General features: G+C 50.9%; 94 protein-coding genes, 1 tRNA gene and 1 other annotated feature (2 of these 96 running past the window's edge). Of the genes, 58 read left to right on the forward strand and 37 right to left on the reverse strand.

Going from position 1 to position 115,343, the window contains the following annotated elements:
* On the forward strand, positions 1-1,533 hold the 3' portion of the coding sequence (locus IG609_RS08260) for a hydantoinase/oxoprolinase family protein (RefSeq protein ID WP_193397684.1). It extends 36 nt beyond the left edge of the window; the window shows 1,533 of its 1,569 coding nt (coding positions 37-1,569); its start codon lies off the left edge, out of view; its stop codon occupies positions 1,531-1,533.
* Between the two features lie 88 nt (positions 1,534-1,621).
* On the opposite strand, the gene pflA is transcribed toward IG609_RS08260, so the two are convergent.
* The 4 genes from pflA to ycaO form a co-directional block, all read right to left on the reverse strand.
* Entirely contained in the window at positions 1,622-2,362 is a 741-nt protein-coding gene (pflA, locus tag IG609_RS08265; RefSeq protein ID WP_039481380.1) for a pyruvate formate lyase 1-activating protein, read from the reverse strand.
* A 269-nt stretch (positions 2,363-2,631) separates the two neighbouring features.
* On the reverse strand, positions 2,632-4,914 hold the full coding sequence (pflB, locus tag IG609_RS08270; RefSeq protein ID WP_116163454.1) for a formate C-acetyltransferase: 2,283 nt from the start codon (positions 4,912-4,914) through the stop codon (positions 2,632-2,634).
* A gap of 57 nt (positions 4,915-4,971) precedes the next feature.
* Positions 4,972-5,832, reverse strand: coding sequence for a formate transporter FocA (gene focA, locus IG609_RS08275; protein WP_116155638.1), 861 nt, complete (start codon positions 5,830-5,832; stop codon positions 4,972-4,974).
* Between the two features lie 439 nt (positions 5,833-6,271).
* Positions 6,272-8,035: a 30S ribosomal protein S12 methylthiotransferase accessory factor YcaO gene (gene ycaO / locus IG609_RS08280; RefSeq protein WP_193400445.1), complete on the reverse strand. Its 1,764-nt coding sequence runs from the start codon at positions 8,033-8,035 to the stop codon at positions 6,272-6,274.
* A gap of 329 nt (positions 8,036-8,364) precedes the next feature.
* Here ycaO and serC point away from each other — a divergent pair, with 329 nt between their 5' ends.
* From serC to IG609_RS08310, 6 genes are all read left to right on the forward strand, one after another.
* Entirely contained in the window at positions 8,365-9,450 is a 1,086-nt protein-coding gene (gene serC / locus IG609_RS08285) for a 3-phosphoserine/phosphohydroxythreonine transaminase (protein ID WP_116166440.1), read from the forward strand.
* 81 nt (positions 9,451-9,531) lie between these two features.
* Positions 9,532-10,821 carry a 3-phosphoshikimate 1-carboxyvinyltransferase gene (gene aroA, locus IG609_RS08290; RefSeq protein WP_102116265.1) on the forward strand — a complete coding sequence of 430 codons (1,290 nt, stop codon included), beginning with the start codon at positions 9,532-9,534 and terminating at the stop codon, positions 10,819-10,821.
* Between the two features lie 221 nt (positions 10,822-11,042).
* Positions 11,043-11,720: a (d)CMP kinase gene (cmk, locus tag IG609_RS08295; RefSeq protein WP_102116266.1), complete on the forward strand. Its 678-nt coding sequence runs from the start codon at positions 11,043-11,045 to the stop codon at positions 11,718-11,720.
* Positions 11,721-11,836: 116 nt separating this feature from the next.
* Positions 11,837-13,510, forward strand: a complete 1,674-nt coding sequence (gene rpsA, locus IG609_RS08300; RefSeq protein ID WP_095701896.1) for a 30S ribosomal protein S1 — start codon at positions 11,837-11,839, stop codon at positions 13,508-13,510.
* An 89-nt stretch (positions 13,511-13,599) separates the two neighbouring features.
* Positions 13,600-13,884 carry an integration host factor subunit beta gene (gene ihfB, locus IG609_RS08305; RefSeq protein ID WP_005967571.1) on the forward strand — a complete coding sequence of 95 codons (285 nt, stop codon included), beginning with the start codon at positions 13,600-13,602 and terminating at the stop codon, positions 13,882-13,884.
* Positions 13,885-14,183: 299 nt separating this feature from the next.
* Positions 14,184-16,046, forward strand: coding sequence for an amidohydrolase (locus IG609_RS08310; protein ID WP_193399359.1), 1,863 nt, complete (start codon positions 14,184-14,186; stop codon positions 16,044-16,046).
* 62 nt (positions 16,047-16,108) lie between these two features.
* On the opposite strand, the gene hisIE is transcribed toward IG609_RS08310, so the two are convergent.
* From hisIE to hisL, 9 genes are all read right to left on the reverse strand, one after another.
* The gene (gene hisIE, locus IG609_RS08315) at positions 16,109-16,672 is read right to left on the reverse strand and encodes a bifunctional phosphoribosyl-AMP cyclohydrolase/phosphoribosyl-ATP diphosphatase HisIE (RefSeq protein WP_226374236.1); all 564 of its coding nucleotides are present in this window, start codon (positions 16,670-16,672) and stop codon (positions 16,109-16,111) included.
* Positions 16,673-16,734: 62 nt separating this feature from the next.
* A complete protein-coding gene (hisF, locus tag IG609_RS08320) occupies positions 16,735-17,511 on the reverse strand; it encodes an imidazole glycerol phosphate synthase subunit HisF (protein ID WP_193399361.1) in 777 nt (258 codons plus the stop codon).
* On the reverse strand, positions 17,493-18,230 hold the full coding sequence (hisA, locus tag IG609_RS08325) for a 1-(5-phosphoribosyl)-5-[(5-phosphoribosylamino)methylideneamino]imidazole-4-carboxamide isomerase (RefSeq protein WP_193399362.1): 738 nt from the start codon (positions 18,228-18,230) through the stop codon (positions 17,493-17,495). Before hisA ends, hisF begins: the two co-directional genes overlap by 19 nt.
* Before the next feature lie 6 nt (positions 18,231-18,236).
* On the reverse strand, positions 18,237-18,827 hold the full coding sequence (hisH, locus tag IG609_RS08330) for an imidazole glycerol phosphate synthase subunit HisH (protein WP_193399363.1): 591 nt from the start codon (positions 18,825-18,827) through the stop codon (positions 18,237-18,239).
* Positions 18,827-19,894, reverse strand: coding sequence for a bifunctional histidinol-phosphatase/imidazoleglycerol-phosphate dehydratase HisB (hisB, locus tag IG609_RS08335; RefSeq protein WP_193399364.1), 1,068 nt, complete (start codon positions 19,892-19,894; stop codon positions 18,827-18,829). Before hisB ends, hisH begins: the two co-directional genes overlap by 1 nt.
* Before the next feature lie 15 nt (positions 19,895-19,909).
* On the reverse strand, positions 19,910-20,983 hold the full coding sequence (gene hisC, locus IG609_RS08340; RefSeq protein WP_193399365.1) for a histidinol-phosphate transaminase: 1,074 nt from the start codon (positions 20,981-20,983) through the stop codon (positions 19,910-19,912).
* A complete protein-coding gene (hisD, locus tag IG609_RS08345; protein WP_193399366.1) occupies positions 20,980-22,308 on the reverse strand; it encodes a histidinol dehydrogenase in 1,329 nt (442 codons plus the stop codon). The genes hisC and hisD overlap by 4 nt, the downstream gene beginning before the upstream one ends.
* A 5-nt stretch (positions 22,309-22,313) precedes the next feature.
* Entirely contained in the window at positions 22,314-23,213 is a 900-nt protein-coding gene (hisG, locus tag IG609_RS08350; RefSeq protein WP_193399367.1) for an ATP phosphoribosyltransferase, read from the reverse strand.
* A gap of 122 nt (positions 23,214-23,335) precedes the next feature.
* Positions 23,336-23,457: a sequence feature (His leader region), on the reverse strand.
* The gene (hisL, locus tag IG609_RS08355; protein ID WP_106389040.1) at positions 23,433-23,480 is read right to left on the reverse strand and encodes a his operon leader peptide; all 48 of its coding nucleotides are present in this window, start codon (positions 23,478-23,480) and stop codon (positions 23,433-23,435) included. (Overlaps the previous feature by 25 nt.)
* A gap of 281 nt (positions 23,481-23,761) precedes the next feature.
* Between hisL and IG609_RS08360 the strand changes: the two genes are divergently transcribed.
* Positions 23,762-24,604, forward strand: coding sequence for an SDR family oxidoreductase (locus IG609_RS08360; protein WP_193400447.1), 843 nt, complete (start codon positions 23,762-23,764; stop codon positions 24,602-24,604).
* Between the two features lie 102 nt (positions 24,605-24,706).
* On the opposite strand, the gene IG609_RS08365 is transcribed toward IG609_RS08360, so the two are convergent.
* The 4 genes from IG609_RS08365 to IG609_RS08380 all read right to left on the reverse strand — a co-directional run bounded on the left by IG609_RS08365 (position 24,707) and on the right by IG609_RS08380 (position 31,773).
* Complete coding sequence (locus IG609_RS08365) at positions 24,707-26,659, reverse strand: methyl-accepting chemotaxis protein (protein ID WP_193400449.1); 1,953 nt, start codon at positions 26,657-26,659, stop codon at positions 24,707-24,709.
* 318 nt (positions 26,660-26,977) lie between these two features.
* Entirely contained in the window at positions 26,978-28,912 is a 1,935-nt protein-coding gene (locus tag IG609_RS08370) for a methyl-accepting chemotaxis protein (protein ID WP_193400451.1), read from the reverse strand.
* A 459-nt stretch (positions 28,913-29,371) separates the two neighbouring features.
* Positions 29,372-30,073 (reverse strand): response regulator, encoded by a 702-nt coding sequence (locus tag IG609_RS08375; protein ID WP_193399371.1) that lies wholly within the window; start codon positions 30,071-30,073, stop codon positions 29,372-29,374.
* Between the two features lie 95 nt (positions 30,074-30,168).
* Entirely contained in the window at positions 30,169-31,773 is a 1,605-nt protein-coding gene (locus IG609_RS08380) for an ATP-binding protein (RefSeq protein ID WP_193400453.1), read from the reverse strand.
* Positions 31,774-32,192: 419 nt separating this feature from the next.
* Here IG609_RS08380 and IG609_RS08385 point away from each other — a divergent pair, with 419 nt between their 5' ends.
* From IG609_RS08385 to IG609_RS08430, 11 genes are all read left to right on the forward strand, one after another.
* On the forward strand, positions 32,193-33,563 hold the full coding sequence (locus IG609_RS08385; RefSeq protein ID WP_193399373.1) for a 2-hydroxycarboxylate transporter family protein: 1,371 nt from the start codon (positions 32,193-32,195) through the stop codon (positions 33,561-33,563).
* A 116-nt stretch (positions 33,564-33,679) separates the two neighbouring features.
* On the forward strand, positions 33,680-34,564 hold the full coding sequence (locus IG609_RS08390; protein WP_193399374.1) for a fumarylacetoacetate hydrolase family protein: 885 nt from the start codon (positions 33,680-33,682) through the stop codon (positions 34,562-34,564).
* A gap of 87 nt (positions 34,565-34,651) precedes the next feature.
* The gene (gene citC, locus IG609_RS08395; RefSeq protein WP_193399375.1) at positions 34,652-35,716 is read left to right on the forward strand and encodes a [citrate (pro-3S)-lyase] ligase; all 1,065 of its coding nucleotides are present in this window, start codon (positions 34,652-34,654) and stop codon (positions 35,714-35,716) included.
* A gap of 23 nt (positions 35,717-35,739) precedes the next feature.
* The gene (gene citD, locus IG609_RS08400) at positions 35,740-36,030 is read left to right on the forward strand and encodes a citrate lyase acyl carrier protein (protein ID WP_102116282.1); all 291 of its coding nucleotides are present in this window, start codon (positions 35,740-35,742) and stop codon (positions 36,028-36,030) included.
* Positions 36,030-36,905 (forward strand): citrate (pro-3S)-lyase subunit beta, encoded by an 876-nt coding sequence (gene citE / locus IG609_RS08405; RefSeq protein ID WP_039357952.1) that lies wholly within the window; start codon positions 36,030-36,032, stop codon positions 36,903-36,905. Before citD ends, citE begins: the two co-directional genes overlap by 1 nt.
* A 53-nt stretch (positions 36,906-36,958) precedes the next feature.
* Positions 36,959-38,488: a citrate lyase subunit alpha gene (citF, locus tag IG609_RS08410; protein ID WP_193399376.1), complete on the forward strand. Its 1,530-nt coding sequence runs from the start codon at positions 36,959-36,961 to the stop codon at positions 38,486-38,488.
* 26 nt (positions 38,489-38,514) lie between these two features.
* Positions 38,515-39,042: a citrate lyase holo-[acyl-carrier protein] synthase gene (gene citX / locus IG609_RS08415; RefSeq protein ID WP_180786579.1), complete on the forward strand. Its 528-nt coding sequence runs from the start codon at positions 38,515-38,517 to the stop codon at positions 39,040-39,042.
* Positions 39,020-39,925, forward strand: coding sequence for a triphosphoribosyl-dephospho-CoA synthase CitG (citG, locus tag IG609_RS08420; protein WP_193400455.1), 906 nt, complete (start codon positions 39,020-39,022; stop codon positions 39,923-39,925). Before citX ends, citG begins: the two co-directional genes overlap by 23 nt.
* 383 nt (positions 39,926-40,308) lie before the next feature.
* Positions 40,309-41,064, forward strand: coding sequence for a flagellar brake protein (locus IG609_RS08425; protein ID WP_180786581.1), 756 nt, complete (start codon positions 40,309-40,311; stop codon positions 41,062-41,064).
* Between the two features lie 410 nt (positions 41,065-41,474).
* Positions 41,475-41,681 (forward strand): hypothetical protein, encoded by a 207-nt coding sequence (locus tag IG609_RS20510; RefSeq protein ID WP_095994372.1) that lies wholly within the window; start codon positions 41,475-41,477, stop codon positions 41,679-41,681.
* Positions 41,671-43,041, forward strand: a complete 1,371-nt coding sequence (locus IG609_RS08430) for an APC family permease (RefSeq protein WP_193399378.1) — start codon at positions 41,671-41,673, stop codon at positions 43,039-43,041. Before IG609_RS20510 ends, IG609_RS08430 begins: the two co-directional genes overlap by 11 nt.
* A 76-nt stretch (positions 43,042-43,117) precedes the next feature.
* On the opposite strand, the gene sbcB is transcribed toward IG609_RS08430, so the two are convergent.
* A complete protein-coding gene (gene sbcB, locus IG609_RS08435; RefSeq protein ID WP_193400456.1) occupies positions 43,118-44,545 on the reverse strand; it encodes an exodeoxyribonuclease I in 1,428 nt (475 codons plus the stop codon).
* Between the two features lie 303 nt (positions 44,546-44,848).
* Between sbcB and IG609_RS08440 the strand changes: the two genes are divergently transcribed.
* The 12 genes from IG609_RS08440 to IG609_RS08495 all read left to right on the forward strand — a co-directional run bounded on the left by IG609_RS08440 (position 44,849) and on the right by IG609_RS08495 (position 58,408).
* Positions 44,849-45,793 carry a siderophore ABC transporter substrate-binding protein gene (locus IG609_RS08440; RefSeq protein ID WP_404825789.1) on the forward strand — a complete coding sequence of 315 codons (945 nt, stop codon included), beginning with the start codon at positions 44,849-44,851 and terminating at the stop codon, positions 45,791-45,793.
* Positions 45,794-45,814: 21 nt separating this feature from the next.
* Positions 45,815-46,777 carry an ABC transporter permease gene (locus tag IG609_RS08445; protein WP_193400458.1) on the forward strand — a complete coding sequence of 321 codons (963 nt, stop codon included), beginning with the start codon at positions 45,815-45,817 and terminating at the stop codon, positions 46,775-46,777.
* On the forward strand, positions 46,764-47,771 hold the full coding sequence (locus IG609_RS08450; RefSeq protein WP_193400460.1) for an iron chelate uptake ABC transporter family permease subunit: 1,008 nt from the start codon (positions 46,764-46,766) through the stop codon (positions 47,769-47,771). Before IG609_RS08445 ends, IG609_RS08450 begins: the two co-directional genes overlap by 14 nt.
* Positions 47,768-48,526 (forward strand): iron ABC transporter ATP-binding protein, encoded by a 759-nt coding sequence (locus IG609_RS08455; protein ID WP_102116292.1) that lies wholly within the window; start codon positions 47,768-47,770, stop codon positions 48,524-48,526. Before IG609_RS08450 ends, IG609_RS08455 begins: the two co-directional genes overlap by 4 nt.
* 122 nt (positions 48,527-48,648) lie before the next feature.
* Positions 48,649-48,966, forward strand: a complete 318-nt coding sequence (gene tmaR, locus IG609_RS08460) for a PTS system regulator TmaR (RefSeq protein WP_005967626.1) — start codon at positions 48,649-48,651, stop codon at positions 48,964-48,966.
* Positions 48,967-49,323: 357 nt separating this feature from the next.
* On the forward strand, positions 49,324-51,597 hold the full coding sequence (locus IG609_RS08465) for a ComEC family protein (RefSeq protein WP_193400556.1): 2,274 nt from the start codon (positions 49,324-49,326) through the stop codon (positions 51,595-51,597).
* Between the two features lie 37 nt (positions 51,598-51,634).
* Positions 51,635-53,383, forward strand: a complete 1,749-nt coding sequence (gene msbA, locus IG609_RS08470; protein WP_193399382.1) for a lipid A ABC transporter ATP-binding protein/permease MsbA — start codon at positions 51,635-51,637, stop codon at positions 53,381-53,383.
* Positions 53,380-54,381 (forward strand): tetraacyldisaccharide 4'-kinase, encoded by a 1,002-nt coding sequence (gene lpxK, locus IG609_RS08475; RefSeq protein ID WP_193400462.1) that lies wholly within the window; start codon positions 53,380-53,382, stop codon positions 54,379-54,381. Before msbA ends, lpxK begins: the two co-directional genes overlap by 4 nt.
* A gap of 111 nt (positions 54,382-54,492) precedes the next feature.
* On the forward strand, positions 54,493-54,675 hold the full coding sequence (locus IG609_RS08480; protein ID WP_005967647.1) for a Trm112 family protein: 183 nt from the start codon (positions 54,493-54,495) through the stop codon (positions 54,673-54,675).
* Positions 54,672-55,424, forward strand: coding sequence for a 3-deoxy-manno-octulosonate cytidylyltransferase (kdsB, locus tag IG609_RS08485; protein WP_193400464.1), 753 nt, complete (start codon positions 54,672-54,674; stop codon positions 55,422-55,424). The genes IG609_RS08480 and kdsB overlap by 4 nt, the downstream gene beginning before the upstream one ends.
* Positions 55,425-55,730: 306 nt before the next feature.
* Positions 55,731-57,044 (forward strand): pectate lyase PelN, encoded by a 1,314-nt coding sequence (gene pelN / locus IG609_RS08490; protein ID WP_116155624.1) that lies wholly within the window; start codon positions 55,731-55,733, stop codon positions 57,042-57,044.
* A gap of 470 nt (positions 57,045-57,514) precedes the next feature.
* On the forward strand, positions 57,515-58,408 hold the full coding sequence (locus tag IG609_RS08495; RefSeq protein WP_193399385.1) for a YcbJ family phosphotransferase: 894 nt from the start codon (positions 57,515-57,517) through the stop codon (positions 58,406-58,408).
* On the opposite strand, the gene elyC is transcribed toward IG609_RS08495, so the two are convergent.
* A complete protein-coding gene (gene elyC, locus IG609_RS08500) occupies positions 58,360-59,208 on the reverse strand; it encodes an envelope biogenesis factor ElyC (protein ID WP_193400466.1) in 849 nt (282 codons plus the stop codon). The two genes, IG609_RS08495 and elyC, sit on opposite strands and share 49 nt — an antisense overlap.
* Positions 59,209-59,375: 167 nt before the next feature.
* Between elyC and cmoM the strand changes: the two genes are divergently transcribed.
* From cmoM to IG609_RS08535, 7 genes are all read left to right on the forward strand, one after another.
* Positions 59,376-60,161, forward strand: coding sequence for a tRNA uridine 5-oxyacetic acid(34) methyltransferase CmoM (gene cmoM / locus IG609_RS08505; protein ID WP_193399387.1), 786 nt, complete (start codon positions 59,376-59,378; stop codon positions 60,159-60,161).
* Entirely contained in the window at positions 60,158-61,483 is a 1,326-nt protein-coding gene (gene mukF, locus IG609_RS08510) for a chromosome partition protein MukF (RefSeq protein WP_102116299.1), read from the forward strand. The genes cmoM and mukF overlap by 4 nt, the downstream gene beginning before the upstream one ends.
* Positions 61,464-62,186: a chromosome partition protein MukE gene (gene mukE, locus IG609_RS08515; RefSeq protein WP_193399388.1), complete on the forward strand. Its 723-nt coding sequence runs from the start codon at positions 61,464-61,466 to the stop codon at positions 62,184-62,186. The genes mukF and mukE overlap by 20 nt, the downstream gene beginning before the upstream one ends.
* Positions 62,187-62,239: 53 nt before the next feature.
* On the forward strand, positions 62,240-66,679 hold the full coding sequence (gene mukB / locus IG609_RS08520; protein ID WP_193400468.1) for a chromosome partition protein MukB: 4,440 nt from the start codon (positions 62,240-62,242) through the stop codon (positions 66,677-66,679).
* Positions 66,680-67,117: 438 nt separating this feature from the next.
* Positions 67,118-68,851 (forward strand): L,D-transpeptidase, encoded by a 1,734-nt coding sequence (gene ldtD, locus IG609_RS08525; protein ID WP_477626160.1) that lies wholly within the window; start codon positions 67,118-67,120, stop codon positions 68,849-68,851.
* 179 nt (positions 68,852-69,030) lie between these two features.
* Entirely contained in the window at positions 69,031-69,579 is a 549-nt protein-coding gene (mepK, locus tag IG609_RS08530; protein ID WP_193399391.1) for a peptidoglycan L,D-endopeptidase MepK, read from the forward strand.
* Between the two features lie 81 nt (positions 69,580-69,660).
* On the forward strand, positions 69,661-70,308 hold the full coding sequence (locus IG609_RS08535) for an MBL fold metallo-hydrolase (protein ID WP_193400470.1): 648 nt from the start codon (positions 69,661-69,663) through the stop codon (positions 70,306-70,308).
* Positions 70,309-70,379: 71 nt separating this feature from the next.
* Here IG609_RS08535 and IG609_RS08540 read toward each other — a convergent pair whose 3' ends face one another.
* The 4 genes from IG609_RS08540 to pncB all read right to left on the reverse strand — a co-directional run bounded on the left by IG609_RS08540 (position 70,380) and on the right by pncB (position 76,093).
* A complete protein-coding gene (locus IG609_RS08540) occupies positions 70,380-71,570 on the reverse strand; it encodes an amino acid aminotransferase (RefSeq protein WP_040032376.1) in 1,191 nt (396 codons plus the stop codon).
* Between the two features lie 310 nt (positions 71,571-71,880).
* Entirely contained in the window at positions 71,881-72,996 is a 1,116-nt protein-coding gene (locus tag IG609_RS08545; protein ID WP_284070736.1) for a porin, read from the reverse strand.
* Between the two features lie 295 nt (positions 72,997-73,291).
* Entirely contained in the window at positions 73,292-74,692 is a 1,401-nt protein-coding gene (asnS, locus tag IG609_RS08550) for an asparagine--tRNA ligase (protein WP_193400472.1), read from the reverse strand.
* 195 nt (positions 74,693-74,887) lie between these two features.
* Positions 74,888-76,093, reverse strand: coding sequence for a nicotinate phosphoribosyltransferase (gene pncB / locus IG609_RS08555; RefSeq protein ID WP_193400474.1), 1,206 nt, complete (start codon positions 76,091-76,093; stop codon positions 74,888-74,890).
* Between the two features lie 224 nt (positions 76,094-76,317).
* Between pncB and pepN the strand changes: the two genes are divergently transcribed.
* The 3 genes from pepN to IG609_RS08570 all read left to right on the forward strand — a co-directional run bounded on the left by pepN (position 76,318) and on the right by IG609_RS08570 (position 80,936).
* Complete coding sequence (gene pepN / locus IG609_RS08560; RefSeq protein ID WP_193400476.1) at positions 76,318-78,933, forward strand: aminopeptidase N; 2,616 nt, start codon at positions 76,318-76,320, stop codon at positions 78,931-78,933.
* Positions 78,934-79,136: 203 nt separating this feature from the next.
* Positions 79,137-80,147, forward strand: coding sequence for a quinone-dependent dihydroorotate dehydrogenase (gene pyrD, locus IG609_RS08565; protein ID WP_010277017.1), 1,011 nt, complete (start codon positions 79,137-79,139; stop codon positions 80,145-80,147).
* Between the two features lie 201 nt (positions 80,148-80,348).
* Positions 80,349-80,936 (forward strand): cell division protein ZapC, encoded by a 588-nt coding sequence (locus tag IG609_RS08570; protein ID WP_193398155.1) that lies wholly within the window; start codon positions 80,349-80,351, stop codon positions 80,934-80,936.
* Positions 80,937-81,008: 72 nt separating this feature from the next.
* On the opposite strand, the gene IG609_RS08575 is transcribed toward IG609_RS08570, so the two are convergent.
* A complete protein-coding gene (locus IG609_RS08575) occupies positions 81,009-82,112 on the reverse strand; it encodes a YcbX family protein (protein WP_193400478.1) in 1,104 nt (367 codons plus the stop codon).
* A gap of 245 nt (positions 82,113-82,357) precedes the next feature.
* On the opposite strand from IG609_RS08575, the gene rlmKL reads away from it, so the two are divergent.
* The 7 genes from rlmKL to IG609_RS08610 all read left to right on the forward strand — a co-directional run bounded on the left by rlmKL (position 82,358) and on the right by IG609_RS08610 (position 92,451).
* On the forward strand, positions 82,358-84,475 hold the full coding sequence (gene rlmKL, locus IG609_RS08580; RefSeq protein ID WP_193400480.1) for a bifunctional 23S rRNA (guanine(2069)-N(7))-methyltransferase RlmK/23S rRNA (guanine(2445)-N(2))-methyltransferase RlmL: 2,118 nt from the start codon (positions 82,358-82,360) through the stop codon (positions 84,473-84,475).
* Positions 84,476-84,478: 3 nt separating this feature from the next.
* On the forward strand, positions 84,479-86,407 hold the full coding sequence (locus IG609_RS08585; RefSeq protein WP_193398152.1) for an ABC transporter ATP-binding protein: 1,929 nt from the start codon (positions 84,479-84,481) through the stop codon (positions 86,405-86,407).
* A gap of 96 nt (positions 86,408-86,503) precedes the next feature.
* A complete protein-coding gene (gene pqiA / locus IG609_RS08590; RefSeq protein ID WP_193398151.1) occupies positions 86,504-87,811 on the forward strand; it encodes a membrane integrity-associated transporter subunit PqiA in 1,308 nt (435 codons plus the stop codon).
* Positions 87,771-89,438 (forward strand): intermembrane transport protein PqiB, encoded by a 1,668-nt coding sequence (gene pqiB, locus IG609_RS08595; RefSeq protein ID WP_404825788.1) that lies wholly within the window; start codon positions 87,771-87,773, stop codon positions 89,436-89,438. Before pqiA ends, pqiB begins: the two co-directional genes overlap by 41 nt.
* Positions 89,438-90,004 (forward strand): membrane integrity-associated transporter subunit PqiC, encoded by a 567-nt coding sequence (pqiC, locus tag IG609_RS08600; protein ID WP_193398149.1) that lies wholly within the window; start codon positions 89,438-89,440, stop codon positions 90,002-90,004. Before pqiB ends, pqiC begins: the two co-directional genes overlap by 1 nt.
* A gap of 302 nt (positions 90,005-90,306) precedes the next feature.
* A complete protein-coding gene (gene rmf / locus IG609_RS08605; protein WP_010276992.1) occupies positions 90,307-90,474 on the forward strand; it encodes a ribosome modulation factor in 168 nt (55 codons plus the stop codon).
* Between the two features lie 417 nt (positions 90,475-90,891).
* The gene (locus IG609_RS08610) at positions 90,892-92,451 is read left to right on the forward strand and encodes a methyl-accepting chemotaxis protein (RefSeq protein ID WP_193398148.1); all 1,560 of its coding nucleotides are present in this window, start codon (positions 90,892-90,894) and stop codon (positions 92,449-92,451) included.
* A 152-nt stretch (positions 92,452-92,603) separates the two neighbouring features.
* On the opposite strand, the gene IG609_RS08615 is transcribed toward IG609_RS08610, so the two are convergent.
* The 3 genes from IG609_RS08615 to IG609_RS08620 form a co-directional block, all read right to left on the reverse strand.
* A complete protein-coding gene (locus IG609_RS08615) occupies positions 92,604-94,523 on the reverse strand; it encodes a methyl-accepting chemotaxis protein (protein ID WP_193398147.1) in 1,920 nt (639 codons plus the stop codon).
* A gap of 774 nt (positions 94,524-95,297) precedes the next feature.
* Positions 95,298-95,390, reverse strand: coding sequence for a hypothetical protein (locus IG609_RS20605; RefSeq protein ID WP_193398161.1), 93 nt, complete (start codon positions 95,388-95,390; stop codon positions 95,298-95,300).
* A 228-nt stretch (positions 95,391-95,618) separates the two neighbouring features.
* Positions 95,619-95,708 (reverse strand) — tRNA-Ser (locus IG609_RS08620).
* 278 nt (positions 95,709-95,986) lie between these two features.
* On the opposite strand from IG609_RS08620, the gene IG609_RS08625 reads away from it, so the two are divergent.
* Complete coding sequence (locus IG609_RS08625) at positions 95,987-96,724, forward strand: phosphatase (protein WP_193398146.1); 738 nt, start codon at positions 95,987-95,989, stop codon at positions 96,722-96,724.
* Between the two features lie 60 nt (positions 96,725-96,784).
* A complete protein-coding gene (locus IG609_RS08630; protein ID WP_193398145.1) occupies positions 96,785-97,363 on the forward strand; it encodes a TorD/DmsD family molecular chaperone in 579 nt (192 codons plus the stop codon).
* A gap of 231 nt (positions 97,364-97,594) precedes the next feature.
* On the opposite strand, the gene IG609_RS08635 is transcribed toward IG609_RS08630, so the two are convergent.
* From IG609_RS08635 to IG609_RS08650, 4 genes are all read right to left on the reverse strand, one after another.
* A complete protein-coding gene (locus IG609_RS08635; RefSeq protein ID WP_193398144.1) occupies positions 97,595-98,302 on the reverse strand; it encodes an SDR family oxidoreductase in 708 nt (235 codons plus the stop codon).
* Between the two features lie 24 nt (positions 98,303-98,326).
* Complete coding sequence (locus IG609_RS08640) at positions 98,327-98,629, reverse strand: YciI family protein (protein ID WP_193398143.1); 303 nt, start codon at positions 98,627-98,629, stop codon at positions 98,327-98,329.
* 43 nt (positions 98,630-98,672) lie between these two features.
* A complete protein-coding gene (locus IG609_RS08645; RefSeq protein ID WP_193398142.1) occupies positions 98,673-99,119 on the reverse strand; it encodes a nuclear transport factor 2 family protein in 447 nt (148 codons plus the stop codon).
* Positions 99,120-99,207: 88 nt separating this feature from the next.
* The gene (locus IG609_RS08650; protein WP_193398141.1) at positions 99,208-100,014 is read right to left on the reverse strand and encodes an SDR family NAD(P)-dependent oxidoreductase; all 807 of its coding nucleotides are present in this window, start codon (positions 100,012-100,014) and stop codon (positions 99,208-99,210) included.
* Positions 100,015-100,420: 406 nt separating this feature from the next.
* Here IG609_RS08650 and IG609_RS08655 point away from each other — a divergent pair, with 406 nt between their 5' ends.
* Both IG609_RS08655 and IG609_RS08660 read left to right on the forward strand, forming a co-directional pair.
* Positions 100,421-101,428 (forward strand): helix-turn-helix domain-containing protein, encoded by a 1,008-nt coding sequence (locus tag IG609_RS08655; RefSeq protein WP_226374057.1) that lies wholly within the window; start codon positions 100,421-100,423, stop codon positions 101,426-101,428.
* A gap of 54 nt (positions 101,429-101,482) precedes the next feature.
* A complete protein-coding gene (locus IG609_RS08660; RefSeq protein WP_193398159.1) occupies positions 101,483-102,070 on the forward strand; it encodes a DUF1349 domain-containing protein in 588 nt (195 codons plus the stop codon).
* 518 nt (positions 102,071-102,588) lie between these two features.
* Here the strand turns inward: IG609_RS08660 and IG609_RS08670 are convergent.
* Positions 102,589-103,155, reverse strand: a complete 567-nt coding sequence (locus IG609_RS08670; protein ID WP_180784967.1) for a lipoprotein — start codon at positions 103,153-103,155, stop codon at positions 102,589-102,591.
* 287 nt (positions 103,156-103,442) lie between these two features.
* Entirely contained in the window at positions 103,443-104,648 is a 1,206-nt protein-coding gene (gene mdtH, locus IG609_RS08675; RefSeq protein ID WP_180784968.1) for a multidrug efflux MFS transporter MdtH, read from the reverse strand.
* Between the two features lie 315 nt (positions 104,649-104,963).
* On the opposite strand from mdtH, the gene rimJ reads away from it, so the two are divergent.
* From rimJ to murJ, 4 genes are all read left to right on the forward strand, one after another.
* On the forward strand, positions 104,964-105,548 hold the full coding sequence (gene rimJ / locus IG609_RS08680) for a ribosomal protein S5-alanine N-acetyltransferase (protein WP_039480408.1): 585 nt from the start codon (positions 104,964-104,966) through the stop codon (positions 105,546-105,548).
* Positions 105,549-105,557: 9 nt separating this feature from the next.
* Positions 105,558-106,193, forward strand: a complete 636-nt coding sequence (locus IG609_RS08685; protein WP_193400482.1) for a YceH family protein — start codon at positions 105,558-105,560, stop codon at positions 106,191-106,193.
* A 28-nt stretch (positions 106,194-106,221) separates the two neighbouring features.
* The gene (locus tag IG609_RS08690) at positions 106,222-107,187 is read left to right on the forward strand and encodes a Gfo/Idh/MocA family protein (protein ID WP_193400484.1); all 966 of its coding nucleotides are present in this window, start codon (positions 106,222-106,224) and stop codon (positions 107,185-107,187) included.
* Positions 107,188-107,314: 127 nt separating this feature from the next.
* Entirely contained in the window at positions 107,315-108,850 is a 1,536-nt protein-coding gene (gene murJ, locus IG609_RS08695) for a murein biosynthesis integral membrane protein MurJ (RefSeq protein ID WP_193400487.1), read from the forward strand.
* 86 nt (positions 108,851-108,936) lie between these two features.
* Here murJ and argS read toward each other — a convergent pair whose 3' ends face one another.
* Positions 108,937-110,667 (reverse strand): arginine--tRNA ligase, encoded by a 1,731-nt coding sequence (gene argS / locus IG609_RS08700; protein WP_193400489.1) that lies wholly within the window; start codon positions 110,665-110,667, stop codon positions 108,937-108,939.
* 654 nt (positions 110,668-111,321) lie between these two features.
* Here argS and IG609_RS08705 point away from each other — a divergent pair.
* Both IG609_RS08705 and cutC read left to right on the forward strand, forming a co-directional pair.
* Positions 111,322-111,870, forward strand: coding sequence for a VOC family protein (locus IG609_RS08705; protein WP_193400491.1), 549 nt, complete (start codon positions 111,322-111,324; stop codon positions 111,868-111,870).
* Between the two features lie 283 nt (positions 111,871-112,153).
* Entirely contained in the window at positions 112,154-112,912 is a 759-nt protein-coding gene (gene cutC / locus IG609_RS08710) for a copper homeostasis protein CutC (protein WP_193400493.1), read from the forward strand.
* Between the two features lie 156 nt (positions 112,913-113,068).
* Here cutC and cmoB read toward each other — a convergent pair whose 3' ends face one another.
* The 3 genes from cmoB to IG609_RS08725 form a co-directional block, all read right to left on the reverse strand.
* Complete coding sequence (cmoB, locus tag IG609_RS08715; RefSeq protein ID WP_193400495.1) at positions 113,069-114,055, reverse strand: tRNA 5-methoxyuridine(34)/uridine 5-oxyacetic acid(34) synthase CmoB; 987 nt, start codon at positions 114,053-114,055, stop codon at positions 113,069-113,071.
* On the reverse strand, positions 114,052-114,795 hold the full coding sequence (gene cmoA / locus IG609_RS08720) for a carboxy-S-adenosyl-L-methionine synthase CmoA (protein WP_010306764.1): 744 nt from the start codon (positions 114,793-114,795) through the stop codon (positions 114,052-114,054). Before cmoA ends, cmoB begins: the two co-directional genes overlap by 4 nt.
* A gap of 166 nt (positions 114,796-114,961) precedes the next feature.
* Positions 114,962-115,343, reverse strand: partial view of an MAPEG family protein gene (locus IG609_RS08725; RefSeq protein WP_193400497.1) — the 3' portion only. 14 nt of this gene lie beyond the right edge of the window; only the last 382 of its 396 coding nucleotides appear in the window; the start codon falls outside the window, past its right edge; its stop codon occupies positions 114,962-114,964.

Genomic DNA, 115,343 nt, shown 5'->3' on the forward strand with positions numbered 1-115,343 from the left:
GTCGGCGGCACCAACACGGATGCGGCAATTTTAGATGCTAATCTACGCTGCATCGCGACGGCCAAATTTTCTACCAGCCTGGATATCTACAGCGGCATCGAACGGGTGATTGCGGAAGTATTGGCACAGTCTGGCATCGCACCGCAGCATATTCGCTATGCGATGTTGGGTACAACCCAATGTACCAATGCCATTGTTGAGCGGAAAGGGCTGGATCGCGTTGGATTATTGCGCCTGAGCCTGCCAAGTAGCGATAGCGTCCCGCCGCTGTGTGGCTGGGATGACGAGTGGCAAAGGGCGTTAGGCGAGCATTTCTACCAGATTCATGGCGGCTATGAATTTGATGGTCGAGAGATTCATTCTGTACTGCGAGATGAAGTGCTTGCAGTTTGTGACAAGATGCACGGCCATGTCGATAGCGTGGCTATCTGTGGCGTATTTTCCCCCGTAAACAATCAACAGGAACTGCAGGTTGCACAGTGGGTGAGTACGGCATTGCCAGCGGTTTCCGTGTCGCTATCCCACCGGATAGGCAGCACGGGATTACTGGAAAGGGAAAACGCGACCATCCTGAATGCGTCGTTGCAAAGCACCGCGAACCGTTTTGTTAACGGCTTTACGCAAGCGTTAGTGCGGCACGGTATCAAGGCTACGCCATTTTTCGGGCAAAACGATGGCACATTGATGTCCGAGAGTATGGTGAAGCAATACCCTATTCTGACGATGGCCTGTGGACCAACGAACTCGATTCGCGGGGCGTGCCACCTTTCTGGACTGGATAATGCGCTGATTATCGATGTTGGCGGGACGACGACAGATATTGGCGTGTTGGTGAATGGTTTCCCGCGTGAATCGGCAATTGCCGTTGAAGTCGGCGATGTACGGACGAATTTCAGAATGCCGGACATTATTTCTATCGGCATTGGCGGTGGAACCTGCGTTCGGCAGTCTCAGGATGGAAAACTTACCCTTGGGCCGGATAGTGTCGGCTATCGTCTGCTTGAACAGGGCCTCAGCTTCGGCGGTGAGACGTTAACGCTCAGCGACATCATGCTACAACTACATCGTGAACGATGGATTGCGGATCTTCCTCGTCCGCTACCCAAGCTGGATAATGCATTTTGTCAGCAGGCTTATCGTCAGATGATTGAGAAAGTGGAAAGCGCTATCGATCGGATTAAATCGTCAAGCACGGCTATTCCCGCAGTGCTTGTTGGCGGCGGCAGTATTTTGCTGCCTGACGTTTTATCCGGTGTCAGCCAGGTCGTGCGTCCGCAGAATTTTGATGCTGCTAATGCGGTGGGTGTGGCGTTAGGGGCGGTGGGCGCACAGATCGAACGTGTGGTTAAAATGCCGGATAACGATCGTGAAAAGATAAAAAGCGAATTGCAGCAGCAAACCATTGTGCTTGCCGAAGAGATGGGCGCTAGGGCAGGCAGCGTTGAAATCATCGATTATCAGGAAATCCCGTTGGCGTATCTGCCGGGGAATGCGGTACAGGTGAAAATCAAGGCAGCAGGGACTTTGGCTTAGCGCAGCGTATTAACACCGTTATGATATCTACCCGCTAAAATGTAAATAGCGCGCCCTGAGCGCGCTATTTTTCAGAAAACGTCAGAGGTTAGTACATGACCTTGTGACCGTAGCTTTCAAGAATCGATTTAACGCGATCCATCGTATCGGCCTTCGGCGGTTTAACGCCGTCTAATTTGTACTCTTCGCCCATCGCGATCCACTTGTGTTTACCAAGCTCATGGTAGGGGAGAAGCTCAATTTTCTCGATGTTCGTCATGTCTTTGGTGAATTCGCCCAGCTTATGTGCGGACGCATCATCATCAGACCAGCCGGGCACAACCACATAACGTATCCAGGTACGTTGGTTGCGCTTTGCCAGATAGCGAGCGAAATCCAGAGTACGGTGATTGGATACGCCAACTAAATTCTGGTGTATGTCGTCATTCATTTGCTTCAGGTCGAGCATCACTAAATCGCTGACGTCTAATAGCTCGTCAATGACGGGATCATAGCGGCGCACGAAGCCATTGGTGTCCAGACAGGTGTTGATACCTTCAGCCTTACAGGCACGGAACCAGTCGCGCACAAATTCGGCTTGGAGAATAGCCTCGCCGCCGGATGCCGTTACGCCACCGCCGGATGCATTCATAAAGTGGCGGTAGGTCACGACTTCTTTCATGAGTTCTTCAACCGTGACTTCCTTACCGCTGTGCGTATCCCAAGTATCACGGTTATGGCAATACAGGCAGCGCATCAGGCAGCCCTGAAAGAAGATGATGAAACGGATGCCTGGGCCATCGACGGTGCCACAGGATTCAAAGGAGTGGATGCGACCGATAAGTGACATTGCGAGGTTTTCTCCAAATTTGACCGAACAATAGCGGTCTTTATGAGCGCAGTCATAAGAAAGCAAGTATCACTCTGACAGGGATTGCTGACAGAAAAACACCGTATGACAGATGCTGCGTCGAATCTGTTTTGCGAGCCATCCACACGATGAGGGCAACATAGCGGGCTGGCAAAACAGGCTAACACCCTGAACGACAAGTGAGGGCGAGAAAAAGGCCCCACTGACGTGGAGCCTTTATTTTACGCCTTTTCAGACAGCCATGGAAATTAGATTGACTGTGTGAAAGTACGGGTGATGACGTCTTGTTGCTGTTCTTTCGTCAGTGAGTTGAAACGCACTGCGTAGCCAGATACGCGGATGGTCAACTGCGGATATTTCTCTGGGTTTTCCATCGCATCAAGCAGCATTTCACGGTTCATGACGTTGACGTTCAGGTGCTGACCGCCTTCGATGCTGGCTTCGTGGTGGAAGTAACCATCCATCAGGCCGGCAAGGTTAGCTTTACGCACATTGTCATCTTTACCTAACGCGTTAGGGACGATGGAGAAGGTATAAGAAATACCATCTTTCGCGTAAGCAAACGGCAGTTTAGCAACAGAAGTCAGAGAAGCCACGGCGCCTTTCTGATCGCGGCCATGCATTGGGTTAGCACCTGGTCCGAACGGCGCACCTGCACGGCGGCCATCTGGCGTGTTACCCGTCTTCTTACCATATACCACGTTAGAGGTGATGGTCAGAACAGACTGCGTTGGTGTTGCACCACGGTAGGTATTCAGTTTCTGAATTTTCTTCATGAAACGTTCAACCAGATCACAAGCCAGTTCATCTACGCGAGAATCGTTGTTACCGAATTGTGGATATTCACCTTCGATATCAAAGTCGATAGCCAAGCCATCTTCATCACGAATGGGTTTAACTTTGGCATATTTGATGGCAGACAGGGAGTCAGCAGCAACAGACAGACCCGCGATACCACACGCCATAGTACGGAACACGTCACGGTCATGCAGTGCCATCAGCGACGCTTCGTAGCTGTATTTGTCATGCATGTAGTGAATGATATTCAGAGCGGTGACGTATTGTTTAGCCAACCAATCCATGAAGTGATCCATACGCTCCATCACTTCGTCGAAGTTCAGAACGTCGCCTTTGATCGGGGCTGATTTCGGACCAACCTGCATTTTCAGTTTTTCGTCGACGCCGCCGTTGATCGCGTACAGCATAGTTTTCGCCAGGTTTGCACGCGCACCAAAGAACTGCATTTGTTTGCCAACGATCATCGGGCTTACGCAACAAGCAATCGCGTAGTCATCATTGTTAAAGTCAGGACGCATCAGATCGTCATTCTCGTATTGCAGAGAAGAGGTATCGATGGAGACTTTAGCTGCATAGTTTTTAAAGCTTTGCGGCAATTTTTCAGACCACAGAATGGTCATATTTGGTTCTGGAGACGGCCCCATGGTGTACAGGGTGTTCAGGAAGCGGAAGCTGGTTTTGCTCACCAGAGTACGACCATCCAGACCCATACCTGCCAGAGATTCTGTTGCCCAGATTGGGTCACCAGAGAACAGCTCATCATACTCAGGCGTACGCAGGAAACGCACCATACGTAGTTTCATGACCAGATGGTCAATCATTTCCTGAGCTTCTTCTTCAGTGATTTTACCTGCTTTCAGGTCGCGCTCAAGGTAGATATCGAGGAAGGTGGAGACGCGTCCGAAGGACATTGCCGCACCATTCTGTGATTTCACCGCAGCCAGATAGCCGAAGTAAGTCCACTGCACGGCTTCCTGAGCTGTCGCTGCTGGGCCAGAAATGTCACAGCCATATTTAGCGGCCATTTCTTTAATTTGGCTCAGCGCATGATGCTGGTCAGCAATTTCTTCACGTAGACGGATTGTTGCTTCCAGATCTTCGCCGTTTTCCAGTTTGGATTGCAGAGAAGTGAACTGGGCAAACTTGTCTTTCATCAGATAGTCGATACCGTACAGCGCAACGCGACGGTAGTCACCGATGATACGACCACGGCCGTAAGCATCTGGCAGACCAGTCAGAACGCCTGATTTACGACAACGCAGGATATCTGGAGTGTAAACATCGAACACGCCCTGGTTGTGCGTTTTGCGGTATTCGGTGAAGATTTTTTTCAGTTGAGGATCCAGTTCACGGCCGTAAACTTTGCATGAACCTTCAACCATTTTGATGCCGCCGAACGGAATTAACGCACGTTTCAGCGGAGCGTCAGTCTGCAGACCAACGATTTTTTCCAGACCTTTGTTGATGTATCCCGCGTCGTGAGACGTGATAGTTGCAGCAACATTAGTATCAAAATCAACAGGCGCGTGAGTACGGTTTTCCTGTTTGATGCCTTCCATAACGCTGTCCCACAGCGCTGAGGTCGCTTTAGTTGCGCCAGCCAGGAAAGACTCATCACCTTCATACGGCGTGTAGTTTTTCTGGATAAAGTCACGAACATTGACGTTATCCTGCCATTCACCTTTGCTAAAGCCTTGCCATGCATTGGCCAATTTTTCATTCAGCTCGGTCATTTTACACCTACCTTTGATATGGATTTCTTAAAACCCGACGTTGCGGCCGATTGCACCTTAGTGGTGCTTGTCTCCACCGCGCAAATAAATTACCCAATATGTCAAACCGACCATTACGCCACCGCCGATGATGTTCCCTAGGGTGACGGGAATCAGATTGTCGGTGATAAAGTGGCTAACGGTTAAATGTTCAAACTGAGACGGCACCATGCCAATGGCATCCCAGAATTCTGGGGTCGCAAAATTTTTGATAACGATGCCCATAGGAATCATGAACATGTTGGCGATACTGTGCTCAAAGCCGCTGGAAACAAACATGGCGACAGGCAGAATCATGGCAAACATTTTGTCTGTAAGCGTACGGCCGGAATAACTCATCCACACGGCCAGACAAACCAGCAGGTTGGCCAGAATACCCAGACACAGTGCTTCAACAAACGTGTGTTCAAGTTTGTGTTCAGCTGTTTTCAGGACGTTAAGCCCCCACGCACCGTTTGCGACCATATGCTCTCCCGAGAACCAGATAAGTCCAACGAAGAAAAGCGCGCCAATCAGGTTACCGACATAAACATTTGCCCAGTTACAGGCTAGTTGCTTCCAGGTAATACGTCCACTGGCTTTGGCAATCACGATGAGAACGGTTGAGGTAAACAAGTCTGCACCGCAGACGACCACCAACATGAGGCCAAGGGAGAAACAGATACCACCGATCAACTTCGCGATGCCGAAAGGAATCGTTGCGGTCCCCGTGGTAGCCGTAATATAAAAGACGAAGGCGATCGAAATAAACACCCCCGCAGTGATCGCTAAATAAAACGTCGTGTACGGTTGTTTGGTAGCTTTATAGACTCCGGCGTCTTCAGCAACTTTTGCCATAGCGGCCGGAAGTAATAGAGTAAAGGGGTTGTCAGCTTTCACACTAACTCTCTCTTAAAAATTATCAGCGTTGAGATACTAACAAAGCAGTATACGGTAAAATTTGACGTGGATCATATTGCAAGAAATTAACAGGTTGGTGGGGAGGGTGTAATACCGAGATTTTATGGTTAATTTATTGAATTTTATAATAAAAAAATATTTTAAATTTTACAAAAAGAGTTGAATGGCATACGTTAAACCTACCGATTTAGCGTTAATAAAAATCATGTTTTGTAGAATTTCAGTACCACCTTGTCGATGTAATTTAATTAAAAATTCACCATTCAATAACAATGTTCTAATTATACATTATGAATAATAAATATTGCCCTTTGGACAATAAAATAGCCCTTTAAGATAAAGGGCTATTTCTCGGTTGCTATTTGTACTCGATCGCACTCATCGATATAAAACGCGTGCTGGTTGCATCACTCTGGCATTATTTTGCTTGCCAATAACGACGTTTCGCCTGTTGCAGTTTTTCATAGGCAGCCAGCAGCGATTGGTGCGCAGGTAAAGAGCTAAAGGTGTCATCCACGGCAAACAGACCATAGAAGCACGTTTCGCCAGCAATGGCGGCGCTGGCGGCATCGACCGTCTCACTGCCGTACATTTTGGTAAAGGCGTCATAATATTCTGCTGGATCGCGCTCAGGTTCTTGCGCCAGTAACAGCAGCGTTTGCAGGCAACGGTAATAATTGCTGCGCTGTGCTGTAAAGACGGAGTCGTTGAAATCTTGCGTCCACTCTGTCCAGGTCAGCGCCTGATCCAGATCGCCGCCAGCCAGAGCCAGCATGGCTTTCAATTCGCCAACGCGCAGAGTGAGCCAGCCATTATCTTTGCCGGTGGCAATGCCAAGCAGCTCGCGTATGCGGGTGAAATCATCCAGACCTTCGTCATCCAACTGTTGCAACAGCGTCAGATAGTCTTCTTTTTCCCATTTGCTGTCAGGCAGCGCCAGCAGCGTGTCACGCAGGTGAGCACCCATGCTGTTATTGGCCAGTAACAGATCGTCGGCAGGGTAGATGTCCGACATTCCTGGCACGATGATGCGGCAGGCATAAACGGCCAGATGCTCATAGTCAGCAATGTAGACTTCTTTATCTTCCTGCTTGAAGATCGCCATCAATGTAGCGAATTCTTCCTCCGTCGACCCTTTAAAGCTCCAGTCGGCAAATTCATAATCCGCTGTTTTCTTGAACATATCCCAAGAGATCAGACCGCTGGAGTCGATAAAGTGGGTTTCCAGATTAGCGTGCTCGGCAACTTCTTCATCATCGAACGTCGGTGGGGTGAACACGTCCAAATCTTTCAGGCCACGGCCTTGCAGCAGCTCGGTAACGGTACGCTCCAGCGCCACGCCGAAGTCAGGGTGCGCGCCGAAGGAGGCAAAGCAGGTGCCGTTGGCGGGGTTAAACAACACCACGCAGATAACCGGATATTTCCCGCCCAGTGAGGCATCGTAAGAGAAAATCGGGAAACCTTCTTTTTCCAGCGTTGCAATCGCTTCGACCACGCCTGGGTAGCGGTTCAGCACCTCTTGCGGAATTTCTGGCAGGCTGATGGATTCGGAAATGATGCGGTTCTTGATGCTGCGCTCAAACACTTCAGACAGCCCCTGAACGCGGGCTTCGTTGGCGGTGTTACCTGCGGACATCCCGTTAGATACGTACAGGTTACCGATGATATTCATCGGGATATAAACGGTTTGCTGATCGGATTGACGGGTAAACGGCAGTGCGCAAATGCCTCTGTCGGCATTGCCAGATTGCAGATCGATCAGATCGCTGGCGCTCAGTTCCTGCTCAGGATCGTAAAACTGATGCAGACGGGCATCCAGAATACCTTCCGGTAGCGCATCATCTTCTGGAATCGGGAACCATTTTTCATTCGGGTAGTGAACGAAATCACCGTTGGCGATCGTCTTGCCGAGATAGAAGTCAGCGAAGAAATAGTTGGTGGACAGACGCTCGAAATACTCGCCTAACGCGGAAGCAAGTGCCGCTTTCTTACTGGCGCCTTTGCCGTTAGTGAAGCAGAGCGGGCAATCGCGGTCTCGAATATGGACAGACCAGACATTTGGCACCGGGTTCAGCCATGACGCTTCTTCGATGTTAAACCCCAGGTCTTGGAGCTGTTGTTGAAAACGGGCGATGGAATCTTCCAGGGCGGCGTCTTTGCCTGGGATAAACGTTTGAGTCATGGTGTTCACTCTTATCGAGATTAGCGGAAGCGGCATGATACGGATTTTTCTGCCCAGACTCTATTTATTCATAACAGATCGGCAACAGTGAAAAAGAACAGGCTGCGTAACGTGCCGTTTTGCATAATGAAAGCGCAATAAGCGTTGCAGCCGCGATTGACGAGTGATAAAACCGATAGCAGGGTAAAAGTAGTGTGGTTATGGCGGTTGTTCCGTTATAACTACTATCTTGTAACAGCGGTATTTTTATAACCGTCAGGTTTATAAAAATGGTATTTGTAACAACGGTGATAAAAAGAGCCGCTATTTTTCAGGTGTGGTGAGGGGAAATGACTCAGATTTTTAATTTTAGCGCCGGTCCAGCAATGCTGCCGGTTGAAGTACTGCGTCGTGCTGAACAGGAATTGTGTAATTGGAATGGCCTGGGTACATCGGTCATGGAAATCAGCCACCGCAGTAAAGAGTTTATGCAGGTTGCCGCTGAATCCGAACAAGATCTGCGTGATTTGCTGAAAATCCCCTCCAACTACAAAGTGCTTTTTTGCCACGGCGGCGCTCGTGCGCAATTTGCGGCAGTCCCATTAAATCTTCTGGGCGAACGTACCACGGCGGACTACATCGACGGCGGATATTGGGCGCACAGCGCAATCAATGAAGCAGAAAAGTACTGCACGCCTAACGTGATTGACGTGAAAACGCGTGTAGGCGATCTGCGCGGCATTAAGCCGATGCGTGAATGGAAATTGTCTGATGACGCGGCGTTTGTGCATTACTGTCCGAATGAAACCATTGACGGTATTGCGATCGAAGAAGAGCCGGATTTTGGCGATAAAATTGTGGTCGCCGACTATTCTTCCAGCATTCTGTCTCGCCGTATTGACGTCAGTCGCTATGGTGTGATCTACGCCGGTGCGCAGAAAAATATCGGCCCGGCCGGTCTGACGCTAGTCATCGTGCGTGAAGATTTGCTGGGCAAAGCGCGCCGTGAGCTGCCATCGATTCTGGATTATCAGGTTCTGGCGGACAATGACTCCATGTTTAACACGCCGCCAACGTTTGCCTGGTACCTGTCCGGCATGGTCTTCAAATGGCTGAAAGAGTACGGCGGTCTGGCTGAAATGGAAAAACGTAACCAAGAGAAGGCCGACCTGCTGTATAGCGCGATTGATGGTAACGATTTCTATCGTAATGACGTCGCGGTAGCGAACCGTTCTCGCATGAATGTGCCGTTCCTGCTGGCGGACTCTGCGCTGGATAAAGTCTTCCTGGAAGAATCCGTTGCTGCGGGTCTGCACGCGCTGAAAGGTCATCGCGTAGTGGGCGGCATGCGTGCTTCTATCTACAATGCGATGCCGCTGGAAGGCGTGAAAGCGCTGACGGAATTTATGGCTGACTTCGCGCGTCGCCACGGTTGATTAAGACCGCCCCTCGATACATTTTGATCAGCCCCGGACTTTCCGGGGTTTTTATGTCCACGTTGAAAGAATAGGCTTTACATGCAGGAATCCCTGACGCTACAACCCATCAAACTGATTAACGGTACCCTTAACCTTCCTGGCTCAAAAAGCGTCTCTAACCGTGCGCTTTTGCTGGCGGCCTTGGCTGAAGGAAAGACCCGGCTGACTAACCTGTTAGACAGTGACGATGTCCGCCATATGCTTACCGCTCTAACGGCGTTGGGAGTGGACTACCACCTGTCGTCTGACCGGACTGTGTGTGAGATTTCGGGGCTGGGTGGTGCGTTTACGGCATCGCAACCGTTGGAACTGTTTTTAGGGAATGCTGGTACCGCGATGCGTCCACTGGCTGCCGCACTGTGTCTGACCGATGGCGATATTGTGCTGACAGGCGAACCGCGGATGAAAGAGCGCCCAATCGGGCATTTGGTCGATGCACTGCGTCAGGGCGGGGCGAAAATTGACTATCTGGAGCAGGAAAATTACCCACCGCTTCGTCTGCACGGTGGTTTTCAGGGCGGCGAAATCAGCGTAGATGGCAGTGTATCAAGCCAGTTCCTGACTGCGCTGCTGATGACTGCGCCTCTGGCCGCGCAGGATACGCAAATCAGCATTCAGGGCGATCTGGTTTCCAAACCGTATATCGATATCACGCTGCATATGATGAAAGCGTTTGGTATTGAAGTGCGTCATGAAAACTATCAGCGATTCTTCGTGGCGGGTCGCCAGCAGTATCGCTCACCGGGTGACTATCTGGTGGAAGGTGATGCGTCATCAGCCTCTTACTTCCTGGCTGCCGCGGCGATTAAAGGCGGTGTTGTGCGTGTGACCGGCGTAGGCCGTAATAGCGTACAGGGCGACATTCGCTTTGCTGATGTGCTGGAAAAAATGGGAGCAACCGTGCGCTGGGGTGAGGATTATATTGAATGTGAACGCGGTGAGCTGCACGCGATCGACATGGATATGAATCACATTCCTGATGCTGCGATGACTATCGCGACGGCGGCGCTTTTCGCGCAGGGTGGTACTACCACGCTGCGTAATATCTTTAACTGGCGCGTGAAAGAAACCGATCGTCTGGCGGCAATGGCGATTGAGCTACGTAAAGTTGGCGCGGAAGTTGAAGAGGGTAATGACTACATTCGCATTACGCCGCCGACTAAGCTAAAAGTGGCAGAAATCGGCACGTACAACGATCACCGTATGGCGATGTGTTTCTCGCTGGTCGCGCTATCGGATACGCCAGTTACGATTCTGGATCCGAAATGTACGGCTAAAACCTTCCCGGACTACTTCGAACAGCTGGCACGCCTCAGCGAGCTAGCCTGATCTCTCTCTAAGGCACGGTTTCCGTGCCTTTTTTCTCTATCGATTTCTCCAAGCTACGCTCAGCATTTCTTCTGAAATTGCGTACCGCGTTCAGAAAATGTCTTATTTTTCGCGCCATTCCGGCATTGGGGTAACCTTTCTCTGTATTGATGCGTATAATGATGCTCCGTAATGCCATAAAACGGCATAAGCGGAACTTCCCAGTATTAAAGGAGAGAGAAATGGCGGTAATGGCACCGGTAATTACGGTTGACGGACCGAGCGGCGCAGGCAAAGGTACCTTGTGTAAGGCATTGGCTGAAGCTTTACAATGGAACCTGCTGGACTCGGGGGCTATCTATCGTGTTTTGGCTCTGGCGGCATTGCACCACCATGTGGATATCAGTTCGGAAGATGCGCTGGTTCCGCTGGCTTCTCATCTCGATGTGCGTTTTGTTGCAGAAGATGGGCAACTGAAAGTCATCCTGGAAGGCGAAGACGTTAGCCATGAAATTCGGACTGAAGCGGTAGGTAACACGGCGTCTCAGGCCGCGGCTTTTCCTCGCGTTCGTGAAGCATTATTACGTCGGCAGCGTGCATTTCGCGAGGCTCCGGGGCTGATTGCTGATGGCCGAGACATGGGAACGGTCGTCTTTCCTGATGCACCAGTGAAGATTTTTTTGGATGCCAGTGCGGAAGAACGCGCACAACGTCGCATGCTACAGTTGCAGGGGAAGGGCTTTAATGTTAACTTTGAACGTCTTTTGTCTGAGATAAAAGAACGGGATGAGCGCGATCGCAGCCGCCCCGTTGCGCCGTTAGTGCCTGCTGCCGATGCGTTGGTGCTGGATTCAACGGAAATGACGATCGATGAAGTGATAGCGCGCGCGTTGGCTTATGCCCGCGAAATTTTAGCGTAAGCACAAAAAACTAAATTTTTACCTCGCTGTAAGGATGCACAGCGGGGCATGTTAAACAACCCCATCGAGCAGGATGCCAGATGGACGTTAAATTGAAACCCTTAAGATTATCAAACATGACTGAATCTTTTGCTCAACTCTTTGAAGAATCCCTGAAAGAAATCGAAACCCGTCCTGGTTCCATCGTACGTGGTGTTGTTGTTGCTATTGATAAAGATGTCGTACTGGTTGACGCCGGTCTGAAATCTGAATCTGCCATTCCGGTAGAGCAATTCAAGAACGCACAAGGCGAACTGGAAATTCAGGTTGGTGATGAAGTTGACGTTGCTCTGGACGCTATCGAAGATGGCTTCGGTGAAACGCTGCTTTCTCGCGAAAAAGCTAAACGTCATGAAGCATGGCTGACGCTGGAAAAAGCTTACGAAGAAGCTGCAACGGTTACCGGTATTATCAACGGTAAAGTTAAAGGCGGTTTCACTGTTGAGCTGAACGGCATTCGCGCGTTCCTGCCAGGTTCTCTGGTAGACGTTCGTCCGGTTCGCGACACGCTGCATCTGGAAGGCAAAGAGCTTGAGTTCAAAGTTATCAAGCTGGATCAGAAACGCAACAACGTTGTTGTTTCCCGCCGTGCAGTTATCGAATCTGAAAACAGTGCTGAGCGCGATCAACTGCTGGAAAACCTGCAGGAAGGCATGGAAGTTAAAGGTATCGTTAAGAACCTTACTGACTACGGTGCATTCGTTGATCTGGGCGGCGTTGATGGCCTGCTGCATATCACTGATATGGCTTGGAAACGTGTTAAACACCCAAGCGAAATCGTCAATGTGGGCGACGAAATCACTGTTAAAGTGCTGAAATTCGACCGCGAACGTACCCGTGTGTCTCTGGGTCTGAAACAGCTGGGCGAAGATCCATGGGTCGCTATCGCTAAGCGTTATCCAGAAAGCACGCGTCTGACTGGCCGCGTAACCAACCTGACTGACTACGGCTGCTTCGTTGAAATCGAAGAAGGCGTTGAAGGTCTGGTGCACGTCTCCGAAATGGATTGGACCAACAAAAACATCCACCCATCCAAAGTTGTTAACGTTGGCGACGTAGTAGAAGTCATGGTTCTGGACATCGACGAAGAACGTCGTCGTATCTCTCTGGGCCTGAAACAGTGCAAATCTAACCCATGGCAACTGTTCGCAGAAACCCACAACAAGGGTGACCGCGTTGAAGGTAAAATCAAGTCTATCACTGACTTTGGTATCTTCATCGGTCTGGACGGCGGCATCGACGGTCTGGTTCACCTGTCCGACATCTCTTGGAACGTGGCTGGCGAAGAAGCCGTTCGCGAATTCAAGAAAGGTGATGAAATCGCCGCTGTTGTTCTGCAGGTTGACGCAGAGCGCGAGCGTATCTCCTTGGGTGTGAAACAACTGTCTGAAGACCCGTTCAATAACTACCTGTCTGTTAACAAGAAAGGTGCTATTGTTACTGGTAAAGTTACAGCAGTTGACGCCAAAGGTGCTACAGTTGAATTAGCCGACGGTGTTGAAGGCTATCTGCGTGCTTCTGACGCTTCACGTGACCGCGTTGAAGATGCAACTCTGGTATTGAGCGTTGGCGACAGCGTTGAAGCGAAATACACTGGTGTTGATCGTAAAAACCGCGTTGTTAGCCTGTCTGTTCGTGCGAAAGACGAAGCTGATGAGAAAGATGCAATCGCAACTGTTAACAACAAGCCGGAAGAAAACAATTTCTCCAGCGCGATGGCAGAAGCGTTCAAAGCAGCTAAAGGCGAGTAATCACTACGGTGGAATGAGCAACGTAAGTTGCTCATTCTTGTAACGGTAGTCAGTTATCCTGGTTATTGATAACCGCACTTGGAGGAGCTATGACCAAGTCTGAACTTATTGAAAGGCTTGCTGGACAGCAATCTCATATCCCAGCCAAAGTGGTTGAGGATGCAGTGAAAGAAATGCTCGAACAAATGGCTTCTACGCTAGCCGAAGGCGATCGTATTGAAATCCGTGGGTTTGGCAGTTTTTCACTTCACTACCGTGCACCGCGTGTAGGTCGTAATCCGAAAACGGGTGACAAAGTTGAGTTGGAAGGTAAGTACGTCCCTCACTTTAAGCCTGGTAAGGAACTCCGCGACCGCGCTAATATTTACGGCTAATCGTTAGTCTTAAATACCAGCCTTATAAAAGCACCCATCTCGGGTGCTTTTTTACATTTATCGCTCTTGTTCTCTCCAAACTTCCCACTATTGATGCTTCGAGCTGATTACTCATCAGAATGCGATCCCACGTAATACGCTTCCTTTTTGCCCTTCACGTTTCTAAGTGATCGCCAGCACACGAAATATGAATTTTTTGATTTTCAACTGCTTGGACGTTGACGTTTCTAATTTGATTGCCTATTTTTTATTCGTTACATTAACATTTCTAATGCGTTACCTCTAAATAAGGAAAGTGTATGAGTGAAGCGTGTGGCCATTCCGGTAACATAAGCTGTTCCTGCTGTAGCCCTCTGTGGAAATCATTTTTCCCCGATACGCCAGTTGAGATCCCTGAGGGGGAGAACAGTCTACATATTGAAACGAAGCTATTCCGTTCCGCACCAAATAAGGATGGGAGCCCTGGAGAAGCTATTCTGACGTTAGAGGATGGGAAGGAAGTTGCAGTTGAGGCCATGGGCATTCGTGACGGACTGGTGGTTGCGACGGGTTCGTATCAGGATGTGAAAGCCAAAATGCCGAAAAACACGTCTGAGCATCAATTATCAGGCAAACAAACGCTGTTACCGGGGTTGATTGAGCCGCATGTCCACATCACTAGCTCCGCGATGCTTTCTGGTATTGGTAATGATGTTAGCCCATTTGAAGAGCAAAAATTACGCAAAAGCTATAACCGTAGCTGGGTGATATCCCATCTACAGGAGAAGGCGTTACCGCATAAATCCGATAAATGGCTTATCGGATTTGGTGCTGATCCATCGCTGTTTGTTGAGGGAAATAAGGCATTTGATGCTGATGCTCTCGATAAAATCACGACACTCCAACCGGTATTTGTCCTCAATGCCTCGATGCATCTTGCTTATATCAATCATGCAGCGATTAAGTGTGTTAAAGACTATTATGCAGATAAACCACCCCTTGTCCCACCTATCAGCGAAAACGGTATCCTTAAGGAAATAGTTGGTATCCAGCCAGTGCTAAATGTCATGGTCAGTAGCTACCCTAAAACGGAATTGGCGGTAAAGCTCATTGCATCGATGAGCAAACTGTTTGCTTTGGCGAGTAAACGTGGCGTGACTTATATGCTCGATGCGGGTGTTGAACCAAAAGGCGATAAGCCTGGCTTCGATCAAGTTGGTTTTCTTGACAAATGGGCTCATCTTTCGATTTGTCCGGTGCGGATAGGCGGTGCGCTGATTGTTACGAGTAGTGAGGATTTTGAAAATAAAGTGGTGAATTATTACTCTCCGGGGTATGGAGATGAACACTTTCACTTGCCGTATATCAAGGTTATTTCAGATGGTTCAAACCAAGGGCTGACGGGGTATCAATCCACCCCGTACTGCTGTAATCACCTCTATGAAAAAACGCCGAGCGTGGATAATGTCGGTGCCTTCAACTTTGACCCATCCACTAATATCAATACGCTGGTGCAGAACGTTGTAGATAAAAACTGGTCATTGATGATTCATACTAATGGCGATGAAGCCATCAGGCTGACCTTAGCGTCTTTTAAACTGGCTGGCGTGACATCAGATACTTACGAACTGCGGCGGGATCGTTTGGAACATGCATCCCTGCTCACTGACGATCATCTTGTGGAAATGAAACAGCTCGGTATTTCCCCCAGTTTCTTAATTGGTCATGTGGGGTATTGGGGCTGGGCATTCCAGCAAACCATTCTGGGAGAGGATCGCGCTAATCACCTTGATCGCTGCCAATCCGCGATCAATCACGGGATGAGGATTACGCTACACAGCGATAATGGTGTTACACCGCTTGGCCCGCTGCGCATGATGGAACAGGCGATTTCTCGTGTTATGGAAGGCGCACCTCAACAGGTGACTCCCGCTGTGTTGCGCGAGCAAGAGCGGATTTCCCGTTTCGCAGCGCTTAAAGCCGCAACTTATGATGCCGCCTGGCAGTGTCATGCAGATCAATGGGTCGGATCGTTGGTCGCTGGTAAATGTGCTGATTTTATTATTCTGGCAGATTCCCCGCTGACCTATGATTCAGCAGATAAAAATAATCCTGTGAAAGGTATGCGTGATATTCCGGTTCTGGAAACCTGGAAAGGGGGGCGTAAGGTGTACTCAAGCTAACACGGCGATGTTGCCATCATAAAGCCCCGCGTTATCAGCAAGCGATAACGCGGGGAACTGGCTTACTTATTATGACGCGCTTTCAGGCGATTAATGATGGTCGCCAGATCTAAATCCTGATCCTGCAACAGCACCAGCAGGTGGTACATTAAATCCGCAGCTTCGTTGGTCAGTTCTTCGCGGTCATGCACCGTTGCTGCTAATGCCGCTTCCAATCCTTCCTCACCGACTTTCTGCGCAATGCGCTTGGTGCCGCTGGCATACAGACGCGCCGTGTAAGAACTATCTGGGTCAGCATGCTTACGCTCGGCCAGCAGTTGCTCTAGCTGATAGAGGAACGTCCAGTCGCTGGCAGCCGGTGAGAAGCAACTGCTGGTGCCAAGGTGACAGGTTGGTCCGATAGGGTTAACCAGAATCAGCAGGGTGTCGTTATCGCAGTCCGGCGTGATAGAGACGACATTCAGGAAATGGCCGGAAGATTCGCCTTTCGTCCATAACCGCTGCTTGGTACGCGAAAAAAACGTCACTTTGCCACTCTCTTGCGTAGCCTGCAACGCGTCCTGATTCATGTAGCCCAACATCAACACTTCACCGGATACCGCATGTTGCACGACAACTGGCAGCATACCATCCGTTTTTTCCCAATCGAGTTGGTTTCGTTGTTCGTCGTTTAGAAAAACTGCTTCGCTTAACACACTCGAATCTCCACACCCTGTTGCTTAAGATATTGTTTCAGTTCGCCAATATTAATAATTTGCTTGTGAAACACCGATGCAGCCAGCGCGCCATCAACGTGGGCGGTTTGGAATGCATCCAGAAAATGTTCCATGGTGCCTGCGCCGCCGGAAGCAATAAGCGGGACATGACAGATATCACGCACCAGATTTAACTGATGTAAATCGTAGCCGTTGCGCACGCCGTCCTGATTCATCATGTTCAGGACAATCTCTCCCGCGCCACGCTTTTGCACTTCTTCAACCCAATCCAGCGTTTCCCAGGTGGTGACTTTGGTGCGCGCTTCATCGCCGGTGTACTGATTGACATGGTAGCGGCCCGTCACAGCATCGTGCCAGGTATCAATCCCGACGACGATGCACTGCACGCCATAACGATCGGCCAGACGAGTAATCAGCTCTGGATCGGCCAGCGCCGGTGAATTGATGGAGATTTTATCCGCGCCGAAAGAGAGGATTTGACCGGCTTCTTCCACGCTTTTAATGCCCCCCGCTACGCAGAAAGGAATATCAATCACTTCCGCGACGCGGGATACCCAGCTTTTATCGACCACACGGCCGTCGGAAGAGGCGGTGATATCATAAAAGACTAACTCATCGGCTCCTTCCTGCGCGTAGCGCTGTGCCAGTGGGACGATGTCGCCGATGATTTCGTGGTTGCGGAACTGTACGCCTTTGACGACCTGACCGTTACGCACGTCCAGACAGGGAATTATCCGTTTTGCCAGCATGAAATAGCCTCCGCGACGTTGAATTTACCTTCCAGCAGCGCACGACCCACGATCACGCCCTGCACACCGCTGCCGCGTAAGTTGGCGATATCCGTCAGATTACCGATGCCGCCGGATGCCTGAAAGGCAATCTGTGGATAGCGCTGACAGATTTCACGATAGAGTTCGACGTTGGAACCGCTCAGCGTACCGTCACGGGAAATATCTGTGCACAGTACATGCTTCAGGCCAAACGGCAGATATTGTTCGACGACCTGTTCAAGCGTGGCGTCTGAATTTTCCTGCCAGCCGCTGATGGCGACGAACTTCGTGCCGTTGGCGTCGATACGAACATCCAATGCCAGCACCAGCGCTTCTGCGCCGTAGCGGGTGAACCACTGCTGAACGAGTTCCGGCTGCTTAACGGCGGTGGAGCCGATAACGACACGGCTGGCACCGGCTTTTAATAACGTTTCCACGTCCTGTTCGGTGCGGATACCGCCGCCGATTTGAACCGGTACGCTAACGCCTGCCAACAGCGTGGTTAACAAGGGGATTTGGCGGGCAGAAGGATCTTTTGCACCGGTCAAATCCACCAAATGCAACACGCCAGCCCCTTGTTGCTGATAATCCTGCAAGCGGGGAAGCGGATCGCTACCATACTGGCGCTGTTGGCCATAATCACCCTGATGCAGACGGACAACCTGTCCATCAATCAGATCTAATGCGGGAATAATCATGACGTTCTACATCTCCAGAAAGTTTTTCAGCAGCTGCGCGCCCGCAGCACCCGAACGCTCAGGGTGGAACTGCACGCCAAAGAAGTTATCTTTTTCCAGCGCGGCGGTGAAGGCTTCGCCATAGTTGGCTTGTGCAATCGTGTTTTCGCAGACCGGCATGGCATAGCTGTGAACGAAATAGAAATAGGCTCCGTCATCGATATCGCGGAACAAACGATGCCCGGCCTTCGGAATGACCTGGTTCCAGCCCATATGCGGTAGCGGTAAGCCGTGGTCAACCATCTTTTTCACTGGCGTGTCGACAATCCCCAACGTGGGGATGCCACCGTTTTCGTCGCTGTTTGTGCCCAGCAACTGCATGCCGAGGCAAATACCGAGCACGGGTTGGGTACAGGCCTTGATCAACGCAATCAGGTTGCGCTCTTCCAATTGATTCATCGCCGCCTGCGCGGTGCCAACACCTGGCAGAAACAGCTTGTCCGCTTGCAGGACAATCTCGGCCTCACGGCTTACAACGGGCGTATACCCCAACCGCTGCACGGCGTAGGTCACCGAAGAGAGGTTAGCGCAGCCAGTATCAAGAATGACGACCTTCATCAGAGCACTCCTTTCGAGCTCGGCAGCGTGTCACCCTCGACGCGAATGGCCTGACGCAGCGTGCGTCCGAAGACTTTGAACAGGCTTTCCACACGGTGATGATCGTTGCGTCCTTTGGTTTTCAGGTGCAGCGTACAGGCCATGGAGTAAGACAGTGAACGGAAGAAGTGTTCGACCATTTCCGTACTCAGATCGCCGACGCGCTGGTAGCTGAACTCCGCTTTGTATTCCAGATGCGGACGGCCTGAAATATCCAGCGCACAGCGTGCCAGACACTCATCCATCGGTAGGACGAAGCCAAAACGGCCAATGCCGCGTTTGTCGCCCAGCGCTTTGTTCAGGGCTTCGCCCAGTGCCAGACCGGTATCTTCCACCGTGTGGTGATCGTCAATGTACAGGTCGCCTTTCACTTCAATGTTCATGCGGAACCCTCCGTGGGTGGCGATTTGATCCAGCATATGATCGAAGAAGCCGACGCCGGTGTTGATCTTGCTGCCGCCTTCCTGATCCAGCCAGACGTTCACGTCAATTGCGGTTTCACGCGTGACGCGGTTGACATGTGCGTGGCGGTTACGCTTGGTTAACTGGTTGGTAATCGCTTGCCAATTCAGTGCACCGCGTTGGTAGAGGAGGCCGGTTATGCCCATATTTTGTGCCAGTTGGATATCGGTCTGGCGATCGCCGATGACGTAGCTATTCGCCACATCCATCAGGCCATTATTCAAATAGGCAGTGACCAGTTCAGTCTTGGGCTTGCGGCAGGTGCAGTTATCCGCCGGCAGATGCGGGCAAATCAACACGTGCTCAAACTGGATGCCCTGCGATGTCAGAATCTGCATCATCAGGTTGTGCGGTGGATCGAAGGTTTCCTGCGGAAAGCTCTCGGTTCCCAGACCATCCTGATTAGTGATCATCACCAGCGTATAGCCCGCTTTTTGCAGTGCCAGCAGCGAGGGAATGACATCTGGTTCCAGCGCCAGTTTATCCAGACGGTCAACCTGGAAATCCTCAGGCGGTTCAGCAATCAATGTTCCGTCACGGTCGATAAAGAGGTATTTCTGGCCCACGTGAGCTCCTTAAAATTAAGCGTTGATGCTCGGCAATGATTGTAATGCAGCAACAACGCGTTCACATTCGTAGCGGTTGCCGATAGTAATGCGCAAACAGCCTGCGAGGCTCGGTTGCTTATTTTGGTCACGCAGAATAATGCCCTGATCCCACAGCGTTTTAAATACAGAAGGCGAAGCGGTAAAGCGCACCAGCAAATAGTTGCTCTCGCTGGGGAAGATTTCTTCAATGCAGGGAATGTCTTTTAAGGCATCGCTCAGCCAGCGGCGAGCGGAGGTAATTTCCTCAACATTCGCCTTCATTTTTGCGATCCCTTCGTGACTCAGCGCCTGCGCGGCGATATCTGCCACCGGAGTGGACAGCGGATAAGGGGCAATCACCTTCAGCAGAAGCTGAATCACTTCAGGGTTCGCCAGCGTGAAGCCACAGCGCAGCCCCGCGAGTGAAAAGGCTTTTGACAGGGTACGCAGAATCACCAAATGAGGAAACTCGCTTAGCCAGACTGCGGTGGACGCCTGCGGACAGAATTCGATGTAGGCCTCATCGATAACGACCAGCGCTTTGCCCTGTGCCAGCGTGAGCAACTGGCGTAAATCCTCCCGTGCAATCAGGTTGCCGGTTGGGTTATTTGGGCTGCATACGTAAATGACTTTGGTGCCGTCTAACTGTGCTTCAATCGCATCGAGATCCAACTGCCAGTCTGCTTTACTGGCTACGGTGCGACGTTCGACGCCAAACGTCTCAGCGCTGACGGCGTACATGCCGTAGGTTGGCGGACAGAACAGGATGGCATCTTTCCCCGGTTCGCAGAACGCGCGGATCAGCAGCTCGATACCTTCGTCGGCACCGCGGCTGACCAGAACCTGCTCCGGCGTTACGCCAGCATATTCAGCGTAACGGCTGATCACCGCGACTGGCTGACATTCCGGGTAGCGGTTTAGCGTTTGCAGCGTTAATTGAAATTCTGGTGCTTCAGGATATTCATTGGCATTCAACCAGACATCGCCGTTACCGCCCAGACGACGGGCAGATTGGTAGGGGGTCAACGCACGGACGTTCGCACGTGCCAGTTCTTCAATGTTGCTCATGCTTGCTCCTTCAGTGCTGCAACACGCAGGGTAACGGCGTTTTTGTGGGCAGTCAGCTGTTCGGCCTGTGCCAATATTTCTATGGTCGGCGCCAGTTGCAGTAACCCCTGCGGCGTGAGCTGCTGTACGGTCATGCGTTTCTGGAAATCGGCCAGTCCCAGGCTTGAATAGGTCGAGGTATAGCCATAGGTCGGCAGAACGTGGTTGGTGCCGGAGGCGTAGTCGCCAGCGGATTCCGGTGACCAGTCGCCAAGGAAAACTGAACCCGCGCTGGTGATGCTATCAACCAGTGACTCTGCGTCGCGCGTCTGGATGATCAAGTGCTCTGGACCATATTGATTGCTGATTTCAATGCACTGTGCCAAATCACGCGCAACGATGACGCGACTGCTGGCAAGCGCCTGACGTGCGATATCTGCACGGGACAGTTGCGTGAGTTGCTCTTCAACGGCATCGGCTACGGCTTTGGCCATTGCTGCGTCCGGTGTAAGCAGGATGACCTGTGAATCCGGACCGTGCTCTGCCTGTGATAACAGGTCGGAAGCGACAAACGCGGGCGTCGCGCCGCTGTCTGCGATCACCAGAACTTCGGATGGCCCAGCGGGCATATCAATAGCCGCGCCATCGAGCTGCTGGCTAACCTGACGCTTGGCTTCCGTCACATAGGCGTTGCCGGGGCCAAAAATCTTATCCACTTTCGGCACGCTCTCGGTGCCAAATGCCATCGCAGCAATCGCTTGCGCGCCGCCGAGCTGAAAGACTTCTTTAATGCCGCACAGCTGTGCAGCATACAGAATTTCATCGGCAATCGGCGGCGGTGAACACAGCACGACACGACCACAGCCAGCGATGCGCGAAGGTGTTCCCAACATCAGCACGGTCGACGGCAGCGGGGCAGAGCCGCCAGGAATATACAGACCGACGGTTGCGATAGGACGAGTGAGCTGCTGGCAACGCACGCCTGGCTGCGTTTCGATATCGACAATCGGCAGTTTTTGCGCGTTGTGGAATGTCTCGATATTACGCACGGCGATCGCCATCGCCTGTTTGACGTCATCGCCCAGACGAGCGGAGGCAGCGGCGATCTCAGCCTCGGTGATGCGAATCGCATTCACCTGAACCTTATCGAACTGTGCACTGTAGTCACGTAACGCGCTATCACCACGGCTTTTCACGTTTGCCAAAATATCGCTCACGATAGCGGTAATGCGGTCTGACGCAGAAATTGCCGGACGAGTGAGTAACTGACGCTGCTCTTCTGCTGAACAGCGCTGCCAGTCAACGAGCGTGCTGAAGCTGCCAGTGCTGTTGGTGTTATCAGCCATCGTCATCACTCCATCATTTTTTCAATAGGCAGGACCAGAATAGAGCTGGCACCCAACGATTTCAGCTTTTCCATCGTTTCCCAGAACAGCGTTTCGCTGCTGACCATGTGCATGGCAACACGACGTTGATCGCCGGCCAGTGGCAGAATGGTCGGGCGCTCGGCACCAGGCAACAGGGCAATGATTTCGTCCAGACGTTCGCTAGGCGCGTGCAGCATGATGTATTTCGATTCACGCGCCTGAATCACGCCTTGCATACGGGTCAGCAGTTTATCGATTAGCTGCTGTTTCTCTTCTGGCATCTCGCCGTCGCGCTGAATCAGGCAGGCTTTAGAACGGTAAATCACTTCGACTTCGCGCAGGCCGTTGGCTTCCAGCGTGGCACCGGTTGATACCAAATCGCAGATGGCATCGGCCAAGCCGGCGCGCGGAGCCACTTCGACGGAACCGTTGAGCAGACAGGATTTGAAATTGACAGATTGTCTGTCGAGATATTGTTTGAGCAGGTGAGGATAAGAGGTGGCGATACGTTTGTTGTGCAGACATTCAGGACCAGTATAGGCTTCATCCAGCGGCATCGCCAGCGACAGGCGGCAGCCGCCGAAATCCAGACGGCGCAGCGTGAAGTAACGCGGATCTTCGCCCTGTGCACGACGGTTTAACAGCTCTTCTTCCAGCACGTTTTCGCCGATAATGCCCAGGTCGACCACACCATCCATGACCAGACCGGGGATATCGTCATCGCGTACGCGCAGGATATCAATCGGCATATTTTCTGCAAACGCAATCAGACGCTGTTGCTGTAAGTTGATTTTGATCCCGCAGCGCGCCAGCAGTTCGCGTGAATCGTCGCTCAGGCGGCCTGACTTCTGCATTGCTATCCGTAAACGTGTTTTATCCAGCATGGAAACCTCATTAACCTGTCAAATTTAAATTTTTGGAAATAGATCGAGCATAAAAAAACGTCGGGAACGTCTTTTAACGTTGCATAGCAACGGCCTGCAAGGTGCGCTCAAGGATGGCGCGCATAAAAAAACCCTCGGAAGATGATCTTCCGAGGGCTCTCTTTGTGTTCTGCGCCACTGGAAGATCTTAACGTCTTCCAGCACCAACTGCCCGAAAGACTAATCAGGATGATGGTGATGATGGTGGTTAAACAGAACGCGTGTCATACAGTGTCTCTTTGTTGTGTCAGTATTTATTAAATGAATAATGATTTCTGTCGAATAACCTAAACCATGTTCGGGTTGTTGTGCAACATTTTTTTAGCAGATGTGGGAAAGTTCGTTTTGGTTACGTGATGCGTCTGCCTAATTGCACGAGATATCGGCCTGGATAGACAGAAAGCGTTGCTGAAATCGGACAGGCTCTGTAGCGATGGGCATGAAAGCCGTTTACTCTGTAGGCGGTGCGTGATGTTAATTAACAGGCTCCTTGCAGGGGAGAACGGCTGATGAAAAAAGTATCGATTGTGGGATTGGGCTGGCTGGGTATGCCGCTAGCTCTGGCGCTGAATGGGCACGGCTACCACGTGACAGGGACGAAAACTACTCAGGATGGCGTGGAAGCCGCGCGAATGAGCGGCATTGAGTGCTATCAACTGGCGCTGACGCCTGAACTGGAATGCGACGCAGACGAGCTTAGCGCATTACTACAGGTTGACGTGTTGATCGTGACCTTGCCCGCTAGCCGAACGGCGGAAGGGGGCGAAGGGTATGCGCAAGCGGTACAGCAATTGGTAAATATGGCGCGTGTGTTTCATGTTCCGCGTATTATCTTCACCAGTTCAACCTCGGTTTATGGCGATAGCAGCGGCACGGCAAAAGAACACTCGCCGCTACAGCCGACGACGGTAGCAGGGAAAACGCTGGTGTCCCTCGAACAGTGGTTGCAGCATCTACCTGATACTTCGGTGGATATCTTGCGTCTTGCGGGGCTGGTCGGCGGTGAACGCCATCCCGGACGTTTCCTTGCGGGCAAAACCAATCTGCCGCGCGGTAACCATGGTGTGAATCTGGTGCATCAGGAAGATGTGCTGGCAGCGATCCTGCTGCTGCTTAAGCTTCCGAACGGTGGGCATATCTATAACCTGTGTGCGCCAGAACATCCTGCCAGACAGGATTTTTACCCTGAACAGGCGCGTAGATTGCACCTGTCTCTGCCGCAGTTTGCGCCCATAACCGACAGCGCTCAGGGGAAAATTGTTGATGGGCAGCGTATCTGCCATGAACTCGGGTTTGAGTATCAGTACCCTAATCCCTCAACAATGCCGTTGAACGAGGGCTTGTCGCGCTAACCACAATGCGTGCTGGTTTGTGTTGATACCCCGATTTTTTTTGAGGCCACTATAGATTTTCTGATAAACCCGGATGTGTGTGACGCATCCGGGCTTGAGGCCTTAAAATGACGTCCAGTCGCTTTCTGACGACGCGGATTTTTTGTCTGCCGTTGACACCCGTTTTGGCAACGCGTGGCGTGGCGTAGAGGATGACGCAAGTGAAGCGGATCGGATGTCGGATTGAGACACGCGGAAGTGTTCGAGCAACTTCTCTAGCAGTACCGCCTGCTCTTCCAGCGAATTGGCGGCAATGGACGATTCCATCACCAGCGACGCGTTCTGCTGCGTGGTGGTATCCAACTCGCCGATCGCCTGCGCGATTTGCCCAATACCTCGGCTCTGTTCCTCAGAAGCAGAGGAAATTTCCCCCATGATGTCGTTCACGCGGGAAACGGAATCGACGATTTGTTCCATCGTATCTCCGGCAACGGCCACAAGATGGCTACCCGCATTGGTGCGTTCGACCGATTCTGAAATCAACGCTGCGATGTCTTTGGCTGCCTGCGCACTGCGTTGTGCCAAATTGCGGACTTCGCCAGCCACCACGGCAAAACCGCGCCCTTGTTCACCGGCGCGTGCAGCTTCTACCGCGGCGTTCAGCGCCAGAATGTTAGTCTGGAAGGCAATACTGTTGATGACGCTGGTGATGTCAGCGATTTTTTTGGAGCTGGCCGCGATATTGTCCATGGTCGTCACCACCTGTTTCACGACCTCACCGCCTTTCAGCGCATTCTTGGAGGCATCGGCAGCGATTTGGCTAGCATGCTTGGCGTTGTCGGCGTTGTTTTTCACCGTTGACGTCAGTTCTTCCATGCTAGCCGCGGTTTCAACTACGGCGGCCGACTGCTGCTCGGTACGTGAAGACAGATCGCTATTGCCTGTGGCAATTTTGCTTGCCGACTGGCTGACGCTACCGACGCTGTCCCGCACTTCGGAGATAACGTGGCGCAGTTGTTCATTCATCGTCCCCATTGCGTGGGTAAGCCGCCCCAGTTCATCGTGGCGATCGGTCTGAATCGAGGTGGTGAGATCGCCACTGGCAATACGTTCCGCCAGCGACAGGTTATGGATGATGGGGCGGGTAATAATCCGGGTGATGTAGATCGAAATAATGATACCGATGATGACGGCGATGAGACCGATAATCATGGTAATGGTTGCGGAGTTATAGGCCAGTTCATCGTTTTTCGCTTTGATAATGGCCGTCAGCGCGTTGATGTCTGCGCTGCTTTTCGTTCCTGCTCTCATGACCAAATACTCTGCTTTTTTCACGTCATCGAAAGCGGTGTAATAGTCTGCGTTAATCTGTTGATATTGTTTGATGTAATTGCGTAATGCGTCAGCCTGACCTTTCAGATCGGCAGGTAAAATCGGTAAGGCCTGATAGGCTGATTCCGTTTCCGCATAACGGTTATTCAGTGCAGTGACGGTTTTCTCATCTTTTGTTATTTGCAGCTCATAACTCAGCTTTTGCACTTCACTTAACAAGAAAGCGAGTCTGCTAATCGCGTAATAGGCATCATTATCGGGGAATGAACTGGTGCTATGAATGGTCTGTGCAACAGGTTCCAGCGTGGCTTGTGCATGGAGTTGATTTATTTTTCCCTGAATAGCAACCGCTTTTTGTGTTGCAACAGACATTGCGGATACCGATGTCTGAAAGCCTTCTAAGTTTTCTTTTAAGCTGTTGATGTGGCCTAACTCATCGGTGCTCCAGGCCAGCGTTTTTGCACTGTCTGTTAAGTCTGTCGCGCTTTTAACGAATTTCGCCAGAATATCTTTTGTCTTTTCATCAGGGGCATAGAAATATTTAACACGATTTATTTTTGCCTGAAACACCTCAATATTGATGCTGTAAATAAGATTGGTTTTCTCATAGATATCTTTGATGTCTTTAAATCTTTTTGTACTAAGCGATGAGGCAACAATAACGAGTAATAAAATAATGCCAAATCCCGCATACAGTTTATGTGCGATTTTTGTGTTACGGATTCGACTGGCAAGATTCTGCATTATAACTCTCCATGTAGGACGATTTATTAGTAATAATGATCACGGTTTTATTGCTAACGATTATTTCACGGTTAATAACGACGTCATTTTTCACGACGGTTTCATTTCTAGCTACTATGAGTTATCGGGCTTTCTTATCGCGATGTTAGTGCCAGAGTAGGGGATAATAACATTTTGTGATGGATATCAAGGCGGGCTGTGCAAATGCACAGTGTTTTATGGGGATACATCCAAAACAACGTAGCTTACTGATTATTTAACGATTTATTGATCATTGAATTCAGCCCTGACGTCATATCAGGGCTGAAGGATCTAACGTTAGAACGTTGTCCAGCCTGAATCCTGCGACTGTTTTGATGCAGGTGGCAGGCGTTTCTGCTGTGGCGGCAAACCGGAGAGATTGGCTTTGGGTTTGCGCCCCTCGTGATCGGACAGGCGGAAGTTCGCTACCATGCTTTCCAGTATCGCAGACTGTTCTTCCAGCGAGTTAGCGGAGATTGAGGATTCCATTACCAGTGCCGCATTCTGCTGCGTGGTGGTATCTAGTTCGCTGATGGCGCGAGAAATTTGCTCAATACCACGGCTTTGCTCATCGGAGGCAGAGGCAATTTCCCCCATGATGTCGTTAACCCGCGAGACAGAAGAGACAATCTGATCCATCGCCGTTCCCGCATTGGCTACCAACTGAGTGCCCACATTAATACGCGACACCGATTCAGATATCAGGCTGGCGATTTCTTTTGCCGCTTGCGATGTGCGTTGAGAAAGCGTCCGCACCTCGCTGGCAACTACGGCAAACCCGCGACCTTGTTCACCGGCTCGTGCTGCCTCTACGGCGGCGTTAAGCGCCAGAATATTGGTCTGGAAAGCAATGCTGTTGATAACGGCGGTGATGTCGGCAATCTTTCGTGAGCTGTCTGAAATCCCTGACATCGTATCCACCACATCCCGAACCACTTCGCCGCCTTTGTGCGCATTTTGCGAGGCTTCAGTACTGATTTGGCTCGCTTGTTTGGCGTTTTCGGCGTTGTTTTTCACGGTCGACGTCAGTTCTTCCATGCTGGCGGCAGTTTCTACCACAGCGGCAGACTGCTGCTCGGTGCGCGAGGAGAGGTCGCTGTTACCCGCGGCAATCTTGGCCGCAGAGGTGGACACGCTGTCCACGCTGTCACGCACATCGCTGATCATATGGCGCAGCTTCTCGTTCATTCTTCCCATGGCGGATGTTAGCTGACCCAATTCATCATCGCGGTCAGCCACGATCGTTGACGTCAGATCGCCTGCGGCGATTTTTTCCGCCAGAGAAAGGTTGTGAATCACGGGGCGGGTGATTTGGCGGGTAATCAGCAGCGAAATGATAATGCCGATCACGACGGCGATGAGGCCAATGATCATCGTGATGGTAGCGGAACCGTATGCCAGTGCATCATTCTTCTCTTTGACGATAGCGATAAGCGCTTTAATAGAGGCGCTGCTTTTATCCCCGCCGACCTTCACGCCGTCTTCGGCTTTTTTCAGATTGTTGACGCTCTGGAAGTAGTCAGCGTTGAGCTTTTTATAGCTGGTGACATAGCTTCGCAGGCCCTCTGCGGCGACCTGCTGTTCAGGCGTCAGTGCCGCAGTGGCGGCCTGGTAGTTGCTGTCAAAACGACCAAAAGCCTCATCGAGCTTCTTCGCGGCATCGGCATTTTGCTTAAGCTGCAACTCATAGGATAACTGCTTGAGTTCTGAAACCTGCGTTGCCAAATCTTCAGCCTGATATTGCGTTACGCTATCAGAAGGCTGCTGGCGCAGTTTGGCGTAAAAATCCGCGGTAATGTTTTGCCCGTTGGCGGCGCTGATTTTGTCGCGATTTTCTACCACGCGCTGCGTGGATTTCCCCATCTCGGTGATTGCGTTCTGGAATTCGGTCAGATTCTGGCCGAGATCGTTGACGAGGGGAGCGCCTTCCGGACTCCATGAGAGCGTTTTCGCTTCAGTGGTTAACTCTGAAGCATGTTTAACGAAGCCCGCCATAGTTTCACGTGACTTCTCTTCATACGAGTAAAAATACTTCAGGCGATTTATTTTGGCCTGAAAGACTTCGATGTTGATGTTGTAAATAAGATTGGTTTTTTCATAGATATCACGAATTTCTCTGAAGCGACCTGCGCTCAGTAGCGATGCAATGATGACCAGTAGCAAGATCACCCCAAACCCAAGATACAATTTTTGGGATATTTTAAGATTTCTGATTTTTTTGGCTAAGAACATGACGTCTCTCCGGGGATGAATTACTGGTGTCGGGTAACGAATTAATAGCGTATATGACCCATAATGCTTATCGGATTTATAGTGGTTTTTTTTAGTGTGAGTAAAGAAACGAATAATAATTTGTGAGGCTTCTCTCGTATTGTTGGACAACTGCACTGCAACCGCTGGTCGAATTACCAATCTGCGTTACGGTAACCGCTGTAGAGATAAATACAGGGAACTATGATTATTTTTAAAAGCTTGAGAAGAAACGGGATAATTTAGAATTTTTTTGAAATATAAGCAGGGTAAAAATAACGAATGGTTAAGTTTGGAATTAATATAGGTAAGGTGCGCTGAGTAGTGCATGACGTTATTACGTTAGCGGATTTTCATCTCAATTTTTTATCGTACATTGTTGTCTGGCTGTGCTGAAAGCCCTATGACGGCTAATCTCACCGTCATAGGATAGGGGGGGATCTAGTGGGTGCTTTTTGTGCGATACAGCCGACGTGGGTGACCAATCTTGCCGTAACGCATTTCGATATCGAGGAAATGATTTTCAACGCAGAACTCCAGATAGCGGCGCGCCGTCGTTTTACTGAGTCCGGTTTTTTCGACGATATCATCGACAGAATAGAGTGTATCGCCGCCATCGTTGGCAAAAATCTGCTTGATCAGCCCCAGCGTGTTCTCTTCAATGCCTTTCGCTGATGAGGAGGAAACTGCGCCTGACGATTGCAACTGATAGAGAATATCTACGTTCTGCTGATCGACAATTTTGTAAGTGTGCTGAGTTTTCACGAATTGAATAAATCGTTCCAGCGAAGAGCGCAGCCGTGGGTAGGAGAGCGGTTTGATAATGTAGTCAAAGGCCCCGCAGCGAATCGCCTGAGCGCAGGTATTCATATCGCTGGCGGCGGTAATGAAGATGACGGAACAGTTCATTCCTTTGAGCAGTTGGCTTTCAATCAGCGAAACCCCTTCGCCGTCAGGTAAATAGTTATCCAGCAGGATCAGGCGCGGCCTGTGCTGCTGAAGGAGCTTTTTGGCTTCAAAAAGTGTAGCGGCAATCCCGACGACACGCAGATTGAAATGTTTTTCAATAAATTCAGCATGAATATTTGCCAGCTTACTTTCATCTTCAACGATTAAGACATCGAAATGTTCAGTGTGCTGCATGGTGTGAATCCCTGTTAGTCTCTGAATTATAAATAAAATAGTGTGTCCGTTATACCTCAAGCGGCCTGTGCGTTGTTCACTACGCGCCGCTCAAATTATTGGGGGGACATCGGAATAAATAGGGAAAATATGCTGCCATTCGGCTGGTTGGCCGAGACTTCGATCATTCCCTGAGCCTGATTGACGTAGCTGGCAACCAGATGCAGCCCCAGCCCGTGATCGCCCTGCGTTTTACTGGTCACGCCGATTTCAAACAGGTTATCGGCAATGGCCGGATCGATACCCGTCCCTTGATCGGCGACTTCAATGACCAATTCTTGTTCGCTGTCATAGATATACACCTCGACAGGATAATGTGGTGCGGTGGTGGCTAATGTGGCTTCCATCGCGTTGTCCAGCAAATTACCAATGATGGACATCAGTTCCGTTTCGCTCAGCGCCGGTGGAATATGGGTAAGTTGGCAGCGTGGATCGAAAACAATCTCAATGCCTTTTTCCCGTGCCGTCGCGTATTTGCCCAGCAGCAGCCCGCACAGCGCGGGTGAACAGAAGCGGCGCGACACAAAATCCAGCACCACCTGCGCGCTTTCGGACTGCGCTTCAATATATTTGATGGCTTCGTCATAGCGTTTTAGGTGTAGCAGCCCGGCCAGCGTCGCCGTCCAGTTCAACTGTTCATGGCGCAAAATGCGCAGACTATTCGCGTAACGTTTTACCTGACTGAGCTGCATGCTAAGTGTGTGGATATCGTTTTTACTGCGGAAGCTGATGACCCAGCCCTGAAGCTCATCCTCCAGCATGATCCGCACTCGGCTGGCAATCACGGTGGCGTGGTTAAAACGGCAGATTTCATCGTGGGTGTCGCTGTTCCACATAGCCTCGCCGGAGAAAAAGGGCACAGGCTTAATGACGGTATCAATCGGCTTGCCGCGCAACAGATAGGACGGTTCGTTCAGCCCGAGGATTTCTTTGGCCGCATGGTTAATGGCGGCAACACGGTGCTGCTTATCGATGGCGATCACCCCTTCGTAGATCGATTCGAGCAGCGCCTTCTGCTGCCTGACCAACATACGAATCTCAAGCGGTTCGAGACCAAACATTTGTTTCTTTAGATTACGCGAGAACCACCAGGAAAAGAGAAACAGCGCGACAAACATCGCCAGAATCGCCAGCAGAATATGCGCCAGCTTACTGAATGTCAGGTTATCGATGTGGGTTTTCAAATAACCGACGGAAACAATACCAATGACCTGACCGTCAGCCACGATTGGCGCCTTGCTGCGTAGTGATACGCCTATGCTGCCGTGGCGCACGGTGATCACGCTTTTTCCCGCTAATACGTCGAAGTTATCGCCGCCCACCATCTGCGTGCCTACGAGCTTGTCACTTTCCGCGTATTCAGAATGAAACAGATGACGCGCCTGATTATCCCCGATCACAATATAGCTGGCATCGCTGCGCTGCTTTAACTGTTGAACGAGTGCATCTATCTGTTTGATATCTTTATTCTTCACTGATTCAACCAAGGAGGGAATGATGGCGATTTCTCTGGCCTGTACCTGCGCGCGCGTACCCAGCTCTGAATACAGCTGCTTGTCAATATCGTGATAATAATAAATGCCCGTCATCAGAAGTAACGAAGAGAAGAAGACGATCAAATAGATAAATAATTTGATATGAAAGGAAAGTCTCACTCTCATGATGTGCGGTAGCCTGCCAGTGAACGAAAAATAGCTGGTAAATTTATCACGAATGGTAATAAGAATGGGCTGAGAGGAAAAAACTTGTGAGCAATAACACGTTTAAATATGTTGTTATCAATATGAAGGTAGTAATAAATAGATAAAATTAAACGACTCTGTTTTGTTTAATAAACAACTTAATTACTTTTTACCAACATAGTCATTTTTAGGAAATAAAAACCATAAACTCCATAGAAACCGTAAAATTTATTCTGAACGTAAAATCATCTAATCGACTGTGTAATAAACGATTTTCTAATATAAACCATAAAAACCATAAACGCCTTTAAAACTCGTTTTTTAATTTGAAGAGAATCACATAATAATATGTTCCCGCCCCCTATGATGCGCGGACAAAATAAAACGGGGACAGAGTTATGAGCACGACTGATGATTCATATATTGTGGTAAATAATGAGGCGGCTGGGAAGGCCTCATTAAAGGAAAAATGGTGGCATGTTCTGGATACCTATAAAGTAGGTATTATTCCTGTGCCGCTCTTTGTGCTGGCGGGGGTATTAATCGGCATCGACTGCCTGAGTGGCAAGTTGCCGAGCGACATCGTCGTGATGGTCGCTACGCTGGCATTCTTCGGGTTCGCCTGTGGTGAATTTGGTAAACGTCTGCCGATTATCGGCAAGATGGGGGCGGCGGCAATCTGTGCGACCTTTATCCCCTCGGCGATGGTGCATTACGGCCTGCTGCCGGACGTTGTCGTTGAATCCACGACCAAATTCTATAAAAGTACCAACATCCTGTATCTCTACATCTGCTGCATTATTGTCGGCAGCATCATGAGTATGAATCGGCAGACGCTGATTCAGGGCTTCCTGCGTATTTTCTTCCCTATGCTGTGCGGTGAAGTTGCTGGGATGCTGGTGGGCATGGGTGTAGGTATGGCGCTCGGTCTGGATCCATTCCAAATCTTCTTCTTCCTGATTCTGCCGATTATGGCGGGCGGGGTGGGTGAAGGCGCTATCCCGCTGTCTATCGGCTATGCCACGATTCTGCATATGGATCAGGGCGTTGCGCTGGGGCGCGTTTTGCCTATCGTCATGTTGGGTAGCCTGACCGCGATCATTCTTGCTGGTGTGCTGAATCAGTTGGGTAAACGCTTTCCACACCTGACCGGTGAAGGCGAACTGATGCCAAATAAAGATAATAGTCTGGGTAGCGGCGCAAGCAGCACTCCGGTTTCAGCCTTTAGCGGCAAAGCCGATGTCACGACGATAGCGTCTGGCGCGCTGCTGGCAATCCTGCTGTACATGGTGGGTATGCTTGGTCACAAAGTCATCGGCCTGCCTGCACCGGTTGGCATGCTGTTCGCGGCGGTGCTGGTGAAGCTGGCTCACGGTGTTTCACCGAAAATGCTGGAAGGTTCTCAGGTCGTTTACAAATTCTTCCAGACCTCTGTGACGTATCCGATTCTGTTTGCCGTTGGCGTGGCGATTACGCCATGGCAGGAACTGGTGAACGCGTTTACGATTCAAAACCTGCTGGTGATTATTTCTACCGTGGTGACGTTAGTCGCGACCGGCTTCTTTGTGGGTAGAAAAATCGGTATGCACCCGATTGATGTTGCCATTATTTCCTGCTGCCAGAGCGGACAGGGCGGTACCGGTGACGTCGCGATTCTGACGGCAGGTAACCGTATGGTGCTGATGCCATTCGCGCAGATTGCTACGCGTATCGGCGGTGCGATTAACGTTTCGATTTCACTGCTCGTGCTCGCCAACTTTTTAGTCTGATGTCATTCAGAAAATAAAAAGTCGCTGAGTTAAATAAGTATTACGTTGAAGAATGAGCTGAGTTAACAGAATAAAAACCGCCACTGCGCGTGGGTTTATTTTGCATAGGAAATATTATGAAACTTGCAAGCTATCGTTATAACGGTAAGGACAGTTACGGCATTTATACGCCAACGGGGTTAATCGATCTCGGCGGTAAAATTGGTCACCGTTACCCCGATCTGAAAACACTGCTGGCACAGAATGCGTTACACGTGGCACAGGAATTCAGTATGAGTACGCCGGATATTCCGGTTGCGGATGTGACGTTCTTACCGGTTATTACCGCTCCAGGGAAAATACTGTGCGTGGGGATGAATTACGCCGCTAAACGTCATGAATTTAATGAAGAAAATCCTGCACCAACATTATTTGTGCGCTTTGCGGATTCACAAACTGGACATGCGACGCCGGTGATCAAACCGCATTATTCCAGCGAGTTTGATTATGAAGGCGAGCTGGCGGTCGTTATCGGTAAAGGCGGACAGAATATTGCTCAGGATGTCGCGCTCTCTCATGTCGCAGGCTACAGCTGCTACATGGATGGTTCTGCGCGTGACTGGCAGCACAGCTGGTTTACCGCTGGCAAAAACTGGCAGAAAACGGGTGCGTTTGGCCCTTATCTGACCACTACGGATGAAATTCCCGATCCGCATGTGCTGGCGATCCGCACGTATCTGAATGGCCGCATGGTACAGGACGACAATACCAGCAGCATGATCCACAAAGTGGCGGAATTGATTGAATACATCAGCACCTTTACCGAGCTGAGTGCCGGCGACGTGATCATTACCGGTTCACCGGGCGGCGTGGGTAAAAAACGCAATCCGCCGCTGTTTATGAAAGCGGGCGATTGTATTGAAGTTGAAATCGAAAACATTGGCCATTTGCGTAACACGATCGTGGATGCGGCCGTGCCGGTGAAATCGGTTCCGGCAGCCGCTGAAGCCGTCGCGCACTGAATAGTCGTGTAAGTAACAGGCTGCCGGCGCTAAACCGGCAGCCTGCAATAGATTGCCTAAATAATTCGAGTTGCAGGAAGAACCGTGATGTATGCCAATGATTCCGTCTTTTTTGACACGCTGGATGTGCGCCTTCGGGAGCAGGAAAGGGACGCAGTGCGCCAGTTCCTTGCATACTGCCAGCTCGGCATGGATGACGATATTGACATCGTTGTGGTTGGCAAACGGAGCGGGCGGCTGATTGCCTGCGCGGGGCTGGCCGCCAACACCATTAAGTGCGTTGCGGTCGATCCTGAATTCAGACACCTCAATCTGGGCGTGCAGGTGGTGAATGAAGTCATACAGCAGGCGGCGCAGCGCGGCCACTTCCACCTGTTTCTCTATACCCGACCGGAAAATGTCGACATCTTTCGCGGATGTGGTTTCTACCCGCTGGCGTGCTATCAGGACAGCGCGGTGCTGATGGAAAACACGCCGATTGGCATCCAGCAGTATTGCCAGTCTTTGGCGGCCTTTGCTCATCCTGAACCGCTCGCGACGCGGACAGATAAAAAAATCGGCGCGATTGTGATGAACGCGAACCCTTTCACGCTGGGCCACCGCTATCTGGCAGAGCATGCGGCGCAGTCGTGTGACTGGCTGCACGTTTTCGTGGTGCGTGAAGATGTGTCCTTTTTTCCATTCAGTGAACGTCTGGAGATGGTACAGCGCGGTGTGGAATCTATCCGCAATGTGACAGTCCATGCTGGTTCGAACTACATGATCTCTAAAGCGACGTTTCCCGGCTACTTCCTGAAGGAAGAGAAGCTGATCACACGCGCCCACGCGGCGCTGGATTTAATCATTTTCAGGAAATATATCGCGCCAGCACTGGGGATTACCCAGCGCTTCGTCGGCACCGAACCCTTTTGCCCGGTGACGTATCAGTACAACCAAGACATGCACTACTGGCTGGAGAAAGACCAGACGGTGTCTTCCCCCGCGTTAAGCGTGGTTGAAATTGAACGCAAACGGCAAACCTCAGGACTGGCAATTTCCGCTTCGGAAGTCAGGAAATTACTCAAGCTTCGGCAGTACAGCCGTATTCAGGACATCGTGCCAGCCTCAACTTTTGCGCATTTACAGCGCTACTACGAACCCGAATACGCGTAATTAAAATTAATCAGGATAAGTCTATGAAGATTGTTAAGGAGTCCTTAGCAGGCACCTTTGAATCCAGCGATTTGCTGGTCAAAGTGGCACCGGCTGACGGGAAACTCACCGTGGTCATCAACAGCGAAGTCATGAAACAGTTCGGCCACCAAATCAACCAGGTTGTGAATGACACGCTAAAAGAACTGGGCGTACAGGAAGGGACGATCATTGTGGATGACAAAGGTGCGCTGGATTGTGTCATCCGTGCTCGCGTGCAAAGCGCAGTACTGCGCGCCGCAGATGGACAGCAGATTGAATGGGAGAAATTGTAATGAATAAGCTTCGCCGCAGTATGTTATTCCTCCCAGGCGCGAACGCCGCCATGCTGTCCAATGCGTTTATCTACAAGCCTGACTCCATCATGTTCGATCTGGAAGATGCGGTTTCCCTGCGTGAGAAAGACACCGCGCGCCTGCTGGTTTTCCATGCGCTCCAGCACCCGATGTACCGTGATATTGAAACCGTGGTACGCATCAACCAGCTCAGTACGCCGTTTGGCCTGCTGGATCTGGAAGCTGCTGTGCGCGGTGGTGCCGATGTGATCCGCCTGCCAAAAACTGACTCCACCGACGATGTCGATGAGCTGGAACATCATCTGGTTCGTATCGAAAAAGCCTGTGGTCGTGAAGTCGGCTCCACGCGCATCATGGCGGCGATTGAGTCAGCGGTGGGCGTGATTAACGCCGTTGCGATTGCCCGTTCTTCCGAGCGCATGATCGGAATTGCGCTGGCGGCGTTCGACTATGTGATGGATATGCAGACGGAACGCGGTGACGGTACGGAACTGTTTTATGCCCGTTGTGCGGTGCTGCACGCGGCTCGCGCTGCCGGTATCGACGCCTTCGATGTGGTCTATCCCAATGTTAATGACGATGCGGGCTTCCTGAAAGAGGTCGATCTGATCCGCAGACTGGGTTTCAACGGTAAATCCCTGATTAACCCGCGCCAGATTGAGCTGTTACACAACGCTTATGCCCCTACGCAGGATGAAGTGGACTATTCCCATCTGGTGATCAAAGCCGCTGAAGAGGGTGAACGTGCCGGCCTGGGCGTGATTTCCCTGAACGGGAAAATGATCGACGGGCCCATTATCGACCACGCCAGAAGAGTATTGGAACGTGCTCAGGCCTCCGGCGTCCGCAAATAGCCATTGCGTGATTACACCGCAATGGCCGCTCTCAGGAATTACAGGATTAGACAATGAGTCATTTTATTGAAGCACTGCAAAAGCAGTACCCGGAAAAACGTCATCTGCAACCCTTCGTCAACGCCAACCACAATACGCCGTGGCTGAATGATGTCGCCCAGAAACATGAGCGCAAACTGTGCGCCGATCTGGAGGAGGCGATTCGTCACAGCGGACTGAAAGACGGGATGACGATCTCTTTCCACCACCATTTCCGCGAAGGCGATAAAGTCATTAATCGGGTGATTGAGACGCTGGCTCGCATGGGTTTTCGCGATCTGACATTGGCATCCAGCTCGCTGATGAGCTGTAACGCGTCGCTGATCGACCACATTAAAGCGGGCGTGATCAGCCGGATTTACACTTCGGGGATGCGTGGCAAGCTGGCCGATGCGATTTCTCATGGATTAATGAAAGAACCGGTACAGATTCATTCTCACGGGGGGCGCGTCCATTTGCTGCAAAGCGGTGAACTGAATATCGATGTCGCTTTCCTCGGGGTACCGTGCAGCGATGAATTTGGCAACGCCAACGGCACCACTGGGAAATCCAGTTGCGGCTCACTGGGCTATGCGATGGTCGATGCGCAGTTTGCTCGAAAAGTAGTGCTGTTGACTGAAGCACTGGTGCCGTTCCCGAACATGCCGGCCAGCATTGTGCAGGATCAGGTGGATTACATCGTTCAGGTGGATGAAGTCGGCGATCCGGCCAAAATTAGCGTAGGCGCGGCGCGCGTCACCAGCAACCCGCGTGAGCTGCTAATTGCCCGTTCCGCGGCAGACGTGATTGAACATGCCGGTTATTTCAAAAATGGTTTCTCGATCCAGACCGGCTCCGGCGCGGCCTCGACGGCCTGTACGCGTTTCCTCGAAGATAAAATGCGCCAGCAGAACATCGTGGCACGCTTCGCCCTCGGCGGCATCACGGGCGGGATTGTCGATCTGCACGAAAAAGGGCTGATCGAAAAGCTGATCGATACCCAGTGTTTCGATGCCAATGCGGCTGCATCGCTGGCAAAGAACCCGAATCATGTCGAGATTTCCACTAACGTTTATGCCAATCCGAGTTCTAAAGCGGCTTGCTGCGATCAACTGGATATGGTGATTCTCAGCGCGCTGGAAATTGACACCGACTTTAATGTCAACGTCATCACCGGCTCCGATGGCGTGATGCGTGGTGCGTCCGGTGGACACTGTGACGTCGCGACGGCAGCGAACCTGACCATCGTTGTTGCGCCGTTGATTCGTAGCCGCATCCCGACCGTGGTGCGTCAGGTGACGACGCGGGTTACACCGGGAGAAAGTATTGACGTACTGGTGACCGATCACGGCATTGCCGTCAACCCCGCGCGACCTGAGGTTGCTGAACGCCTGAAACAGGCGGGGCTGACGGTGATGACGATTGAGGCGCTGTATGAGCGTGCGATTGCGCTGGTGGGTGAACCACGCGCTATCGAGTTTCACGATCGCATCGTCGGCGTTATTCGCTATCGCGATGGCAGCGTAATTGACGTTGTTCGTCAGGTGAAGGAAGCCGACGAATAAGCGGTAAACGCATGAGGGAATCGACGATGACAAATGCTGTTTCCATCTCGCTGGAAACCTTACTCGCGGCGAAGGAACGCCGCGCAGTTCGCCAACAAGAGTGGCTTGCCCGCCACGGTGTGACGTTGGTGTCGCTGACGCTGGTCACGCCAGGGCCGATAAAAGATAGCGAAGGCTATCGGCAGGTGATGGCCGAAGCTATCAAATCGTTTGCCTTGCTGTGTCAGAAGCGGGGATGGACGGTGCTGGAGCAGCAAACACTCTGGCTGGCAACAGGCGCAGAAGGGCTATGGTCGATCACCAAAGATGCGCTGTCCGTGAAGGCTGCGACTATTGCGCTGGAAGATAGCCATGAGCTGGGGCGGCTATGGGATTTCGACATCTTTAGCCCAGAAGACGGATCGATTGGCCGGTCGATGTTGGCGCACAGCGGGCGCACCTGCCTATTGTGCGACCAGATGGCACACGCCTGTAGCCGTTCGCGTCGCCATTCACTGCCTGAGCTGCTTGAGCACATTGAGGAAAAGGTTCATGCCTACTTTACGCCAGCCTGACGGTATCCTGTCGGCCGCAGTATCCCGTTTCGCAATCGGCGATTATCGGGAACGCGGCGCGTTACCCGATATCGACCGACGGGTGGCCAATGCGCTGACGATGGAAGTCATGCTGACGCCGAAGCCCGGACTGGTGGATCGCGCCAATAACGGATCTCACCGCGATATGGATGTTGCGCTGTTTCAGACCAGCATTCAGGCGATCTCTCCCTGGTTCCGGCATTTTACCGAGGCGGGTTATCAACACGCCAGCGTACCGCTAGCGCAACTGCTGTTTCAGGTTCGGCCTATCGGCATCGCCTGTGAACAGGCGATGCTGTCGGCGACGAAAGGCGTGAATACCCATAAAGGTGGGATTTTCGCATTTGGCCTATTGTGTACCGCCGCCGGTTGGCTGGCAGGACGGGGAGAGAGTGTAACGCAGCGCAGTCTATGCGATAGCGTCGCTGCCATGTGTCACGATCTGGTGCGTAATGAGCTAGCGGCATGTTCTGGTGCAGCGACGGCGGGTGAACATCTTTATCAGCGTCATGGACTGACGGGGGCGAGGGGAGAGGCTGCCAGTGGGTTCAATACCGTATGCCAGTACGCGTTGCCCGCCCTGACTCAGGCTATTGCCGCCGGAGAGGATGACGAAACCGCGCTGTTACGGACGCTGCTGGTGTTGATGGCCCACAATCCGGACACCAATGTCGTTTCACGCGGTGGCATGGACGGATTAGCGTTTGTGCAAGATTACGCACGGAGATTGCTGACAGGTCCGCTGGATCGTCAGGCGCTAAGAGAGATGGACGACGCGCTGATTGCCAGAAACCTTAGCCCAGGCGGCAGCGCCGATCTACTGGCCTTAACCTGGCTGCTGTATCATTACCCTGCAGAATAGCAAACGAACAGGTGCGATAAAAGGCGCTGGCAGCGATGCGATTCATTATTTGACTGCGCCTTAACACTTTTCCTCTTGTTCCACTAAATTTATTGAGAAAATTGCCGATATAGTTTTCACTAACTATACCCCTCATACTTCGAGTTGCCTCTGTGCTGGCTGGTTAAATTCATTCTCGACGAATGTGTTCTTTGCTTGCCACCCTCCTGTAACTCGAATTATTTAGGGTATGTATCGTGCTATTTCAGGGACTCCGAGTAATCGTTTTCAATATGCAGCCAGTGCGGTGGCATCGTGTTGGCACACATGGGACTTGAAAGATAACGAAGAGGCGTGCATCAATATAAACCATTGACACATAGTCCATGTAAATAATGGTGGGGATGAAAGCGGTGGATGAAAATTTGAAAGAGCAGTTTGTTAAGCGCAACAAACTGGCCATCTGTGCAACGCTGCGCGAATTAAAGAAGAATGCTACGTCTCTGATGGTTCACCATCCTCATGGACAGTTTATCAGTAAAATTCTTGACGTTGTACCCGACAACAACCTGTTTGTCTTCGATTTAGGCGGCATTGAGCGTGAGAATAACCGCGCGCTGTATGCAGGTGCACTGTCTTTTGTCGCTGAACCCGCAGGGGCAAAAGTCGAATTTAATGCCGAAATTGCAAAAACGGTGGACTACGACGGGCTGCCAGCCTTTAGCGCGCAGATTCCTGAACTGCTTTATCTCATCCAGCGTAGAACCTATTTCCGCATCAATACGCCGCTGTGGCCGCCATTGACGTGCCGTGGCGAACTACCGGATGAGAGCATTTTCCTGTTCACCATCAAAGATCTTTCTCTGGGAGGATTGAGCCTGTATACCGACCGTGATACCACGGGGCTGTTGACCGAAGGCGATATCATTAAGAGCGTGGAGATGGATCTGGCTGACCACGGTTTTTTCTGTGTTGATTTGCAGTTCGTCGGTCAGGCAATGGTGAAGATCGTCGATAACAAAGGTGAAGTGAAGTTGACGCAGCGTTTGAGCTTCAAGTTTCCTTCACTGAACGCATCGCAGGAACGGGATCTTCAGCAGGTGATTTTTGAGTTGGAAAGATTACAAAATGAAAAGAAAAAGCGATTCCAGGAGTGGTAATTTTTAAGCACCACTTTTTATGTGGGCTTCACACATAACAGCAACGTTTTTATAACGAGTATTCGCTTATTTATCCTACTTATTACCCATAAGTCATGCGAAAAGCCGACGTACAGGCTTCTCGAAGAAGGGTGGGGATAAATAAATGGTTTCCAACGTTCTCAGAGCCTTGTCAGATGAGATCGAGTGGTGCAGAATACGCGCCTTGCAAATAACCGACGTCTAATAGCGTCGGTTATTTTTTTACATTTATGCTCGTCAACCTTCAGGTTACAGGGGGATTGGTGTGGTTTCTTACCTTTCTCTGTGGCTCAGGTTTGCTGGGTATAGGGTCTTCAACCAAAGAGGCCGGACAACGATCCGGATAGATAATTTTGTGTGTGCCTGTGAGCACAGTGAGGAAAGGAAAAATGGGGCAATTAACACGTTTCGCACCGGTGCCCGCCGGTTTGTGCTGCAAAGGTATTGGTTATGGCGCGACGCAGTCGCAAGTTATCTCTGGTGCTGTTACAGCCACCTCTTCTCATCGTGATTCAGGCGAGTCCTGTATCCATTCATTTGTTTTCGGTGCGTATGCTCCTGCCGTGATGAACGGAGGTGTGCGTCATGTCGCTTGATTCTCAGCTGCCTAATGCTGGCGCAAAACGTGCTCAGTTAAAAAGAACGCTCACGCTGTGGCCTGTCGTTATGATGGGGCTGGCGTACATGCAGCCGATGACCATTTTTGATACCTTCGGTATCGTGTCTGGCCTGACCGACGGCCATGTGGCAACTGCCTATGCGTTTGCGCTGGTCGCCATTCTGTTCACGGCGCTGAGCTATGGCAAACTGGTAAAACGTTTCCCGTCTGCGGGTTCTGCTTATACCTACGCGCAAAAAGCGATCAGCCCGCACGTCGGGTTTATGGTCGGCTGGTCGTCACTGCTGGACTATCTGTTCATGCCGATGATCAACATCCTGCTGGCGAAAATCTATCTGGAAGCGATCTTCCCCGGTGTACCGTCATGGATTTTTGTGGCGGCGCTGGTCGGCTTGATGACGCTGTTTAACCTGCGTGGTATCAGTCTGGTTGCTAACCTGAACTCCATTATCGTGGTGGTGCAGGTTGCGATCATGGCGGTATTCCTCGGTCTGGTGATTCACGGTGTTTATCTGGGCGAAGGTGCCGGTACGCTGACCAGTACGCGTCCGTTCTGGTCTGAGAACGCCCACGTGGTGCCGATGATCACTGGAGCAACCATTCTCTGCTTCTCGTTCCTCGGTTTTGACGGCATCAGCTCGCTGTCAGAAGAAACGCAGGATGCAGGTCGGGTGATTCCAAAAGCCATCTTCCTGACGGCGCTGATCGGCGGCGTGATCTTTGTTGCCGTGGCGTACTTCCTGCAACTGTATTTCCCGGATATCTCGCGCTTTAAAGAGCCGGATGCGTCTCAGCCGGAAATCATGTTGTATGTTGCGGGTAAATTCTTCCAGTCCGTTATTCTGGTGTTCTCCTGCGTCACCGTACTGGCATCCGGTATGGCGGCACATGCAGGCGTGTCTCGCCTGATGTATGTTATGGGGCGTGATGGCGTATTCCCAGAGCGCTTCTTCGGCTATATCCACCCGAAATGGCGTACGCCGTCTTTGAACGTCTTGCTGGTTGGCGCCATTGCACTGTCTGCGGTGTCGTTCGATCTGGTAACGGCCACTGCGCTGATCAACTTTGGTGCGCTGGTGGCGTTTACGTTCGTGAACCTGTCGGTCATTTCACAGTTCTATATTCGTGAGCGCCGTAACCGTACCGTGAAAGACACCATTAACTTCCTCGTACTGCCCGTGCTGGGCGCGTTGACGGTGGGGGCGCTGTGGGTGAACCTGGAAGCTAGCTCGATGACGCTGGGTCTGGTGTGGGCAACGATTGGATTGCTCTATCTGGCATTTGTGACACGCAGCTTCCGTCAGCCAGTACCGCAATGTAGTGAAGAGCCGGTTTAAATAAACTGACGACACGCCTAAAAGAGAAAAGCGGAGCCACTGTGCTCCGCTTTTTTTATGGCTTTAGGTGGCTATCTTAGCCCACTAGCTCCTGCGCATAGGCGTACAGCGCTTTTAGCTGTGCCATCTTCTCTTTATCGTCTTCGTGCAGTTGATACAGATTACTGAGTTCTGACAGATAGGACTGCAAGCGCTCCGGCGTAAAGACCGCACGCCGATGCTGCAGCCAACGCTGCTGTTCGCTGTCGTCCAGCGTGCCGGGGAAATTGCGAGCGCGATAGCGGAAGAGCAGCGTTTCCAGACGATTATCGGCAAACGTGAGATCCAGCGCGGGCAGGTTCTGCGGAGCGGTCTCCTGAATAATCTTCATCGCCATGCGGTCAGCATCGCCAAAGAAGCCATCATAGAGCCGTAAATCGACATCATCAGAGGCGGCGAAAGCAGGAGCGTCGGCAAACAGTTCCACCACTTTTTCCCTGACGCTCGCGTTGTTGCGCAGCAGCGCCAAATTATCCAGACAGCGTTGACGATCGATACCCAGCCTTTCCGCATCTTCCGGCCGTAAGGTATTGGCTGGTGCTAAGACCGGACATTTATTGATGTGCACCAGCTTGAGTGGAACGGCACTCTGATCCGCCTCCAGCGCGTCCCGGCGGGTGTATAGCCGTTCGCGCAAGGCTGCGCTGTCCAGCTCCAGCAGCGGCGTCATATCACCCGCCAAATCGCACATGATGACCGCATTACGGTTGTCCGGATGCCAGGCGAGTGGAACAACCCAACTGGTATTGCTCCTCGCCGCGCCAAACATGCCAGACACGTGAACGAGCGGCTTCATTTGCGGGATATCAATCAGCGCGGAAATTTTGTTTTTGTTACGTAGCAGGAACAGATATTCAAACAGTTTAGGCTGCGCCTGCTTGAACAGCTTCGCCATAGCGATGGTGGCATAAACGTCGGACATCGCATCATGCGCCTGCTCGTGCGGAATACCGTTGGCTTTCGTCAGATGCTCAAGGCGGAAACTGGGCAGTCCGTCATCGTTTTCCGGCCACACGATACCTTCCGGTCGCAGGGCATAGCAGGCACGTAACGCATCCAGCAAATCCCAGCGGGAATTGCCGTTTTGCCAGCTGTAGGCGTAAGGATCGTAGAAGTTGCGATAGAAAATATTGCGGCTGACTTCATCATCAAAGCGAATGTTGTTGTAGCCCATGATGCAGGTGCCGGGTACGCTGAATGCCTCGTGGATCTGACGGGCGAACTCCGCCTCATTAACGCCTTTTGCCAGCGCGACCTGTGGCGTAATTCCGGTGATCATCACCGCTTCCGGCTCCGGCAGGTAATCATCCGTCGGACGGCAATAAATGACGAGTGGCTCACCGATAATATTGAAGTCCATATCGGTACGGACACCCGCAAACTGCGCGGGGCGATCGCGCGCCGGATGCTTACCGAACGTCTCGTAGTCATGAATGAAAAAAGTGGGTTGTGTTTTCTCGGCCATATATGCAGTTAGCTACGTGTGCGCGCTGAGCCCGAAATCAGGCAAAACAATCTGGAAAACCGCAAGGATACCATTGAATCGACTTTTCTGTGGCGCTTTCCTGATTTGCACCACTTCCCTGACTTACATCAATAGGAGGGTAGACAGAATCGCTAGGCATGACTGTGTCCATTCGGTTACAATTTTCGTTTTAATGCGAATGATAATTAAATTCTTTATTGCCGCGTAGCGTCCGCTGCGGGGTAGCATTCGGCGACAAACAGCGAAATGGAGAACACACTTATGCGGTTAAATGCGGTGCGATTGAATGCAGCGTTTGCAGTGAAGGCGACGTTATTGGCATCTATGTTTGTTCTAACCGGCTGCGATCAGCACGCATCGTCTTCAGAAGGAAGCCACACGGTCAGCATTGAGCATGCGCAGGGCACCACTCAGGTTCCACAGCCGCCGAAGAAAGTGATGGTGTTTGATCCTGCCTCATTGGATACGCTGGACGCGCTGAAGGTCGAAGGAATTGCTGGTGTACCGAAAAGCAGCACGCCACTGCCCGCGTTTTTATCAAAATACAACAGCGATACTTACCTGAACGCCGGGACGCTGTTTGAACCTGCCTATGAAGCGCTCAGCAGCGCGAAGCCCGATCTGATTATTGCCGGTGGACGTACGCGCGACGCCTACGAGAAGCTGAGCGGTATTGCACCGACGATCTCGATGGATGTGGATGAGCACCAGTTTATGACGAGCTTTATCCAGCGCATCGAGCAACTGGGCACCATCTTCGGTAAAGAAGATGACGCGAAGAAACAGATTGATAATTTCAAACATCAGATCGCCCAAACGCGCGCTAAAACAGAAAATGCAGGTAATGCGCTGGTTCTGATGGTCAGCGGCGGCAAAATGTCTGCCTACGGCCCTAAATCGCGTTTCGGCTTCGTGTTTGATGAGCTGGGTTTTAAACCCGCGACTGAGTTCCCTGAGTCTGGGCGTCATGGCAACGTGGTGACCTCAGAATTCTTACTGAGCGTGAACCCAGAATGGCTGTTCATTCTCGATCGTGACAGTGCGATTGGTCGCCCGGGTGGAGAATCAGCCCAGCAGGTGCTGGATAATCCGCTGATTCACAAAACCAACGCCTGGAAAAATAATCGCGTGATCTACCTGGATTCTGCATCGCTGTATATCGCTGGGGGGCTGCAAAGCTATAAAAACCTCGTGAGTACCGTCAGTGACGCGTTAGATAAGCAATAACGGCAGGTTACGGCAGAATCAATGAAGTCTTTTTACTCTTCGCTGGGTCTTGTTTTTCTGGCCTGCATGATCGTTGTCAGCCTGTTTGTTGGGGCAGGGCAACTGAATATGCAGGCTGTGTGGAACGACCCAGAAATGCGCGATATTTTCTTTATCAGCCGCGTTCCCCGCACGCTAGCTTTGCTGCTGGCAGGCAGCGCCATGAGTGTGGCTGGCCTCATCATGCAGTTGCTGACGCAAAACCGTTTTGTTGAACCGTCTCTGGCGGGGACAACACAGTCGGCTAGCTTAGGTTTGCTGGTGGTAATGATCGCCGTGCCCGGTGCGACGATTTTCACCAAGATGGTGGTAGCGAGCCTGTTCGCTTTAGCCGGTACCTTCCTGTTCATGATGCTGCTACAGCGAATTGTGCTGAAATCCGCGCTGGTGGTGCCGCTGGTTGGCATTATGCTGGGTGCGGTTATCAGTTCAATCACCACGTTTGGCGCGATGTATTTTGATCTACTACAGGCGCTTGGCAGTTGGGAATCGGGCGATTTCTCCGGTGTCTTGCAGGGGCGTTACGAGCTGCTCTGGCTGGTTGGTGCGTTAACGCTGGTAGCCTGCTGGATCGCTGACCGCTTCACGGTCGCAGGCATGGGGCGCGAGTTTTCCGTCAATGTCGGCCTTAACTATCGGCAGGTGATGATGATGGGGCTGAGCATTATCGCCATCGTCAGCGGCGTAGTGGTCGTGGTAGTCGGTAGCTTACCGTTTATCGGGCTGATCGTGCCGAATCTGATCAGCATGATGATGGGCGACAATGTGCGCAAAACGATCCCGTGGGTGTGCCTGCTCGGCGGCGGTCTGGTGCTGTGCTGCGATATTATCAGCCGCGTGATTCGCTATCCTTTCGAGATTCCGGTGAGCGTGATTCTTGGCGTCATTGGCGCTGCCGTTTTCCTTCTCTTATTGCTAAGCCAGAAACGCCATGTCAGTCAATGAACATAATACGGTGCTGACCGGAACCGTCAGCGAAAAACGTGCGGGGTTATCGCCGACGCAGCGGTTGATGTGGCTGGCTGTTACGGCTGTCGTGGTGATCGTGCTGTTTATGACCATCAATCTAGGCAGCAACCTGCGCTACATTTTGACGCACCGCGGGCTGATGCTGACGACGATGCTGCTGGTGGCGTTTGCTGCCAGTGCGTCGACGGTGCTGTTCCAAACGGTGACGAATAACCGGGTGCTGACGCCATCAATTATGGGGTTTGAAGCCCTGTTTATCCTGATTCAGACCTCGCTGGTGTTTGTTTTCGGCATTAGCGGTATTCCGGGGCTGGGCATTGAAGGCAAATTCGTTCTTGAGACGCTGCTGCTCATTCTCTTCTCCGCGCTGCTGTACCGCTGGCTGTTTACCGGCAGTCGCAATAACCTGCATCTGGTTTTACTGGTCGGGATTATCTGCGGCACGCTGTTTCGCAGCATGGCGGGCTTAATGCAGCGTCTGCTGACGCCCGGTGAGTTCGCTATTCTACAGGGGCGGATGTTTGCCACCTTTACCCGTACCGTGCCTGAACTGGTGGCGCTGTCGGTTGGCATTACGCTGGTGGTTGCCGTGGTGATCTGGCGTATGCGCTTTCGCTTTGATGTGCTGGCGCTGGGACGTAATAACGCGATTAATCTGGGTATCGACTACAAGCGCAGCGTCACGCTCATTCTGTTGTTGGTTTCCGTGTTGGTCGCCATTTCAACGGCGCTGGTCGGTCCGCTTACCTTCTTAGGTTTTATGGTCGCAAACCTTGCCTATTTAGTGATTGGCTCCAGCCAGCATCGCCTGTTGCTGCCTGCGGCTTTCCTGCTGGGCGTGATTTCATTGGTTGGCGGACAGTTGGTGCTTGAGCATCTGCTGGATATGTCCGGTGCGCTGTCGGTCGTGATCGAATTTGTGGGTGGGTCGCTGTTTATTGTGTTGCTACTGAAAAAGGTTTCCGTGTGATTGAGATCGGCAATGTAACTAAAACGTATAATAACGTTAAGGTATTAAACAATGTCACGGCGACGGTGCCTCGTGGTGGCGTCACGTCGATTATCGGCCCGAATGGGGCAGGGAAGTCGACATTGTTGTCCATCATCAGTCGCCTGCTGGACGCGGATCGCGGACAGGTAAAGGTCAACGGCATGGACGTGATGACCACGCCAAGCGATAAGCTGGCGACGTGTTTATCTGTGTTGCGGCAGGAAAACCAGTTTACCAGCCGCTTAACGGTAGCGGAGCTGGTGGGGTTTGGTCGCTATCCATATACCAAAGGGCGACTGAATGCTGACGATCGTGAACGCATCAGCGCCGCGCTAGCGTTCCTCAACCTGACCGAATTGAAAGATCGCTTTTTAGATGAGCTTTCCGGTGGCCAGCGCCAGCGGGCCTATGTCGCGATGGTGCTATGTCAGGACACGGAATACGTGCTGCTGGATGAACCGCTGAATAATCTGGATATGAAACACGCCGTAGCGATGATGAAGCAGATTCGCCGTGCGGCCGACGAGCTAGGCAAAACCATCGTGCTAGTTATCCACGATATCAACTTTGCTTCCGCCTATTCGGATTACATTATTGCGATGCGCAAAGGGCAGATCATCTACACGGGAAAACCGGAAGACATCATGGTATCCGAGGTGTTGGAAGATATTTTCGATACGGAAGTGGCCATCGAGCAGGTTCATAATCAGCGTATCGCGGTATATTATCGATGACAGAGTATCCGCTCAGTGATGTGTTAACGCAAAGGGCGTAAGCACTGCTTGAAAGACGCTGGGTATAACCTGTATGGTGAATGCATAAAGAATTTATGTATGACTTAAGGTAAGGGTAAAAGATGGATAAGGACACTAAGCCGTGTTTCCAGGATGTGCTGGAATTCGTGCGTATGTTTCGTCGTAAAAACAAACTTCAGCGTGAAATCGTCGACAACGAGAAGAAAATTCGTGATAACCAGAAGCGCGTTCTGCTGCTGGACAACCTGAGTGAATATCTTAAACCTGGCATGTCCATTGAGGACGTACAGAACATCATCGCTAACATGCGCGGTGATTATGAAGACCGCGTCGATGACTACATCATCAAAAACGCCGATCTGTCGAAAGAACGCCGTGAGCTGTCTAAAAAGCTGAAAGCGATGGGTGAAGTTAAGTAACCTGACGCACCGCTTTTACTGTAAACAACGTTACAGTAAATAGCACCTGTAAAAGGATCGCTTCTGCGGTCCTTTTTCTTTTAGTCCTGTTCCATCACTTTTCCTTTCTACACGTTACCTGTTTTTGGCGCCGATGAGTCTGGCGCTGATGATCGTATCTAACGCTCAGAGAATTGGAATCCAGCTCGCACGCTGGATGCCATTGTTCGCAAGACTATCGCTTTTTTGCGAGGCGTTTCCCCACCTGAATTTTTTGTCCTGTTGCATCCGCTTGGATTACTGCAACATTTCAGCGCGAACCACAGGGAAAGAGAGAAATATGTGTCATGGCAAGGGACTATGTTCGTAAAAGGGACGATGTCAGTCAATAGCCTGGCTTGGGCGAGTGTGCTGGGTATTCTGCCGTTGCTTTTTTTACCGCAGATTCCAGCACAAATGCTGCTGTGGTGGGGGATTGGGCTATCCACCTGCGTGATGCTAGTCGGACATCGTCACGCGGAGATACGCTGTGTGGCGATTGTTGCCATGAGTTTTTGCTGGGCATCGTTGAATGCTCAAACCTTACTGCTACAAATTGAGCGCGTTACGCAGGGGCAGGTTAATGCTGTCGTGACGATCAGTAGCATACGGTTCAATGAGCAGGATGAGGATGGGATCACGGTGCTGCTGGAAGAGATCAATCAACGCCGGATCTTCCCACCGTTATATGCCCAACTGACCTTATCACCGGCTATGGAAAACTGGTGTGGTGGTCAACGTTGGGCAATCACCGCCAGTCTACGGCCTATTCACAGCCGACTAAATGAAGGCGGTTTTGATAGCCAACGCTGGGCGATAGCCAAACGGCAACCGTTGTCAGGCCGTGTGATAACGGCAAAGGCGGTTGATAGCCATTGTGACTTGCGCCAGCGCACGATTGTACAGGCGGAGCAGCAGGTGCAGGGATTAGCGTGGCGTTCTATTTTACTGGCGCTGACGTTTGGTGAGATGAAAACGGTTAGCCCAGAGCTCAAGGCGCTACTTCAGAATACCGGGACGATGCACCTGATGGCGATCTCTGGCCTCCATATCGTGCTTGCAGGTCTGGTTGGTTGGGGAATGGCGCGGGCGTTACAGTATGGCTTTCCCGTGCAGTGGATGGGCTATCGTTTCCCATTACTGACGAGCGCCGTGGTTGCCTGGGGATATGTCTGGCTGGCAGGAGGAAATCCGCCTGCGGTGCGATCTGCTCTGGCGCTTAGCGTATGGATTTGCCTAAAAGTGTGGAGCGTCAACGGTTCAGCCTGGCAGGTCTGGCTATGGTGTGTCGCGTTGATTCTGGTCAGCGATCCATTGAGCGTACTGTCAGACAGTTTTTGGCTATCTTGCCTTGCCGTCGCATCGCTCATTTTCTGGTTTCAGTGGGCACCGCTTCCTCATCGGCTACAGACCCGACGGCGCTGGTTCTGGCTGCGCTGGGTCCACCTGCAAACGGGAATCACGCTGCTATTGATGCCCTTGCAGCTTCATATTTTCCACGGTTTCAGTATCACTTCGCTGCCCGCAAACCTTTGGGCTGTGCCTTTGGTGTCCTTCGTTACCACGCCGCTCATTTTGCTGGCATTGAGCACGCTGGCATTCGCGCCGCTGAGTGAAATGCTCTGGTGGCTGGCGGATATTTCGCTGCGTGTGGTATTCGCTCCGCTGACGTATCTACAGACGGGGTGGGTATATCTTGATGCATCGCTGCTGCTCGTGAGCGTCGCGGGCTGGGGCGCGGTGGTGATATGGCGCTTTAGCTGGTGGCTCGTCTATCCGATGAGTGTCAGTGCTCTGATTGTGGTTTTACTGGTTTTTCGCATAAAGACTGATGAGCCGGACTGGCGCGTGGACATGTTGGATGTCGGGCATGGTCTGGCGATTGTGATCGAGCAGCGTGGGAAAGCGGTGCTATACGACACGGGAAACCGTTGGGAAGGAGGCGATATGGCGACGCGAGAAATTCTACCCTACCTACGGTGGCGGGGCGTTGACGTGGAAAACATTATCCTGAGCCATAGCCATATGGATCACATTGGGGGGCTGAAAACGCTACAGGTGGCTTACCCTAGAGCAACGATATATAGCGCGACCAACGCGATGCATCATCGTCCTTGTCTACGCGGCGAACGTTGGCGTTGGCAGGATCTCACGTTTACCGTGCTGTGGCCGTTAGCGCTCGTAGAACGCGCGGAAAATAACGACTCCTGCGTTATTCGCGTTGATGATGGAAAATACAGCATCTTACTGACAGGCGATCTGGAGTCAGATGCGGAAAAAGCATTGATCAGGTTAGATCGCCATGCCCTGCGTGTGAATTTGTTACAAATCCCTCACCATGGCAGTAAGACATCATCATCGCCTGCCTTTATTCGTGCGGTTAATGCCGAGTTTGCTATGGCTTCTGCGGCGCGTTATAACCCGTGGCGGTTGCCTTCAGTAAAGGTTGTTGAGCGATATCGGCACTATGGCTACTCATGGCTGGATACTGCGTCATCCGGGCAGTTAAGTGCTCGTTTTTTCAGCGATTCATGGCACATTCTGCGGTTCAGGGATCACATATCGCCTCGTTGGTATCATCAGTGGTTTGGCGTAGGGCGGTATAATGAGTAAAATGGTCGGCTATTTCTTCCCGATTCAGGTTTACTACATGCTGAATGATAAAGATCTCTCCACCTGGCAGACCTTTCGTCGCCTCTGGCCGATGATCTCTCCTTTTAAGGCAGGGCTTGCTGCTGCTGCAATTGCACTCATTATTAATGCAGCCGGCGATACCTTGATGCTCTCCCTGCTTAAACCTTTGTTGGATGAAGGGTTTGGCAAAGCGGAACGTTCCGTATTGCTCTGGATGCCGCTGGTCGTCATTGGGTTGATGCTAGTAAGAGGGGCGTCAGGCTTCGTGTCCAGCTACTGTGTTGCCTGGGTTTCCGGCAAAGTGGTGATGAATATGCGTCGCCGCTTGTTCTCCCATATTATGGGTATGCCGGTGTCGTTCTTCGATCAGCAGTCAACAGGTACGCTGCTTTCTCGCATCACCTACGATTCGGAGCAGGTCGCGGCATCGTCGTCAGGTGCGTTGATTACGGTTGTCAGAGAAGGGGCCTCAATTATCGGCCTGTTTATTCTGATGTTCTACTACAGTTGGCAACTGTCCATCATTCTGATTGTGATTGCGCCGATCGTATCGATTGCCATGCGCATGGTGTCCAAACGCTTCCGCAATATCAGTAAAAATATGCAGGATACGATGGGGCATGTCACTACCAGCACGGAGCAAATGCTTAAAGGCCACAAAGAAGTGCTGATGTTTGGCGGGCAGGAAGTTGAAACCAAACGTTTTGATCAGGTCAGCAACCGGATGCGTCAGCAGGGCATGAAAATGGTGTCCGCCTCGTCGATTTCCGATCCTATTATTCAGTTGATTGCTTCGCTGGCGTTGGCCTTTGTACTGTATGCCGCCAGTTTCCCCAGCGTGATGGAAACGCTAACTGCGGGGACAATTACGGTGGTGTTCTCTTCCATGATTGCACTGATGCGTCCGTTAAAATCACTGACCAACGTTAACGCGCAGTTCCAGCGCGGTATGGCCGCGTGTCAGACGCTGTTTGCGATTCTGGATATGGAGCAGGAACGTGACACGGGCAAACTCGACATCGAACGTGCGAAAGGTGAACTTGAATTCCGTCAGGTAAATTTCGCTTACCCAGGAAGAGAAAATCTGGCGCTGAGAAATATCAATCTGCATATCCCCGTGGGTAAAACGGTAGCGTTGGTTGGACGCTCTGGGTCAGGTAAATCAACGATTGCCAGTTTGATCACGCGTTTTTACGATATTCAATCAGGCGAAATCCTGCTCGATGGTCACGATTTACGTGAGTATCGCCTGTCTTCCTTGCGTAATCAGGTGGCGCTGGTTTCTCAAAACGTCCATCTGTTCAACGATACGATAGCGAACAACATCGCCTATGCCCGCAATGAGCACTATAGCCGTGAGGAAATTGAGCGCGCGGCGACAATGGCGTATGCGATGGATTTCATCAATAAGATGGAACACGGTCTGGATACGATCATTGGTGAAAATGGCGTGATGCTTTCTGGCGGACAGCGGCAGCGTATCGCGATTGCCCGTGCGCTATTACGTAATAGCCCGATACTGATATTGGATGAGGCGACGTCGGCGCTGGACACGGAATCTGAACGTGCCATTCAGTCTGCACTAGACGAGCTGCAAAAAGATCGTACCGCACTGGTGATTGCACACCGCCTTTCCACGATTGAAAAGGCGGATGAGATTCTGGTGGTTGAAGACGGCAGAATCATTGAGCGTGGTAACCATGCTGCGCTACTGGCGGAGAACGGTGCCTACGCTCAGTTGCATAGAATGCAGTTTGGCGAATGATTGAACGTATCTGGTCTGGGCAATCACGGCTCTATTGGCTGCTGCTGCCGTTTTCGTGGCTATACGGACTCATTACGTTTCTGATTCGCCAGAGCTATCGGCTCGGGTGGCGGAAAAGCTGGCGATCTCCCGTGCGCGTCGTGGTTGTGGGGAATTTGACGGCAGGTGGCAATGGGAAAACACCGGTCGTCATTTGGCTCGTCGAACAACTGCAACGCAGAGGCTATCGTGTCGGCGTGGTATCACGTGGTTACGGTGGGAACGCTGAACGTTATCCGCTGCTACTGGATGAGTCGGTCACGACGGCGCAGGCTGGCGATGAGCCGGTGCTGATTTTCCAGCGCACTGGTGCGCCCGTGGCGGTTGCCCCGCGTCGGCGGGATGCGGTGAGCGCATTATTGGCACAGCACACGCTAGATGTGGTGATCACCGACGATGGATTACAGCACTATGCGTTAGAAAGAGATATCGAACTGGTTGTGATTGACGGGATGCGGCGTTTTGGCAACGGATGGTGGCTGCCTGCGGGTCCAATGCGGGAAAGAGAAAGCCGTCTGGCGTCGGTGGATGCCGTTATTGTTAACGGCGGCACGCCGCGCGCAAACGAGATAGGCATGACACTCACGGCGGGTATGGCGGTTAATTTGCTTTCTGGTGAATCCCGTCCGCTGAACCAGTTGCATGATGTCGTTGCGATGGCAGGCATCGGACATCCGCCGCGTTTTTTTGCGACGCTGCGCGAGGCTGGCGTTAGCATTGCACGTGAAGTCGCCTTTGCTGACCATCAATCGTACCAGCCAGAACAGCTTGACTCGCTGACTCAGGATGCGATGCAGCCACTGCTGATGACGGAAAAAGACGCCGTAAAATGTAAGGCGTTTGCTCAGGGTAACTGGTGGTATCTGCCCGTCGATGCCGTGTTAGCTGAGCCGTACGGCACGCAATTGCTCGACAAACTGGAACATGTGCTTAATCGGAATGCGGTCAGCAGATCATAAATTGGTTTGCTACCACGGTTTCAGATATCCCTTGTGGATATCACCTTATTAGATCGCTGCTGTAGCGAGAAAGAACATGCCGGTCATCGATCGGTCAAAGATGGAGGAAGCATGGATCACCGTTTACTTGAGATTGTTGCCTGTCCGGTTTGTAATGGTCGGCTGTACTTTAATAAAGAGAAATTGGAACTGATATGCAAGGTCGATGGTTTGGCCTATCCGGTTCGTGATGGTATCCCTGTGCTGCTGGAAAATGAGGCGCGTAAACTGGGGGCTGATGAGATAACACAATGACCTTTACTGTGATCATTCCTGCGCGTTTTGCGTCAAGCCGACTGCCGGGTAAACCGCTGGCGGACATCAACGGCAAACCAATGGTCGTCCATGTGATGGAACGGGCGCTGGAATCGGGGGCACAGCGCGTTATTGTGGCCACCGATCATCCTGACGTCGAGGCTGCCGTGCAGCAAGCCGGTGGTGAAGTGTGCCTGACCCGTGCCGATCATAATTCTGGTACGGAGCGTCTGGCTGAAGTCATCGAACGTTACGGTTTTACTGATGATGACATCATCGTGAACGTTCAGGGCGATGAACCGCTCATTCCTTCCGTTATCATTCGTCAGGTAGCGGAAAATCTCGCTGCCAGTAAAGCAGGAATGGCGACACTGGCGGTGCCGATTGAAACCAGTGAAGAAGCATTCAATCCGAATGCGGTAAAAGTCGTTACCGACGCTGAAGGATACGCGCTGTATTTTTCCCGTGCGACTATTCCCTGGGACAGAGAGCGTTTTGCTCAGTCTAAGGAAACCATTGGCGATCACTTCCTGCGCCATATCGGTATCTATGCTTACCGTGCGGGCTTTGTGCGTCGTTATGTCACTTGGGCACCGAGCCAACTAGAGCAAATCGAATTACTGGAGCAACTACGCGTGCTGTGGTACGGCGAGAAGATTCATGTTGCGGTCGCCAAAGCCATTCCTAGCGTCGGCGTGGATACCCCAGAAGATCTGGCCCGCGTACGGCATGTCATGGCGAGTCAGTAAGTCCTACCATACCCGCTGGTTATAAGCACGTCATGGGGGAATCTATTCTCTTGCCGGAATAGGCTTTCCCCCATGACGTTTCTCTTAATAGGATACTTTATCTTTTAAATTATTTAGCACTTATTTAGATAACTATTCTTAAAAATTCTTAAATTACGCGGCGTCGCTTTATTTATGCGGATGGTTTATTCCCATGCTGAATTGAATCCCCGCGAGGGGAACTTTTATTTTCATAGTTAAATGCTACTATCAATTCGCCATGTTTTTGCATGGCGTTTTGTTATTTCAACTAAGGACGGTAATGATATGAATGCTAAACGTTACATCGCAAAAATTCTTCTCGGCGGCATGTTAATGGGGGCTGCCGCGGGCAGCAGCGCGGCGGTTTATTACATGGCTCCCAACGGCGACGACGCGAATAACGGCAGTAAAAACTCGCCCTGGAAAACAATCGACCGTGCACAGAAAACATTAAACCCTGGCGACCGCCTGTGGATCCGTGGCGGTAAATATGTATTTACCAAAGGGCTAAACGTCTGTACGACGCGTACCGATGTGGTGAACGCGATCACGCTGAGTAAGAGCGGCACTGAAGGTAAGCGCATTGAGTATTGGGCCTCTAGCGGGGAAGTGCCGATTTTTGATTTCAGCCAGATGCAGGATGATTGCCGGGTTAAAGGGTTCAACGTCGTTGCAGATTGGGTTTCCGTAAAAGGGCTGGAAATAACCGGTGTCCCACAGCGTAATAACCTTAACCATGAATCCTGGGGGGTGTGGATAAGGGGCAGCAATAATATATTCGAGCAGTTGAATATTCACCATATTATGGGAACCGGGCTGTTCATCCAGCGAGGGGGGAATAATCTGGTATTGAATAGCGACTCTCACCATAATTACGATCCACTGACCTCTAATGGTGCTGGCCAAAGTGGTGATGGCTTTGGTGCGCATATCCCTGCTAACCAACCGGGTAATATTTTCCGCGGCTGCCGTGCGTGGTCAAACTCGGATGATGGCTTCGATTTAATTAATGCTTATTCTCCGGTACTGATTGAAAATTCCTGGGCCTGGTCGCACGGTTATTTACCGGGGACGACACAGTCACTGGCTGCGGGTAACGGTAACGGTTTTAAAATCGGTGGCTACGGTGGTGTTTATGTGGCAAATGCGGTGAAACATACCGTGCGTAACTCGGTTGCGTTTTTAAATAAAGCAGCGGGTTTTTATGCCAATCACCATCCGGTAGCGAACGATTTCTTCAACAACACGGGCTATAAAAATAACCCGAACTTTACTATCCGCGGCATCGATGCAAACGGAAAAGCGATTGGGCTGGGTACGCTGCGCAACAACGTTTCTCACGGTGGTAAAGACCTGTCGTTCTCCGATGGCGCGAACATGCGCTATAACTCGTGGGATCTAAAAATTGCGGTATCAGATTCTGACTTCGAGAGCGTTTCCGTGACCGGATGGGACGCACCACGTCAGGCTGACGGCAGCTTGCCAGTACTGAAAAGCCTGCGTCTTGCTTCGGGTAGCGCGCTGATCAACAAGGGTGGGGATGTCAAACTGCCTTACAAAGGATCTGCCCCAGATCTGGGTGCCTTTGAGCGCGAATAATGGCAGCGAGTTAACACGCTAGCCTGTCACTCCGATATTCCCTGCTGACGAGTAGGGAATATCGCTGCAACAACCCCGCAGGGCGTTATCCCTGCCGCCATTGATCCCCCCGCTTATACTCTAAATAATTCGAGTTTCAGGAAGGCGGCAAGTGAAGGACAAATTCGTCGGGAACGAATTTGACCAGCCAAAGGCTGGCCTTCGGTGAGAGACAGGATGTCTCTCATTTCATCCCGATGAGCTTACATAGGTAAGTGATTCGGGTGACAAATCTGTCGGGAGCAGATTTGAACGCTGCTTGCAGCGGCCCTTCAGGGCGAGGCCCACGACGGGCCGAGTATTTGAACGATGCCAACGCACATGCAACTTGAAGTATGACGAGTATATTTGATCTGCGTTGAAGTATTTGTCATCCGCTCGCCGCATCATGGTGAATGGAGCTATTTGGCTCAACTGAGGTATTGCCGTTTATGGAACAATTGAAATCGGAACTCAGTACGGTGTTAGGGGAAAGCCTCAGCCGACTTGAGCGTATAAGCGAACAGCCGTATGCGGATTTGTATGCCTTGTATGATAAAGAAGGCAACGCCATTCCTTTGTTGGCTAAAAGTTATGTTTGTCAGGGTGTGGCGCAGCAGGAAGCTTACAAACTCTCGATGCTGGCGCGTGAGGGCGACGTGCGTCTACCAACCGTTTATGGGCTGGTGGTGACACAACAGCAGCCTTATCGAGAACTGCTGCTGATTGAGCGCTTGCGCGGCGTGTCGGTGGAAGCGCCGCCACGAAACGGCCAGCGTTGGACGCTGCTGATGGATCAAATTGTTGAAAATGTATTGGCCTGGCACCGAATTGATAGCCATGGCTGCGTCGGCTCCGTGGACAGCACGCAAGACAATGACTGGTTCAGTTGGTATCAACAGCGTCTGGAAGTACTGTGGTCCACGTTACTCAATGTCAATGCACCACTGCTTACGCAGCAGGACCGGAGCGTGCTTTATCGTTCGCGCCAGTGCTTAGAGAGGTTGTTTGACGATTTCGAAGATGGCTGTGTGTTGGTACACGGTAACCTGTCGCTGCGCAGTATGTTGAAGGACGCACGTAGCGATCAGCTATTGGCCATGATCAATCCGGGAATGATGCTGTGGGCGCCCAGAGAGTATGAACTCTTCCGACTTTGTGAATCCGGCATGCCGGAGCAACTGCTTTATCACTACCTGAAACAGGCACCGGTATCTGAATCCTTTGTCTACCGGCGCTGGCTCTATGTCATTTGGGAAGCCGTATCCCGCTATATCCACACGGGACAGCTAGACCGTCAGCTGTTTGACGTCGCTTCCCGAGAGCTATCTCCCTGGTTGGAGTGAGCCCGCGGATGTTCCGCGTCGTGCTGTGCTGCCGAGGTTCCCTTCAGTGCCTGCCAGAGTCGACCGAGCGTTTCATACCAGGCTCGTTCGCTGTGCGATAGATAGTAAGCGGAAGGGAACACTTTTTCCCACGGGTTGAGCGCGGAGGTTATCGCCATCTGATTGGCTGGCGCGGGAATCGGCGCTAGCCCTTGAGCCTGGAAAAATCGCATGGCACGAGGCAAATGATTGGCCGAGGTCACCAGCAAGAAAGGGCGTTCGCCAACAATCTTAGCGGTTGCTGCCGCTTCCTCTTCCGTATCCCTTGGCGTATCCAGAATGATAATGTCCTGCTGGGGAATGCCCAGACTTTCGGCGACCAGCGCCGCGGTTTTCGCGCTGCTGACAGGGTTACCCTGTGCGGCTCCACCGGTAAAAATCAACTTTGCGCCGGGATTGGCATGATAAAGGCGAACGCCTTCCGTGACGCGCGGGAGGCTGTTGCTGATGAGATTAGAACTGGGTGCCCATTCCGCGTTATAGGTATATCCCCCGCCTAGCACGACAATATAGTCGGCTTTGCTCGCCTGCGGCGTTTGTCGCCAGGTTGGGTAGTGTGATTCCAATGGTAATAGCAGTCGATCGGCAACAGGTTGCAGGCTGAGCAGAATAAGTATCAGCCAACTGGCTACTATTATCGCTTTTCCCGTGCGCTGCCGCTGGGTAAACCAAAGCAGCAACAGGCCAACACCCATCAGAAGCAATAGCAATGGCAGGGGCTGAAGAAGGCCACCGACGAACTTTTTGAGTGTGAAAAGCATAAAATTGCATTCCTTTTGAGTGAAAAAACCGCATTTGGGAAGATATCATGCGGTAAGGCCATTTATTCTAAGCCAGCCTGTGCCAAAATGGCAGACTGTAAAAAATCGCATCGCGCAGACATGTCCTGCACGAGATCCCCCGTTTATATGATGCGGAACACTGACTGATGCAGGATCGCAATTTTAACGATATCGCCGAAAAATTTGCTCAGAATATCTATGGCACGACGAAGGGGAGACTTCGGCTGGCGGTATTGTGGCAGGATCTTAGCGATCTTTTGACCCGACTTCCGGCGCGGCCTTTGCGCATCCTTGATGCGGGAGGCGGTGAAGGGCAGATGGCTTGTCGTCTGGCGGCTTTAGGACATCAGGTATTGTTGTGCGATGTCTCCGGTGAGATGATTCAGCGCGCCAAAAATGCGGCAGCGGAACAGGGCGTTACGCATAATATGCGTTTTGTGCAGTGTGCCGCACAGGATGTCGCGCAATATATGGATAGCCCCGCCGATCTGATATTGTTCCATGCGGTGCTGGAGTGGGTCGCGCAACCGCAGCAGGTACTGAAAACACTGTACGATTGCCTGTCACTGGGGGGGGCCTTGTCCCTGATGTTCTATAACCATCATGGGCTGTTGATGCGTAACATGGTGGTGGGCAATTTTGATTATGTTCAGGCCGGAATGCCTAAGGGCAAACGGCGCTCGCTCTCGCCGGATCACCCGTTGAACCCGCAAGATGTGTACGGCTGGCTTGATGAGATGGGGCTGACCATTAGCGGGAAAACTGGCGTGCGCGTGTTTCATGACTACTTGAAAAACAAACAGCAGCAAGTTGAGAAATTTGACGACATTCTGGAGATTGAACAGCGGTATTGTCGGCAAGAGCCTTTTGTGAGTTTGGGCCGTTATATCCATGTCATGGCGCATAAACCCCATTTAAAGGATGCATTATGAGTGATTTTTCCCAGACTGTACCCGAACTGGTCGCCTGGGCACGAAAAAACGATTTCTCCATTTCTCTCCCCACCGAACGTCTGGCGTTTTTGATGGCGATTGCCACGCTTAACGGCGAACGCATGGATGGTGAAATGAGTGAAGGTGAGTTGATTGATGCCTTCCGTCACGTGAGTCAGGGATTTGATCAGACGAACGAAACCATTACCCTTCGCGCCAATAACGCGATTAACGATCTGGTGCGCCAGCGCTTGCTTAACCGCTTTACCAGCGAGCAGGCCGAAGGTCATGCGATTTATCGTCTGACGCCGCTGGGGATTGGCATTACCGATTACTACATCCGGCAGCGTGAGTTCTCGACGCTGCGCCTTTCTATGCAGCTCTCTATCGTGGCGCAAGAGCTCAGCCGTGCCGCTGATGCGGCGGAGGAAGATGGTGATGAGTTTCACTGGCACCGCAACGTCTTTGCGCCGCTGAAATACTCCGTTGCAGAAATTTTTGACAGTATCGATCTGTCACAGCGCGTAATGGATGAGCAGCAGCAGGGTGTTAAAGACGATATCGCCGCGCTGTTAAATCAGGACTGGCGAGCAGCGATCAGTAGCTGTGAACAACTGCTGACGGAAACGTCATCGACGCTGCGTGAGTTGCAGGATACGCTGGAAGCCGCTGGCGACAAATTGCAGACGAGCTTGTTGAGCATTCAGGATGCGATTATGAATAATCCGCATAATCTGGAATTTGTCGACAAGCTGGTGTTTGACCTGCAAAACAAACTCGATCGCATTGTGAGCTGGGGACAGCAGACGATAGATCTGTGGATTGGTTATGACCGCCACGTACATAAGTTTATCCGTACCGCGATTGATATGGATAAAAACCGCGTCTTTGCCCAGCGGTTGCGTCAGTCGGTGCAGAGCTATTTCGATAGCCCTTGGGCGCTGACGTTCGCCAATGCCGATCGCCTGCTGGATATGCGCGACGAAGAGCTGACGCTGCGTAGTGAAGAAGTCACCGGTGAACTGCCGCCGGAGCTGGAATACGAAGAGTTTAGTGAAATGCGCGAGCAGTTAATCGCGCTGGTCGAGCAGGCGCTGCATAAATATAAAGCGCAACAGATCCCGCTGGATTTGAGTGAAGTGATGCGTGAGTACCTCGCGCAGCATCCTCGCTCGCGGCATTTTGATGTTGCCCGAATCGTGGTCGACCAGGCTGTACGTCTGGGCGTAGCCGAAACAGATTTCACAGGATTGCCTGCATTGTGGCAGGCGATCAATGATTACGGAGCCAAGGTGCAGGCCCATGTCATCGACAAATATTGAACAATTTATGCCAGTGAAGCTCGCAACTGCGCTGTCGAATAACCTCTTTCCTGCGCTGGACAGCCAATTGCGCGCTGGTCGCCATATTGGTATTGAAGAACTGGAAAACCACGTATTTTTGATGGATTTTCAGGAGGTGCTGGAAGCCTTCTACAGCCGTTATAACGTGGAATTGATCCGCGCGCCGGAAGGATTTTTCTATCTGCGTCCGCGTTCTACCACGCTGATCCCGCGCTCGGTATTGTCTGAGCTGGATATGATGGTAGGGAAAATTCTCTGCTATCTCTATCTGAGCCCGGAACGTTTGGCGCACGAAGGCATTTTCAGCCAGCAAGAACTGTATGAAGAGCTGCTGAGTCTGGCGGATGAAAGCAAACTGCTGAAGTTGGTTAACCAGCGTTCTACCGGTTCCGATCTGGATCGCCAAAAATTGCAAGAAAAAGTCAGAACCTCACTTAACCGCTTACGTCGGTTAGGCATGATCTACTTTATGGGCAATGACAGCAGCAAATTCAGAATTACTGAATCGGTGTTCCGCTTCGGGGCTGATGTGCGCAGCGGCGATGATGCCCGCGAAGCACAGCTACGCATGATTCGCGATGGTGAAGCGATGCCTGTTGAAGGTAGTTTGTCGCTGAAAGATGACAGCGACGACAACGATCGCACCGATGATACCGCGCCAGAAACGGGCGAGGATGAATAAGAGCTTATCCCATTCCTACTGGGATGGGCTCTCAGTGTTGAGGATGAACAGGAATGATTGAACGCGGTAAATTTCGCTCACTAACGCTGGTCAACTGGAACGGCTTTTTCGCCCGCACCTTCGATCTGGATGAACTGGTTACCACGCTATCCGGTGGTAACGGTGCCGGGAAATCCACCACGATGGCCGCCTTTATTACGGCGCTGATCCCTGACCTGACGCTGTTGCACTTCAGGAACACCACCGAAGCCGGTGCCACTAGCGGCTCACGCGATAAAGGTCTGCACGGTAAATTGCGTGCCGGCGTCTGCTACTCCACGCTGGATGTCGTTAACTCACGTCATCAGCGCGTTCTGGTTGGGGTCCGTCTCCAGCAGGTGGCAGGGCGCGACCGTAAAGTCGACATCAAGCCTTTCACCATTCAGGGATTACCGACGGCGATACAGCCGACGCAAATTCTGACGCAGGTGGTCGGCGATCGTCAGGCCCGCGTGCTCTCATTGCAGGAACTGAAAGAGCGCGTCGAAGAGATGGAAGGCGTTCAGTTCAAGCAGTTTAACTCCATCACCGACTATCACTCGCTGATGTTTGATTTGGGCGTGGTGCCGCGTCGTCTGCGTTCTGCTTCCGATCGCAGTAAGTTCTATCGTCTGATCGAAGCGTCGCTGTACGGCGGTATTTCCAGCGCGATTACTCGCTCACTGCGTGACTACCTGCTGCCGGAAAACAGCGGCGTACGGAAAGCGTTTCAGGATATGGAAGCCGCGCTGCGTGAAAACCGCATGACGCTGGAGGCGATTCGCGTCACCCAGTCCGATCGCGATCTGTTTAAGCACCTGATCTCTGAAGCGACTTCCTATGTTGCCGCCGACTACATGCGGCACGCCAATGAGCGCCGTATTCATCTGGATGGGGCGTTGGAACTGCGTCGTGACCTGTTCTCCAGCCGTAAGCAACTGTCCAGCGAGCAATATCGTCATGTAGAAATGGCGCGGGAGCTGGCGGAGCAGAGCGAGGCCGAAGGCGATCTGGAAACAGATTATCAGGCCGCCAGCGACCACCTGAACCTGGTGCAGACAGCGATGCGCCAGCAGGAAAAAATCGAGCGCTATAACGCCGATCTGGAAGAATTGAGCTATCGCCTCGAAGAACAGAACGAGGTGGTGGAAGAAGCACGGGAGCAGCAGGCGGAAAATGAAGAACGTGCCGATGCTGCCGAGCTGGAAGTGGATGAGCTGAAAAGCCAGCTTGCCGATTATCAGCAGGCGTTGGACGTGCAGCAGACGCGTGCTATTCAGTACCAGCAAGCTCAGCAGGCGCTAGAACGTGCCCGCACGCTATGTCAGTTGCCGGATTTAACGGCTGAGAATGCGGATGAGTGGCTGGACAGCTATCAGGCCAAAGAGCAGGAAGCGACAGAAATTTTGATGCTGCTGGAGCAGAAACTGAGCGTGGCCGATGCGGCGCACGGCCAGTTTGAACAAGCCTATCAGCTGGTGACTAAGATTGCTGGTGCGGTGAATCGCAACGAAGCCTGGCAGGTTGCGCGCGATTTGCTGCGTGACAGCGCTTCACAACGCTATCAGGCGGAGCGGGTACAGCCGCTGCGGATGCGTCTGTCTGAGTTGGAACAGCGACTGCGTGAGCAGCAAGATGCCGAGCGGTTATTGCAGGATTTCAGCAAACGCAACGGTCAGGATTATCAACCGGAAGAGCTGGAATCCCTCCAGCAAGAACTTGATGCCCGCATAGAAACGCTGTCATCGCTGGTGGCGGAAGCGGGTGAGCGTCGCATGGCGCTGCGTCAGGAGTTGGAGCAAACCCAACAGCGAATTCAGAAGCTGACGTCGCGTGCACCAGTCTGGCTGGCTGCGCAGGAAATGCTGACGCAGTTGAGCGAGCAGAGCGGCGAAACGTTTGAAGATAGCCGTCAGGTAACGGAGTTCATGCAGCAGTTGCTGGAGCGCGAGCGTGAAACCACGGTTGAACGTGATGACATCGCTGCGCGTAAACGGCAGATCGAAGCGCAGATTGAGCGCCTGAGTCAACCCGGTGGTTCGGAAGACCCGCGCCTGAACGCGCTGGCGGAACGCTTTGGCGGCGTGCTGCTGTCTGAGATTTATGATGACGTGACGTTGGATGATGCGCCGTACTTCTCGGCGCTGTATGGCCCCTCCCGCCATGCCATTGTGGTATCCGATCTCTCGCTGGTTCGCGATCAGCTTGCCGGTCTGGAAGACTGTCCAGAAGATCTGTACCTGATCGAGGGGGACCCGCAGTCGTTTGATGACAGCGTATTTGCCGTTGACGAGCTGGAACGTGCCGTCGTGGTGAAAGTCGCGGAGCGCCAGTGGCGTTATTCGCGTTTCCCAGAAGTGCCGCTGTTTGGCCGCGCCGCGCGGGAAATGCGCCTGGAAAGCCTGCGTGATGAGCGCGAAGCGCTGGCGGAACAGTATGCCACGCTGTCGTTTGACGTGCAGAAAACGCAGCGCTTGCACCAGTCTTTTGGTCGCTTTATTGGTACCCATCTGGCCGTTGTTTTTGATGACGATCCCGAAGTGGAAATCCGTACGCTCAGTGCCCGTCGCGGCGAGCTGGATCGGGCGATGGCGAGCTTTGATGGCGAAAACCAGCAGCAGCGTCAGCAGTACGATCAGGCGAAAGAAGCCAGCGCACAGCTGAATAAACTGATTCCGCGCATTAGCCTGCTTTGCGATGAGACATTGCAGGATCGTGTGGAAGAGATTCGTGCGGAACTGGATGAAACGGAAGAGTCTGCCCGTTTCATTCAGCAGCACGGTGCAACGCTGGCTAAGCTGGAACCGTTGGTTTCTGTCCTGCAAAGCGACCCGCAGCAGCATGAGCAGTTGCAGGAAGATTATGCGCAGGCGCAGAACGCCCAGCGGCAGGCAAAACAGCAGGCGTTTGCGTTGACCGAAGTTGTGCAGCGTCGCGCGCACTTCAGCTATGCCGATTCAGCTGGAATGCTGGGTGAGAATGCTGGCTTGAATGACAAACTGCGCCATCGTTTAGAACAGGCTGAAGCAGAACGGACAAAAGCGCGTGAGCAGCTACGCCAGCATCAGGCACAGCTGACGCAGTACAGTCAGGTTCAAGCCTCGCTGAAAAGTTCTTACGATGCCAAACAGGACATGCTGAAGGAACTGACGCAAGAACTTCAGGATATCGGCGTACGTGCGGATGCGGATGCCGAAGCGCGCGCTCGTCAGCGTCGTGATGAGCTGCATGCCGCATTAAGCACCAACCGCTCGCGGCGTAATCAGTTGGAAAAACAGATTACGTTCTGTGAAGCAGAAATGGACAGTTTGCAGAAGAAGCTGCGTAAACTGGAGCGTGATTACCATCAGATGCGTGAGCAGGTTGTGACGGCGAAAGCAGGCTGGTGTGCGGTTATGCGTTTGGTGAAAGACAACGGCGTCGAGCGTCGTCTGCACCGTCGTGAACTTGCCTATATGGAAGGTGACGAACTGCGGTCTATGTCGGATAAGGCGCTGGGGGCGCTGCGTCTGGCGGTTGCGGATAACGAACATCTGCGCGATGTGCTGCGGCTTTCCGAAGATCCGAAGCGGCCCGAACGCAAAATCCAGTTCTATATCGCCGTTTACCAGCATCTGCGCGAGCGTATTCGTCAGGATATTATCCGCACCGATGATCCGGTAGAAGCGATTGAACAGATGGAGATCGAGCTTAACCGTCTGACGGAAGAGCTGACGGCGCGTGAGCAGATGCTGGCTATCAGCTCACGCAGCGTGGCAAACATCATTCGTAAAACGATCCAGCGCGAGCAGAACCGCATTCGGATGCTGAACCAGGGGCTGCAAGCGGTCGCATTTGGTCAGGTGAAGAGCGTTCGCCTCAACGTCAACGTGCGCGAAGCGCATACCACGCTGCTCAACGTGTTGTCCGAACAGCAGGAAATGCATCAGGATCTGTTTAACAGCAACCGTCTGACCTTCTCGGAAGCGTTGGCAAAACTGTATCAGCGCCTGAATCCTGAAATTGACATGGGGCAGCGCACGCCGCAAACCATCGGTGAAGAGCTGCTGGATTACCGAAACTACCTTGAAATGGAAGTTGAAGTTAACCGTGGCGCGGATGGTTGGCTAAGGGCGGAAAGTGGGGCGCTGTCGACTGGGGAAGCCATCGGTACTGGGATGTCGATTCTGGTTATGGTGGTACAGAGCTGGGAGGAAGAGTCTAAGCGTTTACGCGGTAAAGATATTATTCCATGTCGTCTGCTCTTCCTCGATGAGGCGGCGCGTCTGGATGCCAAATCGATCGCGACGCTGTTCGAGCTCTGCGATCGGCTGGAAATGCAGTTGGTCATCGCGGCACCGGAAAACATCAGCCCCGAGAAGGGAACCACCTATAAGCTGGTGCGTAAAGTCTACCAGAACAACGAGCACGTCCATGTGGTCGGGCTGCGCGGTTTCGGAACGGAAGCGCCAGAGACGCAAGAGCAAGCCTCATAGTGGGGAAGCGGTAAAGGTGATCGTTGTAAACCTTGCCGCTATGTTCTTCTATAATGATAAAGCCGCTTTTTTAAGCGGCTTTATTTTTTTCGTAAAGCGTTGCGTAAAGGGAATGTTGGATGCGAATAGCTTCATCAAACGCGTAAGATAATAACCAGAAGAAGAAGCAAAAATATTTTTCTCTTTATATACTGACGATAAAACGATGCAGACCGTAGAAGGATTTGCGGTTTTATGTTGCAAGGTGGCGTACCGTAATAACGGGCGCGATATAAAAATGTTCATATTTCATTCTTTCTCGTTTTCTACACAAAAAAACTAAAGAATGTGCTTACGCCAGTATGACCGTATACGAGCGAATTCGGTTTGTTATTTCCATATCCAACGTGGATTGTCGTGAAAGCATAGTGATTAATGAGTACAGGGGATAAATGGATGTTGTTGTTACATAAACGAAAAATGGTCAGGCTGCTGTTACGCGTGGGTTGTATTTGGGTCGGAAGCCTGTCTCCTTCGTTTTCGGTGCTGGCAGCATCTCCGACGGTGGTATCCGGCTTATCGCAACGCGCGGGCGTGGTGTCTGTAGAAAAGGGTCGTGCAGGGCTTCTAGCCGCGCTGCCGCACGGTATGACGTTACATTATCTCTCTGATTTATCATCGCTTTATGCTCAACATCAGATGCAACCCATGTGGGCAGATAACCGTGCGGTTCAACAGTTTCAACAACAGTTGGCCGAATTGGCGATAGCGGGCGTACAGCCGCAGTTCACCACGTGGGTAACCTGGCTGACCGATCCGCAATTGACTGGATTTGCGCGCGATGCCGTGCTCTCGGATGCGATGCTGGGCTATTTGCAGTTCGTCTCGGGTGTAGAACGCAGCGGTAATGACTGGTTGTACAGCAGCGTGCCTTACCGTCTGCAATCGCCGGCGCTCAATATCGTTGCGCAATGGCAACAGGCCGTGAAATCCGGCACTAGCGCGGCTTATGTCGTTTCGCTGGCACCCCAGCATTCGCAATATGCCAAAATGCATGCAGCGCTGAAGACGATGCTGACGGACAATCGCCCGTGGCCGAACCTGAATCTGGCGGAGTCTCTGCGCCCAGAACAGCAGAGTCGGGAACTGGCGGTACTGCGTGAAATTCTGCAACGTACTGGCATGCTGTCTTCAACGGAGAGCATTACGCTATTTAACGAAAATACCGCCGCGACGACAGTATCGACTAGGCAGGCTCCGCGGGTCGAGGGCGCGGCTATCGACGCCACTTATACTGGCGAACTGGTTGACGCAGTTAAGCGCTTCCAGCATTGGCAAGGGCTGGAGGATGACGGCGTTATTGGTAAACGTACCCGCGACTGGCTCAATGTGTCCCCGCAAATGCGCGCGACGCTGCTGGCGCTGAATATCCAGCGTCTGCGCCTGTTACCAGACAATGTTCACACTGGTATCATGGTGAACATCCCCAATTATTCATTGATCTATTATCAGGATGGCGCTGAACGCTTATCATCGCGCGTCATTGTGGGGCAGCCTAAACGCAAAACGCCATTGATGAGCAGTTCACTGTATAACGTCGTGGTTAATCCGCCGTGGAATGTTCCGACGACCCTTATTCGACAGGATATCATTCCTAAAGTCGTGCGTGACCCCGGTTATCTAGAGCGTCATGGCTACACGGTGTTGTCCGGTTGGAGTCAGGATGCTGAAGCGATCGATCCTTCTGTGATCGATTGGCCGATGGTTTCAGCAGAACGCTTCCCCTATCGCCTGCGTCAGGCCCCAGGTGCGAATAACTCGCTAGGACGCTATAAATTTAATATGCCGAATTCAGAAGCGATTTATCTGCACGACACGCCTAATCACAACCTGTTCCAGCGCGATATTCGAGCGCTGAGCTCCGGCTGCGTGCGGGTTAATAAGGCATCGGAACTGGCTAGCATGTTATTGCAGGATGCGGGCTGGAATAATAGTCGTATTTCTTCCACGCTGGATCAGGGCAATACCACCTTTGTGTCAATGAAACATCGGATTCCGGTCAACCTTTATTATCTGACCGCATGGGTGGCTGAAGATGGTAGACCGCAGTTCCGAACAGATATTTACAATTATGATGACACCGCTCGCGCTGGGGCGAAAGTACTGCCAAGAGCAGGACTGTTGCTTCAGTAAGTATTGAAATTACGGGCATTAGCGGCATGGATATTTTATCGTTTTTGCGGGGGATCGATGCGATCTCCCGCAAACCCGTAAGCAAAGCGGGTTGACTCACTTTTCTCTGGCAGTTAAGGTTCAAGGCGGCACGTTTTGTGCCTCCTTTTATACCGTTCTTTAGCCAGGGTACTTGTTCTATGGATCACATTGACAATCATCGCCGTAAGTGGCTTGCACTGGGTGGTGCCGCATTGGGTATCGCACTGCTTCCCGGTCAGGCATTTGCAACGTTATCGACACCCCGACCACGAATTTTGACGCTGAACAATCTGAATACCGGAGAGCTGCTGAAAACGGAATTCTTTGATGGCAAACGGTATAACAAGTCAGAACTTTCCCGCCTGAATCACTTTTTCCGCGACTATCGCGCCAATAAAGTCAAAACGATTGATCCTCAACTTTTCGATCAGCTCTATCGCTTACAGGTGATGTTGGGCACCAACAAGCCCATACAGCTGATTTCGGGTTATCGCGCGATAGATACGAATAACGAATTACGTGCGCATAGCCGAGGGGTAGCAAAACAGAGCTACCACACGAAAGGGCAGGCGATGGATTTCCATATTGAAGGCGTTCAACTCGCTAACATTCGTAAAGCGGCGATGAAAATGCGTGCCGGCGGCGTTGGCTACTACCCACACAGCGATTTTGTTCACATCGATACCGGCCCCGTCCGCACCTGGTAATCTGTTACCACAGCACGACACTTTTTTGATTCGGCTCGCTAAGACATCGCGAGCCGCTCAGTTTATTCAACATGGAGTGATATGAAATATCAAATTGTCCCGGTGACGGCATTTAGCCAGAACTGCACGTTGTTATGGTGCGAAAAAACCAATGAAGCGGCGATTGTCGATCCCGGTGGTGATGCAGAAAAAATCAAACGAGCCGTCACGGATGCAGGGATTTCGGTTAAACAGATTCTGTTAACGCACGGTCATCTGGATCATGTGGGGGCGGCTGCCGAGTTGGCCGAGCACTATCAGGTCGCAATTATTGGCCCGCAGATTGAAGATGCGTTCTGGCTGGAAGGGTTACCGGCACAGAGCCGGATGTTTGGTCTGGAAGAATGCGCGTCGCTGACGCCATCACGTTGGCTACAGGAAGGTGATGAGGTTAACGTGGGCGAGACGACGCTGGCGGTTTTCCATTGCCCAGGCCATACTCCGGGCCACATTGTTTTCTTTGATGCGGAATCGCGTCTGGCGCAGGTGGGTGATGTGGTTTTTAACGGTGGCGTAGGGCGTACCGATTTCCCACAGGGCGATCATCAGGCGTTGATTGCGTCCATCAAAAACAAGCTGCTGCCGCTGGGTGACGATGTGACGTTTATTCCGGGACACGGCCCGATGTCGACCTTAGGGCATGAACGCAAGACCAACCCTTTCCTGCGTGAAGATGTCGCGATTTGGTAGTGTTTTATAGACTTCAAACGCAGAAATAAAAAAGCCGACATGCTGTGTCGGCTTTTTTGATTGCAGAAGAATCAGAGTACGGCAACAATCGCTTCGCAGAGCGGAGCCATATTTTCTGGCGTCATTCCTGCAACGTTGATACGGCCAGAATTCACCGCGTAAACGCCGAATTCGTCACGCAGACGCAGAACCTGCTCCTTGGTCAAGCCGCTGAATGAGAACATCCCATTCTGGTCGATGATGAAGGAGAAATCCTGCTGCGCGCCTTTTTCCTGCAAGGTATTAACGAACAGCTGACGCATACGCTGAATGCGCTCACGCATCGCCGTCAATTCCTGCTCCCAAATGGCCTTCAGTGCGTCGTTGCCCAAAATGGTCGCAACAACGGTCGCGCCGTGTGACGGTGGGTTGGAGTAGTTTGCGCGAATAGCGGCTTTCACCTGGCTGAATGCTTTGTCTGCCGTTGCGGCATCAGCGGCAACCAGCGTGCAGGCACCGACGCGCTCATTGTACAAACCGAAGTTTTTAGAGTACGAACTGCATACGATCAGTTCATCGTGTTTTGCAGCGAAGAGACGCAGGCCTTCCGCATCTTCTTCGAGCCCACGGGCAAAGCCCTGATAGGCGAAGTCAAACAGCGGCAGCCAGCCTTTGGCTACTGACAGTTCAGCCAGCGTAGCCCACTGCTCAGCGGTAGGATCGATACCGGTTGGGTTATGGCAACAGCCGTGGAACAGCACTACGTCACCCGCTTGGGCAGCGTTCAGGCTATTCAGCAGGCCATCAAAATCCAGCGCATGGTTTGCAGCATCGTAGTAGTCGTACTGGCAGACTTCCAAACCGACAGCGGAGAAGACATTGTTGTGATTTGGCCAGGTTGGGTTGCTGATCCAAATACGTTTTGCAGACGTTTGATTGGCAATGAAATCAGCGGCTACGCGCAGCGCACCGGTTCCGCCCGGCGTTTGCGCCGTACGGGCACGTTTGTCGGCAATGATGGCATTCTGCTTGCCAAACAACAGCTCCTGCGTGCACTGACCGAATGCTGGCAGACCGTCAATGCCCAGATAATTTTTGGTGGTTTCATTTTCCAGCAGATAGTGTTCTGCTTTTTTTACGCTTGTCAGAACCGGAGTTTTACCGGTTTCATCTTTATAGACACCAATACCCAGATTGATTTTATTCGCGCGGTCATCGGCGCGGAAAAGATCGGTCAGCCCGAGAATAGGATCGGCCGGTGCGGCAGAGATATTTTCAAACATTGCCAGAATGTTCCATAACTGAGATGAAATAAGAATTCTCAGAGTACCGTCAGTAAAAGGCTTTGCCAACCGTTGATGTCAAAAAGAAAGGGAAATAACAGGGAGAACGAGAGAGACGAAATAAAAGACTGGTTAGGCGAGAATAATTGGCGCAGCGTGGCGTAAAGCATAAACAAAAAACGTTGGCAGCGTTTTTTAGCATTGCTGGCGACGTAAGGTGCTGCTCAGCACACAATAAAAAAGACAGAGCCGAGGCTCTGCCTTTTCATGCAAGACGAACGATTAACTCGTTACGTTATGCGATGCCAACTTAGAACTGGTAAGTCAGGCCAACAGCAACTTTATCATCGTCTTTAAGGCCATAGGCATTGTCAGATTTGATCAAGTTGATGTCATATTCGGTGTAAACAGACATGTTTTTGTTGAATGCATAAGTCGCACCCAAGCTAACATATTTGGTGATGTAATCGTTACGATTGTTAGCATCGTCCTGAGCTTTAGCTTGTACGTAGCCCAGCGACGGAGTCAGACCGAAGTCGAAATTATATTGAGCAACGGCTTCAAAAACTTTGGTTTTGTCTGCAAAATCAGTAGCAACGCCGTTTACAGTTTTATCGATATAGCTAACGTTGCGGAATTCATTGTAGGTAGCAGCCAAGTAGATACTGTTAGCATCATATTTCAGACCTGTACCCCATGCTTCAGCTTTTTTACCACGACCAGATCCAGATGCCAGTGCATTCTGCTCATCAGTACGGTTAACTGCTGAGTAAGAACCAACAATACCTAAGCCAATGTCAGATTCGTAGGAGGAAGAAATACCCCAGCCGTCGCCGTTCTGAGTATCGATATCAGAATCATTGTCATTACTACGGTTGTTAAGGGTGTCTTTGCTGTTTTTACCTTGGTATTGAACAGCGAAGTTCCAACCATCAACCAGGCCGAAGAAGTTTTTATTACGGTAGGTAGCAACACCGGTAGAACGGCCAGTCAGGAAGTTATCAGAGTTAGACTGATCACCACCCCATTCAGGCAGGACGTCGGTCCAAGCCAGTGAGTCGTATGCAATACCCATGTTACGGCCGTAGTCGAAAGAACCGTAGTCAGCGAATTTCAGACCCGCGAAGGCATAGCGAGTTTTGTCACTTTTGCCGCCGTCTGCTTCAGCGTTACGTGCGCTGAATTCATATTCGAAACGACCGTAGCCAGTCAGTTCGCTGGTGATCTGAGTTTCGCCTTTGAAGCCTAAACGAGCGTAAGTTTTATCGCCATTGTTTGAGCTGTCATCAGAGAAATAGTGTTTAGCGGTAACTTTACCAGTCAGATCCAGCTTGTTGCCATCTTTGTTATAAACTTCAGCAGCGTTTGCTGCGCCTGCGACTAACAGAGCTGGGATTACTACTGCAAGAATGTTGCGTTTCATCATTATTACCCTCATTGGTGTTATTTAGACACCTGCCACTGCCATAAATAATTCTTTACGGAACTATTCCTGAAAGTTTGGTGTCTTCCTGTGTCTGAACGCAGTTTTCCATTCACTCGCCAGTTAATCCACCCTAAAGATGCTACAAACTTCGTAATCGAGTAACAAATGGGAATAATGTGTATCTAAATGTAAAAATCAGGGAACTTTGTGAGGCATAACAAAAATTAAAAAAAAAGAGCCGGGAAACCCGACTCTTCTTTTCTACCTATTTGTTTTACTTATATTAAATTTTTATTTAGAAACTGGCGTTCCGTGGTGTGCGTGGGAAAGGGATCACATCGCGCACATTTTGTACACCGGTAACATAGGCAATCAATCGTTCAAAACCTAAACCGAAACCGGAATGTGGAATGGTGCCGTAACGACGTAAATCACGATACCACCAGTAGTCTTCTTTATTCAGTCCCATCTCTTCCAGACGGCTATCCAACTGCGCCAGACGCTCTTCACGCTGAGAGCCCCCGATGATTTCACCGATGCCCGGAGCTAAAACATCCATCGCAGCCACGGTTTTACCGTCGTCATTCATACGCATGTAGAAAGCTTTGATGTCTTTCGGGTAGTTTTTAACAACAACCGGTGCTTTGAAGTGTTGCTCTGCCAGATAACGTTCGTGTTCAGAGGAAAGATCGACGCCCCAGTAAACCGGGTTCTCGAACTGCTGTCCGCAGTTCAACAGGATCTCGACGGCATCGGTGTAATCTACCTGTGCGAAATCGGAGCTGACGAATTTTTCCAGTCGGGTGATGGCTTCTTTATCAACACGCTCGGCAAAGAATGCCATATCATCGGCACGCTCGTTCAGCACGGCCTGGAAAACATATTTCAGCAGGTTCTCAGCCAGACCCGCGATGTCATCCAAAGAGGCGAAAGCGACTTCCGGTTCGATCATCCAAAACTCAGCCAGATGGCGGCTGGTGTTAGAGTTTTCCGCACGGAACGTTGGGCCAAAGGTATAGACGTTGGACAGCGCACAGGCGTAGGTTTCGCCATTCAACTGGCCGGATACGGTCAGGAACGCTTCTTTACCGAAGAAATCTTCGCTGAAATCCACTTTACCTTGTTCGGTACGCGGCAGGTTTTCCAGATCGAGAGTAGAAACGCGGAACATTTCACCCGCGCCTTCGGTATCGGAGGCGGTAATCAGCGGGGTTGATACCCAGAAGTAACCGTTCTCGTGGAAGAAGCGGTGAATCGCCTGCGCCAGCGTATGACGAACGCGGGCAACGGCACCGATCAGATTGGTGCGTGGACGCAAGTGCGCGACTTCACGCAGATATTCGATGCTGTGGCGTTTCGCTGCCATCGGGTAGGTATCGGGATCGTCAACCCAGCCGACAACATTGACGTGGGTGGCTTGCAGCTCGAAGCTCTGGCCTTCACCCGGAGAGGCGACGACATTACCGGTGATTTCAACCGAGCAGCCAGTGGTCAGGTGCAGTACGTCATCCTGATAATTGGAGAGATTATTATTAACGACAGCCTGTAATGGATTAAAGCAGGAGCCGTCATAAACGGCGATAAAGGAGATACCGGCTTTAGAATCTCTCCGGGTACGTACCCAGCCGCGCACGGTGACTTCGCTGTCAACGGCGACACGGCCTTGCAGTACATCGACTACAGGCACTACGCTCATAAAATTCTCTCTTTAATTAATCGTGTTTAAGAAAAATATCGTGGTTAAAACGCTAAATGGCCCAATCCGAGCCATTCGCTATGTTACTTGCGATGCAACAGGACACAAGCAGAAATCACCGGAATGGCGCGAAGTTTTCGCTCATGACAGTGAATCTGCTGCAAAGTTGGTCAATACCTATAATAGAGGAAAGCTTTAACTGGCCTTTTTTACGCGGGGTAGGTCAAACGCTTTGCGCAACTCACACACGAAGTTCTGATCCTGGCAGATGGTTTTACCCGGGCTATCGGAGAGCTTTGCCACCGGCTTGCCGTTGCATTCCACCAGCTTGATCACGATGTTCAGCGGTTTTACGCCGGGGATATCACACGTCAGGCGCGTACCGATACCAAATACCAGATTCACGCGCTGTCCGAAATGACGATATAGCGACAGCGCTTTATCCAGATTCAGATTATCGGAGAAGACCAGTGTTTTGCTCATCGGATCGATGTTCAGGCGCTGATAATGCGCAATGGCTTTTTCGCCCCAATCGACCGGATCGCCGGAATCGTGGCGCAACCCCTGATAGGCTTCGGCAAACGGCAAATCGAAATCGCGCAGGAAGGCATCCATCGTGATGCAGTCGGTCAACGCAATGCCCAAATGTGTGGGATATTCCCGCAGCCACATTTGTAGCGCGGCGCGCTGGCTGTTTGCCAGCGTCGGACTAATCTGCTGATGCGCCTGAAACCACTCGTGTGCCTGCGTGCCGACAGGCGTGATAGCCAAACGGCGTGCCAGATCGTAATTGCTGGTGCCGATGAGATAAGGGAAGTCGGCCTGCAGCGTCGTCACAATCGTCTGCTGGACATCACGAGAGAAACGCCGACGTGTGCCGAAATCCATTAACTTGAACCGACTGAGATCCACATTTGCGCTGTTCTGGTGGAAGCTCTCCAGTGAGGCTGACAGTTGGGCAAGCGCCTGCTCAGTCGTAATGTGAGGTGAACGATCGCGATGCACGACTTCACTGATCACGGCCAGCAAGGGAACTTCCCACAAAATCACTTCACGCCATGGCCCGGTGATACGGATATCCAGTTTTCCCGCATGATTCTTGATCGAAACCTGCTGCGGATTAAAACGGAAGTCCCGCAGCCAGTGGAGATAATCTGGCTTAAAGAACGGCAGAGAAGAAAGATAGGTGAACTCATCGTCACTCAATGACAAGAAACGCATGAGATCGACCTGATGGGCTATTTCGTCGGCGTAAACGCCTAATAACTCATCGCCGCGACAGCGAAATTCAGCCGCAACGTCGACATCATAATAGTGATGATACACCGCCTGTTGCATGTGCAGCTTGTAGGCATCGGTATCCAGCAATGAGTGCAGAATCGGGGAAGTGTGCAAAGTCATAATGCGTTACAGCATCCTTGTAAGATGCCTATCCACCATTGGGACAATCAGCAATGTTCGGTCAGTATACCTTGATTATCCGTTTATTACATTACGACAACATAGCGAGACGTGCGGGAATGAAGCACGGTACGATGATTATCCTCATTATTTTGTCGTGGTAACATTAAGATAACAGGCTTAGACTTGATCTTTAGATGTTTATGACGAGGTGGAAACTTTATATGAATCAACAGCCGCAAATAAAATACCGCCATGACTACCGTGCGCCGGATTACACCATTACTGACATTGCACTGGATTTCGATCTCCATGCTGAAAAAACTCACGTAAAAGCCGTTAGTCAGGTGGTGTTGCAGGGGGACGCTGGCGCGCCGTTGAAGCTGGATGGCGAAGGGCTGAAACTGATTAGCCTGAGTGTTGATGGTCAGCCGTGGACACATTACCAGCAGCAGGACGATGGCCTGATTCTGACACAATTACCCGCGCATTTTACGCTCAGCATCGAAACGGAAATCAATCCTGCCGCCAACAGCGCGCTGGAAGGGCTGTATCTTTCTGGCGATGCACTCTGTACGCAGTGTGAGGCCGAAGGTTTCCGCCATATTACTTATTATCTCGACCGACCGGATGTGCTGGCGAAATTCACCACGCGCATCACTGCGGATAAAGCTCGCTATCCTTATTTACTCTCTAATGGCAATCGTATCGCACAACGGGAACTGGAAGGCGGCCGCCACTGGATTGAATGGCAGGATCCCTTCCCGAAACCTGCTTATCTGTTCGCGCTGGTTGCTGGCGACTTTGATGTCCTTCAGGATCGCTTCACGACACGTTCTGGTCGCGATGTTGCATTAGAGTTGTTTGTTGACCGTGGCAACCTCGATCGCGCTGGCTGGGCGATGACCTCGCTGAAGAATTCGATGAAGTGGGACGAAGATCGCTTCGGACTGGAATACGATCTCGACATCTATATGATCGTCGCCGTTGATTTCTTCAACATGGGGGCGATGGAAAATAAAGGGCTGAACGTATTCAACTCTAAATACGTGCTGGCCAAGGCGGAAACCGCGACGGATAAAGACTATCTGAATATTGAAGCGGTGATCGGACATGAATATTTCCACAACTGGACGGGTAACCGCGTCACCTGCCGCGATTGGTTCCAGCTTAGCCTGAAAGAAGGGCTGACGGTGTTCCGCGATCAGGAATTCAGCTCCGATCTGGGTTCGCGCCCGGTGAATCGCATTGATAACGTGCGTGTGATGCGCGGTGCGCAGTTTGCCGAAGATGCCAGCCCGATGTCGCATCCGATTCGTCCCGATCAGGTGATCGAGATGAATAACTTCTACACGCTGACGGTCTATGAAAAGGGATCGGAAGTGATCCGCATGATGCACACCTTATTAGGTGAAGAAGGCTTCCAGGCCGGTATTCGTCTGTATTTTGAGCGTCACGACGGCAGCGCGGCAACCTGTGATGACTTCGTGCTGGCGATGGAAGAGGCTTCCGGTGTCGATCTCACGCAGTTCCGCCGCTGGTACAGCCAATCGGGCACGCCGGTGCTGACCGTGCGTGATGATTACGATCCGCAGACGCAACAGTATCTGCTGAGCGTGAGCCAGATGACGCCCGTCGGTGCCGACAAACAGCCGAAGTTACCGCTGCACATTCCGTTGGATATCGAACTGTACGATCCGCAAGGGCAGGTCATTCCGCTACAGAAAGACGGTCAACTGCTGGCGTCAGTACTTAATGTGACCGAACCTGAACAGACGTTCATTTTCGATCACGTGCCTTGCCGCCCGATTCCTTCTTTATTACGTGAGTTCTCTGCGCCGGTAAAATTGAACTATGCCTGGAGCGATGAACAACTGACGTTCCTGATGCGCCACGCCAGCAATGCGTTCTCGCGCTGGGATGCGGCACAGAGTCTGCTGGCTAACTATATTCGTCTGAACGTTTCCCGCTATCAGCAGAAACAGCCGCTTTCCGTGCCGATGCATGTTGTGGATGCTTTCCGTGGTGTGTTGCTGGATGAAACGCTGGATCCGATGCTGGCTTCTCAGATTCTGACATTGCCGAGCGAAAACGAAATTGCCGAGTTGTTTGACATCATCGATCCGACGGCGATCGCTGCTGTACGTGAAAGCATGACGCGTACGATGGCAAAAGAGATGGCGGATGAGTGGCTGGCGGTATACCACGCGAATCACGCGCCGCAGTATCGTATCGAACATGCGGATATGGGTAAACGTGCGCTGCGCAACGTCTGCCTGCATTATCTGGCATTCAGCGATGAAGCGCAGGCGGATAAACTGGTGCAGGTGCAGTTCCGTCAGGCGGATAACATGACGGATTCGCTGGCGGCGCTGTCGGCGGCGGTTGAGGCGCAGTTGCCGGTGCGTGATGAGCTGCTGACGCAGTTTGATAACCGCTGGCACCAGGATGGCTTGGTCATGGATAAATGGTTTGTGCTGCAAGCGACCAGCCCGGCAGCCGATGTGCTGACCCGCGTGCGCGAGCTGCTGCAACACCGTTCATTCAGCCTGAACAACCCTAACCGCCTGCGTTCGTTGGTGGGGGCGTTTGCAGCCTCGAATCCGTCGGCTTTCCATGCCGAAGACGGCAGCGGTTATCGTTTCCTGACGGAGATTCTGGCCGATCTAAACACCCGTAATCCGCAGGTTGCTGCGCGGGTGATCGAACCGTTGATCCGTCTGAAACGCTACGATGCTAAACGTCAGGCGCAAATGCGTCAGGCGCTGGAGCAACTGAAGACGTTGGAAAATCTGTCTGGCGATCTGTTCGAGAAGATCAGCAAGGCACTGCAAGACTAATCCTGCCACAGTAATTCTTCTGTCACACGCGGTAGCTTGCCGCGTGTGACATTCTACCCCGCGCTAGTTTCTTACTTCCGCAAACGTTTTACTTTCCGCAGCGATGGCACTACCATCACCGACCGTGAGTTAAACCGTAATCCACTATTGCTTACTTTCAGCGTAGGCAAGATACCTTTGTGATAGGGGTCTCAGGAGACAATATGTTCTATCCCGTTATCAAAAAAGCCCTGTTTCAGCTCGATCCCGAGCGAGCACATGAGCTGACCTTCCAACAATTACGCCGTATTACCAACACGCCTTTTGAATTTCTCGTCCGCCAATCCGTTCCGACTAAACCGGTTACCTGCATGGGGTTATCTTTTAAAAACCCACTCGGTCTAGCGGCGGGATTAGATAAAGACGGCGAATGTATCGATGCGTTAGGCGCAATGGGATTTGGTTTTATTGAAGTGGGGACGGTGACGCCGCGTCCACAATCCGGTAATGATAAACCGAGATTATTCCGCGTAGTGGAAGCGGAAGGATTGATCAACCGGATGGGTTTCAATAATAAAGGCGTGGATTATCTGGTCGAGAATGTAAAGAAAACACGTTTTGGTGGTGTATTAGGGATCAACATCGGCAAGAATAAAGATACGCCGGTTGAGCAAGGCAAAGACGATTATTTGATCTGCATGGACAAGGTTTATCCTCACGCAGGCTATATCGCGATCAACATTTCGTCGCCCAATACGCCGGGATTACGCAGCCTGCAATATGGTGAAGCGCTGGACGATCTTTTGCTGGCGATAAAGAACAAGCAAACAGAATTGAAAGATAAGCATCAGAAATATGTTCCCGTGGCGGTAAAGATCGCGCCGGATCTTTCAGAAGAGGAATTGATCCAAATTGCCGATAGTCTGGTTCGCCATAACATCGATGGCGTGATTGCCACCAATACGACACTCGACAGAAAATTGATTCAGGGATTAAATCACTGCGGGCAAACCGGAGGATTAAGTGGACGTCCGTTGCAGACAAGCAGCACGGAAATTATCCGCCGTTTGTCACAGGAATTAGCGGGACGTTTACCGATTATTGGCGTTGGCGGAATTGATTCTTTGGTCGCTGCACGCGAAAAAATGGCGGCTGGCGCGTCGCTGGTACAGATATATTCAGGCTTTATTTTCCACGGCCCTCGCCTGATTAAAGATATCGTTACACATATTTAATCCGAAATGCCTTTCATTTTTAGCTGGGGGTTTATTTATCCCCCCGGCTAGTCTATATTTTATCCGTTTGCGTAAATAATCTATCAACGGATGACGGATCTTCTTGCCGCAATGTTTGTGACGATGAACGATTATTGTGATGTGAGAAAAAACAATCAGCCATTTCTGATATTTCTACTATGAAGGCGAAGGGTAAATAATATGAAGTTAAAACCTGACGATAACTGGCGCTGGTATTTTGATACCGAACACGATCGCCTGATGTTGGATTTGGCTAACGGCATGTTATTCCGTTCTCGTTTTCCGTCTAAAATGCTAACTTCGGATGCATTCAATGAATGTGCATTCTGTGTTGACGATGCTGCGTTATTTTTTACCTATAACGATAAATGTCAGAAAGCGGCACTGCATCGAGACCTACAAGGCGAATTAGTTTTGAATGCGTTGGTCGCAAGTCGGTTCCTAAAACCGCTTATGCCAAAAAGCTGGCACTTCATCCAACAGCCGGATGCCGTAACGTATTCGCCACAGGCGGGGGATGTTGTACAGGTACAGCTCACGGAAACCTATGAAACGGCCTGTTTTCTGGTGGCGGAAGCAGGGGATAAAGCCTGCCTTTGCTTGCTGGCACAAGAACAGCTGTCATTAAGCGGAAAAACCATGGGGCTGGGTGACGCCATCAAAATCATGCACGACAGACTCATGCCTGCCGTTGTTCAAAATAGGGCTGAGTGGGAAACCTCGTTGGGCGAAGGCACGTCAGCATTTGAGTATGCCAAGGTGGTCTAAACCCTCGGCTATACTCGTAAGACTTCAAACTGCATGTACGCTGGCTTTTCTTCGACTATTGCAGATGCTTTTTTATTGCAACTGAACGTCACTCTGCGGAATGCAGCTACAGGCAAGAATCTCGCCGTTTTCTCTGATGGCACTTTGCTTCAGTGCGGAAACCTCTCCGCTGACTAACGTCAATTTACAGCAACCGCACAATCCTGCCCGACAAGAATAGGGGATTCGAATACCCTGTTGCTCCAACTGCTCCAGTAAAATTTGCTGATTGTTCCCTTGTAACGATTTTCCCTGATAGTGGATGGTAACGGCCTGTTCGCTTTTTTCGGGAACGACAAGGCTTTCGACCACCTGACCAGAACCATAAGGTCGCGGCGGCTTGGTCGCTAAGACTTCTAGCGTGTCGCCTACGCGAATGATGCCCGTATTTCTGGCGACCAGGTTTTGCCCGAAATCAACGTCGCCGTTCTCGGCAGTACGGAAAGATTGCAGCGTTGCCAGCGGTTCGCCTGACGGATGCTTCCGGCCACGTTCGATGCTGACGGTGGTGAAAATGCAGCGGCTACAGGGTTTGACAACGTCAAAAATAATCTCGCCAATCCGAATGGTCTTCCAACTGTCTTCGGCAAAGGCTTCCGCACCTGTCACGACCAGATTGGGGCGAAACTGTTCGATTTTAATACCGGCGGAACAGCGCTGGCGCAGTGCCTGAAATGAGGCATCATTAATTAACAGAAACGGGTAGCCGTCAGCAAACCCTAGGGGGACTTCTGGATAATGCTTCACTCGCCGCGATGGCGCATTGCCCACCCAGCGAAGTTGTACGGAACGCTGAAAATAGTGGCTTAACCAGATGTTGATAGCGTCAGGGGCGACGAGCGCCGTAAAGTGCGTTCCCCAGACTTCTGTCGGCTGAGGTGCCTCGGTGAAGTCGGCAAAACGTATCGTGGCCGTTTGACCATCCGGCGCAGCAATAAACAGTCCATCGGGTAACAAGGCGGGGGTAAATAACACCATCTGCGGATACTGACGGGCAGTAATAAATGTGCCATCCGATTCGGTAATCATGAAGGCACGATCGTTCGCCAAACCGCTGACAGACGCCATCGCGTGGGACAACTGTAGCCCCCGCATCGATTTTACCGGATGAATATAAAGCCGCGTTACGCCAATCACTGACCTGTTCCTTGCCAAAGTAAAACGGCAACTTTATGACAAGCGTCTGGGATTAGCTATAATGCGCCTCAATTTCTTTTTCTATACCCGTCATACTTCAAGCTGCTTGTGCGTTGACCGCCCTTACTCACCCCAGTCACTTACTTATGTAAGCTCCTGGGGATTCATGCGGTTGTCGCCTTCACGCAACGTGAATTATTTAGGGTATAGTTCGTTTTTTTACATTTTTTGGTGATAGTGACGACATGAATGCTTTGTTTGCCAGTACGGCGCGGGGATTGGAAGAGTTATTAAAAAGCGAACTCGAATCATTGGGTGCGCAGTCCTGTGCGGTTGTGCAGGGCGGTGTCCATTTTGAGGGTGACAATCGCCTGCTGTACCAGAGCCTGCTGTGGAGCCGTCTGGCATCGCGCATTCTGCTGCCGCTGAATGAATTCAAGGTACATAGCGATCTGGATTTGTATCTGGGCGTGCAGGCGATTGACTGGTCAACGATATTCAGCATCGATAAAACCTTTGCCGTGCATTTTACCGGTACCAATGAAGATATCCGCAACAGCCAATACGGCGCATTAAAAGTTAAAGATGCGATTGTGGATAGCTTCACGCGCAAAACCGGACAGCGTCCAGACGTAGCGAAACAGCAGCCGGATATTCGCATTAATGTCTTTTTGCAGCGTGATACGGCCAGCGTGTCGCTGGATTTAAGCGGCGATGGCTTACACCAGCGCGGTTACCGCGATCTGGCGGGGCTGGCACCGCTAAAAGAGAATCTGGCGGCGGCAATTGTTTTACGTTCTGGCTGGAAGAGTGGCACGCCTCTGGTCGATCCGATGTGTGGTTCCGGTACGTTGCTGATCGAAGCCGCTATGATCGCGGCCGATCGCGCACCCGGTTTGCATCGCACACACTGGGGATTTAACGCCTGGCTAAAACACGATGCTGAACTATGGCGTGAAGTGACGGCTGAAGCACAGCAGCGCGCTCGTCAGGGGTTACAGACGACAACGTCACGCTTCTTCGGGTCGGATAACGACCGTCGAGTGATTGAGATAGCCAAAGCCAATGCGCGTCGTGCAGGCGTTGCCGAACTGATTTCTTTCGACGTGAGGGATGCCGCACAGCTAAAAAACCCCTTGCCGGAAGGCCCGAAAGGCACGGTTGTCAGCAACCCGCCTTACGGTGAACGCTTGGAAAGTGAACCCGCGCTGATCGCCCTGCACAATATGCTGGGTCGTAAGATGAAAAGCGACTTTGGTGGCTGGCAGCTCTCGCTGTTCAGCGCATCGCCGGAGCTGCTGAGCTGTCTGCAACTGCGCGCAGAGCGCCAATTCAAAGCGAAAAACGGCCCGCTGGACTGCGTACAGAAAAATTATCAACTGGCGGAAACGCAGGGTGAATCTGCGGGGCAAATCGCAGAAGACTTTGCCAACCGTCTGCGTAAAAACCTGCGCAAGCTGGAGAAGTGGGCGAAGCAGCAGGGAATTGAATGCTATCGCATCTACGATGCCGATCTGCCTGAATATAATGTGGCGGTTGACCGCTACGGCAGTTGGGTCGTCGTACAAGAGTATGCGCCACCGAAAACCATTGATGAGCAAAAAGCCCGTCAGCGCCTGTTTGATGTGATCAACGCGACGCTGAGCGTGCTGGAATTACCGTCGAACCGTCTGGTGCTGAAAACGCGCGAACGTCAGAAAGGGAAAAACCAGTACGAGAAACTGGCGCAGAAAGGCGACTTCCTGCTGATGGAAGAGTTTGGTGCCAAGCTGTGGGTCAACCTGACCGACTACCTCGATACTGGTTTATTCCTCGACCACCGTATCGCCCGCAAAATGCTGGGTGAGATGAGCCGTGGCAAAGATTTTCTCAACCTGTTTGCCTACACCGGCACGGCGAGTGTGCACGCTGGATTAGGCGGTGCACGTTCAACGACTACCGTCGATATGTCACGTACCTATCTGGAATGGGCCGAGAAAAACCTGCGGGTGAATGGCCTGACCGGGCGTCAGCATCGCCTGATTCAGGCGGATTGCCTGTCATGGTTACATAACGCCAATGAACAGTTCGATGTGATCTTCATTGACCCGCCAACCTTCTCCAACTCAAAACGGATGGAAGAGTCGTTTGATGTCCAGCGCGATCATTTGGCGCTGATGAAAGATCTCAAACGCCTGTTACGCCGTGGCGGCACCATCATGTTCTCGAATAATAAGCGCGGCTTCCAGATGGATACCGCTGGCCTAACCGCGCTGGGGCTGAACGCCAAAGAAATTACCGCGCAGACCCAATCGCAGGATTTTGCTCGTAATCGTCAAATTCATAACTGCTGGCTGCTGACGCATGCCGGTGAGGAAAAGTAACCGATGTCTTTAATCAGTGTTTCAGGTGCGTGGCTGTCGTTCAGCGACGCGCCGCTGTTGGATAACACCGAACTCCATATCGAAGAAAATGAACGCGTGTGTCTGGTTGGCCGCAACGGCGCGGGCAAATCGACCCTGCTGAAAATTCTGGCCAAAGAAATCCCGCTGGATGATGGTCGTATCACCTATGAACAAGATCTGATTGTTGCACGCCTGCAACAGGATCCCCCGCGTGATGTTGCTGGTAGCGTCTTTGATTTTGTTGCTGAAGGGGTCGCTGCACAGGCGGATCACCTGAAAAACTATCACGCCATGTTGCGTCTGGTAGAAAGCGACCCGAGCGAAAAGAACCTGAATCAATTGGCTAAGTTGCAGGACGTTCTGGAGCATCAGGGCCTGTGGCAGCTGGAAAGCCGCATTCACGAAGTGCTGGAACAACTTGGTCTGTCCGCCGATGCGCCGCTGGCTTCGCTTTCCGGTGGCTGGCTGCGTAAAGCTGCACTCGGCAGAGCGCTGGTCAGTTCACCGCGTGTGCTGTTGCTGGATGAACCGACCAACCACTTGGATATCGAAACAATTGACTGGCTGGAAACCTTCCTGAAAACGTTCCAGGGCAGCATTATCTTTATCTCCCATGATCGCTCGTTTATTCGCAACATGGCGACCCGCATTGTCGACCTCGATCGCGGCAAGCTGGTTTCCTGGCCGGGTAACTACGAAAAATATCTGGAAGGGAAAGAAGAAGCACTGCGGGTGGAAGATCTGCAAAATGCGGAATTCGATCGCAAACTGGCGCAGGAAGAAGTGTGGATCCGTCAGGGCATCAAAGCCCGTCGTACCCGTAACGAAGGCCGTGTTCGGGCGCTGAAGGCCATGCGTCAGGATCGCGCGCAGCGCCGTGAAGTGATGGGCTCGGCGAAAATGCAGGTTGAAGAAGCCGCCCGCTCCGGCAAGATTGTGTTTGAGCTGGAAGACGTAAACTATCATGTTGATCAGGGTTCTGTGGGTGAAAAGAAAGTGCTAACGCGCAATTTCTCCGCTCAGGTACAGCGCGGCGACAAGATTGCACTGGTGGGGCCGAATGGCTGCGGTAAAACCACGCTGCTAAAATTGATGCTGGGTGGGTTAGAACCGGTCAGCGGTCGTGTGCACTGTGGCACGAAGCTGGAAGTGGCCTATTTCGATCAGCACCGCGCTGAACTCGACCCAGAACGTACGGTGATGGACAATCTGGCAGAAGGCAAACAGGAAGTGATGGTCAACGGCCGCTCACGTCATGTGCTGGGCTATTTGCAAGACTTCCTGTTCCATCCGAAACGCGCCATGACGCCGGTAAAAGCGCTGTCGGGTGGAGAGCGTAACCGCCTACTGCTGGCGCGTTTGTTCCTCAAACCCAGTAACCTGTTGATTCTTGATGAACCGACCAACGATCTGGACGTGGAAACGCTGGAGTTGCTGGAAGAGTTAATCGAAAGCTATCAGGGAACGGTGCTGCTGGTCAGCCACGACCGTCAGTTCGTCGATAATTCGGTGACCGAATGCTGGATCTTTGAAGGTGACGGCAAGATTTCTCGCTTCGTCGGTGGGTATTACGATGCGCAACAGCAGCGTGCCACGGCCACGCCACTGCGAACGACGGCTGCGCCAGCAGTAACTGCACCAGCGCCAACTGCGAGCACCGCACCGTCCGCTAAACGAAGCGCGGGGAAATTAAGTTATAACCAGCAGCGCGAATTAGATGAGTTGCCGCTGCGTCTTGAGCAACTGGAGCAAGAAATTGCGTCGCTGCAAGCGCAGATGAATGACGCCAATTTCTTCAGCCGTCCACATGACGAAACGCAGCAGGTCTTAAGCGCTCTGGCGGAAGCGGAAAGCGCGCTGGAAACCTGTTTCGAACGCTGGGAAGAGCTGGAAGCACAGAAAAACGGCTAATCCACGTGGTTGTATGACGCCATCAATACGGGAAGTTAACTCCCGTATTGATGGGGTTTTCAGTCAGAAGCTGACGAATTTTGAAGGAGAGAACGTGTGTGTTCCCATCACGATCGGCATGACTGTAATCTTCAACACGAGCATCACCATGATGACTATATGCTTTGCCCGCAGTGCGACCTGCTGGTGGAGTTACCTGAGCTGTTACACGGCCAGAAAGCGACCTGCCCACGTTGTAAAACCGCACTAACCAGCCGCCAGACGGAACCGCGTAAACGGCCAGTTGGCTATGCGGTGAGTGCGCTATTCATGCTATTGCTGGCAAACCTCTTCCCCTTCGTTTCTATGCGTGTAGCGGGTATCACCAGCGAAATTACCCTGATACAAATTCCTAAAGTGATGGTGGCGGAAAACTATGCCAGCGTCGCGACGCTGTTTATGCTTTTTGTCCAACTGGTCCCAGCTTTCAGTATGGCGACCCTCATTCTGCTTTGCCTGCATGCTTCGCTGCCGCTGGTCTTGAAAAAAAACCTGGGAAAAATGCTGTTCCATCTCAAAAGCTGGGGGATGGCAGAGATTTTTCTGGCTGGCGTGCTGGTCAGCTTTGTCAAACTGATGGCCTATGGTGACATCGGCATCGGCACCAGCTTTATGCCTTTTGTCCTGTTCTGTCTGCTACAACTACTGGCCTTCCAAAGCCTCGACCGCCGCTGGTTGTGGAATGACATCGTGCCGCCCCCCGCGCTGCCTGCGCCACCGATTCTGGGACAAAGCGGGCTATCGCAAGGGCTGCGTTCATGCACATGTTGCACCGCCATTCTGCCAGCTAGCCAGTTAATCTGCCCGCGTTGCCACTCACGCGGACATGCCCGTAAGAAGCACAGCCTGCAATGGACGTTGGCCCTGCTGATGACCTCCATCATGCTCTATATCCCCTCGAATCTGATGCCCATCATGGTGACCGAAGCCTTCGGCGATCGCATGGGATCGACGATTATGTCGGGTGTCATTCTACTGTGGGGGATGGGGTCTTATCCTGTCGCACTGGTGATTTTTGTCGCCAGCGTCATGGTGCCATCGCTAAAAATGCTGGCGTTAGGCTGGCTTTGCTGGCAGGCCAATCGCAAAACCAAGAAAACGGAAGATAGCGAGCGAATGCATGTCATCTATGAGATGGTTGAGTTTGTTGGGCGCTGGTCGATGATTGATGTGTTCGTGATTGCCGTCCTGTCGGCGATGGTGCGTATCGGTCGCTTGATGAGTATTTATCCCGCTGTTGGGGCGGTGTTGTTCGCGGCGGTGGTGATTCTGACCATGTTTGCCGCGATGATGTTTGATCCCCGTTTGTTGTGGGATCGTCGCGATGATGTTCTTCATAAGGAGCCTGCCGTTGGCGAAAGATAACCCTGCCATTGCGGATGTAGAAACGATTAAACGCTGGTCGCCGGTCTGGATTGTACCGATTGTCACGGTGCTGATCGGTGCCTGGATACTGTTTTACCATTTCAGCCATCAAGGGCCGCAAATTACGCTGATTACCAGCAACGCAGAAGGGATTGAAGCGGGAAAAACGGCCATCAAAAGCCGTAGCGTAGACGTTGGAGTGATAGAGAGCGTCGTACTGAGTGACGATCTCCATCGAGTGGAGATCAAAGCTCGTCTGCATGATGGTATGGAGAAACTCCTAAAGCAGGACTCCGCTTTCTGGGTGGTGAAGCCGCAAATTGGTCGCGAAGGCGTTTCCGGTCTGGGGACGCTCTTATCCGGCGCTTACATTGAGCTACAGCCTGGGGCAAGTAAAGAGGGTAAAAGCGAGTTTACCCTGCTGGATGCGCCGCCGCTGGCCTCGCCGGATGCGAAAGGCATTCGGGTAATACTGGACAGCGAGCAATCCGGGCAGTTGAATGCGGGCGATCCGGTCCTGTTCCGCGGCTATCGGGTGGGGTCGGTGGAAACCAGCGAGTTCGACCCGAAAGCACGCAAGATGCGCTATCAGCTGTTTATTTCTGCGCCGTATGACGGTCTGGTCACCAGCAATGTTCGTTTCTGGAAAGATAGCGGCGTGGCGTTCGATATGTCGGCGCAGGGGATGCGTGTCGAAATGGGCTCGTTGACGACGTTATTCAGCGGTGGCGTCAGCTTTGATGTCCCTGCTGGGTGGGAACTGGGCGATGCGGCCAAGACCATGGCGCAGTATCGGCTGTTTGATAGCCAGCGCAGCATTCAGGACTCGCTATACACCGAATATAAAGAGTACCTGCTGTTTTTCAGCGAATCGATCCGTGGTCTACAGGAGGGCGCGCCGGTTGAGTTCCGCGGCATTCGACTGGGCACGGTTGCCGAAGCGCCATTTTTCCCAAAAAATATGAAGCAGGATCTGGATGATGATTATCGCATTCCGGTGCTGATCCGTATTGAACCCGATCGGTTCGAGAAGAAGATTGGTGGCTCGTTCGATTTTGAACAGCATCTGAAACAAGCCCAGTCGCTGGGGCTGCGCGCGTCGATGAAGTCGGCTAATCTCCTGACGGGCGCGCTCTATATCGATCTCGATTTTTATCCAACAGAGAAAGTGGATAAACAGCTGTTCGTTCTGGATGGCTACCCAGTTCTGCCTACCATTGACGGTGGCCTGTCGCAGATTCAGCAGAAGCTGATGGCCGTGCTGGATAAGGTCAATAACTTACCGCTGAACCCGATGGTCAATGAAGCCACGAAGACGCTGACAGAAAGTCAGGCAACGCTGCGCGAAATGCAAAAAACGCTGGTGACGCTAAACAAGTTGACGTCCAGCAAAGCGATGCAGGATCTGCCGGAAGACATGCAAAAAACGCTGCTTGAATTGAATCGCAGTATGAAAGGCTTCCAGCCCGGCTCACCGGCGTATAACAAGATGGTGGCGGATATGCAGCGGTTGGATCAGGTATTGAGGGAGCTACAGCCTGTGCTGCGTACCCTGAATGAGAAAAGTAATGCGTTGGTGTTTGAGGCTTCGGGTAGTGAGGATCCTCAGCCGAAGAGGGCAAAATAATGATGAAAGCATGGACACTGGTTCTGGCGCTGCTATTGAGCGCGTGCAGCAGCAGTAATACGCAGAAAACGTACTATCAGTTGCCGACAATCGCGGATGCCAATACGACACAGGCTGCGGTGACTCAGGGGCATCCGCTATGGGTTGAACATGTCAGCGTGGCGGATTACCTCGTCAATGCTGGCTTGGTTTATCAGACTAACGATGTGCAGTATGTCATTGCCAGCAACAACCTGTGGGCCAGTCCGTTGGATCAGCAATTACAGCAAGCGCTGGTGACTAATCTGGGGAATAAACTGCCCGGTTGGGTCGTGACCACGCAGCCACAGGGAAGCGAACCGGCTGTGCTGAACGTGGCGGTTACGGGTTTTCACGGCCGCTATGATGGCAATGTTATCGTCCGTGGTGAATGGATGCTGACCTATCAGGGTAAAGTGGTTAAACGCCCCTTTAGCGTGATGCTGCCACAAACGGAAGATGGCTACGACGCGCTGGTAAGAACGCTGGCACAAGGCTGGCAGCAGGTTTCCCAGTCGATTGCTCAGCAGGTGGGGAAACTGAAATAACGATGACAGCGACCCGGTATTATCTGGTCACGGTTTGACACAAACAGCGTTCTAAGAAATCAGGCCTCTAAAGATGTAATGCTTTGATTGCATTGCGTTTTTAGGGGGTTTTTATTATTTTCAATCAGTTGGGTTTTTCGGTTCGTTAACGGGGAAAATTCCTATTTTGGATCACAAATATGACACTGACGTGAATTTTGCGCCTTGACCTTTGGCGACAGAATCGGTATTGATAGTCTGTGGTTGCTTATAAAGTAATCATTGTTTTCTTTCCACCAGATAAATGATGAGGGAAATAAGGCATGAAGAGACAGAAACGCGATCGCCTGGAACGGGCTCATTCACGTGGTTATCAAGCAGGTATTGTCGGTAGACCAAAGGAATTTTGTCCTTATCAATCCATTAATGCCCGGTCTTACTGGTTGGGAGGTTGGCGAAAAGCCATGGAGGACAGGGCTGTGACCGCTTAGCGCGCCTTGTCATTAGAGGGAACGCCTCCGCTTCTGCGGAGGCTTTTGTTTTTTTAGGGGCTAAATACCCTGATTCTGCATCTCTCTCTGTTCAATCGACATAGAGTTCAACCGACAGACACGCTCGATACACTCAATCGATACACGTCCTTAACAAATAGATGGCCTTGCACAACGATCCAGAGCGTTGTTAATTCTATAACGTTATTTACCTATTAATTTCGATTTCGATCATTTTAGTCATTTTTTTATTCGTTATTGTTCGATATTGACTTGAAATTGAGTGATTTGGGTGATTATTCATTATTTTTTGTTAAAAAATCTATCATTACTACCTGAATGGTATGGCTCAAGGCGGCAATGTAGTGTAGTTTTTTGTTCAGAATTTTCTTAAAAGCGTTTAGAGAGAAGAATATCGTGAAATTGCGAACCAGAATTGCACTGCTGTGCAGTACGACTTTGTTAGGGATGTTAATTTTATCTGCGGTGGCGCTGAATACGCTCTATAACACGATGATGAGCGAACGCACTGGCCAACTTTCTACGCTGGTTCAACTGGCTCACGCTGCGGCACAAAAGGCATATGACCTTGAGAAAAGCGGTCAGCTGTCACGTGAGGATGCAGAGAAAGAGGCCAAACGGGCAATTAGCAGTTTCCATAAGGACGATCGTTATTTCTTCGTACGCGGTTATACGAATGATGTGAACTACGTTCACCCTAACCCTAAACGCATTGGCATTGTCGATGCCAATGGCGGTAAAGAGGCGGGAGAACGCTACCGTGCGTCGCTTCAAGGCAATACGATTGGCACGGTGATCGCGGAAGGGACGCGTCCGGGGCAGCAGAATAAAGTTGAGAAGCTTTATGCCGTCATTAAATTCGAGCCTTGGGACTGGACGATTGGCTACGGTGACTATATTGACGATATCCAACAAACGTTCTGGCACAACGCGCTGATCCTGCTGTCTTTAGGCGTGGTTCTGCTGTTAATCATTTCTACATTTGCATGGAATATGTTGCGTACGCTGATGCGCCAGCTTGGCGGTGAGCCGCAATATGCGGTGGATGTTGTGCGCGAAATTGCGGAAGGCAATTTGCGCGTCGATGTTGAAACGAAGCCGGGCGACCAAACCAGTATTCTTTACGCTATCCGTGCGATGCGTGAAAACTTGTCGCATCTGGTTAATCAGGTTCGCAGCAGTACCAACTCGATTGCTACCGCTTCAACGCAGATAGCATCGGGTAACGGTGATTTGTCAGCTCGTACCGAATCGCAGGCCAGCGCATTAGAGCAGACGGCAGCGGCAATGGAACAGTTGACCGCAACGGTGAAACAGAATGCAGATAACGCGCGCTACGCGAATGAACTTGCGGTGTCGGCATCGGATGTCGCGGTGCGCGGTGGGGATGTTGTCAGCCGAGTCGTGGTGACGATGGACTCCATCAGTACATCATCGCGTAAGATTGTGGATATTATCGGCGTTATTGACAGCATCGCTTTCCAGACGAATATTCTGGCGCTGAATGCGGCGGTAGAAGCGGCACGGGCAGGTGAACAAGGCCGTGGCTTCGCCGTGGTCGCAAGTGAAGTCCGCACGCTGGCGCAGCGCTCTGCATCCGCCGCGCGGGAAATTAAAGGCTTGATTGATGATTCCGTTGCCAAGGTGGGGGAAGGCACCGATTTCGTGAAGCAGGCGGGCGATACCATGAGTGAAGTGGTTGAAAGTGTACACCGCGTCACGTCCATGATGGGCGAGATTAGCGCGGCGAGTGCAGAGCAGCGTTCCGGTATTGAACAGGTCAATCTCGCGATATCGCAGATGGATCAGAGTACCGAACAGAATGCGGCGTTGGTTGAAGAAGCATTGGCTGCGGCACACTCGCTGAGCGAACAGGCACAAGAGCTGTCACGCACCGTTGAACAATTCCGCGTTGATGAATCTGCGGGCAGCTATCTGGCGCTGGGGGCAAGATAGCTACAACGAAACGGCAGCGTTCAGGTAGTATCGAACTTTTCCGACGTTTTTATCCGTCATGACATCAGATTGAACCCGACACATACGTGTCGGGTTGTTCGTAAAACCAGCAATCAGCTTAAGCGTTTCACTCGTTGCCGGAGGGGAAATCTTCAGAAAGACTCCCAGTCTTCTTTATTATTCGCTGGCGGCAGTGCTACGGTTTTCAGCCTGCCAGATAATTGTGTGCCGGATGATGAACGATGTTGCGTCGTGGACTCTGTTCCCAGCTTGAATACCGAGACCAACTGTGACAACTGATCGGCCTGTTGCTCTAGGGAAGACGCCGCAGAAGAGGATTCCTGCACGAGAGCGGCATTCTGCTGAGTGGTGGAATCCAGTTCTGTTACCGCTTTACCAATTTGATCAATACCTCGACTCTGCTCTTCAGATGCATTCGAAATTTCATTCATGATCCCACTGACATTGGTGACTGAAGAAATGATCTGTTCCATTGTGCCCCCCGCTTTATTCGCCATTTCTGACCCAGCGTGCACGCGTTGGACGGATTCTTGTATGAGACTCTCTATTTCTTTAGCTGCCTGCGCACTACGTTGTGCAAGGTTTCTTACCTCACCGGCGACGACAGCGAAGCCCCGACCTTGTTCACCGGCCCGTGCCGCTTCTACCGCCGCATTCAGCGCCAGAATATTCGTCTGGAATGAGATACCATTAATCACGCTGATTATTTCAGTAATTTTCTTTGAACTTTCAGTGATCACACCCATAGTTTCGATCACATCCCAAACAATTTTGCCCCCTGAACGGGCGTGGTTTGCGGCCACTTCAGCAAGATGACTGGCTTCACGGGCATTATCTGCATTACGTTTTACGGTTGAGGTTAATTCTTCCATGCTGGCTGCAGTTTCCACAACGGCGGATGATTGCTCCTCAGTGCGTGATGCTAAATCTGTGTTACCTGCAGAAATTTCTGATGATGCCGTAGCGACATGCATGACAGATTCTTTTATCTGAGAAATCATATCGCGTAGCCGCTGATTCATTGTCGCTAGAGCAGTAGTCAGGCGACCTAATTCGTCGGAGGACTGGGGTTCAATTACGGCAGTCAAGTCACCACTGGCAATATACTCGGCAAGGGTCAAACTATTCCTTATTTGGCGAGTCATCTGGTGCGTGATTAACCATGCGACCAATAGGCCGACTACCACTGCGCACACTGCAACCAGTGCTGTTATTGTGATCACTTGCTGCGTGATATCCAGGTTTTTTTGAGTTTGTAATGTCACCAAATTTTGTATCGTGTTAGCGATTTTTTCGGCAAAGCCCGTTAATGTGTTGGCGACATCTCGTGACTGCTGAAGTGCCGCTGAATAGTTATTGACATTGCTTTTAAGCGTATTAAGGAATAGTTGTACAGTCTTTTTATCTGCATCGGTTAGCTGTAGGCCTTCTGCCGCTAACAGATTCAGAGCAGAACGGTAATCGGTCTCAAAAACATCCTGTCCGTTTTTTCCGTCAGATGACTGGATCTGAAGCACGTCGATCCACAAACGATTGAGTACATTCAGTAGTATCAGGTCCTGCTTTGTGGATTGTTCATGAGTGACTAACATCTGATTCAATTTGTCCAGTACAGACTTCTGTTCTGGTGCCGTCAACGATTTAGATGCATCCACTGATTGGCGTTCAAATTTGACGAAATTATCCCGTGCATCGGCATAGGCAGGGATGGTATTCCTTAAGTCATTAAATAATACGCGAGCCTCCGTTCCCCAAACGAAACTTTCCCCTTGCACCGCCTTGCTATACATTTTATCAATAGCAACCTTATTTGCCTGAATAGCACTTTCATCGTGATTAATTTGATAGGCAAGACGGTTTCGCCGTGCGATGTTTAATTCATCATTGATTTCACCGACCAACGCACCCTTTAGCGCATAGTCTCGGATGCTAGCTGACTGCTGTATACTAAAAATTGATGAGATAATTATTATTATTATCAATATAGCAAATCCACCGAACAGCTTTGTTCCAACAGAACGGTTTCTGAACCATGAAAAAAGGTATGTCATAGAGGTATCCTCAAAAATATGTTCAATTTAAAACATGCCAATGACTCGAATTGTTAACTACTTACGTAACTTGTTGTTTTTTGCGTGTGACCCTACTGTCAGGTTCATTGTTCTTTATTGCGATGCATGAGATAAAATAGGTCTTTCATTATATTTTCGGATACGTAAAACTAATCTTTAGTGCTCGTTTGAAATAAATTTAATGTTTAAGTAAATAGCTTATTTCGTATTTTTAATGAATGGGTTTTTATCATGATTCAATAAAACCATGATGTGGTATTTTAATTTAAAGATATAAGGAGCTCGATGGTTAAGTTATTTTTTGTTAATATAATGTAACTTTACTTGCAATCGAAATATTGATTCCTGATGTTGGCATAATGTGATCATAGTATGGGAACGATATTCTATCCACTTGATACCTATAATTTATTTTTAATCGGTAATTTATCCTTTTTATTCAATGATATAGCTTATATCTCAAAACTGAATAAGAAATACTCTCTTATTTATAAAAATACTTAAAGTAAGGCGCGAAGTATGCATCACTGAATAGTGAGGATTTCAGGAAGATAACTTTACTTGGTAAAATGGAAGTGGGACTAAGTAAAATTCTGACTTCAACAGTTTCTGGCGGGATGCCCCCAGTGGTATCATGTTAAGAAGATTTGAATTGCTGTTTGGTTTATGAATTATAGTGTTATAACTTATAAAGGCTGAGTTCGCAGGCGCAGGTATCAGAAAACGTCTTGTAGGAATTCAGGTGAATGCTGCTTATGGGGTTTCCATGATGGTATTTATACTTATTTTCAGCATTCGTTTTGCACATCTTATCCCAGAGTTATTTATTGCTATGTTAACAATGATTTCTTTTCCTGGTTTATACTCGTCAGCTAGTTAATGAAGGCAGGAAAAAACCAGCTTAATGAGAGGTATGTAGGGGGATTGACTCGCAGCCTCCTGCCGATCGCCCCGCCGTTGGCGGTCCAAAACGCCAATCCTGTCGTTTTGTCGAACCCTGTCAAGGTTTCTCATCTGTACCATCACCATAAAAGAAAACGCCCTTAACTTGCGTCAAGGGCGTTTTCTTTTATATGGCGGTGAGGAAGGGATTCGAACCCTTGATACGTTTTCACGTATACACACTTTCCAGGCGTGCTCCTTCAGCCTCTCGGACACCTCACCGTGGTCTCGCCGTATCGCATAGCAGCTGACGGCGCTAATGTAGGGAAATTGCCGAACAGCGTCAACAAACTTCTGCATTCAATGCACGCAATTAGCTAAAGTTAACGCAATTTGTTGCTTTGCTCACCGCTTTTCATTTTCGCCCTCGTGCATTCCCCCGTCATGCGCCAAAAACTGATGTTTCAGTTGTGTTAATCATGCGTTGTAATTCCGTCACTGGCTGCGGAATAGCCCTCGAAATGGTATGCTGATTTGCAAACGTTGACCCAGGAGAACCTATGTATCCCGTCGATTTACATATGCACACCGTTGCTAGCACACATGCTTACAGTACCCTGCATGATTACATCGCTGAAGCACAGCAAAAGCATATCCGCCTGTTTGCCATCACCGATCATGGCCCGGATATGGCGGATGCACCGCATTACTGGCACTTCATGAATATGCGCGTTTGGCCGCGTCTGGTGGATGGCGTCGGCATCCTGCGCGGTATCGAAGCAAATATTAAAAATATCGAGGGTGATATAGACTGCACCGGACCGATGTTGGATCAGGTGGATGTGATTATCGCAGGCTTTCATGAGCCGGTTTTTCCACCACAGGATAAAGACACGCATACTACGGCGATGATCGCGACCATGGCACGTGGCGACGCGCATATCATTAGCCACCCCGGCAACCCGAAATTTCCTGTCGATATCCGCGCGATTGCGGAAGCCGCGGCGAAATACAATGTGGCGCTGGAGCTAAATAACTCTTCTTTCATGCATTCACGCCAAGGTAGTGAGCCAAACTGTCGGGCGATTGCGGAAGCTGTTCGTGACGCAGGTGGGTTACTTTCTTTAGGTTCCGATTCCCATATTGCGTTTTCTCTGGGAGACTTTACCCACTGCGAACGTATTTTGCAGGAAGTGAATTTCCCGCAGGATCGGATATTAAACGTCAGTCCTCGGCGCGTGTTGGATTTCCTCGAACAGCGTGGAATGTCTGCTATCGCTGAACTTGCTGATTTGTGACGCTGTCACTTAAAAAGCGTTACTTAAGACAGTGTCACTTAAAAATAAACAGGATTATGAATGAACGAGTTTTCTATTGTGTGCCGCCTATTGGGCACGCTGTTTTATCGCCAACCGCAGGATCCTTTGCTGATGCCGCTATTCACCCTGATTAAAGAGGGGAAACTGGCGCAGCACTGGCCGTTAGAGCAAGATGCGTTGTTGGCTCGTTTGCAAAAAGGTCTGGATTTGTCCGCAATGGCGGCGGATTATCAGGCGCTGTTCGATAGCGAAAATGGCTCAGTGTCGCCGCTGCGTTCATCCTATGAAAGCGATGCTGATGACGCGGAAATTCGTACATTTTTACAACAGCGCGGCATGCCGTTAAATGACAGTGGTGCGGTTGGTCATTTTGGTAGCTTGTTGCTTGCCGCGTCATGGTTGGAAGATCAGGCACAAGAAGACGAAACGGCCGCACAGATTACCCTGTTCGATGAGTATCTTTTACCGTGGAGCGATCGTTTTCTCGGGAAAGTAGAAAGTCACGCCACCACCGCATTTTATCGTACGCTGGCGATAGTGTGCCGTGAAGCGCTGGAAGCGATGCGAGATGAACTGGGCGAAAGCGACGAAGAAGACGAATCGGAAGCGGAAGAATAATATCGCGGTATGAAACCCCGCAGTATGAAATCTAGTAAAGATGAACCTAATGTTTTACGAGGAGGATCATAACACCTCTAATCAGGTGGCCAAATTCAGTGTGCCACTACATAAACACAGCACTCTGCGTTCTTTCAATTGGAAACGAGACCAGAGACCAAACGAGTAGCATGTAGACTCGCATAATCGAAGAACCTTGTATCAATCGATACAAGGTTTATCAGGCAGTGCTTATTCGAGCATCCCAAGATACATTGCTGGTTTCGCTGTAAGTCCTGCATGTACACTCTCGGTAACGTCATCAGCCAATAGTTCGGGGAGTCCCATTTCTAACGCAGTAAGTGTCATCTGTGCAATATCATCTGGTAATGCTTTTTTTCCCGGTACTCCGCGTGCCATATCGGTATCCATGAAAGCTACATGTAATGACAGAACTTCTGTACCCTGAGCCTTCAACTCTTGTCGCATTGCATTACTCAAGGCCCAAGCAGCGGCTTTGGAAGCACTGTAACTCCCTGTCATTCCAGGCAGGGTTGCCCAGCTTAGTGCGGAGATAACATTAATAACTGCACTACCTTTGCCAGTAGCGAGAATGGGCGCAAAAGCCTGCGTCATACGCAATGGCCCAATGGCATTTGTCTCCAACTGAACGCGCAAAGAATCGATGGATGATGGATCAAGAATAGACCCTGTCCCGCCAACACCAGCGTTGTTGATCAATAAATTCACATCGCTCAATTCTTTTGCGAGCGCGTTAATCTGTTCAGAGTTGGTCACATCCAAACGTACGGGCACAACACCCGGTTCAATGATGGTTATTGGATCGCGCGCAGCAGCGTAGACCTTGCGTGCTCCAGCAGCGAGTAAGGCTCGGACAAAGGCTGCCCCTAACCCTCTATTAGCTCCTGTAACAAGTGCAACAGAACCATGTATTTTCATAATGTTAGACTCCAAAAGCTAGAATCAGGAATTAATGCGTGATACCAAATGAGCCATGACAAAGTGCTCATAATGACCAACCCCATTTTTTACAATAGGATCTTGGGAGGTGAAAGCCTCAATGTCTTCGCTTTCTTGAATTCGGTAGAGAGACACTCCGTAGCCATCTCCATCATTTAGGACGGGACCATGTGCAACAATCACACCTTGGTCGAGGAGCTTATTTAGATAAGCTCCATGCTGTCCCATCCATGTTGTCTCTTCTGGAGACATTGTCGCTAGGAAATTCGCACGTGGGGGAATCCATTTACATAAATAGTTTTTCATTTCATAACCTTTATAAAAATTGATATCGAATGAGCAAAGCAACTTATTCTTTCGAAGCAGAAGCAAGGCGCTTTCCAGCCTCAACAGATAAATTGAGCACTACATTGGCGGGGCGCATCATCACCATAAAATCGGTAATTTTTCCTTCTGTACTGAATTCAATCAGGTCAACGCCGAACACAATGTCATCGCCGACCCTCGCACTGAACTCAAGAACATATCCTGTGTTTTTGCCGAAATGCCGTAGGTAAGTAAAATCTTTAAATACACTGAAAACCGCTCCCAGAATGGCAACCATTGTTTCCTTGCCATGATACGATTCAATGGTTGCTGGATTACGAAAGACAACATCCTCGGTCAACAAGTCAGGGAGAGCCTTCCAATCCAATGACTCAACAATACGATGCCACTCCTTGAGTCCTGCTTGAGCGGCTTCGTGCGGTAAACCAAGTTGAATGCCTTCAATTGAGTGTGAGTTTAAGTCGGTCATTTAATTCTCCTATTAATGAAACGATTCTTTTACCTTGAGGCCAATTACAAACAGCATCATTCATTTAAAGTTATACTGGGTCATGCCGTTACTTTGCCGTTTTTAAACTTTTAAGAATTGCGCTTTCAAACATCTTTGGAAGATAGTTTTGTAGAAAAAGGATCAGTCCTGTCATTTTTCCCACAGGATTACTGAACTTCGGCTCTTTAGTTTGGATGAGCTTGCTAATAGTGCATACAACTGCATCTGGGGCTTCAGCCTCGTCCATGCCCTTTTGCGTAGCAGCTTGAACCAACTTTCGGTAATCGTTGTAATCCGCTATATTTTGGCCTGTCGATGATACAGAGTGATTGCCGAGATTCGTTTTGAACCATACTGGCTCTACCATGCTGACATGGATGTTGAATGGATTGAGTTCAAAACGTAGGGACTTGAAATAGCCTTGAACTGCGTGTTTTGAGGCAGTGTAGTAAGATAGATTTGGTGGCCCAATCAAACCCACGATAGAGCTTATCGTGATGATCTGGCCGCTCTTCTGTTTGCGAAAGTAGGGTAACAAGGCGTTTGTGACCTTTACAGTTCCCCAGAAATTGGTTTCGAACTGCTCACGTCCAACTTCAATTGACGTTTCTTCAGCAATACCTGTAACCATGTAACCTGCATTGTTAACGAGCACATCGACTCGCTTTGTGTGAGCAAATAGTTCTTGTGTAAAGGACTGAACAGAACGGTCATCAGCAATATCGAGGCGTAGCATTTTGAATGGCACCTTAGCTACATGTTTCTCGGGATTACGGCTGGTACCAATAACATGAAAACCATCTTTATGTAGTTTATTGGCGAGCATCAAACCAAAACCCGACGATGCACCTGTAATTAAAATTGTTTTTTTCATATGAGTAACCCTAACCTATATTCACTATTGAATCATTGGGGGTATTTTGCCGCTAACTTTTAGTAGCATCACTAGCGGAAGGCGCCAACTTTCATGCTAAACGCGCCAATATCAAATTGGGTTGATTGGCGCCTTTTGCCATTGCGGTGGCACAATCTGCGAAATAGACTAGGCACACAGAGCCGGATCTAATGCTCTTTGTATGGTTATTATGGCTAAAATTAGCACGATTTTTGTTCAGAAAATGCACTGGATGGATATGACTTCCGATTGATTGAATGCATATTAATATGCCGTACTTATCGAAATGAACGAATTGTGTATTTTTTACACAAATGGGAATCCCGCCCTGACTAGGCACATGACTATAGAGAATATACAAACATTGGATCGTCGAAATAGCGCTATGCAGGATTACTCAATTTGGCCTGGTTGGCGCTTGTTAATGCAAGACGCTGGCATAGAAGCTTCACCCGTGCTCCGTCGAGCTGAGCTTCCCGGCGACCTCTTTGCTCGGCAAAATGTTCGTCTAGATCCAGATGACTTTTTCCAACTTTGGGTGGCCATCGAAGCTGAGGCGATGTTTAAAAATCCCAACATTCCAGCCGCATTACAGATTGCCAAAGTAATGTCTTCAGACTGGTTTGATCCCGAGCTTTTTGCCGCGCTCTGTAGCTCGAATATGAGCTGCGCGCTTGATAGAATGGCTAAGTATGTAAGACTTATTGCTCCCATGATATTCAAAGTAGATCGTGATGGATCACACACCACTGTCTCAATTGATTTTGTGGACAACACCAAGCATCCACCCGACGTATTTCTTGTTTTTAAGCTCGTATTTTTTGTACAACTTGCTCGTTTGGCTACACGCACGCCCATACAGCCATTGCAGGTAAGTTGGCCATTAGCACATAAGATCAATAGTGACAGTGCATTAGCCTATGAGGCTTTTTTTGGTGTTCCTATCACGAATAGTCACTTAACTACTTTGGTATTTTTGACTGCGGATATGGAGAAACCATTCCTTACAGAAAATCACAAAATGTGGCAATTCTTTGAGCCATCTTTGCGTCAAAGGTTGACTGATTTAGATCAAATGGCAGGCATGTCGGAAAGAGTGCACAGTACATTGCTAGAGAGCTTGCCGGCTGGAGAAGTGTCGATGCAGATAGTGAGTCGGAAACTCGCGGTCAGCACTCGCACACTGCAACGCCGACTTCAAAATGAAGGAACCTCATTCCAGCAGATTCTGGACAATGTGCGTAAATCGCTCGCACATCATTATCTACTCAGTACTGACATGTCGAGTGCGGAGATATCGTTTCTATTGGGGTTTGAAGACTCAAATTCTTTTGCTCGTGCATTTCAATCTTGGACAGGAAATACGCCGCAAATGGTGAGATCTAGAAAATAAGTGCATGGTATTCGTGGAAATAATACCTTGAATTTAACAATTTTGGGAAAAGTGATGAATCTATCAGAAGCTGCTCTAAATACATGGATTAACAAACCAGAATGTTCGGAAGTTAGCCCTAACAGGATCTATATGGTTAGTCATGAGCACTCCGACTTTTGGGAAAAAACTCACTATGGATTTCAACATCACACTGGGCATGCATATGGGCTTGAAACAGACAGTGATTTCACTTTCCAAGTTAGAGTAAAAGCTGATTTCAAGTTTTTGTATGATCAGGCAGGTATTTTTATTCAGGGAGCAGAAACAGCTTGGATTAAAGCCGGAATAGAGTTTAATGATGGACACCCATCTATAGGATGCGTTGTCACTGATAACCACTCAGACTGGTCGACAGGTATTTTTCCAGGCAATGCCAATGATTTCTGGATGCGGGTTACATCTAAAAACAATGTTATTCGAATTCAATACTCAACTGATGGGATACATTGGCCATTGTTGAGATTGTGCACATGGCCAGGGACACAAAAAAAGTTCATAGGTGTAATGTGTTGCTCTCCTAAGTCGAAGGGATTAGCAGCAGAATTCACCGAGATCTTATTAACCGCTCCATATGATAAAGATTTACACGATCTTTCGTGAGCCTTGAGTGTTACCTCTAATTAGGTGACCATATATGGAGCCTTCTGACCGATGATTCGGCCCTTATTCCATGCAACACGTTTTTCAATGATGACCTCCCGATTTTTTGAGAAACCATAAGCTGAGTCACTTGGTATAGATGCAAAGCTCTCGAAAAAAACTTAAAAAACACATAAAGTGAGGAAGGTTTTATCAGCGAATTCCGCTCTGCATCCGAAAGCAGACGTTCGGTGTGAAAAACTGAAATGTCAGCAATTGGCACATAAGTAATATTCAGAAATTGAGCATATTATATTATGCTCACTTTACTGCAAAAACCGTAACCAACGTTTTAATTGAGCCATCTGGAACCATAACAAAGTACATCTTGCTCCCCACGTTCTGCCAGAACTCGGCCTCCTGCATATACTTTTTTTCCTTTTGGAAAGCAACTTTTTCTGGCAATTTGGCTTTATCTAGCGCCGGGCATAGCAGTATTGAGCACAAAACCTTCCAAGGGTGCTTGGGCAGACCCTGTATTAATCAGTAAACAGGATAACGATCTGGCCGGGTTTGATTTCGATGCCTTTCGCCATCTTCTTCGCCATCGACTCCGTTGTGCTCTTATCTGCATTTAATACGTAAGCTGGTTTCTGGTCAAAATAGCTTTTTAGCGATTGATTAAGATACGGGCTTAGCGTTTTCATTATCGCCTGCATTTTTTCCGGCTGTACGGTGTAATCAACCAGTTCCATATCTTTCAGGTAAATCGCGCCCTGCGCTTTATCAAAAACCGGCTGTGCTTTCAGCGTCAGCTTCATGTCGGCAGCCTGATTGCCCAACAGGGACGAAATATCGACCTTCGCATTGCCCGTCAGCGTCACTTTCCCCGGCTCTGCCCGACCGATTTGGCTAGATAGTTCGGTCAACACGATATGGGCATCCACCACGCCGGGCACGCCCAACTGTTTCTGATAATCATTGTGTGTTTGCAGGTACTCATTCACTTCTTGCTCACTGAGTGTGTATTGCGTGAGTTTATTACAGCCACTGAGTGTAAAAGCAAGCAGCACTGCGGCCGCTGCCATCCATCCTGATTTTTTCATTATTCTGACCTCTTGATGCTATTTACGCGCACAATTCATTCCTACGGTAGTCTATTCACATGAACGATCGCTTTATGTGAATAATCAACACGATTCTGCACGGGCAGCGTGCGCCTGATGCGCAGGGTAAACAATAGGATAGCACTGAAATGGCGGATAATGCCGCTTCAGAACGAAGCGGCGGAGTAAAACTAAACGGTTAGATTTCGGACTGCTGAGAGTAAGGACAGGGGCGTAAATGTCGATCGTCATAACCGACGAGATCAAACTCGTCGGTAAAATTCAGATTAATGACCACCCAGCATCGCGGGCTCAATGCGGCGTTGGTTGAACTGCCAATACAGTGCGGCTAACGTCAGGAACCCGATGGTGCCGAGCATGAACCATGGCAGTTCCGGTTGATTCAGTGCGTGTCCGGTATCGAATAACCAGCCGCCGCCGCTGTAACCTATCGCGCCACCCAGTGCCAATCCAAGCCGGCTGAACCCCATATAGCTGCCTCTGGCTCGGGAGTCTGCCAGAGAAGCGCTTAAGGTTTCACGCGCAGGTTCGGCAATAATCGACCCTACATAAAACAGGCTGATCAGCAGCAGCAGGGTTTGCAACTCCGTCGTCATCCCGATCGGGAACATACTGACGGACATAATGAAAAGCCCCGCCATCAGACGTTGTTCCAGCCGGAAGCGCTTCTCACTCCAGCGGGCGATAGGGTACAGCAGCGTTAGCGATAGCACCGCTTCAATGGCGTACATCCATTTCACCGCAGACGGCGTTCCGGCGAGCTCGTTGACCATAATGGGCAGCATCAGCAAAACCTGAACGGCCAGCATGTAGTAGCCCGTCAGCGTTAACACATACATCAGGAAACGGCGGTCGCGAATCACGCGTGTCAGGCCTTCCAGTATTGGCGTCTTGACCGTCGAGATGCGGTAGGCCGGCAGCAGCCAGGCATTGAGTGCAGCGGCAAGCACAAAGATGACCGCGCCCGCCCAGCAGACGATCTCGAAATCATACTGGAGCAGCCAACTGCCGATGAGGGCACCGATAACGGCCCCGGCGCTATCCTGCATCATTAACAGGGAGTAGAACCGACCGCGTTCCTGCGGACGAACCAGCTTGATGACCAGCGCGGTACGTGGCGGATCGAATAGCGTACCGCCAAGGCCGGATAGCGCACAAGACAGCCAGAGCAGCCAGGGCTCGTCGGCAATCGCCATGAACACAAAACCGGAGGCGCGTAGCAGCATCCCGGTGATAATCATCGGTTTAGCACCAAAACGGTCAGCAATGGCTCCGCCGAAAATACCGAGCCCTTGCTGAATAAACTGGCGCAATCCCAATGCGATACCGACTAATAATGCGGCCCAGCCGAGATCGTCGACAAAACGAATGGAAATAAGGGGGAACACAACGAAGAATCCCAAAACCACCAGCATATTATCGAGTAATAAAAAATATTTACCCAAGCTCCGAGCTTGCGACATCAGAGGCATGTTTCACCACAACAAAGAAAGGAGGAAAATAACAGACGTGACTATTTTGTACTCTAATTCGACTTTGGTATAGCCTATTGTTGGATAATATTTTTTTATCGATTTAACGTTATCCGAGTAGCATTTCGGCGAGAAAAAATGCCTTTCCTGACTCAACTGCGCAATAACTCGACGACGGGGATTTTACGTCTATGAATTTATGTGGTTATAGTAAGGATTATCGGAAATACCGATATTTTCTGCTTGTGCAGAATAGTCATTTTTTCAGCAGCGATGAATTTTACTTATCGATAACATGGAGAGGCAGGGGGAAAAATGTTTGGCTACCGTTCAACGCCAGCAAGAGTGCAATTGACAACTGACAGGCTGGTGGTGCGTCTGGCCCATGAACGCGATGCATGGCGTCTGGCCGAATACTATTCTGAAAACCGTGATTTTCTTAAGCCGTGGGAACCCGTGAGAGACGCCAGCCATTGCTATCCATCAGGCTGGCAAGCGCGTCTGAGCGTGATTAACGATATGCATAAGCAGGGCAGCGCCTATTACTTCCTTTTGTTGGATCAGAATGAAAACGAAGTATACGGCGTGGCGAATTTCAGCAACGTGCTGCGGGGATCCTTTCACGCCTGCTATCTGGGCTATTCACTCGGCCAAAAATGGCAGGGGCAGGGACTGATGTATGAAGCATTGCAGCCTGCAATACGTTATATGCAACGTCAGCAGCATATGCATCGCATCATGGCTAACTATATGCCGCATAACCAGCGTAGTGGGGGATTACTGACACGTTTGGGGTTTGAGCGTGAAGGCTATGCGAAGAATTATCTGCTCATTGATGGCAAATGGCAGGATCATGTATTAACCGCGCTGACCAACGCCGAGTGGAAGTCTCCGCGTTAAGGAAAAATGATGAAATACCAATTGGATGCTCGTGAAGCCCGCGTGATGGGTTGCATGCTGGAAAAGCAGATCACCACGCCGGATCAATACCCAATGTCGTTAAATGGCATCACCACGGCCTGTAATCAGAAAACCAACCGCGAACCCGTGATGGAACTGAGTGAAAGCGAGGTCCAGCAAACGCTGGATTTGCTCGTGAAGAAACATTTTCTGCGCACGCTAAGCGGGTTTGGTAACCGAGTGGTGAAGTATGAACATCGTTTTTGCAATTCTGAATTTGGTGACCTAAAGCTCTCGCCTGCGGAAGTGGCGCTGGTGACGACGCTACTGCTGCGCGGCCCGCAGACGCCGGGAGAACTGCGTACGCGGGCAGCCCGATTGTATGAATTTTCAGATGTCGGTGAAGCTGAGTCTACCCTTGAACAGTTGCAACAGCGTGAGGATGGGCCGTTTGTCGTCCGGCTGGCGCGTGAAGCAGGGAAACGAGAAAGCCGCTATCAGCATCTTTTCAGCGGCGAGGTCAGTGAGATTGTCGCTCCCGAAGCGGACAGCGCAAATGACAATTCATCACTGGCCGAGCGGGTTGAAGCGTTAGAAAAAGAGGTCGCTGAACTCAAACGTCAGCTTGCCGCGCTGTTAGCGTAATGAATCTGTCCCAGGGATAAAATCAGTTATGAAGCCTCTGTTTACGTCTGCGGAAAGTGTTCCAGAGAATAGCGGTTTGACCCGACGTCCCCGTATCGGCGTCGTTGGGCTGGGATCCATCGCGCAGAAAGCCTATTTGCCGATTCTCAGTCAGGCTGAACGCTGGGAGCTGGTTGGCGCGTTTTCTCCCGATTGGCAAAAGACGCAGCGGATTTGTCAGCACTACCGGATGACGAGTTTCTCGGCGCTGGATGAACTGGCAGCGCAGTGCGATGCGGTCTTCGTCCATAGCAGTACTGCCAGCCATTTTTCTGTTGTGAGTCAACTGCTTAACGCGGGTGTCGATGTCTATGTGGATAAACCGCTGGCAGAGCGGCTTACGCAGGCGGAAGCACTGGTCGAATTGGCGGAGCAACAACAAAAAATTCTGATGGTTGGCTTTAATCGCCGTTTCGCACCGTGCTATCAGCAGCTAAAACATCGGCTGGAGCAGCCGGCATCTTTGCGTATGGATAAACACCGGATTAATGGCGTTGGTCCGCAGGATGTTCGTTTTACTCTGCTCGACGATTATCTGCACGTGGTGGATACCGCACTCTGGCTGGTGGGCGGCGATGCTCAACTGATTGATGGTGTGTTGCATACGAATGCGGATGGCCAATTGCTGTATGCCGAGCACCATTTCCAGAGCGGCGGCTGTCAGGTGACGACCAGCATGCATCGCCAAGCTGGAAGCCAGCGCGAATGGGTTCAGGCTGTTACCCAAGGTGGGCTCTATCAGGTGGATGAGATGCGTGAATGGCGTGAAGATCGCGAAGGAATAACGATCCGTCCGGCCGTACCCTCCTGGCAAACCACGCTAGAACAACGCGGATTTGTCGGTGCGGTACAGCATTTCATCACAGCCATTGAACAACGGAAACCAGCGGAAACATCTGGTAACCAGGCATTGCTGTCCCAGCGCATGATTGAACAATTGCTGAGAAAAAGCTGAAAAGTTCGACGGTTATGACAATGTGCGGTAGCTATTACACGCGCAATGCGTAGACTAGTCGCACCTCGTAATCAGGATAACCTCAACGGGTTAATAATCGGTCCTGAACCGTTCAGAACATAATCGGATGAATCTACTTAAATCACTGGCTGCCGTCAGTTCCATGACCATGTTATCGCGCGTTTTAGGCTTTGTGCGTGATGCCATCGTCGCCCGTATTTTTGGTGCCGGTATGGCGACGGACGCCTTCTTTGTGGCGTTCAAACTGCCCAACCTGCTCCGGCGAATTTTCGCAGAAGGCGCATTTTCACAGGCTTTTGTGCCGATTCTGGCCGAATATAAAAGCCAGCAGGGCGACGAGGCCACGCGAACCTTCCTTGCCTATGTTTCCGGCATGCTGACGCTAATTCTGGCGTTAGTCTCCGTGGCGGGGATGGTCGCTGCACCGTGGGTCATCATGGTGACCGCGCCCGGTTTTGCCGCGACGCCAGAGCGCTTTGAGCTCACTTCGGATCTATTAAGAGTCACATTTCCCTACATCTTGCTGATCTCGCTGACCTCGATGGTCGGTTCGGTGTTAAATACCTGGAACCGTTTTTCGGTGCCCGCGTTTGCTCCGACATTACTTAACGTCAGCATGATTGGCTTCTCGCTGTTTGCTGCCCCGTATTTTAACCCACCGGTGATGGCGCTGGCTTGGGCGGTTTTGGTTGGCGGTTTACTGCAACTCGGCTATCAGTTACCGCATCTGAAAAAGATTGGCATGCTGGTATTGCCGCGCTTGAAGTGGCGTGACCCGAGCGTCTGGCGAGTGATGAAACTGATGGGGCCTGCGGTTCTGGGTGTCTCGGTGAGCCAGATTTCGCTCATCATCAACACCATTTTCGCGTCCTTCCTCAGCGAAGGGGCGGTGTCATGGATGTATTACGCCGACCGCTTGATGGAGTTTCCTTCCGGTGTCCTCGGCGTGGCGTTAGGGACAATCCTGCTCCCATCGCTGTCGAAGAGTTTTGCCAGTGGCAATCATGACGAATACTCCCGTCTGATGGATTGGGGGCTCCGTCTGTGTTTCCTGTTGGCGCTGCCGAGTGCGGTGGCATTAGGCATTTTGGCTAAGCCCTTAACGGTGTCGCTGTTCCAGTACGGCAAATTTAGCGCCTTTGATGCGCTGATGACCCAGCGGGCGCTGATTGCTTATTCAGTGGGGCTGATGGGACTGATTGTCGTCAAAGTGTTAGTGCCTGGCTTTTATTCCCGGCAGGATATCAAGACGCCAGTCAAAATAGCGATAGTCACGCTGATCCTGACGCAAGTGATGAACCTGATCTTTATCGGCCCGCTGCAACATGCGGGTCTGGCGTTGTCTATCGGTTTGGCCTCCTGCCTGAATGCAGGCTTGCTGTATTGGCAACTGCGTAAGCAGGATATTTTCCAGCCGCTGCCGGGTTGGCGGGGCTTTCTGGTTCGCCTGCTGGCTGCCGTTATTGTGATGTCGCTGGTTTTGTTGGGCATGCTGTGGTGGATGCCCGCATGGGATGACGGCAATATGACGATACGCATTCTGCGTCTGTTGCTGGTCGTGGTCGCAGGGGCGGGTTCCTATTTTGCCACACTGGCGCTGTTGGGATTCCGTCCTCGGGATTTCGCCCGCCGTAGCGTGTAACAATGTTATTGAATAAAAAAACGCCATTGGTGGCAGCACCAATGGCGTTTGTGTTTCCAATGAATACGTTTTCAGTTGATGGAGAATTACATCTTCTCGACGGTTTCGATGCCGAGCGTATCCAGACCTTGCTTCAACGTTTTCGCCGTCAGCAGCGCCAGTCTCAGACGGCTCTGACGCACGTCGTCACTTTCGGCATTGAGAATCGGACAGTGCTCGTAGAAACCAGAGAACAGACCCGCCAGATCGTACAGGTAGCTACACATCACATGCGGCGTGCCTTCACGGGCGACGGAGGTGATGGTTTCTTCAAATTGCAGCAGACGCGTGGCAAGCGCAAACTCACGCTCATCGTTCAGCGTAATCGGCTGTGTTAAGCTGTCTTCCTGTATGTCTGCACGCTTGAAAATAGACGCAACGCGGGTATAGGCGTATTGCATGTAAGGCGCGGTGTTGCCTTCAAACGCCAGCATGTTGTCCCAATCGAAAACGTAGTCTGTGGTACGGCTCTTTGATAGGTCGGCGTATTTGATTGCGCCGATAGAAACCACTTTCGCCAGCGTAGTTAACTCATCACTTTCCATCTGTGGATTTTTCTCTGCGATGAGCTTCAGGGCACGATCGTAGGCTTCATCCAACAGCTCAGACAGCTTGATCGTTCCGCCTGCACGCGTTTTGAATGGCTTACCGTCTTTGCCCAGCATCATGCCGAACATATGGTGTTCGAGGCTGACAGAATCAGGTACATAGCCGGCTTTACGCACGATAGTCCAGGCCTGCATCAAATGTTGATGTTGGCGGGAGTCGATGTAGTAAAGCACGCGATCGGCGTTTAGGGTTTCATAACGGTATTTGGCGCAGGCGATATCCGTTGTGGTGTAGAGGTAGCCGCCATCCTTTTTCTGGATGATGACACCCATCGGTTCGCCTTCTTTATTTTTATATTCATCAAGGAAAACGACCGTAGCGCCTTCGCTCTCAACCGCAAGACCTTTTGCTTTCAGGTCGGCAACAATGCCCGGCAGCATGCTGTTATATAGGCTTTCACCCATAACATCCTGTTTGGTCAGCGTGACGTTGAGGCGTTCATAGTTGATCTGGTTCTGAGTCATGGTGATATCGACGAGCTTGCGCCACATCTGACGGCAATATTCATCACCACCCTGCAATTTCACCACGTAAGCGCGCGCGCGTTCGGCGAAATCGGCATCTTCATCGTAGTGTTTTTTCGCTTCACGATAGAACGCTTCAAGATCGGACAAATCCATCTCGTTGGCGCTTTCGTTTTGCATTTTTTCAAGGTAGGCGATCAGCATGCCGAACTGCGTACCCCAGTCGCCAACGTGGTTGGCACGAATCACGTTGTGGCCGAGAAACTCCAGCGTACGGGCCGCTGCATCACCAATGATGGTTGAGCGCAGGTGACCGACGTGCATTTCCTTCGCGACATTAGGGGCAGAGTAGTCAATCACGATGGTTTGAGGCTCAACGGGGATTAAACCCAGTTTTGGTGCATTCAGGGCGTTCTCAACCTGGCTCGCAACCCACTGCTTATCGAGAAAAATATTAATAAATCCCGGGCCTGCGATTTCTGTTTTTTCCGCAATGCCCTCCAGCGCCAAAAGTTGGACGACTTTTTCGGCCAATTGTCGCGGCGGCATGCCCAGTTTTTTTGCCACGGCCATAACGCCATTGGCCTGATAATCACCAAACTGTGCTTTTGCCGACTGACGAATCTGAGCTTCGCTGTCTGCTGGCGCGCCCGCGGCGGTTAACGCCTGGCTGACTTTTTCGGAGAGAAGAGCCTGAATATTCACCGGTTTACCTTAAATAAAAAATTAAGCCTTGCTTATACCATATTTGCCTTTCCTCGTCAGCAGACGGGGCGAGGCAACGGGATGTTCAGGCGAAAAAATACCCGACATAGCGGGAGGTAAAGAGGGGAACGAGATGAAAAAAGGATAAGGAGAACACGACAAAAAAAGAAAAAATAGTTTTAGGTAGAATAAAAATAAATCCAATCGCGATCTTAACGTTTTTTCGACCGACTATTTACACCAATTTTATGTGAGTCTCTGGTTTTAAAATGACGAAAAATAGCATATGCCGCAATAGCGATAAGTGCGATGGATATAATGAGTAAAACCATGGTGATATCTCTGCGTTATTATTTATTTTCTTAATTTATACGTTTTCTTTTCGGCGTTCAATGGGGTGCGTGTTATTTAAGATTCCTCCCAGAATAGATTGCAAGAAGTATCGCAGCTTACACTTGGTAAAAAATATTTTCGTTTATTAATCAAACGGTATCATTACCTTTTCTTTGCATTTAATGCGTTTCACGTAATGAAGGTGTAAATAAATGTACATGGAGAAAAATAGAATTTAATTAGGATGCGTCACGGGTGTGATATTCTCACTGTGCAAATGGTGATTGATAATGTGAGATGCCGCGAGGAGTGTTGCCCGATATGTTACCCGATGATTTGATAACGGATTTAGCGCGATTTGAGCAAGCGCTACAGGAATTGGCCGATGTGCTACAGCTGGATTTAGGCACATTTCATGCTGACCATATTTCGTTGCGTTGCCATCAGAATACGACGGCTGAATCATGGAAAGCGGTGCTGCTAAAGGCTGGCCGCCTGCTGTCTGAAAACCAGATCAATGGCCGCACAATCTGCTTGTTTATTCTGGAGAATGCACTCACGGTCGGCCCCTGGCAGATTACCTGTATCGAGCTACCGTGGCCGGGGAAAAAGCATTATCCGCATGAAGGATGGGAGCATGTGGAACTGGTGCTGCCTGGGGAAGCGGAAACGCTGCACCAGCGTGCGCTAGCCTGCTTGTCTGATGATGCGCTGCGTACGCCGGGCATCAAGCTTAAATTCAGTTATCCGCAAGGCGAAAAAGAGCGAATTTCTAATCCTACGCTGGCGGTAACCAACGGGAAAGTGACAATAAAATTTCATCCATGTGATATACGCGATGTTGTCGCAAGCGAAATGTCGACGCTATAAAAATAACGTATGGCTCGAACGTAGCGTAATCAGAAAGATAACATTGGCTGGAAGGTAGAGTACGTGTCACTTTATTCAAGCCAATTTCTTTTGCTATGTAAAAGATTAATAAAATTGTGGTTTATGTCATGTTTATTTCGGCACTGTATCGCGTTCATTGTGACTCCTGTCTCCTCACGATATGAATGCGAATGCCATAGTTATTACTTTAATCGACGTGATAATTCGTCGATTTTTCGATAATTAAGAAAAGTGATCTGGGAGTTTACATGGAGGAGCAGCGATGACGAAACTGGAAGTATGCTGTTATAGCGTTGATTGTGCGATAACAGCAGCGCAGTCTGGGGCTGACAGGATTGAACTCTGCGCAGGGCAGCGAGAAGGCGGGTTAACGCCATCCTATGGTGCGCTGCGTGGCGCGCGCGAAAAGGTCGCGATTCCTGTTCACCCGATTGTGCGTCCGCGAGGGGGCGATTTTTGCTACAGCGCGATGGAATTTGCTGCTATCAAATACGACATTGAGCAGATTCGTGAGATGGGGTTTCCCGGCGTTGTTGTCGGCGCACTCAATCATGAAGGGCATATTGATTTGCCCAAAATGCGCGAAATCATGGCGGCGGCTCAAGGGATGGCGGTGACTTTTCATCGTGCGTTCGATATGTGCCTGAACCCATACATTGCACTGGAACAGCTTACTGAACTTGGCGTATCGCGCATATTGACCTCTGGGCAGCAGCAGACGGCGGAAAATGGGTTGCGGTTATTACGTGAACTAACACAGGCTAGTCGCGGTCCAATTATTATGGCGGGTTCTGGCGTGCGCTTGACTAACGTGCACAAATTTCAGCAGGCCGGTATCCGAGAACTACACAGTTCGGCAGGCCAGTGGACACCTTCTCCGATGCGCTATCGCAAAATTGGCGTATCGATGTGTTCTGAGACGGAATTAGATGAGTTTAGCCAGTATTGCGTGGATGGTGATGTGGTGGAAGCCATGAAGCGAGCTGTCAGCCCAGATCGTGAAATTCAGTACGTATCCTGATGTAAGGCATTTCACGATGTAGGCTAGATAAACAGCGTTGTTATATAACACCACATCGGCACTTTTCAATTTTGCCGCGCCGCATACCACCCGGTGTGCATGGCAAGTACCAGGCCCCAGCGTGTTGCTGGGGCTTTTTTTGTCTGGCGCAGTAATTTAGGGCTGGTAGATGCCGGGTTTACGTGCAACCAGAACGGCTCGTACTGGTGCGGGGTAACCTTCCACCGTTTTCGACGGATCTTCAGGATCGAGGAATTCAGCCAGTGATTCCGTGATCATCCAGTCGGTTCGGCGCTGTTCCTGCGTTGTCGTGGTGCAGATATCGACGACGCGGACATCAACAAAGCCGCATTTCTCAAGCCATGTTGTCAAGGCTGCGGCAGAAGGAATGAAATACACATTGCGCATTTGCGCGTAGCGTTCTCCCGGTACCAGCACCTGATTTTCATCGCCGTCAATGACCAGCGTTTCCAGCACCAGTTCGCCACCCGCCACCAACTGATTCTTCAATTGCCACAGGTGATCGAGTGGGGAACGGCGGTGGTACAGCACGCCCATAGAAAACACGGTGTCAAACGCAGCAAGTTCGGGGAGTTGCTCAATACCGAGTGGTAGAACGTGCGCACGCTGATCGTCACCGAGCAGCTTACGCACAGCTTCAAACTGGCATAAGAACAGCTGCATAGGATCGATGCCAACTGCCATCGTGGCGCCTTCGCCGACCATCCGCCACAGGTGATAGCCGCTGCCGCAGCCTACATCCAGAATCAGGCGATTCTTCAGCGGGCTGATATGCGGCAGAACGCGTTGCCATTTCCAGTCAGAACGCCATTCCGTGTTGATATCCACGCCGTAAAGCGAAAAGGGGCCTTTACGCCAAGGCATCAGGTTACGCAGCAGTTTTTCAATGCCTTCACGCTGGCCGACGGAAATATCGGGTTCCATGCACGCCGTGACGCTATCGTTCAAATCCAGAGAGGTTGGTGTCAGCGACGGGAGGTGTTCCAGCGAGTTAAACCAGAGTTTGAACTTACCATGCAACGATTCTTGCTGCCAACTACTGAGCTGTGAAGGTAGCGTGTTAAGCCAGTGGCTGAGCGGGCCTTTTGCGATTTGTTGATAAAAATTGCCGAAATCGATCACGCCTTTTCCTCTGCTTTCACGGCTAATAACGAACCAAAATTAAAACACTGAAACCAAATTTCGCTGTGCTCAAAACCGGCATCTGCCAGTCGAGCTTTATGGGTTTCTACTGAATCGGTCAGCATGACGTTTTCCAGCATACTGCGCTTCTGACTGATTTCTAACTCGCTATAGCCATTTGCCCGTTTGAAATCGAGATGCATGTTGAACAGCAATTCACCGACGTCTTTGTCCGCAAAATTGAATTTCTCTGAGAGCACGAGCACGCCGCCGGGATTCAATCCCTGATAAATACGCTTGATGAGCACCTGACGCTGGGAAGGTTCCAGAAACTGAAGGGTAAAGTTCAGCACCACCATAGACGCATTTTCGATATCAATATTCAGGATATCGGCTTCTATAATTTCGACAGGTGTATCGGAACGGAAAGCGTCAATGTGGCTGCGGCAGCGCTTCACCATTGCCGGAGAATTGTCTACCGCGATAATTTTGCAATCTGGGACATGAATATTACGTCGCATAGACAACGTGGCGGCGCCCAGAGAGCATCCTAGATCGTAAACGTGGCTATCCGGGCGGACGAAACGTTCTGCCAGCATGCCAATCATCGAGATGATGTTGGAATAGCCGGGCACGGAACGTTGGATCATATCGGGGAAGACGTCGGCAACGCGTTCGTCGAATGTCCAGTCGCCTAAATTGGCAATTGGCACAGAGAAAAGCATATCGCGGTTTGGCATGGCAGAAAGTGCACTGAGAGTAATAAAGAGGCGCGTATTCTAGCAGAATACGCCGTGGTCTTCACCTTTCACATGGTGTAGACGTAGGGGGGACACGGTTTTTGATTCTCGGACGCATAATGTCTGTGCGCCCGAGAGAGGCGGTGATAGTTTTTGCCTCACGCCATCAGTACAGCGTGAAAACCAGATCCCAGGGAAGATAATAGAGGTTTGCTGCAATCATCAGAATGAGTGAGGCGTAGGTTGCCGACATACCGGAACGTTGCCAGCGGAATTCGCGATGCCGAAGTCCATAATAGTGCGCTAGACGCCCAGTAATCAATAAAATACCGCAGAAGTGGATCATGATGATAAGGGCGCCGTTCATTTCCATCAGCACCAGCAGAATCGCCGCAATCGGAATGTATTCCACCGCATTGCCATGTACCCGGATCGCCGTTTGCAATTCATAAAACCCGCCGTCGCCATACGCCACGCGATACTGCATTCTGAGTTTCACAACATCAATAGACAGCTTTATCAACAAGATTGCGCCAAGCACGATATAG

Source organism: Pectobacterium quasiaquaticum, from assembly GCF_014946775.2.
Taxonomy (GTDB): domain Bacteria; phylum Pseudomonadota; class Gammaproteobacteria; order Enterobacterales; family Enterobacteriaceae; genus Pectobacterium; species Pectobacterium aquaticum.

Coding starts and splice junctions, on each gene's coding strand:
- IG609_RS08545 (WP_284070736.1), bottom strand. CDS start 72,996: ATGATGAAACGCAACATTCTTGCAGTAGTAATCCCAGCTCTGTTAGTC.
- kdsB (WP_193400464.1), top strand. CDS start 54,672: ATGACCTTTACTGTGATCATTCCTGCGCGTTTTGCGTCAAGCCGACTG.
- IG609_RS08375 (WP_193399371.1), bottom strand. CDS start 30,073: ATGCAGCACACTGAACATTTCGATGTCTTAATCGTTGAAGATGAAAGT.
- IG609_RS08495 (WP_193399385.1), top strand. CDS start 57,515: ATGGAACAATTGAAATCGGAACTCAGTACGGTGTTAGGGGAAAGCCTC.
- IG609_RS08445 (WP_193400458.1), top strand. CDS start 45,815: ATGAAGTCTTTTTACTCTTCGCTGGGTCTTGTTTTTCTGGCCTGCATG.
- mepK (WP_193399391.1), top strand. CDS start 69,031: ATGGATCACATTGACAATCATCGCCGTAAGTGGCTTGCACTGGGTGGT.
- hisD (WP_193399366.1), bottom strand. CDS start 22,308: ATGGCTGATAACACCAACAGCACTGGCAGCTTCAGCACGCTCGTTGAC.
- IG609_RS08360 (WP_193400447.1), top strand. CDS start 23,762: ATGAAAAAAGTATCGATTGTGGGATTGGGCTGGCTGGGTATGCCGCTA.
- IG609_RS08640 (WP_193398143.1), bottom strand. CDS start 98,629: ATGAAAAACTATTTATGTAAATGGATTCCCCCACGTGCGAATTTCCTA.
- IG609_RS08480 (WP_005967647.1), top strand. CDS start 54,493: ATGGATCACCGTTTACTTGAGATTGTTGCCTGTCCGGTTTGTAATGGT.
- IG609_RS08430 (WP_193399378.1), top strand. CDS start 41,671: ATGTCGCTTGATTCTCAGCTGCCTAATGCTGGCGCAAAACGTGCTCAG.
- cmoM (WP_193399387.1), top strand. CDS start 59,376: ATGCAGGATCGCAATTTTAACGATATCGCCGAAAAATTTGCTCAGAAT.
- IG609_RS08650 (WP_193398141.1), bottom strand. CDS start 100,014: ATGAAAAAAACAATTTTAATTACAGGTGCATCGTCGGGTTTTGGTTTG.
- elyC (WP_193400466.1), bottom strand. CDS start 59,208: ATGCTTTTCACACTCAAAAAGTTCGTCGGTGGCCTTCTTCAGCCCCTG.
- hisG (WP_193399367.1), bottom strand. CDS start 23,213: ATGCTGGATAAAACACGTTTACGGATAGCAATGCAGAAGTCAGGCCGC.
- IG609_RS08450 (WP_193400460.1), top strand. CDS start 46,764: ATGTCAGTCAATGAACATAATACGGTGCTGACCGGAACCGTCAGCGAA.
- pqiC (WP_193398149.1), top strand. CDS start 89,438: ATGATGAAAGCATGGACACTGGTTCTGGCGCTGCTATTGAGCGCGTGC.
- IG609_RS08690 (WP_193400484.1), top strand. CDS start 106,222: ATGAAGCCTCTGTTTACGTCTGCGGAAAGTGTTCCAGAGAATAGCGGT.
- citF (WP_193399376.1), top strand. CDS start 36,959: ATGAGTCATTTTATTGAAGCACTGCAAAAGCAGTACCCGGAAAAACGT.
- rimJ (WP_039480408.1), top strand. CDS start 104,964: ATGTTTGGCTACCGTTCAACGCCAGCAAGAGTGCAATTGACAACTGAC.
- IG609_RS08670 (WP_180784967.1), bottom strand. CDS start 103,155: ATGAAAAAATCAGGATGGATGGCAGCGGCCGCAGTGCTGCTTGCTTTT.
- IG609_RS08655 (WP_226374057.1), top strand. CDS start 100,421: ATGCAGGATTACTCAATTTGGCCTGGTTGGCGCTTGTTAATGCAAGAC.
- IG609_RS08645 (WP_193398142.1), bottom strand. CDS start 99,119: ATGACCGACTTAAACTCACACTCAATTGAAGGCATTCAACTTGGTTTA.
- hisH (WP_193399363.1), bottom strand. CDS start 18,827: ATGAAGGTCGTCATTCTTGATACTGGCTGCGCTAACCTCTCTTCGGTG.
- tmaR (WP_005967626.1), top strand. CDS start 48,649: ATGGATAAGGACACTAAGCCGTGTTTCCAGGATGTGCTGGAATTCGTG.
- serC (WP_116166440.1), top strand. CDS start 8,365: ATGACTCAGATTTTTAATTTTAGCGCCGGTCCAGCAATGCTGCCGGTT.
- IG609_RS20510 (WP_095994372.1), top strand. CDS start 41,475: ATGGGGCAATTAACACGTTTCGCACCGGTGCCCGCCGGTTTGTGCTGC.
- rpsA (WP_095701896.1), top strand. CDS start 11,837: ATGACTGAATCTTTTGCTCAACTCTTTGAAGAATCCCTGAAAGAAATC.
- IG609_RS08370 (WP_193400451.1), bottom strand. CDS start 28,912: ATGTTCTTAGCCAAAAAAATCAGAAATCTTAAAATATCCCAAAAATTG.
- IG609_RS08380 (WP_193400453.1), bottom strand. CDS start 31,773: ATGAGAGTGAGACTTTCCTTTCATATCAAATTATTTATCTATTTGATC.
- IG609_RS08635 (WP_193398144.1), bottom strand. CDS start 98,302: ATGAAAATACATGGTTCTGTTGCACTTGTTACAGGAGCTAATAGAGGG.
- IG609_RS08615 (WP_193398147.1), bottom strand. CDS start 94,523: ATGACATACCTTTTTTCATGGTTCAGAAACCGTTCTGTTGGAACAAAG.
- IG609_RS08540 (WP_040032376.1), bottom strand. CDS start 71,570: ATGTTTGAAAATATCTCTGCCGCACCGGCCGATCCTATTCTCGGGCTG.
- IG609_RS08310 (WP_193399359.1), top strand. CDS start 14,184: ATGAGTGAAGCGTGTGGCCATTCCGGTAACATAAGCTGTTCCTGCTGT.
- ycaO (WP_193400445.1), bottom strand. CDS start 8,035: ATGACTCAAACGTTTATCCCAGGCAAAGACGCCGCCCTGGAAGATTCC.
- hisIE (WP_226374236.1), bottom strand. CDS start 16,672: ATGCTGCCAGTTGTCGTGCAACATGCGGTATCCGGTGAAGTGTTGATG.
- pyrD (WP_010277017.1), top strand. CDS start 79,137: ATGTTCTATCCCGTTATCAAAAAAGCCCTGTTTCAGCTCGATCCCGAG.
- murJ (WP_193400487.1), top strand. CDS start 107,315: ATGAATCTACTTAAATCACTGGCTGCCGTCAGTTCCATGACCATGTTA.
- IG609_RS08425 (WP_180786581.1), top strand. CDS start 40,309: ATGAAAGCGGTGGATGAAAATTTGAAAGAGCAGTTTGTTAAGCGCAAC.
- pflB (WP_116163454.1), bottom strand. CDS start 4,914: ATGACCGAGCTGAATGAAAAATTGGCCAATGCATGGCAAGGCTTTAGC.
- rmf (WP_010276992.1), top strand. CDS start 90,307: ATGAAGAGACAGAAACGCGATCGCCTGGAACGGGCTCATTCACGTGGT.
- IG609_RS08465 (WP_193400556.1), top strand. CDS start 49,324: ATGTCAGTCAATAGCCTGGCTTGGGCGAGTGTGCTGGGTATTCTGCCG.
- hisF (WP_193399361.1), bottom strand. CDS start 17,511: ATGCTGGCAAAACGGATAATTCCCTGTCTGGACGTGCGTAACGGTCAG.
- mdtH (WP_180784968.1), bottom strand. CDS start 104,648: ATGCCTCTGATGTCGCAAGCTCGGAGCTTGGGTAAATATTTTTTATTA.
- IG609_RS08570 (WP_193398155.1), top strand. CDS start 80,349: ATGAAGTTAAAACCTGACGATAACTGGCGCTGGTATTTTGATACCGAA.
- msbA (WP_193399382.1), top strand. CDS start 51,635: ATGCTGAATGATAAAGATCTCTCCACCTGGCAGACCTTTCGTCGCCTC.
- ihfB (WP_005967571.1), top strand. CDS start 13,600: ATGACCAAGTCTGAACTTATTGAAAGGCTTGCTGGACAGCAATCTCAT.
- mukE (WP_193399388.1), top strand. CDS start 61,464: ATGTCATCGACAAATATTGAACAATTTATGCCAGTGAAGCTCGCAACT.
- IG609_RS08385 (WP_193399373.1), top strand. CDS start 32,193: ATGAGCACGACTGATGATTCATATATTGTGGTAAATAATGAGGCGGCT.
- citE (WP_039357952.1), top strand. CDS start 36,030: ATGAATAAGCTTCGCCGCAGTATGTTATTCCTCCCAGGCGCGAACGCC.
- pncB (WP_193400474.1), bottom strand. CDS start 76,093: ATGACTTTGCACACTTCCCCGATTCTGCACTCATTGCTGGATACCGAT.
- citX (WP_180786579.1), top strand. CDS start 38,515: ATGACAAATGCTGTTTCCATCTCGCTGGAAACCTTACTCGCGGCGAAG.
- cmoA (WP_010306764.1), bottom strand. CDS start 114,795: ATGCCAAACCGCGATATGCTTTTCTCTGTGCCAATTGCCAATTTAGGC.
- pflA (WP_039481380.1), bottom strand. CDS start 2,362: ATGTCACTTATCGGTCGCATCCACTCCTTTGAATCCTGTGGCACCGTC.
- mukF (WP_102116299.1), top strand. CDS start 60,158: ATGAGTGATTTTTCCCAGACTGTACCCGAACTGGTCGCCTGGGCACGA.
- rlmKL (WP_193400480.1), top strand. CDS start 82,358: ATGAATGCTTTGTTTGCCAGTACGGCGCGGGGATTGGAAGAGTTATTA.
- sbcB (WP_193400456.1), bottom strand. CDS start 44,545: ATGGCCGAGAAAACACAACCCACTTTTTTCATTCATGACTACGAGACG.
- pqiB (WP_404825788.1), top strand. CDS start 87,771: ATGATGTTCTTCATAAGGAGCCTGCCGTTGGCGAAAGATAACCCTGCC.
- IG609_RS08625 (WP_193398146.1), top strand. CDS start 95,987: ATGTATCCCGTCGATTTACATATGCACACCGTTGCTAGCACACATGCT.
- hisA (WP_193399362.1), bottom strand. CDS start 18,230: ATGATTATTCCCGCATTAGATCTGATTGATGGACAGGTTGTCCGTCTG.
- lpxK (WP_193400462.1), top strand. CDS start 53,380: ATGATTGAACGTATCTGGTCTGGGCAATCACGGCTCTATTGGCTGCTG.
- citC (WP_193399375.1), top strand. CDS start 34,652: ATGTATGCCAATGATTCCGTCTTTTTTGACACGCTGGATGTGCGCCTT.
- pelN (WP_116155624.1), top strand. CDS start 55,731: ATGAATGCTAAACGTTACATCGCAAAAATTCTTCTCGGCGGCATGTTA.
- IG609_RS08585 (WP_193398152.1), top strand. CDS start 84,479: ATGTCTTTAATCAGTGTTTCAGGTGCGTGGCTGTCGTTCAGCGACGCG.
- citG (WP_193400455.1), top strand. CDS start 39,020: ATGCCTACTTTACGCCAGCCTGACGGTATCCTGTCGGCCGCAGTATCC.
- cutC (WP_193400493.1), top strand. CDS start 112,154: ATGACGAAACTGGAAGTATGCTGTTATAGCGTTGATTGTGCGATAACA.
- aroA (WP_102116265.1), top strand. CDS start 9,532: ATGCAGGAATCCCTGACGCTACAACCCATCAAACTGATTAACGGTACC.
- cmk (WP_102116266.1), top strand. CDS start 11,043: ATGGCGGTAATGGCACCGGTAATTACGGTTGACGGACCGAGCGGCGCA.
- IG609_RS08365 (WP_193400449.1), bottom strand. CDS start 26,659: ATGCAGAATCTTGCCAGTCGAATCCGTAACACAAAAATCGCACATAAA.
- mukB (WP_193400468.1), top strand. CDS start 62,240: ATGATTGAACGCGGTAAATTTCGCTCACTAACGCTGGTCAACTGGAAC.
- IG609_RS08630 (WP_193398145.1), top strand. CDS start 96,785: ATGAACGAGTTTTCTATTGTGTGCCGCCTATTGGGCACGCTGTTTTAT.
- IG609_RS08390 (WP_193399374.1), top strand. CDS start 33,680: ATGAAACTTGCAAGCTATCGTTATAACGGTAAGGACAGTTACGGCATT.
- pepN (WP_193400476.1), top strand. CDS start 76,318: ATGAATCAACAGCCGCAAATAAAATACCGCCATGACTACCGTGCGCCG.
- citD (WP_102116282.1), top strand. CDS start 35,740: ATGAAGATTGTTAAGGAGTCCTTAGCAGGCACCTTTGAATCCAGCGAT.
- IG609_RS08705 (WP_193400491.1), top strand. CDS start 111,322: ATGTTACCCGATGATTTGATAACGGATTTAGCGCGATTTGAGCAAGCG.
- hisC (WP_193399365.1), bottom strand. CDS start 20,983: ATGAGCAACATTGAAGAACTGGCACGTGCGAACGTCCGTGCGTTGACC.
- IG609_RS08685 (WP_193400482.1), top strand. CDS start 105,558: ATGAAATACCAATTGGATGCTCGTGAAGCCCGCGTGATGGGTTGCATG.
- IG609_RS08660 (WP_193398159.1), top strand. CDS start 101,483: ATGAATCTATCAGAAGCTGCTCTAAATACATGGATTAACAAACCAGAA.
- IG609_RS08535 (WP_193400470.1), top strand. CDS start 69,661: ATGAAATATCAAATTGTCCCGGTGACGGCATTTAGCCAGAACTGCACG.
- asnS (WP_193400472.1), bottom strand. CDS start 74,692: ATGAGCGTAGTGCCTGTAGTCGATGTACTGCAAGGCCGTGTCGCCGTT.